Raw genomic sequence first — 97128 nt, forward strand, 5'->3', positions numbered from 1 at the left:
GGCAACGCAGATGCCGTGCCGCAGCCGCCGGAGCGGTGCTTAAGCCGTCAGGCGAGAATTGTGCGGTATTGCCTTAGCTCACATTCTAAATAACATCAAAAAGCGGCGCAGAGCCGGGCGTTATCTTCTCCGGTTCTGCGCCGTTTTTTTATTTTTATGTGATAATGAACGATTTACAGGATATCCCACTGCACGGGGGTCAGGAACAGCTTTTCCGCCTCGGCACGGTCGGTGGTCTGGCCCAGCACCCACATCAGTTTGACTGCGGTGGCTTCGGGGGTCATATCGTGCGCTTCCAGCACACCGGGCAGGGCTTTGGCCGCGCGGCCAACTTCGTACACGGCAAGGTCGCTGCCCTCATGCGGTACCTGGGTGGTGAACACAGCCAGGTGCCCCGCGCCGCACCAGTCCCGCACGGCGGCAAACATGGCACCATCATCCCCGCCGGGCAGGCCGCCCACGCCAAAGCTTTCCAGCACCAGGGCGCGGTAACGGCCCTCCAACATGGGGATGATATCCGCCCGCATGCCCGGCACCAGCCGCAGCACAAACACATTGGGGTCCAGCGCGGTACTGAACACTGCATGGGTATACTCCGCCGGGCGCTGCAGGAACTGGATCAGGCGGCGGTCCCGGAACATGGCAGTTTCGGGATAATCAATGCTGGAAAACGCGTTAAAACTCTTGGTTCGGGTTTTGCGGGCGCGGGTGCCCAAAATCACCTGATTGTCAAACACGATCTGCACACCCCAGGCATCCGGGTGGCAGGCATAGGCCACGGCGCGCCACAGGTTGTTGCGGGCATCCGTATCGCGGTTATAAATCGATTTCTGGCTGCCGGTCAGCACCACCGGCTTGGGGCTTTTCTGGATCATGTAGCTGAGCGCTGCGGCGGTATAGCCCATCGTGTCCGTGCCATGGGTGATGACAAAACCGTCATAGCGGTCATAGTTTTCCTGCACAGCAGCGGCAATGCCCTGCCACTGTTCGGGGCCCATGTTGGTGGAATCCAAGTTATACAGCTGGATGGTATCAATGCGGCAGAATTCCGCCAGTTCCGGCACGCAGGAAAGCAGCTCTTGCGAGGTGATAGCCGGGGCAAGCCCGCCCGCCGCCGTTGGGCGCGAAGCAATGGTGCCGCCGGTTGCAATCAGCAGGATCGTTCTCATAAATTAGAGTTCTCCTTTTATTTTTCACTGCACGGTGCCTTGGCGCAGGGGCGGGGCACTCTTGTGCATAATATTCATAAGTGCGCTTATTATACCATCTGTGTGCGCGCAAGGCAAACATTTTTTACAGGGGTTGACAAGTTCGGTCTATTGTTATAGACTAGGTTTATAGCAATAGACCAAATGAGAGAAGGAGCACCCCGAAATGGAACAGGATTACCGCCTTGCGGAAGGCGAATACCGCTTTGCCTGCCTGGTGTGGGCCAACGAGCCGCTGGGCAGCGGCCAGCTGGTAGCGCTGGCAAATGAAGCCCTTGGCTGGAAGAAAAGCACCACCTATACCGTGCTGAAAAAGCTGTGTGAGCGCGGTATATTACACAATGCAAACGGCACCGTAACGGCACTGGTCAAACAGGCCCAGGTTCAACAGGAAGAAAGCGCCGCCGTCGTGCAAAAAAGCTTTGGCGGCAGCCTGCCCCGCTTTGTGGCCGCTTTTTTGAACACCAGCTCCATCAGCGAGGAAGAAGCCGCCGCCATCCGCGCCATGCTGGATGACGCCCGCCGCCAGGACAGCGATGCCTGAATGCTGCTTGCTTACTGCTTAACGGAAAGGAAAAACGCCATGATGTTCAGCATCCGTTCTTTTGTGCTGTATGCCGTTGGCACCAGTATGTGCGGCGGCCTGCTGGTACTGCTCTGCCTACCGTTGTGCGCGCTGCTGCGCAGGCTGCGGGCACCCAGCAAACTGCTGTGCCTGCTTTGGCTGGCGGTCGGGCTGCGGTTTCTGCTGCCGGGCGGCATCCCGGTATCCATCCGGCAGCCGGGCAGCGCGGCCCCCATTCAACAGGCTGGCGCCGTGGTTCAGGCGCTCACCGTGCCCGCGGAACTCCCGGCGCAGGCTTTGCCGGGCGCGGCAGGCAGTGCTCCCCTGCCCGGCAGCATGTTTAACATCTGGGTGGCACTGGCAGCGATCTGGGCTGCCGGGGTAGTGGTTTTACTGGTGCGTGCGGCGGCTGGCTATTGCCGCCTGCGCCGCATGGTGACCCTTGCCTGCAAAACGCCGGATGGCTGCTACACCTGCGCCGCGGTTGCCACGCCGTTCACACTTGGCGCGCTGCGCCCCCGCATTTATATGCCGCAAAGCCTGCAGGGTTCCCCACGCCGTGCGGTGCTGCTGCATGAACGCACCCACATCCGCCGGGGTGACCCCATTACCAAGCCGCTGTACTATCTGGCCGCCTGCCTGCACTGGTGGAACCCGCTGGCGTGGCTGGCGTTCCGTCAATTTGAGCAATACATGGAACTTGCCTGTGACGAAGCCGCCATCGGCACCGCTCCCGCTGCCGAGCGCGCTGATTACTGCGAAAGCATTCTGCGCTTTGCCACGGTGCGCCAGATGCCCGGTGCCCTCGCTTTTGGGCAGGGCCAGGTGGCCAAGCGGGTGGCCCACTTGCTGAAATACCGCAAACCCGCCCCGCTGTTGTTAGCCCTTGGCTGTGTGCTGGTTGCGCTGGGCTGCGGTGCCTGCGCCCTGCGGCCCCAGGCGGAAACCATAACACCGCAGGCCGAACCCGTTTCCGCTGCGGCAGAACCCACGCCGGGACCTGCCACTCCTGCTGATGATACGCTGACCAACAGCGCCGCGGAACCCACCGCACAGCCGGAGCAGCCCCAGGCCACGGCAGAGCCGCTGGTTTTTGGCTGGCCGGTGGCAGATTTCCATTACATTGCCCGCTTTGTATCAGACTGTCACCACGGAGCGGATTACAGCGCCACCAAAGGTACGCCGGTGCTGGCAGTGTATAACGGCACGGTGGCGGTTGCCAACAACCACCCCAGTTACGGCAATTATGTGGTGATCGCCCACGGCACCCTGCCGGACGGCCACAGTTACCGCACGCTGTATGCCCACCTGGATACCCTGAGCGTGGCAGCTGGCGATACAGTGACCCAGGGCCAGCAGCTTGGCACGGTGGGTTCCACCGGCAACTCCACCGGCAACCACCTGCACCTGGAGCTGTTTGTGGATGGAGCCTTGACCGATACCCGCACAATGATTCCTTACGATAACACTACCTCCCCGGACCTGCATTTGACCACCACGCTGGATTTTATCTGCCCGTTGGAAAGCTACACGGCAATTTCTGCCCCCTTCCGCACCGATGATTCCGATACACCGCCCCACCTTGGCGTGGATTTTGCCGTTGCGGGCGGCACACCGGTCCAGGCTGCACAGAGCGGCGTTGTGACCCAGGCAGGCTGGGATGATGACCACGGTTACTTTGTAACCATCTACCACGGTGCAAACGCCGCTGCCAACGATGACGGCACTTACCCTGCCAACTATGCCACCAGCTATGCTCACCTGCAAAGCAAGCCCGCCGTGCAGGTGGGGCAGCGGGTCGCGCAGGGGGATGTGATCGGCTATGTGGGCAGCACAGGCAGTTCCACCGGCAACCACCTGCACTTCCAGCTGCTGGTAAACGGCACCCCCGTTGACCCGCTGGCCATGCTGCCGCAATAAGGGAAACCAAATGAAACTGAAAACATTCTATGTACGGGCTGCTGCAGCTGCGGCGGCAGCCCTGCTTTTTTTGTACCCATTCCCCGCCCATGCAGCGGATTCCGCTGCCTTGCAGGGCCAGGTGAGCGCGGCACAGCGCGAATATGAAAGCGCCGCCAGCACACTGGACAGCATGCAGCAGCAAGCCAGTGACACCCGCCAGCAGGTCAACGACTTGCAAAGCCAAACCAACGCACTGCGCGGCCAACTGGGCAGCATTGTGGCCCAGCTGGAGCAAAGCCGCACCGAGCTGGCCGAAGCCCAGAACCAAGCAACCGCTGCGGCCAAGGCGCTGGAAGAAAAGCAGGCTGCGTTCAGCGCCCGATATGACAGTTGCAAGCAACAGCTGACCGCCATGCAGCTGCTGAACGAAGGCGGGGAAATCAGCCTGTTGATGCAGGCGGATGATTTGTACGAACTGCTGACCTTTTGGCAGGTGCTGAACGATTTGACCGAGCACAATAAACAGCTGCTGGACGAGTTGGATGCGGAAGCTCAGGCTCTGGACACCCAACGCCAGCAGGCCGAAGCCGCTGCAACGCAGGCCGAACAGGCCGCCCAAGCCCTGCAAGCGCGCCAGGATGAACTGACCCAGACGCAGATCCAGCTGGAACAGGCCTTGCAGCAGGCCAGCACGGAACTGGACAGCCAGCAGGCAGCCGCCGAAGCCCAGGCCGCCGTGACCGAAGAAAAACGCAAGGCCTATGAACAGGCCACCGCCGCGCTGGATGCCTACTTAAAAGCGCAGAGCCAGAAATACCAGGATCCCGCCCGCCATTGCAGTTTGGATTTCACCTGTCCCCTGCCCAGCGTGGGGCGCATCAGCACCTACTTTGGGGAGCCGGATGCTGTATACAACAAGCCGCACACAGGGGCCGACATGCCCGCCGCCAGCGGCACCCTCATTTACGCCGTGGCGGATGGCGTGGTCAGCGCGGCATCCGCCCGGCCCAGTTATGGCAACTGTGTGCAGATCGACCACGGCACCGCGGATGACGGCAGCAGCTATGCCACCCTGTATGCGCACATGTCCAGTTTTTGCGTCAGCGCGGGGCAGACGGTGCACAAGGGCGATGTGATCGGCTATGTGGGCAACACCGGGGATGTGCGCGGTGCCAACGGCGGCTACCACCTGCATTTGGAGCTGCGCATCAACGGCACCCGCACCGACCCGCTGCAATACATCCCGCACTGAACGGTGAATGTCGATTGACCGGCTAACGTACAAAACAAACACACTATGGCTGAACTGCAACACAAAACACCGCGCAAACCCCGCCGCACCAACCTGCGCCGGCTGCCCGGCTGGCACAGAACTGGCGAGATTTTTTATGCCGTCGGCTTTTTAACAGAATATTGGCTCATCTGCCTGGGCCGCAAGGCTGCCGCCGCGGCGCACGCTGCGCGGGATGCTTCACTTTATCTTATCTGGCTGCTGCTTGCCCCGGTGTTGGAGCTGGGGCAGGCATTCTGCACCGCGCTGGCCGGGCCGCACCCGCTGCGGCAGCTGGTGCCATGGCTTGCCCCCTGCGCCGCCGGGGTGATACTTTGGGCTGTGGTTGCCCATGGGCTGAACCTGCACTTTACCCTGCAGGTGGAAGTAAACGGCACCGTAGTTGGCAGCGTTGCCACCGAGCAGAACTTTGATACCGCCCGCACAGACCTCCAGGCCCGCCTTGCCGCCGCACGGCAGCTGGCGGATTCCGATACCGCCGCCCTGCCGGTGCTGGAGCCGACCTATACCCTGCACATCGGCGGTACCCCCATGACGGAATTGCAGCTGACGGATGCTATTCTGCGCGCCAGCGGCAGCTCCATTGTGGAAGGCACCGCAGTGTATCTGGATGGCAGCCTTGCTTTTGTTACGGTAGAGGGCGACCACCTGCGCTGCTTTTTCAACCAGCTACAGCGGCCCTGGCGCGCCCCTGGGCAAAGCAATGTGCGCACCGCATTTCTGCACGAGCTCCGGCTGGTGGATGGCATCTATCTGGCGGGTTCGGTGCAGCCTTATCATGAAATCATACAAGCCTTGCAAAGCCGTGATTTATTGCAGGTCAAAACTGTGTACACCCGCGTGTATCAGGAGCCGATCCCCTATGACCAGCAGACGGTGGAACGCAGCGACCTTGGCTTTGGCGTGGTGGAAACCATCCAGCAGGGCGTTGACGGCACCCAGCAGCTGACTGAGGAGATCACCTATGTGAACGGCGTGCAAACTGCCGCCGAGGTGGTACATATTGATATATTGACCCCTGCAGTGCCGGAGATCACTGCCCGCGGCACTCATCTTGCGCCGGGCATGACGGCGGAGCTGGACGGGCACACCTTCATCTGGCCGGTGCCGCAGTACAAGCATGTAAGCCGCTGGATGGGCGGCAGCGACAACCACAAGGGCGCGGATATTGCCGCGCCGCGCGGCACCCCCATCATTGCCTCAGCAAGCGGCACGGTGGTAACGGCCACCTACCACAACAGCGTTTTCAGCTATGGCAACTATGTCATTCTGGACCACGGGGATGGCTACCGAACCTTGTATGCCCACATGAGCGCTTTTGCCGTCAAGCAGGGCGATGTGGTGCAGCAGGGCCAAATCATTGGCTATGTGGGGGATACCGGGTATGCTTTCGGCTGCCACTGCCACTTTGAAATGTTTGGTCCCGGCGGGCGGTTCAGCGCGCAGCTGCTGTTCCCAACTTTATAGTGCAGCAGCTTTCCATTTTTATAAGGCAACACCGCACAATTCCCGCCTGACGGCTTAAGCACCGCTCCGACGGCTGCGGCACGGCATCTGCGTTGCCAAAATGCTCGATAATGTCGGGTTGCGGTACCCGCATCGTGCTTCGGGGGCAAAAGCCCCTCGCACTCTGCGACCGCTGCCCCTGCTTCGGTTCGCTGTTTCCGCCACTGGCGGCGCTCACCTTTGCAGCATCCAGTATTATCTGCGCTTTTGGCCTAGCAGCTGCCGCACCTCGCTCGCCGTATCGGCACTTAGAATTATGCGGTATTGCCATAAAATTTTGCAATCCACTTTACCTTTTCCGTTTTTTGTGTTAAAATTTTAAGTAATTTATGGGGACAATGTCGTCCGCCCTTGTTGGCGGCTGCATTGTTCCCTTTTTTTACTTATAATGGAGGTGGATGGTATGGACCGCATTGACCGCAAAATCATTGATATTCTGCAAACAAACGCACGCGCCCCGCTGAAAGAAATTGCCGACCGGGTGTTCCTGTCCTCCCCTGCGGTTTCGGCCCGCATTGCCAAACTGGAAAAAGACGGCGTACTGACCGGCTATCAGGCGCAGGTTGCCCCGCTCAAGCTGGGGCAGCTGGTCAAGGCGTTCATCAACCTGGATATGGACCCCAAGCTCAAGCCGGAGTTTTACCCCTACATCCAAAGCTGCGGCAATGTTGTGGAGTGCAACTGCGTGACTGGCGATTACAGCATGCTGATTGAAGTGCTGTTTGGCACCACGCAGGAGTTGGATACCTTTATCAACCATCTGCAGCAGTTTGGCCGTACCCGCACGCAGATCGTGTTTTCCACCCCGGTGGAGCACCGCGGCCTGCCGGTGAGCGAACCGGAGGAAGAACCGGCGGCGGAAACCTGACTGCCTGTTCCCGCCTTTTCCCATCCCTGTCCTGAATATGGGCGGGGATTTTTTTATTTTACCTGTTGACAGCTGTGTATATTGCGTATATACTGTATATATAGCATATGAACAGTTCAGATTGCAAGGAGGAACACGGCATGGAGCTGTATATCTCCAATTCCGGCCAGGAACCCATTTACGCGCAGATCACCCGGCAGATCAAAGCCAAAATTTTGAACGGCGAATTGCAGCAGGGCGATGCACTGCCCAGCATCCGCCTGTTGGCGAAGGAGCTGCGCATCAGCGTGATCACCACCAAGCGCGCGTATGAAGACCTGGAGGCCGATGGTTTTATTACCACCATGCCGGGGCGCGGCAGCTTTGTTGCACCGCAAAACCCGGCCCTACACCGGGAGGAAAGCTTAAAACAGATGGAAGAGCACCTGCAGCACGCCATTGATGCCGCGCGGCGCGGCGGCATTACCAAAGACGAAGTGCGCGAAACCCTTGACCTTTTGTGGGAGGAATCATGATGGCTGAACCTTTGGCCGCCGCACTGCATGGTGTGGCAAAACATTACCACGGTTTTACCCTTGGCCCGCTGAACCTGGAAATTCCCGCCGGGAGCATTGTTGGCCTGATTGGTGAAAACGGCGCGGGCAAAACCACCCTGCTCAAACTGCTGACCGGTGTAAACCGCCCGGATGCCGGCACCGTGGAGCTGCTGAGCGCCACCCCAGATGATGCCGCCGTGCGCGCGAAAATTGGCGTTGTGTTTGAGGATGCCTATTTTTATGAATCGCTGACCCCCGCGCAGGTTGGTGCCAGCCTGCGCGGCATATTTGGCCCAGTGTGGGATGCCGGTTATTTCGCCGCTCTGCTGGAGCAGTTCCACCTGCCGCCGAAAAAGAGCATCAAAGAACTCAGCCGCGGCATGCGGATGAAGCTGAACCTTGCCAGCGCTTTGGCCCACCGGCCGGGGCTGCTGGTGCTGGACGAAGCCACCTCCGGGCTGGACCCCGCCGCCCGCAGCGAGATTTTGGATATCCTGCTTGATTTTATCCAGGATGAGCGCCACAGCGTGCTGTTGAGCAGCCACATTACCACCGACCTGGAACAGATCGCCGATACCATTGCCTACCTGCACCACGGGCAGCTGCTGTTTGCCAAAAACAAGGATGACCTGATGGAAGAATACGGCATTCTGCGGTGCAGCCAGCAGGACCTTGACCGCCTGCCGCCGGAGTGGATCGCCGCCACCTGCCGCACCGCCGCCGGCTGCGAAAGCCTGGTACACCCGCGGGTCAGCGTCCTGCGCGCATTGCCCGGTGTGGTATGCGATGCCGCCAGCATTGATGACATCATGCGTCTGACCAGCAAGGAGGGATAACAATGAAAGGTCTTTTGTGCAAAGACTGGGCCATTTTGGTGAACAGCTACAAGAAAAATTTCCTTATTATGGTTGTGCTTTATCTTGGCATGGCGGTCTGCCTGCATATGGATTACCTGTACTATGCGCTGGTTGCCGTGTGCGGCGTTTACGCATCCAGCACCATGAATTTTGATGATTCCGCCCACTGGGATACCTATGCCCGCACCCTGCCGGTCACACCGGGGCAGATTGTTGGCTGCAAGTACCTGTTGGGGCTGCTGCTCACCCTGTTTGGCAGCGTTTGCGCCGCGGTGGGGATTTTCCTTGCCGGCCAATACACAGATGTGTTGGAAGCGGCATTCTCGATTCTGGTCATTGCCGCGTTTTCCCTGCTGCTGTTTGCCGTCAACATGCCGTTTTCCTACAAATTCGGCGCGGTGCGTGCCGGCACCTGGGTGTACCTGGTCACATTCTTTGGTGTTTTCCTCATAATTTTTGCCATGGAGCATCTGCCCTATCTGCAGCGTTCTTCCGTCATTTCCCAGCTGGACGCTTTGGGCAATGCCCTCACCGCGCAGCCGGTGCTTTTGTTGCTGCCCTGCGCGGCCGTGCTGCTGCTCTACCTTGGCAGCTGGGCCTTGAGCGTACAAATTTATCAGCGCAAAGAGTTTTGAGGGAATTCCTGGTTCTTTTGCTCGGCGGTAAAAACGCTGAGTGAAAACACGCCGGATCAGGCCGGAGCAGCTAAAAACCGGCAATCCGCTATTGACAAACCGGCACCCGTGCGGTAAAATAATTAAGTATTCAATGCGGGTGTCGTACAACGGCTAGTACATCAGCCTTCCAAGCTGGGGACGAGGGTTCGACTCCCTTCACCCGCTCCATATAAAAACAGCGCAGAATCGAAAGATTCTGCGCTGTTTTTCTGCTCAAGTACCCACTTTCTTTTTTACCCAATACCAAAACAGGCAGTGTCCTTCTCCCCTTTCCGGGAGCGGCACTGCCTGTTTTTATTCTATTAAAGTTTCTTCGGTTCCCTTCTTTTCAAAGAAGGAACAAAACTCCCGTAACTTTACTGCTGCTGTTCCGCGCGCTTTTTGGCGATGGCGGCCAGGGCATCCTTGCGGGACAGGTTGATGCGACCCTGCTGGTCGATGTCGGTTACCATAACGATGATGGGATCGCCCACGGCAACAACATCTTCCACATGCTCTACACGGTGGTCGTCCAGCTTAGAGATGTGAACCAGACCTTCCTTGCCCGGGGCAATCTCAACAAATGCGCCAAAGTTCATCAGGCGGGTCACGCGGCCCTTGTAGATAGCGCCCACTTCGGGATCTTCCACAATGGTCTTGATGGTGGAAATCGCGCGCTTGGCGTCGTCCTGATCCACAGCGGAGATAAAGACGTGGCCGTCCTCCTCAATGTCGATCTTGCAGTTGAAGTTGGCGCACATTTCCTGAATGACCTTGCCGCCCTTACCGATGACGTCCTTGATCTTGTCAACGGGGATTTGCATGCTGAACATCTTGGGTGCATACTTGGAAAGCTCTGCGCGCGGCTCGGCAATGCAGGGCTTGATGATCTCGTCCAGGATGAACAGGCGGCCCTTGCGGCACTTTTCCAGTGCTTCGGCCACAATATCATAGGTCAGGCCGTCCACCTTAATATCCATCTGGATAGCGGTAATACCGCGGCGGGTGCCGCCAACCTTAAAGTCCATATCGCCGTGGAAGTCCTCCACGCCCTGGATATCCAGCATGGTCATCCAGCGGCCGCCGTGCAGCGGGTCGCCATCGGTGATCAGGCCGCAGGAGATACCGGCAACCGGTGCCTTGATGGGCACACCAGCATCCATCAGGGCCAGGGTGGAAGCGCAAATAGAAGCCTGAGAGGTGGAGCCGTTGGAGCTCATGATTTCAGAAACGGTACGGATGGTGTACGGGAACTCTTCCATGCTGGGCAGCACGGGGATCAGGGCACGCTCCGCCAGGTTGCCGTGGCCGATCTCGCGGCGGCCGGGGCTGCGGGGTGCGCGGGCTTCGCCGGTGGAGTACGGCGGCATGTTATAGTGATGGATGTAGCGCTTGAGCGGGGTGTCGGACAGGTCGTCCATTATCTGGGCATCTTTGGTGGAGCCCAAGGTGCAGATGGTCAGGGCCTGGGTCTGGCCGCGGGTGAACAGGCCGGAGCCGTGCACACGGGGCAGCACACCGACTTCGGCGGCCAGCGGGCGGATCTCATTGATGCCGCGGCCGTCAACACGCTTGCCTTCTTCCAGCAGCCAGGTGCGCACAACCTTCTTCTGCAGCTTATAGCTGATCAGATCCAGGTCGGCGGCGCTCAGTTCGGGGTGTTCCTCGGCAATAGCATCCATGATGGGCAGCATGGCGGCATCGCGGACGTTTTTGTCGTCGGTGTTCATGGCAGCCTTGACATCTTCCAGGTGCTTGGCGTACACATCCGCCAACAGAGCGTGGTCCAGTTCCACCGGGGTAAAGCTCTTCTTCGGCTTGCCGATCTCTGCAACAATGCCGTTCATAAAGGTGAGCAGCTTTTTGATTTCCTCATGGCCAGCCTTGATGGCGTCCATCATGACCTCTTCGGTCACTTCGTTGGCGCCGGCTTCAATCATGACGATCTTTTCCATGCTGGCAGCCAGGGTCAGGGCCAGGTCAGAGCGCTCGCGCTGCTCCTTGGTGGGGTTCAGCACGATCTCGCCGTCCACATAGCCGACTGCCACGCCGCCGATGGGGCCATTCCAGGGAATATCCGACATGGCAATGGCGAGAGACGCGCCGTTCATACCGGCAATCTCAGGGGAGCAGTCCGGGTCAAGGCTCATCACAGTCATGGTCACGCAGACATCGTTGCGCATATCCTTGGGGAACAGCGGGCGGATGGGGCGGTCAACCACGCGGGAGGACAGGATGGCGTGTTCACCGGGGCGGCCTTCGCGGCGCATAAAGGAGCCAGGAATACGGCCGGCGGCGTACAGCTTTTCTTCAAATTCCACGCTCAGGGGGAAGAAATCCACCCCTTCACGCGGCTTTTCGCTCATGGTAACATTGCACAGCACGCAGGTTTCGCCATAGCGGATCATTGCGCTGCCATTGGCAAGGCCGCAGAGCTTGCCGGTTTCCACCACAAACGGGCGGCCGGCAAAAGTTGTTTCAAACTTGCGGTAGTTGGGGAAAGTTGCCTTACGGGATGCAAATTCCAGTGCCATAGTAATTCTCCTTCTGATATAATTTTTGATACCTGGTGGGAATATGCGGTTCAGGCAGCCCCATGCTTTGAGCAATAAATCCAGCGGCGGAACGGTTGTTTTGCTCCGGCGTTCGATTTACTGCACAAACCATGCGGGCGGCCAAAAACATTAAGTTAGGAGGGAGGAGTTAGGAGTTACAGCACTGACCAAAGGTACCGCACATTACATTGTAAAAGGCAGTGGGATATAATGGACTGGCAACGGTGGCCGGAGTGCCAAAGTACCGTTCTTCTCTCTCGGGGTCCTAAGGCAACACCGCACAATTCCCGCCTTACGGCTTAAGCACCGCTCCGGCAGCTGCGGCACGGCATCTGCGTTGCCAAAATGCTCGATAAGACATCCAGTATTATCTGCGCTTTTGGCTTAGCATCTGCCGCACCTCGCTCGCCGTATCGGCACTTAGAATTATGCGGTATTGCCCTAACTTTATTCAATATGATTACAGGCCAGCGGCAGAGCATAATAAAAATGAATGCCGGAACACCTGCTGAAATATAGAAAATGGGCAGGGCGCACATACAGCGCCCTGCCCGTTTTGCGAATTACTTGCGCAGACCCAGTTCAGCGATCAGAGCACGGTAACGGTTGATGTCCTTCTTCTGCAGATAGGCCAGCAGGTTACGGCGGCGGCCGACCATCTTGAACAGACCACGACGGCTGTGGTTGTCGTTCTTGTTGGTCTTCAGGTGCTCAGTCAGGTGGTTGATGCGTGCGGTCAGCAGCGCAACCTGAACTTCCGGAGAACCGGTGTCACCCTCATGGATGGCGGCTTTTGCAATGATGGGCTGTTTTTCGATAGCAGACTTCTGGCTCATAGTAGTAATACCTCGCTTTATAATATTTGCCTACGGCGCAGCAAAGGGCAATCAAGGCTCCCTGATGCAGGGCATACACCCAAAGCCGGGCCGCGGTAACATTTAGATTATAGCATATCCGGCATAGCGTGGCAAGCCGTAACAGCAAAAAAACTGCACAGATTTTGCCCTGCTTTTCCGGCATGGGTCACAGGGTCACGTTTTTCAGATTGCGCAGATCCCTGCTTTCGCGGAAATCCTCATAATCCAGGCTCAGGTTCGGGTTGTAATAGGGGTCATGCAGGATATTCTGCTTACCGTGTACCTCATACAGGCGGGCCTGCTCCTTGGCAAAGCGGGCCTTTTTGGCGGGGTCTTCCTCGTCCGAACCGCGGGATTTGCTTTCGTGGTGATACAGCTCCGCATAGGGGGTCCACACAATACGCCAGCCTTTTTCCCGCAGGCGCAGGCAGAAATCCACATCGTTGAATGCAACCGTAAAGGCTTCATCCAACCCGCCAACGGCATCATAAGCCGATGTGCGCACCAGCAGGCAGGCCGCAGTGCAGGCGGAATAATCCTGCACGGTGGCCAGGCGGAACATGTACCCGCTACCGCCGCGCTTGTGGTACTTGTGGCTGTGGCCCGCATACCCACCCAAACCGGTGATAATGCCCGCGTGCTGGATGGTATCGTCCGGGTAATACAGCATGGCGCCGCAGGCCGCCACGCCGGGCTGGCTGGCTTCGGCCACCATCTGGGTCAGCCAGTTTCCGCTGATGATTTCAATATCGTTGTTGAGCAGCAGTAAGAACTTGCCGTTGGCAAACTTGCGGCCAAAGTTATTGATGCGGCTGAAATTGAACCCGCCGCTGTAAGCCACCACGCGGCAGTTGGCATAGCGGTCCGGCAGCTTTTCATAATAAGCCTTTGTGGCGGGGTCGGTGGAGTTATTTTCGATGACGATCACTTCAAACGCTTCGTACAGCGTTTTGGAGTACAGGCTGAACAGACATTTTTCCAGGTCGTCCACATGGTCCTTGTTGGGGATCAGGATGGACACCAGCGGTTCCGGCTCCGGCAGTTCCCACTGCACATGGCAGGTACCGGGGAAGATGCCCTCCTCTACCCTGCCGCTGCGGCCGGTTGCCGCCAGGTGGTCCGCCACGGCTTTCTGCGCGGCTTTTACCACATAGGGCTTGGCCTCGGTGCCGCCGGATGTGGACGCCGCATGAACCCGCCAGTAATACAGCACCTGCGGGATATGCAGCGGTGCGGCGTTGGCGTCTTTCGCCTGCATGGCGTCGATCAGCCGCAGGAACAGATCATGATCCTGTGCGCCGTCACACTCCGGGCGCTCCCCGCCGATGGCATCAAACAGACTTTTGCGGAACACGGCCAGGTGGCAGATGTAGTTGCAGGCCATCAGGTATTCCGGCGCATAGTCCGGCTTAAAGTGGGCCACATGGGCGGTTTTGGGGCTTTTGCGGAAAAGGGCTTCATCGCTGTAGGCGAAATCGGCCCCCGTTTTTTGCAGTTCTTTGCCCATGCAGTAGATAGCGTGCGGGGCCAGGATGTCATCATGGTCTGCCAGAGCCAGATATTCCCCCTGTGCCAGCCGGGCCGCCGCGTTGGTGTTGGCCGCAATGCCCTTGTTTTCAATTTTCACATAGCGAATGCGCGGGTTGGCCGCCACGTGCTTTTGCACCAGCTCCCCCACATAAGTGTGGGCATCGTCCGAAGCATCCGCCAGGCAGAGCTGCCAGTTGTGGGCGGTCTGGTTTTCCACACTATCGAGAAATTCTGTTAAAAAGTTTTGCGGCGTATTGTACAGCGGCGTTAAAATAGAAATGATGGGGAAGGTTTCCGCCGCGGGGTCGCTGCGCTGGGCTTCCAGCGCCATGTTGGACGGCCAGTACCGCGCCCGCTTGCCGAAAAAGCGCCGTTTGAAAAAGCCCGCCGCGCGCACGCACATGGTGCCAATGCCCTGTTCCTTCGTCAAGGTACGGGCATAGCCAAATAGTTCTTTGATGCGCTTGGCCTGCTGGTTCATAACGTTACGTCCTTTCGGGTGTCAGATTGTTGGGGGTTGTTCCGGTTCGGGTTCAGGCAGTCCGTCTGCCATGTTTGGGGGTTGGAATCGATGTACAGCCAGATGATTTCATAATCTGTCTGGGTACGGATGACGTGGTCATGGAAGGATTTTTGCCAGATGGGGTGATGGAGGTGTTTGGTTACGCAGCTCTTTAATTGTTGGACGATGTTGGAAACCGTAGGGGCGCGCATTGCGCGCCCGTCGCCCTGGATCAAAAGCAGCAAATGCACATGGTTGGGCATAACCGCGTATTTTTCCAGATGCACCGTCGGATATTTATCAGGGATTTGCAAAATAGCCTGTTCAACCACATTCCCTATCGCAGAGAGTTCCGGGCAAGGTGACGGGCGCGCAATGCGCGCCCCTACGGCCTGGGAATTCTGCCGCAATCGGGTGGGTTCTTTCCAAAATAAATGCACTCTGCCCTGCGTACAGAAGGTTATGAAATATGCACCATTTTGGCTGTAATCATATCCCTGCAAACGGTTTGGCACTCTTGTATGATACTGCATGCCGTTCACCAAATATAAAAATCCTGATATACTTTACCCATCCAGCCCGTTTGCCTGGCGCTCCATGTTTTCTACAATGATCTTGTGCAAATCGCCCTGGCTGGCGGCGTATTCCAGCACCTTCCAGGGAGTATCGGTGTGGTAATGCACTTTCACCACTTCCTCATCCCCTACCACGATCAGACAGTCGCCCTCGGCGCTGGCCATGATTCCGGCGCGGATGTCATCCTCGTCCAGGTTGCTGCCTTCGATCAAAAACTGGGTATCAAACTTATTTACCATTGTTTTATCCTCTGCCCCGTTTTATTTCAGCCCAAAGTTTTCAAACAGGTTGTTGAAATGCGGGTTATAGTACGGGTCATAATGATCAATATATTCGTGATACTTCGTGTAAAAGTTTGCCTTTTCGCGGGCATAGCGGGCGGCGTTTTCCGGGGTGGTGTCCAGCCCGCGGCTCTTGCTCTCGTAATGGTAGGCTTCGGCACGGGGGGTGTACACATTCAGCAGGCCCTTCTGCCACAGCTTCAGGCAGTAATCCACATCGTTATAGGCCACGGCGAACTTGGCTTCGTCCAGGCCGCCCGCCGCGCGGTACAGCTCCGTTTTGGTCATCAGGCAGGCACCCGTCACGGCCATATAGTCCTGCGTGGTGACAAGGCGGTACAAATCGCCCACAGCCTTGCGCGGGTAGCTCTTGTGGCTGTGGCCTGCACTGCCGTTGATGCCCATAATCACGCCCGCATGCTGGATGGTATCATCCGGGTAATAGAGCTTTGCGCCCACAGCACCCACATCCGGCCGCTGGGAATAGCTCAGCAGCTCCCGCAGAAAATCATGGCTGAGTACCTCGATATCGTTGTTCAGCAGCAGCAGATGCTCGCCCTTGGCAAAGCGCGCACCAAGGTTGTTGACGGCAGAAAAGTTAAACGGCCCCACATAGGTCACCACCCGGCTGTTGGGGTAACGCTCCGGCATGGTTTTGTAGTAGGCAAATGTTTCCTGCTGTTCAGAGTTATTTTCAATGACCAGGACTTCAAAGTTATCATAGCCTGCGTTGGCATACAGGCTTTTCAGGCAGCGGTCCAAATCGTCAATATGGTCTTTGTTGGGGATCATCACGCTGACCAGCGGGTGGCCGGTCAGTTCATACCGCACCTGGAACGCGCCGGGCACCCCCTCCACCTGCATGGCTTTGCCGGGCAGGTTCAGCCGCTGGAGCTGGGCATCAATCGCGCGCACACCGGCCGCCAGAGCATAGGGCTTCGCCTCCATGCCCGCCGCGGTGGAACCCGCATGGCCGCGCCAGATATAGAGCACCTTTTTGATATGGGCAATTTTATCCCGCGTGGTCTGTTCGGTCAGGCGCAGCATCAGGTCATGGTCCTGTGCACCATCGTACTCACTGGATTCATATGCACCGGCACGGTCCAGCAATGCGCGGGAGAACACCGCCAGATGGGTGATGAAGTTGACCCCGCGCAGATAGTCCGGCGCAAAGTCCGGCTTAAAGTGGTAGCCGCCCAGCTGTTTCAAATCCGCCGAAAGCACGATCTCATCGCTGTACACCAGCTCGGCTCCCTGGCTTTGCAGGGTTTTCACGCTCTCATACAGCGCGTTGGGGTACAGCACATCGTCATGGTCCAGCAGGGCGATATACGTTCCCGTTGCCAGCGCAAAGCCTGCCGTGGTGTTGGCCGCAATGCCGCCGTTTTCCACTTTCTTATACAGGATGCGCGGATCCTTTGCCGCGGCCTTGCTGGCATGGGTGCTGAACGCGGCATGGGCTGCGTCCGAAGCATCCACCAGCACCAGCTGCCAGTGGGGGTAGGTCTGCTTTTGCACGCTGGCCAGCATCTGGCCAAAGAACTTTTCCGGCGTGTTGTACAGTGGCACTACAACGCTTACCACCGGTCCCGGCTTGCCGTCTGCGTACTCGGCGCGCTGGGCTTTCAGCTCCCGGCGCAGGGGCAGGTCTGCCCGGTGCTGCCAGGAATCATGGTGGAACGCCAGCCCCACGCGGAAGGTCACATCGCGCCACAGCTGCTCGGCACCCTGCTCTTTCAGGGTGGCGGCACTGCGGCGGGCAAGGTCTGACAAATGGGCGGGGTTCAGCAGGCGTTTGGCCATGCCGCCCACACTGTCCGCCTGGGCCACATCCGCCGGGCGGTTCTGGTTCGGGTCCTGTGCCATGCGCCTTATCCCTCCACTTTGTCCGCCTTCATGGCGTCCTTCTTTTCAAACTTGCGGTATTCCGCCGTCACCTCTTTGGTGGGGCCAAGGCGGCGCAGGTGGCCGTGGTCCAGCCAGGCCACCTTATTGCACATGCGCTCAATCTGCTCAATGGAATGGCTGACCAGAATCACGGTCGTGCCGCCGGAAAGCAGCTCCGCCATGCGCTTCTCACACTTTTCCTGGAACAGGAAATCACCGACCGAAAGGATCTCATCCGCAATCAGGATATCCGGCTTGGTCATGGTTGCCACGGCAAAGGCCAGGCGCGCCACCATGCCGGAGGAATAGTTTTTCAGCGGCACATCCAAAAATTCCTGCAGCTCGCTGAACTCCACAATATCGTCAAACTTGGAATCAATATACTTGGGGGTATAGCCCAGGACCGTTCCGTTCAGGTAGATGTTTTCCCGCGCGGTCAAATCCATGTCAAAACCGGCACCCAGTTCGATCAGCGGCGCAATGGTGCCGTTCACCGTCACTTTACCGGCGCTGGGCTTGTAGACGCCGGAAATCACTTTCAGCAGCGTACTTTTGCCGGAGCCGTTCAGGCCGATCAAGCCGTAAAAATCCCCCGGCATAATGTCAAAGCTAACATCCGAAAGGGCGAAGAATTCATCAAATCGCACACCGCCGTGCAAAAGGGCCACAAAATATTCTTTCAGACTTTCGTGCTTTTCTTTTGCCAGGTTAAAACGCATCGAAACATGGTCGATGGAAATAATGGGCTGTTGCTTTTGTTCGCTCATCTTGCAGCCCCCTTACATATACAGGACAAATTTGTCCTGGTTCTTTTTGAATACATACACACCGATCCCCAGACTGAGCGCAGAACACAGGAAAGGAATCAGCACCATGTTCAGGGTCAGGCCGGTGCCCCACATCACGCAAGAACGCACCGCCGTGATGTACCAGTAGATGGGGTTCAGGTTGATGACAGCCTGCATCCAGGATGCCATCTGACTGGGGTCATAGAAAATGGCACTGCCGTATACCAGCAGGGTGCAGAAGACCTCCCAGATGTGCATGATATCGCGCACAAAGACATACATCGTGGACAGGATCAGCCCAACGCCCAGGCTGAAAACGAACAGCATAACAATGGGATACACCGCCAGCAGCACCGTGCGCAGCGAAATATGGGACCAGGTAACCAACGCTACAAAGAAGAGCGCCACCAGGCTGAAAAAGAAGTTGACCAGCGCAAAGCAGCATTTTTCCAGTGGAAAAATGTACTTGGGGATATAGACCTTGCGCAGCAGCGGGCCGTTTTTCAGCACGCTTTCCATCGCCATGCTGGTGGATTCGCGGAAGAAGTTGAACATCAACTGGCCAATGATCAAAAACAGCGGGAAATCCTCAATGCCATCCCCGCGCTGGTTGAACAGCGCGCCGAACACAGCCCACATGACAAGGCAGGTTAGCAGCGGGTTGAGCACGCTCCAGGCAACGCCCAGCACGCTGCGGCGGTACTTGAGCTTAAAATCCCGCGTGATGAGGTTTTGCAGCAGGTAGCGGTATTTCCAGAAACTTGCAAACGAGTTTTTTAAATTCTGCACATCGGTTCCCCTGAATCAGTATTTTTCAAAGTATTCAAACTTCTGCTCGGCAAAGGGCGTGTGCTCTTTGTCCTTGGCGCTGGTCTTATGCTCGCAGCCGCAGTCCGGCCACTGAACGTTGACGGTCGGGTCATCATAGGGGATACCGCCCTCTGCGGTCGGATCATATACGTCGGTACACTTATAGCAGAATTCCGCCACATCAGACAGCACCAGAAAGCCATGGGCAAAGCCTTCCGGGATATAGAACATCTTTTTGTTCTCGGCGGAAAGGGTCACACCCACCCACTTGCCAAAGGTTTTGCTGTTGGGGCGGCAGTCCACGGCAACGTCGTACACTTCGCCCATGGTCACACGCACCAGCTTGCCCTGGGTATGGTTCTTCTGGAAATGCAGGCCGCGCAGCACGCCCTTAGTGGAGCGGCTCTGGTTATCCTGTACAAAGGGCTTGTCAATCCCGGCGGCGGCGAAATCGTCGATCTGATAAGTCTCCATAAAATAACCGCGGTCATCGCCAAACACGGTCGGTTCGATCACAACAACGCCGGGGATTTCGGTTTCAATAAAATTAAACTTACCCATTTTTTCATATTCTCCTTTTATCGTTCGGGCTTTGCCCGTAGAATAACATAATAATACAGATACATTATATTCTGTTTCCGGTTTTTGCGCAAGACTTCCTGAATAAATGGCCGCCTTGCTGTAACAAATGGGCGGAAAAATCCGTTTATTTGGGTAAGAGGGCACCGTAAAACAGAAAATGACATTGCGGCCGGCCTTCCCCTATCCCGCAAATTTATGCTACAATGGATGCGAGGTGAACATGATGACAAAAACTGAGGCACGCGCACAGGCCAAGGCACTGCGCAAAAATCTGGACCTGCACGCCATCGGCGCTGCCATGACCCAGCAACTGTTTGCCCTGCCGGCATGGCGGCAGGCGGGCACGGTGTTCTGCTTTGTTTCCATGCGGGACGAACCGGACACCACCGCTATTTTGCAGCAGGCCCTGGTCAGCGGCAAGCGCCTGTGCGTGCCGCGCTGCCTGCCGGGCAATGACGGGCGGATGGAGCTTGTGGAAATCACCAGCCTGAACGACCTGCAGCCGGGGCGGTACGGGATTCTGGAGCCCTGCGGCGGCCGCACCATCGCCGCATTGGAGCCGGGCGCACTGGCCTTGATTCCCTGCCTTGCTGTGGACAAGCAGGGGGTGCGCCTTGGCCGCGGAGCCGGGTATTATGACCGGTTTCTTACCCGCTTTGGGCAGACCGGCCCCAAACTTTTGCTCTGCCCGGAGGCACTGGTCTTTCCCGCGCTGCCCACGGACGAATGGGATGTTCCCTTTACCCCCGGTGAAATATTGACGGAAAATGGGGTAAAATAAAAACAGTGGCGCATTTGCCGCACCCTGCCCCCCTGCTTGCCCCCGCTGCGCATTCCAACAACACAACCTACGCAGCCCTGCATCATACAGGGCCGCGCAAGATAAAGGAGATTTTTTATGAAAAAGCTGACATTATTTCTGGCTGCTGCCCTGCTGGCTGCCAGCTTTGCTGCGTGCGGAAATTCCGGCGCGTCTTCCTCCACAGCGCCGGAGCCAACGGCCATCCCGGATGACATCCTGAACGCCCCGGCTACCAAGCCGGACCCGGACATGGAGATCGATCCCGGTTTCGGTGTTGACCCGGAGGACAGCAGTGCTGCGCTCCAGCCGGAACCGGATGCCGAGCTGAGCGGCATTGTGGACCAGATCTATGCCGCACACCCGGTTGACCTGATGATGGTGGAAACGACCGCCGTGGACCTGACCAACGCCGAGTGGTACCCCTACCAGACCGGCCTGAACGAAGAGCAGATCACCAAGGTGGATGCCGCTGTAACCAGCGAGCCAGGTGTCGGCAGCCAGGCTTACTGCATGGTACTGGTGCGCCTGAAAGACAAAGCCAATGGTGATGAGATTGCCGAAGCCATGCTGGACGGCATTGACATGCACAAGTGGGTCTGCGTGGCGGCCGACAAGGCCAGCGTTGCCACTTTTGACGACAAGGTTCTGTTCGTTATGGCTGGCAGCGAACTGGTGGATGTAGACGCCCTGATGACGGATGCCGCCAACGCCCTTGGTGTAACTTTTGGTTACAATATGAGCAAGGAATCCGCTGAAGATTACGGCGAACTTCCGGATGAGCTGCTGGCTACCCCCGCGGTTGTTGGCTAATTTTTTACCGCTCTTTCAAAAATTTGCATAAAAAATGCGCCTGTGCTCAAAGCAAGCACAGGCGCATTTTATTGGCAATGCTGTAACTTATAATTACAGGAAGATGTACTTTAGGATGAACAGCACGGTCAGAACATACATCAGCGGGGTGATCTTCTTTTCCTTAGCCTTACCGGACAGCAGGTTAATCAGCGTCCAGGAAACAACGCCGATTGCAATGCCTTCGGAGATGCTGTAAGCCAGCGGCATGACCAGGATGGTCAGGAAAGCCGGGATGGCATCCGTCATATCGTCGAAGTTGATCTTGGCAACAGCGCCCATCATGTAGAAACCAACAACGATCAGGGCCGGAGCAGTTGCAAAGGAAGGGATGGTCAGGAACAGGGGGCTGAAAATGCTGGCCAGCAGGAACAGCACAGCGGTGGTAGCTGCGGTCAGACCGGTGCGGCCGCCCTCGGTAACGCCGGAAGCACTTTCAACATAGGTGGTGGTGGTGGAAGTACCCAGCACAGCACCGGCGCTGGTTGCGATAGCGTCAGCCAGCAGGGCGCCCTTGATGCGGGGCAACTTGCCCTCTTCGTCCAGCATATCGGCCTTGGACGCAACACCAATCAGGGTGCCCAGGGTATCGAACAGGTCGACAAAGAGGAAAGCGAACATAACAACGATGAAGTTGCCAATATTAAAGTTGGTGAAATCCAGGTTGAACACCTGGCCGAAGGTATTGCCCAGGGAGCTGAAGTCAAAGCTGACGAATGCGGTGGGGATGACAGAGTACATGCCAGCTTCTGCATCCGGCACATAGATGCCGGTCAGTTCGCAGATGATGCCCAGCACCCAGGTCAGGATAATGCCGTACAGGATAGCGCCCTTGACGTTCTTGATGAGCATAACGGCGATCAGCAGCACGCCGATCAGAGTCAGCAGAGCACCGATGCCAACGCTGTGGAAGGTTTCGCCCTTGAAGTGCTGGTAGGTCAGCAGGGTGGAATCGCTGTTGACGATGAGCTTGGCGTTCTGCAGGCCGACAAAGGCAACAAACAGGCCAATGCCCACGCTGACAGCGGATTTCAGCGTCAGGGGGATGGCGTTGAAGATGGCCTCGCGCACATTGGTCAGGGACAGCACGATGAAGACGATGCCTTCAACAAAGACGGCCAGCAGAGCCATCTGCCAGCTGTAGCCCATGGAGAGGACAACGGTGTAGGCAAAGTAGGCGTTCAGGCCCATGCCGGGTGCCAGTGCAAAGGGGTAATTTGCCAGGAACGCCATGAGCATGGTACCGACAAATGCTGCCAGAGAAGTGGCGATCAGAACTGCCTTTGCATCCATACCGGCTGCAGACAGAATGTTGGGGTTGACCGCAAGAATGTAAGCCATCGTCATAAAGGTCGTGATACCGGCCATGACTTCGGTTTTTACATCTGTGTGGTTCTCTTTCAGGTGGAAGAATTTTTCCATGATGTACCTCCGTTTTCAAAACGTTACTTCCGGGGCACACCAAAAGCGCCCGCACAGCGGGATTTTTTAGCAGGCATGCCCGCCGCGCCGCAGGTTTCCGCAAACGACGCAACATTTTTATTCTTGCCTATTCCTTTGCATTTGTAAACGGTATTTGTGAAAATAATTGCAGTTCTGCGTCAAACCATTTATCTGCCGCTCTTCCCCGCCCTGCCGCCGGGCAGCAAAAAGGGCCGCACCCCTGCGGGTACGGCCCTTAAATGAGCAGCAGAAATTATGCCTTGGCGGCTTTGATCTCCTTGATCAGTTCGGGAACGACTTTGTACAGGTCGCCAACAATGCCATAGGAAGCAATGCCGAAGATGGGGGCATTTTCATTCTTGTTGATGGCGATGATGGTCTCGGAATCCTGCATGCCGGCAACGTGCTGGATGGCACCGGAGATGCCCAGAGCAACATAGATGCGGGGATGCACGGTCTTGCCGGTCTGGCCGACCTGATGGTCAGCAGACAGCCAGCCTTCATCGGTAACGGCACGGGAAGCACCGACAACGCCGCCCAGGGCACCAGCCAGCTCTTCGGCCAGGGCAATGCCCTTTTCGGGGTCAGAGCTGATACCACGGCCAACGGAAACAACCACATCAGCACCGATCAGGTCAACCAGCTTCTTAGCGCTCTTCTTGATGTCCAGGATCTCAACATGGATATCGTCAGCAGTCAGAGCGGGGGTAACCTTCTCAACAACAACCTTGGCAGCACCAGCTTCGTCGAACGGCTGGGTCTGCATAACGCCGGGGCGCACGGTGGACATCTGCGGGCGGAAGCGCGGGCAGATGATGGTGGCCATCAGGTGGCCGCCGAATGCGGGACGGGTCATCTTCAGGTTGGTGTTCTCTTCAAACTTGGTGTTGTCCACATCAATGGTGGAGGTGGTGCGCAGGAAGTCCTTATACTTGGCGACATCCACATCCAAGTGGGTGCAGTCAGCAGTCAGGCCGGTGTGCAGGCGGGCTGCGCAGCGGGGGCCAAGGTCACGGCCCAGGTTGGTAGCGCCAATCAGCATAATTTCCGGCTTTTTCTCCATGATGAGGTCACACAGAACCTTGGCATAGCCATCGGTGGTGTAGTCCTTCAGCAGGGGGCTGTCGATATAGTAAACGCGGTCTGCGCCGTAGCCACCGAGAGCCTTGAGGTAGTCCTCGTTGACCTCGCTGCCCATCACAACGCCGCACAGCTCAACGCCAAGGTCGTTGGCCAGCTTGCGGCCTTCACTCAGCAGCTGATAGCTGATGGCCTGTACCTGGCCTTCGCGCTGTTCGCAGAATACCCACACGCCCTTGAAGGCGGCGGTGTCCATTGCATTGAATTCAGCCATTGTACTTCTCTCCTCTCTCAAATCAGGTGCTTGTCGTTCAGGATGCCAACCAGCTGGGCAGCATCCTCAACCATCATGCCGGCGCCCTTGACCGGGGGAGCAAAAGACTTGTAAACGTTCGTCGGGGAGCCCTTCAGGCCGATGGTGTCGGTCTCAATGAGGGGATCATCCTTCAGAGCATTGTAGTCGAACACTTCAACGGGCTTGTCATAGCACTCAAAAATGCCGGAAACGCTCATGTAACGCGGGGTGTTCAGCTCCTTGATGCAGGTCAGCAGGCAGGGGGTGTTCACCTTCAGCTCCATGTAGCCATCTTCAAGCTGGCGCTTGACGATCAGGGAGTTGCCGTCCTTCTTGATATCGGTAACATAGGTGACCTGGGGCAGGTGCAGCTTTTCAGCAATCTGCGGGCCAACCTGTGCAGTGTCGCCGTCGATAGCCTGACGGCCGCAGAAAACGATATCCTCCGGGCCAACGCCGATCTTGTTAACGGCAGCTGCCAGGATCTGGGAAGTTGCAAAGGTATCGGAACCGCCGAACTCACGGGCAGATACCAGCACGCCGCGGTCAGCACCGCGGGCGATCAGCTCACGAAGCATGCCTTCTGCCGGCGGCGGGCCCATGGTAACAACAACAACTTCGCAGCCGGTCTCATCTTTCAGCTGCAGGGCAGCCTCAACGGCGTTCAGGTCGTCGGGGTTGGTGATGGTTGCCATCGCAGCACGGTCCATGGTGCCGTCAGCCTTGACAGCAACCTTGCCCTGTGTATCGGGAACCTGTTTGACACAAACAATAGCTTTCATTGTACGTCTTGCCTCCTTACTTCAGCAGCGCGCCGGAGATGACCATCATCTGCACTTCGCTGGTGCCTTCGTAGATCTCGGTGATCTTGGCATCGCGCATCATGCGCTCGATGGGGTAGTCACGGGTGTAGCCGTAACCGCCGAACAGCTGCAAGCAGCGGCGGGTAACATCGCTGGCGGTGCGGGCTGCAATCAGCTTAGCCTCGGCAGCCTCAACGCTGTAACGGACCTTAGTGCCGTTCATGGCCTGCTGCTTTTTCAGGCCAGCCTTGTAAACCAGGTACTTGGCAGCGTCAACGCGGGCTTTCATCTCAGCCAGCTCGAACTGGGTGTTCTGGAACTGAGCGATGGAACGGCCAAACTGCTTGCGCTCCTTGACATAGGCAACAGTCTCGTCGATTGCGCCCTCTGCGATGCCCAGAGCCTGTGCGGCAATGCCGATACGACCGCCATCCAGGGTAGCCATAGCCAGCTGGAAGCCCTTGCCCTTAACGCCGAGCAGACGATCCTTGGGGATGATGCAGTCTTCCATGATCAGCTCGCAGGTGGAAGAACCACGAATGCCCATCTTATCTTCGGGCTTGCCGACCTTGAAGCCGGGGTCGGTGCGCTCCACGATGAACGCGGAGATTTCCTTCTGCTTGCGGCCGCGCTTGTCGGTCACAAAACCGGTAACAGCAATGATAATGAAGACATCAGCATAGCCAGCGTTGGTGATGAAGATCTTGGAGCCGTTCAGCTTCCAATGGTCGCCCTCATCCACAGCAAAGGTCTGCTGGCCCTGTGCATCGGTGCCGGCGCCGGGCTCAGTCAGGCCGAAAGCACCCAGCCATTCGCCGCTGCACAGCTTGGGCAGGTACTTTGCCTTCTGGTCTGCAGTGCCGTTCTCATAGATAGGAGCAGCACACAGGGAGGTATGGGCGGACAGGATAACACCTGTGGTGCCGCAAACCTTGCTCATTTCCTCAACAGCCATCACGTAGGAGAGCACATCGCCGCCTGCGCCGTCGACCTCTTTGGGGAAGTAAATGCCCATCATGCCCAGCTTTGCCATCTTTTCAACGGTCTCTTTGGGGAAATATTCCTCCGCGTCAACCTTTTTGGCAAGGGGTTTGACTTCGTTCTCAGCAAATTCTTTGTACATTTTCTGTACCATAGCCTGCTGCTTGGACAGAGTAAAATCCATAACGGTATCCTCCTTATCTAACAGTGCGCCCGCCGCCCCGCAGCCAAAGCCGCAAGGGCAGGTTTGCAGGCGACTGAACAAATCAATCCTGACGGAGATTTTGCACTCCGTCAGGAGAGATTGTTTCAAATTTTACAGGGCATCAACAGCGGTCTTGGTGCGGTCTGCGTTGTAAACGTAGAAGCCCTTGCCGGTCTTGCAGCCCAGGTTGCCGCCGCGAACCATCTTACGGATGAGCGGGCAGGCGCGGTACTTGCTGTCGCCGGTCTCCTTGTACAGAACGTCCATGATGGCCAGGCAGATATCCAAGCCAATGAAGTCACCCAACTCCAGGGGGCCCATCGGATGGTTGGCACCCAACTTCATAGCGGTGTCGATGCCGGCAATGTCAGAAACGCCTTCCATCTTGATGAAAGCAGCTTCGTTGATCATGGGGATCAGGATGCGGTTGACAACAAAGCCAGCAGCCTCGTTGACCTGAACGGGGGTCTTGCCGATCTCAACGCTGATCTTTTTGATGGTCTCAACAGTCTCGGCGGGGGTGTTCACGCCTGCAATGACCTCGATGAGCTTCATACGGTCAGCGGGGTTGAAGAAGTGCATACCAACCAGGGGACGGGTCAGGCCCTTGCCGATCTCAGTGATAGACAGAGAAGAGGTGTTGGAAGCAAAGACGCACTCCGGCTTGCAGATCTTGTCCAGCTCGCCAAAGGTGGTCTGCTTGACCTTCATATCCTCAAAAGCAGCCTCAACGATCAGGTCGCAGTCAGCGCACAGATCTTCTTTCAGGCCAGCGGTGATGGCAGCCATACGGCGGTCAACTTCAGCCTGATCCAGCTTGCCCTTGGCAACCAGCTTTGCATAGCCAGCTGCGATCTTATCCTTGCCTTTATCGGCCCATTCCTGCTTGATATCACACAGGGCAACAGTGAAGCCCTCAGTCTGTGCAAATGCCTTAGCAATACCCTGGCCCATAGTGCCAGCGCCAATAACGCCAACTTTCATAGTTGTGCCTCCTGTTAAAAATAATAATGAATAGAGAAAAAGGAAGAATGAAGGTGTGCCGCAAGCGGCACAATTTTAATAATGAACTTTGGTGCAGCCACAGCGCCCGGCCCTTTTGAACAGCGCGCAGCGCTGTGATCCACCACCATTATTCATTATCCTTTATTCATTTTTCTTTCAAAATCAGTTGTTGGTAAACACTGCCTTGGGTTTCGGCTTTTCACGGCTCAGGAAGCACTGCATGCCTTCCACCTGGTCGTGGGTTTCGAAGCAATCGCCAAACAGTTTTTCTTCAACCGCAACAGCCTCGTTGATGGGCTTGGAGATGCCCTCGTTGATGGCCTTCTTGCAGTGGCGGACTGCGATGGGAGCATTCTTGGCAATCTTATTTGCCAGCTTCATCACGTTCTCCATCAATTCAGCCTGCGGGTAAACAGCGTTGACCAGGCCGATACGCAGGGCTTCGTCTGCCTTGATGTTCAGGGCAGAGTAAACCAGCTGCTTTGCCATGCCCATGCCAACCAGGCGGGCCAGACGCTGGGTGCCGCCGAAGCCAGGGGTGATGCCCAGGCCAACTTCGGGCTGGCCGAAGACGGCGTTATCGGAGCAGATGCGGATATCGCAGCTCATGGCCAGCTCATTGCCGCCGCCAAGGGCAAAGCCGTTGACAGCTGCGATAACGGGCAGCGGGAAGCTTTCGATCTCCAGGAACACATCATTGCCCAGCTTACCGAAGGCCTCGCCTTCTGCCTTGGTCATGGTGGACATGGAACCGATATCAGCACCGGCAACAAAGCTCTTGTCGCCTGCACCGGTCAGAACAACGCAGCGCACGGTGTTCTGGTCGATGGCTTCAAAAGCGGCCTTCAGGTCAGCCAGAACTTCGGGGTTCAGTGCATTCAGGGCTTTGGGACGGTCAATGGTGACGATCGCAACAGCGCCCTGAATTTCAGTCGTAACAAAGGACATTGTCAATTCCTCCGTAAATTACATTTCCACGATGGTGGCGCAGCCCATGCCGCCGCCGATGCACAGGGTAGCCAGGCCCTTGTGTGCGCCGCGATGCTTCATGGCGTACAGCAGGGTGACAAGGATACGAGCGCCGGAAGCGCCAACGGGATGGCCCAGAGCAATGGCGCCGCCGTTGACGTTCAGCTTTGCCTGGTCAAAGTGCAGAGCCTGGCCGACTGCAACAGACTGTGCAGCGAATGCTTCGTTGGCTTCGATGAGGTCCATATCATCAACAGTCAGGCCGGTCTTTGCCATAACCTTCTTGGTTGCGGCGATGGGGCCCAGACCCATGACTTCCGGCTCAACACCAGCCAGTGCACCGGCAACCCAGGTAGCCAGAGGCTCAACACCCAGCTCCTTGGCCTTTTCTTCGCTCATGATAACCAGAGCAGCTGCGCCATCGTTGATGGCGGAGGAGTTTGCAGCGGTAACGATACCATCCTTCTTGAAGCAGGGCTTCAGCTTGCCCAGAACTTCCATGGAGCTCATGCGGGGGCCTTCATCGGTATCAAACACGGTGTCACCCTTCTTGCCCTTGATGACAACGGGAACGATCTCATCCTTGAAAGCGCCGTCAGCGATAGCCTTGGCTGCCTTCTCCTGAGAATGGTAAGAGAACTCATCCAGCATCTCACGGGTGATGGGGCTGTAGCCGTACTTCTTCTGGTAGGTTTCGTTGGTGCAGACATTCTCGGCGGTCATGCCCATGTGCATGTTGCAGCCGGTTGCATCCCACAGAGCATCGTTGACCATGGTGTCCACCAGCTCGCTCTTGCCCATGGGGTAGCCCATGCGGTAGCCGTAACGGCCCTTCATCATAGCGAACGGAGCCATATCCATGTTTTCCATACCACCTGCAACAACGATGTCAGCATCGCCTGCTTCGATCATCTGGGCAGCCATGTTCACACAGTTCAGGCCAGAGCCGCAGACAACGTTGACGGTGACAGCGGGGGTCTCGATGGGCAGGCCGGCTTTCAGAGAAGCCTGGCGTGCAACGTTCTGGCCCAGACCAGCCTGGATAACACAGCCCATGTAAACGTGGTCAACCTGCTCCGGCTTGACATTGGCGCGGTTCAGGGCTTCCTTGATGACGATGGAGCCCAGCTCTACAGCAGGAACATTGGCCAGGGTGCCGCCGAACTTGCCGATAGCAGTACGGCATGCGGATGCGATAACGATTTTCTTCATAAGAAACAGCCTCCTAAAAATATGAATCTTATTTAGACGGTTGGGAATCCTTTGTATCTTTACAGGCCTTAGCGACCCGACAAAGCACGTTTTTGGGGGTCAAACTTTACCCTCACGGATTTTTTTCTTCAGGGCAGCTTCCACATTGGGGGTAACGAACTTGGAAACATCGTGGTTGTAATGGGCAGCCTCCCGCACAATGGTGGAGGAAAGGTAGCTCCATTTCAGGGACGTTGACAGAAACACGGTTTCGATTCCCGGGTAGAGCGCGTGATTGGTGTGCGCCAGCTGGATCTCGTTTTCAAAATCCGTTACGGCGCGCAGCCCCCGCACCATTACGGTGGCGTGCTGCTGTTGGGCAAAGTTGACTGTCAGGCCGTCAAAGCTCATCACCTTGACATTGGGGATATCCTTGCAGCATTCCCGCAGCATCTCTTCCCTTTCCTTCACGGTAAACAACGGGGTTTTGGCGCTGTTGTTTAGCACGGCAACGATCAGGGTATCAAACATGCGGGAACTGCGTTTGATAATATCCAGGTGGCCGCGTGTAACGGGGTCAAAGCTGCCGGGATACATTGCAATGGGCATAATCTTTAGTTCCTCTGCAGTGCCAAAGCTGTTAAAAATCTAACAGTCCTGGACGGAAATAAAAGCACCATGCGCGCCGCGCGTTTAATGGGCGGGCCTTAACCCCCGCCGCAGACCGTACCGCCTGCCTGGTGCTGCAAGTGAACTCCGGCTCCTATTTCAGGGATCCGTTTGGCTCACACTTATAGTTTTACACTTTTGTTAAGCTTTTGTCAATGGCTTATCTGTTAAAAATCCGACATAAGTTTCTGGACTGTTTCAGTGGAATGTACAAAATCCACCCGATTTGCACGTTTTGGGGGCAAAAAATGAACTTTATTGGTTGACAAGCGTCAATATAATGTTAAAATAATATCAATGGTTGTGGTGCTGTGCCGCCATTCTTCCGGCGGGGCCCCCCCGCTGCGGGCAGCGCGCCACGCCACCGGGCGGCTGATTTTCAGGCATCCGCACTGTGAGTACCGCCAGAGCAGCGTACCGCCCCATAAACATTATATAAATAGGTAAGCAAATCCGCAAAGATTGCATAAGCAGTTTTTGCGGAATAAACAAAGGAGCTGTTTGTAGAAATGGATTTTAACACTGTTTATGCACAGAAACTGACAACGGCCGACCGCGTTGCCGCTTTGGTCAAGGATGACGATTGGGTCGATTACGGCTGGGCCATCGGCACCCCTGTCAGCTTTGACGCTGCTTTGGCCAAGCGCCTGCCGGAGCTGCACGGGATTAAATTCCGCGGCGGCATCCTGTGCCATGTGCCGGAAATCTTCAAGATTGAAAATCAGGCAGAGCACTTCTGCTGGAACAGCTGGCATATGGGCGGCATTGAGCGCAAGGCCGTTGCCGCCGGTTACGCTTACTATTCTCCCCTGCGCTACTCCGAGCTGCCGCGCTACTACCGCGAAAGCCCCGACCCGCTGAACATTGCGGTGTTTGTGGTTGCCCCCATGGATAGCCACGGCTACTTCAACCTCGGCCCCTGCGCCAGCCATCTGGCCGATGCTGCCCGCAAGGCCGACAAGGTGTTTGTGGAAGTGAACAAGAACATGCCGGTCTGCCTGGGCGGCTACGACAACTGCCTGCACATTTCCCAGGTTGACGGCATTATCGAGGGTGACAACCCGCCGATCGACCAGCTGGGCGGCGGCGGTGCCCCCACCGAAGTTGACCAGGCTGTTGCCCGCCTGGTGGTGGACCGCATCCCCAACGGCGCCTGCCTGCAGCTTGGCATCGGCGGCATGCCCAACGCCATCGGCGCCATGATTGCCGAGAGCGACCTGAAAGATTTGGGCGTACATACCGAGATGTATGTGGACTCTTTTGTAGATATGGCAAAGGCCGGCCGCATTACCGGCCGCTGCAAGAACATTGACAACGGCCGCCAGGTCTATGCATTCGGTGCCGGCACCCAAAAGATGTACGACTACCTGGATAACAATCCGGAGTGTATGTCTGTACCCGTTGATTACACCAACGATGTGCGGGTGATCAGCAGCCTGGATAACTTTATCTCCATCAACAACGCCATTGACGTTGACCTGTATGGCCAGGTGAACGCCGAAAGCAGCGGCACCCGTGCCATTTCCGGTGCAGGCGGCCAGCTGGACTTTGTGCTGGGTGCCTATCTTTCCAAGGGTGGCAAGAGCTTCATCTGCCTGTCCTCCACCTTCTTTAACAAAAAGACCGGCCAAAACGAAAGCCGCATCCGTCCCACGCTGCACCCCGGCAGTGTTGTGACCGATACCCGCGCCAACACCGATTATCTGGTGACCGAGTACGGCGTTGCCCGCCTGAAGGGCCTGACCGCCTGGGAGCGTGCCGAAGCCCTGATCAACATTGCCCACCCAGATTTCCGTGAGCAGCTGATTGCCGACGCCGAAAAGATGGGCCTGTGGCGCAAGAGCAGCAAGCGCTGATCCGTTGTTTTTTATTCTGCTTGTATCCGCCAAAAATTGGCTTGACAAACTGTGTGCCGGTGTGATACAGTAACAATAGCGCAGGGCCGCTGACTGACGGAATCTGGTGGGTATGACCACCGGGGAAGCGGGCTATTCCCTGCATTAAGCCGACCGTCTGGGCTGCATACACTGATGTATGGTGTACGCAGCCCTTTATTTTTTGTAAACGGAGGAATGCCACATGCTGAGCGACATTGTAATTGCACAGGCAGCCAAAATGCTGCCCATTGCCAAAGTAGCTGAAAAACTGGGCCTTACGGACGAGGACCTGATTCCTTATGGCCGTTACAAAGCCAAGATCAACCACAAGCTGATCCACAGTGACCGCCCAGACGGCAAGCTGATCCTGATGACTGCCATCAGCCCCACCCCTGCTGGCGAGGGCAAAACCACCACCAGTGTTGGCCTGGCGGACGCCCTGAACGCCATGGGTAAAAAGACGATGCTCTGCCTGCGTGAGCCCTCCCTTGGGCCCGTGTTCGGTGTAAAGGGCGGTGCTGCGGGCGGCGGTTACGCCCAGGTTGTGCCCATGGAAGATATCAACCTGCACTTTACCGGCGATATTCACGCCATTGGCACCGCAAACAACCTGTTGGCTGCCATGATCGACAACTCTATCCAGCAGGGCAACCCGCTGAACATTGACCCCCGCCGCATCGCCTGGAAGCGCTGCATGGACATGAATGACCGCCAGCTGCGCTTTATTGTGGACGGCCTGGGCGGCAAGGTGAACGGCACCCCGCGTGAGGACGGGTTTGACATCACCGTTGCCAGCGAGGTCATGGCGATCTTCTGCCTGGCCACCGACCTGGCCGACCTGAAAGACCGCCTGAGCCGCATTGTGTGTGCTTATACTTACGATGGCCAGCCGGTCACTGCGGGGCAGATCGGCGCAGCAGGCGCAATGGCGGCTTTGCTGAAAGATGCCATTGACCCCAACCTGGTCCAGACGTTGGAAAACAACCCCGCCATCATCCACGGCGGTCCCTTTGCCAACATTGCCCACGGCTGCAACAGCGTGACTGCCACCAAACTGAGCCTGAAGCTGGCCGATTACGTTGTGACTGAAGCAGGCTTTGGTGCCGACCTGGGCGCTGAAAAGTTCCTGGATATCAAGTGCCGCATGGCGGACCTGCACCCCTCTGCGGTGGTTTTGGTTGCCACCGTCCGTGCGCTGAAATCCCACGGCGGCGTTGCCAAGCCGGATTTGAACAAGCCTAACGTGGATGCCGTCCGCAAGGGCGCGGCCAACCTGGAGCGCCACATTGACAACATCAAGAACGGCTTTGGCCTGCCCGTCTGCGTTGCCATCAACGCTTTCCCCACCGACACGCCGGAAGAGATGGCCGTAATCGAGGAAGTATGCGCCAAGGCAGGCGTCAAGTGCGCCCTGTCTGAAGTGTTCGCCAAGGGCGGCGAGGGCGGCAAAGCCCTGGCCGAGACCGTTCTTTCCATCATGCCGGAAGCCCCCCAGCCCATCCAGTACACCTACGATCTGGGCGCTTCTCTGCCGGAGAAGATCGAAGCAGTTGCCAAAAGAATCTACCGTGCTGACGGCGTGACCTACACTCCCGCCGCCAAGAAGATGCTGGACGACCTGGCCGCCATGGGCTACGGCGAGCTGCCTGTCTGCATTGCCAAAACGCAGTATTCTTTCAGCGATAACGCCAAGCTGACCGGCGCCCCCACCGGCTTTAAAATGAATGTACGCGAAGTGCGCCTTTCCGCCGGTGCTGGGTTTGTGGTCGTCATCTGCGGCAGCATTATGACGATGCCCGGCCTTCCCAAGCACCCCGCCGCCATGGATATTGATGTGGACGCAGAAGGCCGCATTACCGGGTTGTTCTGATGGCGTTTTATCCCTGAAACAGCTTAAATTTACATAATATGCCAAAAAGCTCCGCAGCAAAGGCAAATGCCCAGCTGCGGAGCCTTTGTTTTGGCTGATTTTTCAGTGGCTTATTCTTCGCTCTCCCCTGCCGTATCCTGTTTTTCCATCTTCTCAATATCCGGTGCCTTGCGGCCGCCGGGCATGGTTGCACCAAACGCCGGAACAAACAGGAACTTGCGCACAAAGAAGATGAGCGCAATGGATGCCACGCTGATAAAGTTTTCCACTGCCGATTCATGCCCAACGATCATATGGCGGGCAATGGCATACAGCAGCACTTCCAGCGCACTGCCGGGGCTGTGCTTGGCAAGCATCTTGATGAACTCGATGCCGATGACGATATCCAGCGCGCGCTGCAAAAACAGGCTGATTTCCACTTCATTGGTATCCACCAGCAGGCCGGGCAGCATTTTGATCAGCGGCACCACCGCCAGCATCAACGCCACCACAACCAGCAGCGAAATGCCCACTTCCAGCAGGCCGGCCAACTCGGCCAGCTGGTCACGAAAGATGCGTTTTACGCGTTCTTCCCCGTTATGCAGCACCGTGCGGGAAAAATGGGGGTGTTTGTTGTTTGTATTCATGTTTCTACTCCCTTGGGGTGTATCTTAAAAGCTGAAAATACAGCCCGTTTCTCTGTTTTCCGATACACCTGTTTTGCTTGTTGCTTGTATTATAGCAGATAACCGCTGCCGCGTACTGCATAAAATTTTATATCAGGTGTTATGCAAAACGCCCGCCGCACAGCAACGTGCGGCAGGCGCTTTTTTGTCTGCTGTTTATTTTTAGGCAACACCGCACAATTCCCGCCTTGCGGCTTAAGCACCGCTCCGGCAGCTGCGGCACGGCATCTGCGTTGCCAAAATGCTCGATAAGACATCCAGTATTATCTGCGCTTTTGGCTTAGCATCTGCCGCACCTCGCCCGCCGTATCGGCACTTAGAATTATGCGGTATTGCCTTTATAATCCGGGCGTATTATCTGCCGCTAAAATGGCGTCGTTTTCTTCTTTATACTTGGCTGCGGTATCGCTGTCCAGCACATACACATTCACGGCAATCACTGCATTATCAACGCTTTCGGAGTAAGTCTCGTAATACAGGTCAATAAATGCGCTCCCCGTCATCATGGCTGTGCCGGTATCTGCCGCATAAGCATAACCGTACACAAACCGGCCGTCTGCAGAGGTAATATACATCAGGCTGCCATAGGGAATCACATTGGGGTTGACCGCCACCGTACCATAGGTCAGCCGCCGCCCCGAAGATCCTTTTGCCGTCGGCGATGCCGAATACCCGGTGGAACGCTGTGCGGTATAAGTCGCCGCAATGCCCTCGCATGGTTTGCCGTCCACGATCTCGGGGCCCACGAAGGAGCTGACAGGTGCCTGCTCGTCATAGTGTTTTATAATGGTGGGCACCATTTCTATCACAGTTTCGCGGTTCGTTTCTGTTGTGTCAGTCAGTTCGCCATCCACATAGGTTTCCCGGTAGCTCACGCTGCACAGGCCGTCGCTGCCCTGCTGGATCAGCTGTTCTTTACTCTGTTTGCGGTAGAACAGGCTGGTTTCCACATACTGGGTCTCAGTGGGAATCACTTCGTCCTGAGTGTATTCTTCATAGCGCACCCGCTGGATGGTCACCGTGGTGTTTTCCTGGGCCGGGGTATCCAGCGCAGGCTCAATCCAGTCATCTGGGCCAAGGGTAATGCCGGCTTCCGCCAGAGCATCTCCCACGGTGCCGCCGGTCACCACAACCTCCTGCACACCGCCGTCCACCGTGACGGGCACGGTGTAAGCGCGCAGGATGTGGATCTGGTCAAGGCCTGCATCCTCGGTAATTTCCAGCTCGTCCTCGGTATCGGGTGCCGCAATGCCGGTTTGCTGCATCAGCGTTTTGATATCATGCGCCGAGGTGATAGCCATGCCCTGTGCACCGTGGGTATCGGTAATTTTAACCACATGCAGCTGGCTGCCGGTGAAGGCCACACAGCCCGCCAGCGCCCCCAGGCTTACCAGCAGAGTTCCCCACCGCGGCAATCCAAGCGCGGCACGGCGCCGGATATGCTCTTTTGTTTTTGTTGATAACATAAGTTCCCCTTCCACATCAAGTCCAACTGCCTGAACGGGCAGGCACTATGTTCCTGACTGTAACAGAAAACACGTCATAAAAAATGTCGGCCCAAAATGAGCCGACATAATAAGAATCGGATTGAATAAATCAGCGCTTGCTGAACTGCGGAGCGCGACGAGCTGCTTTGAGACCGTATTTCTTACGTTCCTTCATACGAGGATCACGGGTCAGGAAGCCAGCCTTCTTCAGGGTGCTACGCAGCTCGGGGTCGAACTGCAGCAGAGCGCGGGACAGGCCGTGGCGGATAGCGCCAGCCTGGCCGGAAGTACCGCCGCCGACAACGTTAATCACGATGTCGAACTTGCCATCGGTGTTGGTCAGAGCCAGCGGGCTGCGGACCATCAGCTTCAGGGTTTCCAGGCCGAAGTAATCGTCGATATCACGATTGTTGATGGTAATCTTGCCGGTGCCATTGTAGACGCGGACGCGGGCAACGGAATGCTTACGACGGCCAGTGCCGTAGAAATACTGTTTAGTTTCGTACATCTTCTATTGCCTCCTTATCAAAATTCCACAACTTCGGGCTTCTGGGCAACATGTGCATGCTCAGCAGTCTTGTAGCAGTGCAGGCGGGTCATAGCCTTAGCGCCCAGGGTGTTGGAAGGAACCATGCCCTTAACAGCGTAGGTCATAGCCTTATCGCTGGCTTCAGCCATCAAGGTCTTATACTGGGTTTCCTTCAGGCCGCCGATCCAGCCAGAATGGGTGCGATGATACTTCTTTTCCAGCTTCTTGCCAGTCAGAACAGCTTCGTCGCAGTTAATCACGATGACATGGTCACCGCAGTCAACATTGGGAGTAAAGGTAGTCTTGTTCTTACCACGCAGCAGGACAGCGGCCTGGGCAGCAACGCGGCCGAGCGGTTTGCCGGCAGCATCAATAACATACCACTTGCGGTCGACCATCTCAGCGGGCTTAGCGAGAGTAGTGCTCATGATTTGAATCCTCCATACTTTATAGTGACGCATCCGAATCATTTCGGTTTATTCAAAGCGCAATGCACAGCACGGCACTGCGCTGATTTCGCGCAAGTATGATTTTAGCAAATACGCGCTGTTTCGTCAAGGGATTTTGCAAACAAAATCATTTTATTCTCGCGTAGCTCTTGTTTTCTTGTGTTTTCTCTTGTTTTCTAACGTTTTCGCAAACGGCATTTTACTGTTTTGCCTTTTGCACCTGTTTTTGTGTACCCTGCAGCAAAGTGTTCTGCCCGCTTTGTGCAGTCTGCTGGTTTCCGTTTTTTTCCCCTGCCCTGCTTTGCCAACCAAACTGCGGCGCGGGCGCGGCTTTGTTTTTGCAGCTCCTGTGCGGTGCTTTGATAAAATTCTTCCATTTTGGCTGCGGCTGTTGGCATTGGGCAGCAGGATGTGCTATAATAGCGATGTTTATAGTATCGTCTTAGAGTGTATAAAGGTAAGGTGGAACGGGCATGCAGCGCTTGGAGGGTCTGCTGCGCAAGGCAGTGCAGGATTACGAGATGATCGCACCGGGCGACCGGGTATGCGTTGGTGTTTCCGGCGGGAAGGACAGCGTTGCGCTGACCGTGGCACTGGGACACCTGCGGCGGTATCTCGGCGTTCCGTTTGAGGTCATGGCGGTCACGCTGGACCCGCGCTTTGGCGGGGTGGAAGCCGACTACCAGCCACTTGCGGACCTGTTTGCGCAGGAAGGCATTCCTTACGAAATACGGCGCACGGATATCGGCCCCGTGGTATTTGATTACCGCAAAGAGCCGAACCCCTGCGCGCTGTGTGCCAAAATGCGGCGCGGGGCACTGCACGCTGCCGCGCAGGAACTCGGCTGCAACAAAGTGGCGCTGGGGCACCACCTGGATGATGCCGTGGAGACTTTTTACATGAACCTTTGGCGGGAAGGCCGTATTGGGTGTTTTTCGCCCGTGACCTATCTGGACCAGCGCAACATTACGCTGATCCGGCCAATGATCTTTGCCACCGAAAGCGAGGTAAAAAGCGCGGTATACCACGCCGGGCTGCCCATCATCAAAAGCCGCTGCCCGGCTGATGGCGCCACAGTGCGCGAACAGACCAAATTGTTTGTGCAGCAGATGAGCCGGGACGACCCGGCTTTCCGTCAGAAAACACTGCACGCTTTGCAGCAAAGCGGCATTGACGGCTGGCGGCCGCTGCATACCGGGCACACGCGGGGCTAGATTCCCCGTTGTGTTTTGTATCGAAATGGGGTGGATTGCAATGACGAACGAACTGTACGAAAAGCATTGTTGGGCATTGGTTGATCTGGATGCTATGCAGAGCAACCTGGCACTGATCCAAAAGACGGTGGGCGCGCCGGTGTGCTGCGTTGTCAAGGCGGACGCTTACGGCCACGGCGCCGCTGTGGTCGGGCCCTGGCTGGAAGAAAACGGTGCAGCCGCTTTTGCGGTCAGCTGCCTGGCCGAAGCGCGGCACCTGCGCCGCCACGGGATCAGTAAACCCATCTTGATCCTGGGCTACACCGACCCGCTGCAGGTGGATCAGCTGGCGTTCAACTGCATTACCCAGACCGTCTATTCCGAAGAGTATGCCAAGGCGCTTTCCGCTGCCGCCCAAAACGCCGGCGTGGAGGTATACTGCCACTTTAAGGTTGATACCGGTATGGGACGCATTGGGTTCAGCGTGCGTTCTGACTTTGAGGCGGCAATCGCTGCCATGGAGCGCTGCGCCGCCCTGCCCAAGCTGCACTTCAGCGGTATTTTCCAGCATTTTGCCGTGGCAGACAGTACCACGCCGGAAAACGAAGCCTACACCCAAGCCCAGCACGCCCTGTTTGAGCGCACCGTGCAGCGGCTGCAGGCGGACGGCGTTGCCCTGCACACCATCCACTGCGCCAACTCTGCCGCACAAATGCGCCACCCGGAATGGCACCACAGCCTGACCCGCGCAGGCATTATCCTGTATGGGCTGGACCCCAGCCCGGAAGTGCATTTTGACGGCCTGCGCCCCACCATGACGCTGAAAAGTGTTGTGGAATTTGTAAAGGACCTTTTACCCGGTGAGAGCGTGAGCTATGGCCGCACCTACACAGCCAACACGCCCCGCAAGGTTGCCACCGTATGCGTTGGTTATGCGGACGGCTACCCCCGCGCGCTTTCCGGCAGCAATGGCAACCCCAATGCGGGGGTTATGAGCATCCGCGGAAAGCCCGCCCCGATAATCGGCCGGGTGTGCATGGATCAGACCCTGGTGGATGTGACCGACATCCCCGATGTTAAAATGAATGATGAAGTAACGGTATTCGGCCCTGAAAACGCTGCGATCGGCGCAGATACCGCCGACAGCATTGCAGCTAAGACCGGCACCATCAACTATGAAATTATCTGCGGCATCAGCCGCCGGGTTCCCCGTGTTTACCTGCGGGACGGCGCGCCGGTGCGTATCTGGAACGATTTGGAGGAAACCTGATGGCACGCGACAATATTCGCAACTTTTGTATCATTGCCCACATTGACCACGGCAAGTCCACACTGTCGGACCGTATTCTGGAGCTGACCGACAGCGTGGACAAGCGCACCATGGAGGACCAGATTCTGGACGACATGGAGCTGGAACGCGAGCGCGGCATTACCATCAAAGCCCGCGCCGTTACCATGCACTACCACGCCGATGACGGCAAGGAATACGAGTTCAACCTGATCGACACGCCGGGCCACGTTGACTTTCAGTACGAAGTCAGCCGCAGCCTGGCTGCCTGTGAGGGTGCCATCCTGGTGGTGGATGCCAGCCAGGGCGTGGAAGCCCAGACGCTGGCCAACTGCTACCTGGCCATTGACCACAACCTGGAAGTTGTGCCCATCCTGAATAAGATTGACCTGCCCAGCGCTGACCCGGATGCCGCCGCCAAGGAGGTGGAGGATGTCATCGGTCTGCCCTGCATGGATGCCCCGCGCGTGAGCGCCAAGATGGGCATCAATATCCGCGAAGTGCTGGAACGCGTGGTGCAGGATGTTCCCGCCCCGCAGGGCGACCCCGATGCCCCGCTGAAAGCCCTGATCTTTGACTCCATTTACGACAGCTACAAGGGCGTTATCGTCTATGTGCGCGTGTTTGAAGGCACCGTGCGCCCCGGCGATACCATCAAGCTGATGAACACCGGCGCAACCTTCCAGCTGGTGGAAGTGGGCCACATGGGTGCTACTGCCCTGGCCCCCTGCGATAAGCTGGAGGCCGGTGAAGTCGGCTACCTGACGGCCTCCATCAAGACCGTGCGCGATACCCGCGTGGGCGATACCATCACCCTGGCCGAAGCCCCCACGGCGGAAGCTCTGCCCGGTTTCCGCCAGGTAACGCCGATGGTGTTCTGCGGCATTTACCCCGCCGATGGCGCCGACTACCCTGATTTGAAAGATGCGCTGGAAAAGCTGCAGCTGAACGATGCCGCCTTGAGCTTTGAGCCGGAAACCAGTGCGGCCCTGGGCTTCGGCTTCCGCTGCGGGTTTCTTGGGCTGCTGCACATGGAAATCATCACCGAGCGGTTGGAGCGCGAGTTCGACCTTGACCTGATCACCACCACCCCCGGTGTTCAGTACCGGCTGACCTTGACGGACGGCACGGTGGAAGTGATCGATAACCCCTCCGCCTATCCCGACCCGGCCCGCATTGCCAAGGCGGAAGAACCATTTGTGGATGCCCACATTTACACCCCCAACGATTATGTTGGCCCGCTGATGGACCTGTGCCAGCAAAAGCGCGGCACCCTCATTGCGATGGATTACCTGGATGAGACTCGCGTGGACCTGCATTACCAGATTCCGCTGGGCGAGATTGTTTATGACTTCTTTGACGCCATCAAGAGCCGCAGCCGCGGTTACGCCAGCTATGACTATGCGTGGGAGGGCTGGCACCAGTCCGAGCTGGTCAAGCTAGACTTCCTGCTGAACGGCGAGATCGTGGATGCGCTTTCGATGATCGTATTTGCGGATAACGCTTACGCCAAGGGGCGCCGCATCTGCGAAAAGCTGAAGGAAAACATCCCGCGCGCTTTGTTTGAAATTCCCATTCAGGCGGCCGTGGGCGGCAAGATCATTGCCCGCGAAACAGTCAAGGCCGTGCGCAAGGATGTTTTGGCCAAGTGCTATGGCGGCGATATTACCCGTAAAAAGAAGCTGCTGGAAAAGCAGAAAGCCGGTAAAAAGAAGATGCGCAAACTGGGCAGCGTGACCCTGCCCAGCGAAGCCTTTACCGCCGTGCTGAAGCTGGATTCCGATACCTGATTGACTACAGCACCATAGATAGCAGCACCCGCCGGGGCGGCGCAGCACAACAGCTGCCTGCCCCGGCGGGTTTGTTTTTGGCGCGGCGCATTTAGGCCAGTGGCCGAATATAAAACGACCACCCCCTGCCCTGCCGCACAAGGTTTTACCGTGCGGTCGGGGCAAGGGGTGGTTTTGTGTTATTTCCGTTCAGGCGTTCAGCTTACCGCCGGGCGGCAGCGAACGCGGCAAAAGAGTTCAGCGGATCTCGATGCCCAGCTTGAACTTGAGGTTGCCGAGGATTTTCTTGACAAAGCGGTCCACATCGGCAGCTTCCAGGGCTTTGTTTTCCGGTGCAAAGTGCAAGGTGAACGCCATGCTCTTTTTGCCGGCGCCAATGGCTTCGCTGCGGTAGATATCAAACAGCTCCACATCGGCCAGCTGCTTGCAGGCGCGCTTCATTTCGGCAATGATGGTGCCGCAGGGGGTTTCCTCGTCAGCAACCAGAGCCAGGTCACGGGCCACGGTATCGAACTCCGGCAGCGGATGATAACGCAGACCGGCAGGCAGCTGTGCCACCAGCGTCTCGTAATCGATCTCGCCCAGGAAGATCTTCTGGTTGGCGCGGCTGTCACGCGGCAGATCCAGACCGGCCTGCACATCGTTGGCCAGCTTGCCAAAGCTGCCCACACGCACGCCGTTGCACAGGATGTAAGCGGCAATGCCGGGGTGCAGGTAAGGCACATCCTCGGCACGCTCCACCTCAAAGGTTACGCCGAAGGAAGCAGCCAGGTCTTCCAGTGCGCCCTTAACGGCAAAGAAGTCCTCATGCTCACCAAAGGCCACAAAGCCCAGGTGCAGGCGCTCTTCCGGCAGTTCGGTCAGCGGAAGCTGTTTGGGCACATAAATGTTGGAAAGCTCAAACAGACGGCCGGCAGCGTTGCCCTTTTTCAGATTGGTAACCGCCACGTTCAACAGGCTGGGTGCCAGCAGGGAGCGCATGATGGTCAGGTTGGAGGAGATGGGGTTGACAATGCGGATGACATTGCGCTCCGGTGCATCGGGGGCAATGTGCAGGGCATCCAGGTCGGCATCCGCATAGAATGCCAGCGTCATAGCCTCATAGAAGCCTTGGGCACACATAGCGCTCTTGAGCTTATCGCGGCGGTGCTGGTCAGCCGTCAGGCCCCCGGTGGTGACCTGGGCAGCTTTCAGGAAGGTGGGGGTGATATGGTCATAGCCATATTCACGGATCACTTCTTCGGCCAGGTCCGGCTCGCCGATCTCGATATCCTCGCGGTAGCGCGGAGCAACCACCTGCATGGTGTCACCGTCGGCTTCCATCGTCACTTCAAAGCTGAGCTTTTTCAGGATGGCCAAAATTTCCTCGGTGGGCACGGTAATGCCCAGAATGGCGTTGATGGCGCTGATGCGGGCGGTGAAGTGCTTGCCTTTACGCGGAGCACCGGCAGAGCAGTCAAACTCGGTGGCGGTCACTTCGCCGCAGCCCAGCTCCTGGATCAGGTGCAGGGCGCGGGCCATGCCCAGCTCGGTGGTATATTCGCTGATGCCCTTCTCGTAATGGGCGGAAGCATCCGTGTTCTGGCCAAGGCCGCGGGCGGTCTTGCGGATGTTATCGCGGGCAAACTTGGCAGATTCAAACAGCAGCTGGGTAGTTTCCGGCTTGATCTCGCTGTTCAGGCCGCCCATAACACCGGCCAGGGCAACCGGCTTTTCACCATCGCAGATGACCAGGTTCTGGGGGGTCAGGGTAAACTCCTTGCTGTCCAGCGTGGTGATCTTCTCGCCGTTCTTGGCACGGCGCACAATGATCTGGCAGCTTTCCAGCGTGTCCATATCAAAGGCGTGCATCGGCTGGCCGATTTCCAGCATGACATAGTTGGTGATATCCACCACGTTGGAAATGCTGCGCAGGCCGCACAAGGCCAGCTGGCGGCGCATCCAGCGCGGAGATTCACCGGTGGTGATGTTGCGCACATAGTGGCCCAGGTAGCGCGGGCACAGGTCCGGTGCTTCCACCGTAATGCTCAGGCGCGGGTCCTTGTAATCGCTCACGGTGTAATCGGTGGCAGGCATTTTCAGGGGCTTGTTCAGCACAGCGGCAACTTCGCGTGCAATGCCCAGAACGCTCTGGCAGTCGGCACGGTTGGCGGTGATGGAGATATCAAAGATATAATCATCCAACCCAACAACCTGCTGAATGGGGGTTCCGGGCACGGTATCTTTGGGCAGGTCCAGCAGGCCGTATACCTCAGCGCCGGGGTACAGGTCCTCGTTCAGACCCAGTTCCTCGCCGGAGCAGAGCATACCGTTGGATTCAATGCCCATCAAGGGCTTTGCCTTGATCTTGATGCCTCCGGGCAGCGTGGAGCCGTCCAGAGCAGCGGGGGTGTGCATACCGGCGTATACATTGGCCGCACCGGTGGAGATCTGAATATCATGGCCATAGTCGCCGCAGTCCACCTTACAGATATGCAGGTGGGTGCCCTCCTGGGGCACGCACTCGGTCACAACGCCAACAACAACCTTGCTGATTTCAGCGCCAAGGTCGATGAGTTCTTCTACTTCAAAGCCACAGTCAAATAGTTTGGTTTCCAGCTCCTGGGCGGAAACATCAATATCCACATACTGTTTAAGCCAGCTGAATGGTACTTTCATTGTTGTTCCCCTCCTTAACCCTTGAACTGTTCGAGGAAGCGCAGGTCGTTCTCGAACATCAGGCCGATGTTGTTGATGCCGTACTTAAGCATGGCGATACGCTCGATACCGATACCGAAAGCAAAGCCGGAGTATACCTCAGGGTCAATGCCGCAGTTTTCCAGCACGCTGCGGTGCACAACGCCAGCCCCCAGAACTTCGATCCAGCCGCTGTGCTTGCACAGGGGGCAGCCCTTGCCGTGGCATTCAAAGCAACTTACGTCAACCTCCACACTGGGCTCAGTGAACGGGAAATAGGACGGGCGCAGGCGGGTTTTGACCTCCGGGCCAAACAAAGCCTGCACAAAGCGGTCCAGCATGCCCTGCAGGTCGCACAGGGTAATGCCCTTATCCACAACCAGACCTTCCATCTGGTGGAACATCGGGGAGTGGGTTGCGTCAGAGTCAGAGCGGAACACGCGGCCGGGCACCAGAACCTTGATGGGGGGCTTTTCCTTATCCATCACACGGATCTGGCCGCCGCTGGTCTGGGTGCGCAGAACAATGTCATCCGCCACATAGAAGGTATCCTGCATATCGCGGGCCGGGTGGTTTTTGGGTACGTTCAGGCGGGTAAAGTTGTGGTCATCGTCCTCAATTTCGGGGCCTTCGTAAATTTCAAAGCCCATGCCGGCAAACACATCAATGATCTCATTCTTAATTTGGGTGATAGGATGCAGTGCGCCGGTGGCGTGGTGGGTGCCGGGCAGGGTGATATCCACGGCTTCGGCCTTGTTGCGGGCGGCAAGCTCGGCCTTTTCGATCTCGGCGGAAGCAGCCTGATACTGGCCCTCCACCCAGACCTTGAACTCGTTGATGGTTTTACCGGCGGCGGGGCGTTCCTCTTTGGGAACATCGCGCAGGGACTTGGTCAGTCCGGTCACACTGCCGTTTTTGCTCAGATACTTCTGCCAAAAGGCGGAAAGTTCATCTTTGTTGTGCACTGCTGCAAGGTCGGCTTCCAGCTCGGCGCGCAGTGCGGCGATTTTTTCTTCCATAATGCACCTCTTTGATGATTTACGGGGCGAAGGCTGCTCGCTTTTGCTGCAAAACAAAATAAAAAAGCCCCGTCCCTGAACGGTAAAATCAGGGACGAAGCTGTAACATTCATTTACACTCCGCGGTACCACCCGTGTTCCGCCAAACCATGTCTGGCGGCACTCGATGCTTTGTAACGGGGCAGACCGTCCCGCGCTAATGGCTGCAATGCAGGGTTCACACAGGCCGCTCAGGAGCGAACTTCTGCCAGCAGGCTTTCGGGGCGGCTTACAGCCGATGGCCGCCCTCTCTGTGCTAAGTTTGCAGGCATACTTTCTCCGTCAATGCGTTTAACATAAAGCATTATAGGCCGTTTGGCCTTTTTTGTCAACCCTGGACGCACAGCAAAAAGGGCGCTGCCCCTTGCGGAACAGCGCCCTTTTTTCAAATTATCAAAACCGATCAGTCGTTGCGGCGGGAACGGCCCACGATGCGGACGATATACAGGAAGATGTTGATATAATCCAGGTACAGGCTGAGTGCGCCGATGATGGAGGATTTGTGCAGCATGGAAGCATCGCCGCCATAGTAGGCGTAATAGTACTTCAGCTTCTGGGTGTCATAAGCCGTGAACAGCATAAACACCAGGACCGAAACCGCGCAAAGCACGATATCCATCATGCCAAAGCCCGCGCCGGTCAGCATGCCGATCAGGCCGCCCACCAGGCTGGTCAAAATAATGGCAATCAAAGCACCCATCAGGTTGATACCCCAGCCGCTCAAATCGCGCTGGGTTCGGGCACCGTAAACAGCCATAACGCCAAAGTACACGGTACCAACCAGGAACGCCAGAATCAGCGTGGAAAGATCATAGATGATAAAGTAGGTGCTCAGGTTGATGCCGTTCAGCACCGCATAGGCGAAGAACAGCCCCGTTGCGGTGGTGGGCTGCAGGCGTTCCACCCTGGCGGACAGAACCGCAACCAGCACCAGCTCCGCAATACTCAGGAGGAATACCAGGCCGGTGCTGAACATCAGCTCAAACAGCGGGGTGGTAACGGTAAGCAATGCCGTTGCAAAGGTAACCAGCAAACCGGCGGCCATCCAGCTGTAGGTGCGGGTCATATACTGGCTTAACGTGCCGAACGGACTTTCGGCATAGGAGATATTATAATATTTCTGGTCCATAAAACAGACCCCTTTCTTTTTGGCTGATTCTATTATATACTCTGTATTGAGTGAAATGTGTTATCGATATGTGAATTCTCTATTACACTTTTCCGTTCCTGCCCTATTTTAAGGCAATACCGCATAATTCTAAGTGCCGATACGGCGAGCGAGGTGCGGCAGCTGCTAAGCCAAAAGCGCAGATAATACTTTGTGTATTATCGAGCATTTTGGCAACGCAGATGCCGTGCCGCAGCCGCCGGAGCGGTGCTTAAGCCGTTAGGCGGGAATTGTGCGGTGTTGCCTTAACGGAATTCTATCATTTTTGCAAGATAAGGAGCCATGCCTTGCCCAACCCCGATACTTACGGCATTTACCTGCACATCCCTTACTGCCGCAGCAAATGCCGCTATTGTGATTTTTACTCTGCCCCCGGCACGCGCGGGGTGCCGGATGAATATGTAACCGCACTGCTGCGCGAACTTTCCAAAAGCTCCCGCAGACCGGACACGTTATATTTTGGCGGCGGCACCCCCGCCCTGCTGCGGCCGGACCAGGTGCACCGACTGATCAAAGCCGCCGCCCCGCTGCCGGGTGCAGAGATCACGCTGGAAGCCAACCCCGATGTAGTGACGCCGGAAAATCTGGCTGGTTTTGCAGCCGCCGGGGTAACCCGCATCAGCTTTGGGGTACAGAGCGCAGACGACGCCCAGTTGCGCCGCCTGGGCCGCACCCACACCGCTGCTGCCGCCGCGCAGGCGTTTGCCTGGGCGCGGGAGGCAGGCTTCCGGGAGATCTGCGGGGATATTATGCTGGCGCTGCCCTATTATTCCATCGCGGAGTTTGATAAAACCCTTGCCCTGCTGCAGGCGGGTGGCTGCACCCATATTTCGGCCTATCTGCTCAAGATCGAGCCCGGCACCGCCTTTGGCCGCACCCCGCCGCCGGGCCTGCCGGATGCCGACGCCGCCGCGGAGTTTTACCTGTACGCCGTGCAGCGTCTGGCGCAGGAGGGCTACCGGCAATACGAGATCAGCAACTTTGCCTGCCCCGGCCACGAAGGGCGGCACAATCTGCTGTATTGGAACTGTAAAGATTACTGGGGCATTGGTCCGGCGGCCCACAGCTGCCTGGGCAGTGTGCGCCGCTTTTGGCCCAATGACACCGCTGCTTTTATTGCCGGGACTGTTCAAGAGCAGTACGAAGGCCCCTGCAACGCCGAGGATTACCTGATCATGCAGTTGCGCCTTTGCAGCGGGCTGAATCTGACCGAGTATGCGGCCCGGTACGGCGTTCGGTTCGATGCCGGCCAGATGGCATTTTTGCGCCACTGCGCCGCCAGCGGCTATGCTGTGCTGGATGGCGATACCCTGCGGCTGACGCCGAGTGGCATGATCGTGCAGAATGCCATTCTGGAAGAACTGATTTGATTTTCAAGGCAATACCGCATAATTCTAAGTGCCGATACGGCGAGCGAGGTGCGGCAGCTGCTAAGCCAAAAGCGCAGATAATACTTTGTGTCTTATCGAGCATTTTGGCAACGCAGATGCCGTGCCGCAGCCGCCGAAGCGGTGCTTAAGCCGCAAGGCGGGAATTGTGCGGTGTTGCCTCAAAAATATCCGCCGTCCATATGGGTGCTTTGGGCCACTGGCTGGTCGTGCAGCCCCATCGAAACACCCAGTGCTTCATCCACGCGGCGCATGTCATCTTCCGGAATGCGCCCGGCGCGCTCCCTCAGGCGGCGTTTATCCAGTGTGCGAATTTGTTCGGTCAGCACAATGCTGTCTTTGGCCAGGCCGCAGCGGTTGGCCCGCACGCCGATATGGGTGGGCAGGCGGTTTTTATCCTGCCTGCTGGTGATGGCGGCAGCGATCACGGTAGGGCTGTGCCGGTTGCCGATATCGTTCTGAATGATAAGTACCGGCCTGACTCCCCCCTGCTCCGACCCAACCACCGGGCTGAGATCTGCGTAAAACACTTCACCTCTGTGCACTTCCATAACAAAACCTCCCTGCTGATACTGCAATGCGTTCTGTTTACAGTATAAGCAGGGAGGCTTTATTTTAATCATGAATCGGTGGGGCAAAAAAGCATTGCGATTCTATCTGGCGGGGAATGCAAGTGGTTGCCATATGCCCAACATGCGGGACAGCAAGCATCGTCCCCTACAAATGATTTGCAGCGTTTGCTGCAATCAGCAAGGTTTCCATGCGGCGGGGAGGGGCCTTGAAATGTACCGCAAACCACACAAATGATTTGCCGTGCTTTACTGCTTGCGGCAAACCATGTATCACTCCACCCGTTCCAACACCACAAACGCACCGGCAAGGCCGGCCTCATGGGTCAAGCTCAAATGAGCCTGCAAATGGTTCTGCGCCATGAAACGGGCGGCTTTACCGGTAAATTCCAGGTAAGGCGCACCGCTTGGCTGGCGCAGGGCGGCGATTTCCGCCATGGAGAACCCGGAAAGGCCGGTGCCGCAGGCTTTCAAAAATGCTTCTTTTGCAGCAAAGTTGGCCGCGGCGGTTTCCGCCTGCTTCTTGCCCGTATGGGCGACAATGAGCTCCTGCTCCGCCGGGGTATACACATGCTGCAAAAATGCCGGGCGGGCAATGCTCTTTTCAATCCGGCCCACATCACACAGGTCTGTGCCAATGCCGTAAATCACAGCAGGCCCTCCTTTTCCAGCGCAGCCAGCAGGGCAGCTTTCTCGTTGGGCAGGCGGCCCTCCATCACGGCGCGCAGCAAGGTGTTCAACGCCTTACCCACCGCGGGACCGGGGGTGATGCCTGCATCCATCAGGCTGGCCCCGTTCACGGCAAGCTGTCCTACCGTATAACAGGCGGTAGCCGAAAGTTCCAGCATCCGTCCCTCAAAAGCGCGCACCTGCTGTTCGCGCTGCATCACTCCCGCATTGCGGGCATGGGCGGCAAGATCCGCGAGCTTCAGGCGGCAAAGGCGCTGCAAAAATGCGGCACCATAGCGGTTCAGCATGTTCAGGATGCCGGCATCATCGCTGGGCAGGGCACCATCGTGGATAGCAACCAGTGCGCTGGCGCTTTCCACAAGATAAGTAGGCGCCTTGAGCCGCAGCAGGATGCTGCGCGCCATTTTACTTCCGGCCTGGTTGTGGCCGGGGAAATGCGCCGCGCCGTCCGGGCCGACGGTGCGGCATTCCGGCTTGGCCAGATCATGCAGAAAAACACTCCACCGCAGAATGCGGGCATTTTTATCGTCCATGCCCGCCACATCCAGCAGTTCCACCGCCACTGCGGTGTGCTGCCACACATCATAGCAGTGCCAGCGCCCCGGCTGGGTGCAGCCGATGCATGGCTCAATCTCCGGCACCGCCCCGGCAAGAATCCTGCCATAGCGGCTCAGCACTTTGCCCGCAGCGGGGGCGGCCAGCAGCTTATCCAGCTCGGTATAAATGCGCTCGGCGGAAATATTCTGGATGCTCTGCCGCATATCCAGCGCGGCGCGCTCGGTGGCTTCCTCCAGAGCAAAATCCAGCTGGGCGGCCAGCCGCACCGCGCGCAGGATGCGCAGGGCGTCCTCGGCAAAACGTTCTTCCGGGTCGCCCACGCAGCGCATCAGGCAGGCGTGCAGGTCACTGCGGCCGCCGTACAGGTCGATCAGTCCCTCGCCGGGGGCATAAGCCATGGCGTTGATGGTAAAATCCCGCCGGGCAAGATCCGGCTGCACCTGCGGCACAAACTGCACGGCATCCGGGTGGCGGCTGTCATGGTACTGGCCATCCACACGGTAGGTGGTGATTTCGTAGGGGGTGCCGCCCACGATGACGGCAACGGTGCCGTGCTTTTCCCCCGTTAAGATCTGGCGGTAGGCGGAAAACACCGTCCGCACCTGTTCCGGTCTGGCAGAGGTGCATATATCCCAATCGCCGGGGGTACGCCCCAGCAGGCTGTCCCGCACGCAGCCGCCTACGACATAGGCTTCAAACCCGGCGCGGCGCAGTGCCCCCAACAGGCGGGATGCCGCCGCGGGAATGCTGATTTTGATTTGCGGTTCATGGCCAGACAAGGCGGTCACTTCCCCTCTGCAAGTATTTCAGCCGCACGGTGGTTTATCAGCCAAAGTTCCATTCTTCGGCAAGGTCTACGCAGCAGGCCACACAATCGCCTTCCTCACGCAGGGCGGCAATCTTAGCTTCAGCTGCTTCGGCATCCGGCATCCAGGTAACAATAAAAAAGTTCTCCGCCGGAACGCCGTAATACACCCAGGTGCCATCGGCACGCACCAGGTCTGCCAGGTGGTCCAGTTCCTCGCCGTCGGTCAGGCCCTGGCCTTCTTCGGCGTAAATCATTTCCGGCTGCACCTGCATGGAATCGATCACGGTAATGCTGCTGTTGATGTAAGTATCGCGGTCGGTGCTCTGGTCGCTGTTTTTCCACGCGGTGGCAAACGCTTTTACAAGCAGCTCCCGCACTTCCAGCATTTTATCGCCTTGCTGATACATGATAACTCTCTGCCTTTCCATTTATAAATATATGAATACAGTATAACACGAAACAGGCCTGCACGCCATAAGAATAGAAAGAATTTTGGCGCGCGCTCCGTAGGGCAATGCCGAGCAGTGCTTTACCCCCGCCGCATATACAAAATCGGGTACGGGCCGCCCTGTTCATCCAGCTCCCTGCGGCGGTATACGGCAAAGCCCATGTGCCGGTAAAAACCGGCTGCCGCCGGGTTCTGCTCGTTCACGGTCAGCTCACTCACGCCGTACTGCTCCATGCCAAGGCACAGCAGGCGGGCACCAAGGCCCTGGCCGTGCGCCTCCGATTCCAGAAAGAGCATTTCCAGCCGGTTCTCCTGCACGCCCATAAAGCCGACCGGTGTGCCGCTTTCATCCTGCGCAACAATCAGGTGTTCCACCCCGCACAGGGCCTGCGGAACATAAGTACGGATAGCGGCAATTTCCGGCGCAGACAAAAACAGGTGGGTTGCCTGCACAGAGCGCTGCCATACCTCCACCAGCTGTAGAGCCGTTTATTTATGCACAACATTAGATTTTCCTTTGTGTTGAATAGGCAAGCCGTTAGATTGCCTTGTTCTCAATCACTCGGATAACGTTGTGGTTATTCTCGATGTAATCAATAATTCGCTGGTACTCGTCGGCAAAATTGAAGTCAACCGTTATTTCCCCGTTCTCATGCACCCAAACCGCTTTTACGAGTTCAACCATAATCCCGCGGTTAAGGCTCTGAATGTTTTTGTATTTCAGAAAGGCGGTTAGATACGGGTCGTCGGTTCCGATACCATCAGCCATTACCTGCATTTCCTCTTTCAGATAGGAGATGTTCGCTTCAAGCTGTTGTATCTGTTCTGCAATCTTGCCTTTCAAGCGGCGGTATTCCTCTTTGGTAATCTCACCGCTTTTCCAATCAAGGTACAAGCTATCGGAAGCGTCATTGTACTGTTTTAGCTGCTTCTCTGCCTGTTTCAAGGAATGGGATAATCTCTTGCTTTCCCGGTTGATAACAGGCGCGTTGTTAATCCGTTCAATTTCTTCTGCAAGCCGATCTACAAGGGCAATTTGCATTTGCAACGCTGCCAATACCGCGTTTTCCAACTTGTCTTGCCGGATAGAATGTTTGCTGCAAATCTTCTTATCGGTGTAGCTGCGGCAAGAGTAGTAGGCAATATCGCGGGCGGTTTTGCGCCGCATGGCCTTTTTGCAATCCGCGCAACGGACAAAGCCGGACATGAGATAGACTTCCTGTTTGCCGGGGGCTGTCCTTGTGTCGCGCTTATGTAGGGCTTGCGCTTTCTCGAATGTTTCCCTGTCAATAATCGCTTCGTGTGTGTTGGGGACGACAAACCATTCTTCTTCGGGGACGTTGATCTGCTTGTGTACTTTGTAGCTTATTACGCGATTACGGCCTTGCACCATTACGCCCGTATAAACTTCATTTTGCAATATCCTTACAATCGTGCTGGCAGACCACAAACCATCGTTTTTGTCGGAATTAGGGTTGTTATACTTAAAGCCTTTTTTCTTCTTATAGGCTTCGGGGTTCGGCTCTCCCATTTGGTTAAGCCGCTTTGCAATCCCCATTTTACTGTACCCCTCATTGACAAACCAATGGTAAATGCTTTTGACAACCTCCGCTGCTTCTTCATCTACAATCAAGCTGTTTTTGTCGTTTGGGTCTTTCTTGTAGCCGTAAGGGGCAAACGCGCCTATGAACTCGCCGCGCTCCCGTTTCATCTTGAATGTTTTGCGGATTTCTTCGGAAGTGGTCGCGGCAAACTGCTCGTTGAACATTCCCCTAATAGGTACTTCAAGGCCGCTTGCAGAATGGGGATTTGCGTAAGTGTCAATAAATGGTGTGCCTGTGCAAATAAACCTTGCACCGTTAATGGGTATGAACTCCTCTAAAAACTTTTGCTGGTCGGCAAGGTTGCGGAAACCGCGTGCAAGGGATTTGATAATCATGCAGTTTACTTCTTTTCGGACAATGCAGCCCTCAAGCCGTTTGAAGTTTGGTCGCGCTGTGTCGGTGCCTGTCAATCCGTCGTCGGCAAACACGTCTACAATCACATAGGTTCCCGGCTCAAAATAGCTGTCTACAAAGTCGCGGAGTATCTTTTCTTGGTTGATAACACTCTCGCTTTCGTCCTCGTTGTCGTCCTCTCTGGATAGTCGAATGTATAGCCCAATTTTCCAAAACGGCTCTGCATAACTGCGTGCCATTTTGTCTTTGCGTATGCGGGGCATTATACCTCCTTTCCCCCTATAATTACGAGTTAATTATACCATTTTCGCCCCGTAATCACAAGGTCTTACCCATAGAGTTAGGGAAAGTCGGCGGTTATTTCAGACTTAAAAAGTAATCGCACAATGATTGCTTTAGCGTTCTATCCTCTGCGACAAACCGTATTCTTACGGGCGTATCGCCGCAAAGAAAACAATACGGATTGACGATCTGCTCCAAGTAGCTTTGCATTTTTTTTGCTGCTGGCAAAGAACTGTCAATATGGATATTACGAATATCAACCAAAGTGCTGCGGTCAACCTGTGTAATATCAACATTTCTCATTTGTTGAAGTTGTAACTTGGTAATCATCTTCTTTCCCTCCCGGTTAGCGGCATAGTACAGAATATGCGCTCCGGCTTGTACGATATGAGAAATAAGGCTGAAACGGGCGGTTGTTAGCTGCAACCTCACGGGAGTTTCACCCCGGCCCATGCTTATGGGTGCGCCGCGCAATACTTTGAGGGTGTTCAACGCGGGAGTATCATTGTGCCGCCTTGTATGTCGTCGCCCACAAGCTGCTAAACCTGTTTTACGGCGCGGTAGTTGTCGCTCGACTTTTCCCCGTAGGGGAAAAGCTGTCATGGCGTACCCGCCGACTGGCTCGGTACAGACGGAATGTACCCGTTTGCCTGTTATGCTGCGCACCAAAGGCCGCTTTCTTTGTCAAAGAACAATAGGCTTTGTCGGCCTGCAAAAGCACATCAACAGCGGATATGCTTTTGCGGAACGACAAATAGCCCATAACGGGAAGCGTGGAAAGGGGACACGCTCCCCGCATGGGCTAAAAGATTATCCTACATGAAAAGCAAGGGTGCGGGTAATAAGGCGCACTTGCAGCCTGTTACGCATTTCCTCGTCCACATAGGAATAGGTATTGCCCGCGTCGTCTTTCAGCGTGCGGGTACAAAGTTTCGCTATGTAACCCTCGTAGTGCTTCAAGATCGCGCACATGGCGGTTGTGTCGCCGTTTGCCGCTGCGGAAATGACAGGGAACGGCAACAGATTTTCAGACTTCCTAACGGTATTCATCATCTGCTTTTCCCTCCAAATACTGTTTGATTTTCGCAAGCGCGGATTTCCTGTGCCGGAAAACCGTCGTGCGTACAACATTCAGCAGTTCGCCAATTTCCGCGTCGCTCATATCCAAGAAGTAGGACAAAAGGATAATGTCGCGTTTCCTTTCGGGCAAAGCGTTAAGGGCTTCGGCAAGCAGTTCATTTTTGACGAGTACATCAAAGCCGGACACTTGAAAACGGAAATAATCGCTTTCGTATTCGTCCGTTGTGAAAAGCTGCGCGAGTTCGCTTTCGCTCAAATCCGAAAAAGTAACTTCGCGTGCTGCGCGTTTCGCAAGAGTGCGGCGGTGGCTTTTCGCTTCGCCGACCAAAGTTTTCTTTGCTAATGCGTCGTACTGATGTTGTATTCTTTCCTTGTCGGAAGAAGATAGCTCCATAGAGTTCACCTCCTTCCCGCGTGGAGTAGAGGACGGGAGTTAAGGGCTTGTCCTCTCTGCCCCTTTCGCTCCGTACCCGTTCGGGAGATGGCTCTTGAGTGCGCTTTTCAGAAAAAAGTTGAAAAAAGCAAAATGCGCCCGTCCGCAAGACGCGGACGGGCGCAAAGGAAATGTAAGCAGTAGCTAAATGTATTGACAGTTCACATTCATAGCCGGAATATCCCGCTTGCGGAGCATAGCTTTTTTTGACCGCAAAGCATTAGGCGGGTTACAGTAAATAAAAATGGACACGGCGATACCTCCCCGATACCGCCGTATCCTTAAAAAAGGGCGACTTTAATACACTACCCGCAATCCATTCTATAATAGGGAACAGCGGCTTTTGCGCAATATTAAATAAAAAAGCCGATAACACATAGGTTTTTTGACCTAATGCGTTATCGGCTCTGCGTCTATGCGTCTGGCACTTTTAATCATTTTTTTTTGAATTTATTATATGTGTTAGCTAACTGTCCACAAGCCGCGTTAATCTCTCTGCCATGAGAAACTCTCATAGTAACTTCAAGTCCTGCTTGCTCTAATTGATGTTTGAATGCAACTATTTCCCGTTTCTGTGGTGCTTTAATTCTTGAATTGCTTGTTGGGTTGTATTGTAACACGTTAATCATAACTTTTTTGCCCCGAAACCATTTTGCAAGTTGTCTTACATCTGAGGGCCGGTCATTTATACCCGGTAAAAGCAAATACGCAAAGACAATTTTGCGATTATGCCTTTCAGAATAGGATAAGGCTTGCTTAACAACATCTTCAATAGCATATATGCGCATGTGAGGAATAATACGATTTCTTGCAGATTGTGTTGCTGCGTGTAAAGATATTGTCAACTGAATTTTAAGATGTTCCTCGCGCAATTTTTTTAATTGATCGACCGGACCAACTGTTGATATGGTAATGCCGTCGGTTGGAAAGTTGAGCCCATATCTATCTCGGAGAATATGGATTGCTTTTATCAAGTTGTCATAATTGAATAAAGGCTCTCCCATACCCATAAAAACGATACGGTTTACTTTTCGACGCAACAATATAATCTGTTGTACGATTTCTGACGATGTTAGATTACGAACAAAGCCATTTCGCCCGGACTCACAAAAAATACAACCAACAGGACAACCGACTTGTGTGCTCACGCAAACAGTTCCACCATCTCGCCGCTTGATAAAAACCGTTTCAATGTATTTGTTGTCTTTCAGTTCGTAAACATACTTTTCAGTATCACTGCTTTTGCAAATATTTTTTACCAACATTGATAGATTTTTTTTGCGTGGTAATTGCTTATATAATTCTTCATATAAGGCTTTTGCTTCATTCTCGCCAATAACTTCCGACATTTCTTTGTAAGTAAATCCGTATGGATCATTCCGTACTTCCGCAGGCGTATATTTAGGTAAACGTTTCATTTTTATATCCTTTCTTCTAAATAATAAAAGTTTGTTTTTCTGTATTTTTGATTACAATCTCTAATTTTTCTACATCAATGATATGCGTCAATTTGCATTTAGGGCAGAAAAGAGGAAAATCTTTTAATACAGTATTATGAAATACTTGAACTCTCGTCTTTCCGTTACAAATCGGACATTTTATCCAATATTTTTTAAGCATTATATTTCACTCGTCCTTTTTACACAAAAAATGCAGGTCAATCCTCAACATGAGCATTGACCTGCATTTATAATGCACAGAGCAGTACAACAAAACTAAGGCATAGCTTGCACTATATCTATACGTCGTTAGTTTTTTGTATAGCATCCGCAAAATAAGCATGACAAAAAAGCCCATGTTGAAAATGGGAAAATCCTTTTTTTCAATGCTTATCTAATACGCATGCTATGCAACATAAACGCCGCCTCCTTTTACATAAATTTTATTTTATCAGAAAATCAGTCTACTGTCAATACACAACAGGAAGTATTTAACCTAATGATATGAATTGTGTGGACATATCCAAAAAGAAAGGTGAACTGTAAAATGTAACAGGGTGAATGAAAATGGCAAAAAGACCCGTACCATTGTACGACTTTAAGGCTTTCGGGGCAGCTATAAAAGCCGCGAGAAATGAATACGGCGAGAGCCGCAAAAAGGTAAGCGACGAGTTATATATTTCCCCGCGCTACCTTGCGAATATCGAGAACAAGGGACAACAGCCGAGTTTACAGGTATTCTATGACCTTGTAACCCGGTATCATATTTCGGTAGATCAATTTTTCTTCCCGAACAGCAATGCGGAGAAATCCACCGGGCGGCGGCAGCTTGACGCGCTGCTGGACGGTATGAGCGATAAAGGCATACGGATTGTAACCGCAACAGCAAGGGAGATAACGGAAGTCGAAAAAGCAGAGGATTAACCTCACAATATGAGAAATCGGGAGATTGCAGCGCATGGCGGCTGCAATCTTTTTTTGCGTCCAAAATCAAGGGAATGCGCAACAAATACCGCCTTTCGGTAGGGGTATGGAGTAGATAGCAAGCACAGCAAACGAGTACCCGTTTGCGAAAAATGCTTGTTGGGATAATCCCAAACCCTTATACCGAAAGGCGGCGCGGAAATGGAAAACCGAAAGAGAAATATCCAAATGAAGTTTTACGTTACGGAAGAAGAAAAGCGGCTGATCGACGAGAAGATGAAGCAGCTTCCCATAAAGCAGTATGGGGCATACTTCCGCAAAATGGCGATTGACGGGTATATCCTTGTCATTGACCGAAGCGACACGAAAGCATATATCCGGGAACTGCAAGCGGTGAGCCGGAACATCAATCAAATTGCCAAACGCGCCAACGCGACGGGGGCGGTTTACCAGCAGGACATTGAGGATATAAAAAAGGCGGTGGACGAGATATGGCGGTTACAAAGACGCACCCTATTAAATCAACCTTAAAGGCCGCAATAGACTATATCTTAAATCCCGAAAAGACAGACGGAAAGCTGCTTGCGTCCTCTTTCGGCTGCGGGCTGGAAACCGCCGATATAGAGTTTGCATGGACGCGGGAAGCTGCCGGAGATCGCGGCACACATTTAGGGCGGCACTTGATACAATCCTTTGCGGTAGGCGAAACCACGCCGGAAGAAGCGCACAAAATCGGCATGGAACTTGCGCAAGCGGTGTTAGGCGGCAAGTATGAGTTTGTTTTGACAACCCACGTCGATAAAGACCATCTGCATAATCACTTGATTTTCAACGCGGTTAGCTTCGTTGACTACAAAAAGTATCATTCCAACAAGCAAAGCTATCACGCTATCCGACGCACCAGCGACAGGATATGTAAAGAGCATGGGCTATCCGTCGTCGTGCCGGGACAGGACAAAGGGAAAAGCTATGCGGAATACACCGCCGAAAAGCAAGGAACAAGCTACAAAGCCAAGCTGAAAACGGCGATAGATACCCTCATTCCCCAAGTCAAAGATTTTGACGAACTGCTGCGCCGTTTGCAGGAAATGGGGTATGAAATCAAACAGGGCAAATATATTTCTTTCCGCGCTGCCGGACAGGAACGGTTTACCCGCGCAAAGACGCTCGGCGCGGCCTATACGGAAGAAGCCATAAAGGAGCGTATCAAGGGCGTATATATTGCCAAGTCAAAGCCGCTGCGGGAAGATAAGAAAATCCGGCTTGTCGTCGATATTGAAAACAGCATTAAAGCCCAACAATCGGCGGGCTATGAACGGTGGGCGAAAATCCATAATCTGAAACAGGCTGCAAAAAGCATGAACTTCTTGACCGAAAACAAGATTGAATATTACAGCGACCTCGAAAGCAAAATCGCGGATATTATGACCGCCCATGACGCGGCGGCAAGGGCGGTTAAGGAAGTGGAACAGCGTATGTCCGATTTATCGCTGCTTATCAAGCACACCACCACATACCGACAATTAAAACCGATTTACGAGGAATACAAGAAATCGCGGGACAAGGAAAAGTATCTGCGGGGGCATGAAAGCGAAATTATCCTGTTTGAAGCTGCGGCAAGGGCACTCCGGGAAATGCAGATAAAGAAGCTGCCCGATCTCGCCGCGCTGCGCAAGGAGTATAGCGGCTTAAACGACAGGAAAAGCAAATTGTATGAGGATTACCGCCAAGCGAAAAAGCAAATGCAGGAGTACGGCGTTGTCAAAAAGAACGTCGATAGTATTCTTTACCCGTCCCAAAGCAAGGCGCGGGAGCAGGAGCGATAAGGCGCAAAACAAGGGGTAGCAAGTGGAACATTAAGGGCTGAAAACGCCTGTGTTTCTGCGGCTTCCAGCGCGGGGAAACGGCATAGACGATACTTTATATTCAAACCCGCAAAAACAGCTTTCTAATTGTCCACGCAAGGACAAAAAAAGAACAGGGGCGCGGTGCCGGAAATCGGCAACCGCGCCCCTGTTTTCTATGGGCTATTCCTCGTCGGTCAAGATAAACTCCCGTTCGGAAAACTCGCTGTCCGTCATGGCTTGCAGCTTTTTCACCGCTGCGGCGGCAAGCTGGCGCATATCCTCGTCCATATAGGGCATGGCGGCAAGGATATTTTCAAGCGTTGTTTCCCGGCTGTCCTCGGCGTAAATCGCAATTATGTTTTCTTCCTCAATGGTAAAGCGGATATTCATACTATCAAACCTCCAAATCCTTTTTCTGCTCTTTCTGCTTGTCTTTCGGCTGCTGCGCCGCCTGTTTCTTGTACTCGTCCAGCTTCTTCAAAATGGACGGTTTCTTTTGCGGCTGCTCCCGTTTCTCGGCTTTTACCGCTTTCGCAAGGTCGGTAACGGAAATCGCTTCGCCCGCCTTTGCCCGCTGCTCCAAATCCGCGACGGTGGGCGTTTGCGGCGTATTATTGATAATCCCGTCAAAGTTGTTGTCGTTCTGCTCTACAATGTCCTCAACGTGCTTTAAGGGATTATCCCGCTGCGGCTGCTCGGCGGCTATGGCATAAGCCTGTGTGCCATTTCCCATAATGAGATACTTCCCGTCCTCCGACGCATGATGAAAACCAAAGCCCGCCGCTTCGATCTGTTCGCGGCTCATGTCGGTAATGTAAAAGTTCCCTCGCGGCGTTCTGACGGTTTCGCCCGTCATAAGGCTTTCGGGGGTCGCTTCCGGCTGCTGCTTTTCAAGCTGCCCGCCCTTGTAGGAATACCCTTGCGCCGCGATTGCTTCAAGGGTCTTGCCCGTAACGTCGCCATAAATCCGCTTGTCTGCGTCTACAAGCAGTTGCAGCGTATCTTTTACGGTATCGGATAGGGCTTGCTGCTGTTCGGGAGATAGCTTATCAAATACGGGGGTCTGCTGCGCTTGCTCCTGTAAAAACTCCGGCACCTGCTGAAAACCTATGCTGTCTACATAATGGGCGGTGTTCTCGCCGTTCTGATGAAGCACAACAATGTCGGAAACGGAAAGGCTATGCCCCTTGAAGTCGGCGGGGCGGTCGATATTAAACTTTTCCCAAATGCCGCCAAGCGTCATATCCTTTGTAAGCGGTGCGGTATAGACGAGTTCATAATTTGCCCGGTCAACGAAATGCCCCGTTGCTTGCAGACGGTCGAAAGGCTCAAAGCGCAAATCCATAGTTTCCTCTCTGCGGGCTAACTGATAAATCCCGTAGCTGTCCTCCTTGCCGTTGAGAAGCAAGGTTTCTTTTGTTTTCGCTTCCTGCTCCTGCTCGGCTTGCCGCTGCTGCTGCAATTCGGTAAAATGCCCCTCGATCTCGGTAATGAGTTCCTTTGCGGTTGCCTGTATCGTTTCAAGGGACGCTTTTAATTCGGTCATTTCCTTGCCGCTGCTCCACCCGGCAACATACCCGAAAGAGTAATCCGACGTATCAAGCCCGAAATGCTGACACACCGTATAGGCAACGCTTTCAGCCTGTACCTCGCGGCTGCGGCGGTCAACGCGGTTTTGTTCCTCCAGCGGGGCGTTTAAGTCCACGTCATGCAGCTTCGCATGGGCGATTTCGTGAATGGCGGTCTTAACCGCTTGCAGCTCGCTCACACCCTCTTTGATAGCAATTCGCTTATCGGTCAAACTGAAATATCCGTTTGCGCCGTTTGTGATCTGCTCAAAAGCAATCGGAACGGGGGACGCTTTTTCAAGGGCAGCGAAAAAGTCCTCGTACTGTTCCACATCGGCAAGCAGCGGTTTGACGGAGAGGTCGGGAAACTCCTTGCCCTCGGTCTGCGAAATGTCAAAGACGGTTACAACCTTAAAGGCGGGAACGGTAACTTCCTTTTCTTCCTTAACCGTCTTTCCCTCGCTGTCAAGTATGGGCTTTCTTGTGTCGGGGTCGATTTTATCCACCAGCTTTTTTACCTTGTAAGGTGCGGGGGCAAAGATTTTAATACCTTTCTCGCCGCTTTTCACATGGCGGTCAAACTCTTTCTGCCATTGTGAATAGCCCTTTACCAAATTGCCGCCCTGCATGGCGATTAGGATAGTGTTATTCAAGCTGTAATCGTGAAACTTTGACATAGCCGTTAAAAACTCTTTGTAGCGGTCGCTGTCAAAAATCGCTTGTATGCCCTGTTCCAGACGGGCGGTGATCTCCTTTACCTTGTCGCCGGGTTTTTCAGAAGAAAGGATAATCGGCACGACGGGGCGGGGCTGCTGCGGCTCTGCGGTCTGTACGGCTGCTTGCTGCGTTTCGGCTGCGTCCATATAGGCTTTGTCCTGTTCGCCGCGCTCCGGCTGCGGGTAACTCATAATGCGGTATTCCTCCGGCACTTCGCGCCCCTCAAACTGCCGTTCCCACTCGTCGCCGCTTTCCACGATATAGCCGTATTCGGTAAACGCGCCTTTTTCCTGCGCGGCGGCGTTCCTGCCAAAAGTAGTAAGGTCAATGCCGCCTTTCCATTCTTCGGGCATTTGTACCATGCCGGATTGATTTAAGTAATAGTCGCCCAAATCGCGGTAGGTATGTACTTCGGGAATATGGACGTAAAAATCCACGTTGTAGGTGAAGTCAATTACCTGTCCGATATTTGCAAGCCCGTTTTTCTGCTGCAAAGCTGCGTTCAGCTTGCCAACCTCGGCGGGGTCAAGCTGTTCGAGCCGCGCCGCAAGAAAATTGAGTTCGTCCACGTCGGCGGCGCATACCATTTCATAAGGCAAAGCAATATGTTTCTCTGGGTCGTCGGAATAGCCGCGAATGGAAAAATCCTGCGGGTTATCGGCGGTAATGCCGACGCTCTGCATAGCGGTCTGTAACTGCTCCTTTGTGGCGGGCATATCCAGCCAATAACCGCCGGGGTCGCCCGCTTCAAAACGGCTGCGGTTGCCAATCATAATAGAAAACTGTTCGCTCATGTGTTCACGCTCCTTTTGCTGCCCGGTAGTTTCGGGGATAGCTGCCGCCTGTGGCTGCTGCTGCGGGGGTTCCTCACCCTCAATGGTATAGCCCGGTAAAAGCATACCGTTTACTTTGAAATGCTCGGCGTACTCCTGCGGGATAGGCGGGGAGATTTCCGTAAACAGACGGTCGTATGCTTTGATACGTCCATTCAGATACTTTTCCATAGCCGCCTTATCGGAAAAAACCTTTCTGTCCTGTCCGGCAATCTTCGCTTGCCCGTTCCTGTTCGGGCTGTTGGTATAAACGCCCCATGTGAGAGAATAAGAGTAAGGGACGCTTTGCTGCTTCTCCCTGTCGTAACGGGTGTTCTCGTAAATGTGGTAGTTCATCTGATATACCCGGTTGCTGCGGGTATATCGGTCATATTCGCCTTTCTGCCACTCGTTAGAAGTGTGCTGCACAACGGTTGTCCTTGTGTATTCAATCGCTTTGTCAAGCAAAAGCGTTTTTCCCGCCTGCTGTTCCCAAGCGGCGGCGCGGGTTGAGAGATCGTTAAAAATCGCCTGTTCCGCTGCCGCGCTTTCCTCACGCATGGCGTGTAGCTGTTCCAGCGGCAAAGAAACATAGGGGGCAATATCCCCGTCCTTTGCTTCAAAATATATCCGGCGTTCTATCCGCATGGTTTCGGCGGTTTCCAATTTGTCATGGTCGTATGAAGAATACGGCATATTGTTTCATCACGTCCTTTCTCGATTTTTAAGGGTTTGGGACTATCCCAACAAGCAAAATGCCCGCGCTTCCCATAGAGCAGCGCGGGTATTTCTCGCAAACGGGTACTCGTTTGCTGTGCTTGCTATGTAGTTATTTTTATCCGTAAACGCCTGTTTCTCTCGCTTTCCGCTTTCTGCCTGCGGCGTATCTTTGCCGCACAATCGGGACAGTATTTCGCCCGATTGCTGCCCGCCGCAAACGTGCTGCCGCATACCGCGCAACGCTTCAAATCGGTTTCCCCGCTGCGGGTGATCTGTTCGCATAGCTGCCTGTCTGCGGGTAAAACCGCTTCGCGGAAATAACGGCATAACAGCGAATAGCTGATACTCTGCACACAAACGCAAGTTTCCCCGTCGTCCAATAGCAGACAGTTCCCGCAATCATTGTTGGCGCACGCGGCTCGGGCCATTTTCTTAACGGCTCGATACTGCTTTTCATCAAGCCTAATCATTTTCGGTTCTGCTCGACGCGGAAGTTTACATACTTGCCGCCTGTGTCGGCAAGCAGCACAACCCCGTCAAAGGTCTTTCCCGTTTTGGTGGAGTACATACCCTTGATTTTTACCTTTCCGTCTTTCAAAAGGGCGGCGGCAATCGCCTTTGTGAAAGTCTTTTTGCGCTGCTGAAAGAACAAGTCATTTTTCCACATGACAAAGCTGCACGCCCTGTCGGAACAGTAGTAGTTTTTCTTGCCCTCGTAAACCGCCGCGCCGCAACGGGGGCAAGTTCCGATTGCTTCCCGCTGCGGGGTAAACAGTTTTGCTTTATCCTCGGAAATCGCGGAATAGGTCTTGACAAGCCCCGCTGTCATTTCCTCAATCCCTCGCATAAAGTCGGCGGGGCTGTCGCTGCCCTTTGCAATCCCGGTAAGGCGCGTTTCCCATTCTGCCGTAAGCTGCGGGGACGTAAGGCTTTCGGGCAGAATGGCGACAAGGTTATACCCGTCCTTTGTGGGGATTAGCTTCTTGCCCTTGCGCTCGGCAAAGCCCGCTGAAATGAGCTTTTCAATGATACCCGCCCGCGTCGCGGTGGTGCCTAATCCCTTGCGTTCCGCGTCCTCCGGCGTTTCCTCCTTGCCCGCGTTCTCCATAGCGGACAGAAGCGTATCTTCGGTATATGCTTTTGGGGGCTGCGTGTAACGCTCGGAGATCTCCGCTGCGGTATTTTCAAAGGTCTGTCCCTCGGTAAGCGGGGGCAAAACCGCTTCCGGCTCTGCGTCCTCGTCCTGTTCCTCGGACGCGGCGCGGGATAATCTTTCAATCTCACGCCAACCCTCGCAAAGCGTTGTCCTGCCCTTTGCGGTAAAGGTATAGCCGCCGCAAGTGAAAACCGCCGTAACCGCTTCATACGCATAGGGCGCGGCTGCGGCGCAAAGCAGCTTTGCACACACAAGGGTCATAAGTTTTGTTTCGCTGTCGGCAAGGGAAGCAAAGCCCGCTTTCAAAAACTCGGCTGTCGGCAAAATAGCGTGGTGGTCGGTTACTTTGCTGTTGTCGCAAACCCTTATAAGGTCTGCTTGCAGCTTCACGTCCCGCATAAAGGGAAGCAGCGAACAAAGCCCGGTAATGAGTTCCTTTGTGCTGTCCTGCATATCGGAAGTGATATATTTGCTGTCGGTGCGGGGATAGGTCAAAAGCCGCTTTTCATAGAGGGCTTGCGCATAATCAAGGGTCTGTTTCGCCGTAAATCCATACAGGCGGTTAGCTTCGCGCTGTAACGCGGTAAGGTCAAACAGCTTCGGCGGGGCAACGGTCTTTTTCTCTTTTTTGAGGGAAGTACAAACGGCTTGCGATTTCTCGCAAGCCGCTTTCATCTGCTGCGCTGCCGCTTCGTCGTTCAGTCTTTCGGACAAAGCCGAAACACCGCCCGCGTCCAGACGGACAACATGATATTTTTCTTTCTTAAAGCTGCTGATCGCATAGTCGCGGTTTACCAGCATGGTAAGGGTGGGCGTTTGCACTCTGCCGACATTCAGCGTTTTGTGATAGAGGATAGAGAAAAGGCGGGTCGCGTTAATCCCGACAAGCCAATCTGCCTTTGCTCTGCAAAGCGCGGATTGATAGAGGTTGTCATAGCTGCGCCCGTCTTTGAGGTTTGAAAAGCCCTCGCGGATTGCGCTTTCTTCCATGCTGCTAATCCAAAGGCGGGAAAAGGGCTTTTTGCAATTTGCCTGTTCGTAGACAAATCGAAAAATGAGTTCTCCCTCGCGCCCGCTGTCGCACGCATTGACAATCTCGGAAACGTCGCTGCGGTGCATAAGGTCTTTGAGTACGGAAAACTGCTGCTCCTTGCCGCTGGCAACGATAAACTGCCAATCCTGCGGGACAATGGGGAGATCGTCATACTTCCATTTTCGGTACTGCTCGTTGTAGGTCGCCGCGTCCGCAAGGCTAATCAAATGCCCGATACACCAGGACACAAGGTAGCCGCTGCCCTCAAAATATCCGCTGCGCTTTTCATTCGCGCAAAGTACGGCGGCAATCGCCGCCCCGACGCTCGGTTTCTCTGCAATTACAAGTTTCATACTTCCTCGTCCTCCTGCTCGGTTTCTAATTCTTCCGCGTCCTCGTCGTCCTCGTCAAAGTCGAGATCGTCAAGGTTGCTGCTGCCTTTTGCCGCGTCCTTTTTGGGCTTCATAATCTTAAAGTAATAGAACGCGCCGCCGCCCGCTGCGGCAAGAAGCAGCACGACAAGCAGAATAGCACCGCCCATGCCGCCGCCTTTATCTTCCTCCGGCTCCGGCTGCTCGGTTTCTTCCAGCTCCGGCTCGGCTTCCTTGCCCGCGCACTCGCTCATGTTGACGCTGCAAACGGGGCAATCGGTGTTGATGCTTCCGGCAACGCATTTTTCAGTACAGCTACAAGCGGGGGTTTCGGTCTGTTCGTCCTCCATAAGCTGCAAAAGGTCTTTTTCATCAACTTGATTGAGGAAATGGACGGTGTTTTCTCCGTCCTCGGCTCGGTCAATGATGATGTAAAAATAGTTTCCGTTTTTCGTAACGACGGTAATAAACTGTTTATCGCCGGACGCTTCGCCCGTTATGTCGTCCACAAGGCTCATGTTGCCCTCCGGCGTTAAGGGCTGCGGCTCATAGCCGCCCGTCGTTTCTTCCGGCTCGGTTTCGGTTACGGGGGTAGGCGGCTCGTCGCTCACATCACCGCCGCCCGCAAAAGCGGTAACAGAAAAGCCGCCCATGAGTACAAGGGCGGCAAGCAAAGCGGTAACGCTGCGGAACAGTTTTTTATGCTTCATCTTCGGTTTCCTCCTGTTCGTCGGTATAGTCTGCGTCCGGCTGCGGCAAGGCAATTTCGCCGCTGGCGTAAGCGGAGAGGAACGCGGCAAGCTGCGCCCCGTCAAGGTGTACCGCTTTCACCATTTGAACGATCTGCGCGTTTTCTTCCTCGATTTTCTGCGCTTCAAGGTCTTTCAGCCTTTTTTGGTATTCAAGGATTTTCGCCCTCGTTTTCTCAATATCCCGTTCGATACGGTCAAGTTTCGTGTTTGCCATAGAAATTAACTCCTTTCAAAGTCAGTTGTAATGTAGCCGCCCATAGGCGTAAAAATGGGATTGCCAATAGCTTGTATCAAGTTTTGTGTATTGTATCGGGTCGCCACAATGCAGCATGACGGGGCTTCCGTCCCCGTCCTCGCCAACGTAGATACCCACATGAGATACCCCCGGCGTGTCGTATGTACCCGTAAAGAAAACCAAATCCCCCGGCTGCGGGTTGGAAACGCGGGTTGAAATGTTGTAAAGCCCCTGCGCCCCAAGTCTGCCCGTATTGTATAAGCCGCTGTTCGTCAGCACATAGCTAACAAAACCGCTGCAATCAAAAGAGGTTTCCGGGGTGCTGCCGCCCCACACATAGGGAAAGCCGACGTATTTATCCGCTTCCTCAATGAGCCGCGCAAACTTTTCATCGGAATTAAGCAGCGCGGCGGGTACTTCGTAATCGGCGGGCGGGTTTTCATAGTATTTTGACACATAGCCGGACGACGGGAACAAATCGGGGCGGTTCCCCAGCGACGACATATACATAGCGTACATGGATAGCTGTTCCTCGCCCATAATGTAGACGGGGACATGGGAAAGGTTGAAGTTTTCCAAATCCACATGAAGAATGTAATAGTTATATGGGACTTCAACCTCATATTCGTTGCCCTCGCTGTCCGTCCTCGTTTCGGTGCGGTAGCGTACCTCGACTTCCTCCGTAACGGTCAAGATATACTGTTTCTCAAAGAGCATTTCAAGGGTGCTTTGCGCTTCATCAAGGGTAAACACGCCCTCATGCAGCGCGGAAAGGATAGAGATTAGCACATAGGGGTCATGCTCGATCTCGTCTGCGTTCACCCGGTATTCGTCGTAGCCGGGGTATTCGCGCTCGATATTATTCAGCATATCCTGTAACTCTGCTTCCATATCGGTGTAAGCTGCTTCCGCGCCCGTAATATCCGCGTCCTCGGAAAGATAGGACGACGCAATCAAGCCGCTACCGCTGTTGCCGCCAAAGAGGGAGCAAGAGGACAAGCCGCCGAAAAGCAGCAGCACGATAAAGGCAATCCCGCCCACAAGCAAGCAGCCTTTCCAATGCCGGACGACAAAGAACGTCGCCCGTTTGGTTTCCTGCGCGGTTTTCTTCGCTGCCTTTGCGGTGGCTTCGGCGGTCTTTTTCACCTTGCCGCCCGCTTTCAGCGTCTTTGCATACTGCTTTTTAATGCGCTGCTTCTGCCAAAAACGGGAAATGGGGTTAGAGTGCGCAAGGGCGGGGTTATCGTGCAGCGCCTTTTGATAGAGGAAATCGGCGTTTGCCTTTACCGCCTTTCTCTCCGCTGCCGCCGCTGCCCGGTAGGGTTTCAGCTTGTGGCTGCGTATGCCGCGTTTTACCGTCCGCGCCGCCATGCCGCCCGCTTTCTCGCCCGCAAGTTCTACCCGGTGCCCGCTTTCCACACCGACGTTTTCTTTCTCTACCTCGTAGATTTTTCCATGTACGGTGCTGTTTAACTCCTGCGCCGGACGTGATAAGGGGTTATGCCGCAACTTGCCGTTTGGGGGCTTATCCGTCTTTTCAAAGGAAAGGCGCGTTTTTGCCCTGCCTTTCGCTTCGTTAAAAACGCGCTCTTTCTTGATTTTGGTATGCTTGGGGATAGCCGCCCGCGCCGCGTCTAAACGGTCTGCCGCCTTGTCCGACTTCCTAATTGCCTTTTGAAGTTCCGGCGTTGCCCGTTCCTCTGCGGAAAACTGCAAGCGGGAAGTATGGGTTTTAAGCTGCGCTGCGTCAAGGCTCTTTTTCTCCGCGCCCTTTTCTAAATGGCGGCTAACCTCTGTGCTGATACGTTGGGTCGCTTTTTCCGCTGCTCCCGCTGCGGGGGCTGAATAGTTTTCCTCCGGCGGTCTTTCGCTGATACTCGTCGTTTCGCCCGTCGTAAGGTTTTCCGCAATCGCCCCGTCGCGGGTCATTTTCTGCGTTACCTTGTCGGGGGCTTTTAATTCCTTGCTCAATGTTCATCACCTCCAATACGCTGTTTTGCAAGGGTGCAGTATTCGGGGTTGATCTCTATACCGATATAGCGGCGGGAAAGGCTTTTTGCCGCCGCTGCGGTCGTGCCGCTGCCTAAAAACGGGTCAAGCACAATCCCGCCGACAGGACAGCCCGCCAAAATGCACGTTTCCGCAAGTTTGGGCGGGAACGCTGCAAAATGCCCGCCGCGATAGGAAGTTGTGTTGATCTGCCAAACGTTGCGGCGGCTGCGGACGGGGGAAATCATTTCGTCGGTGTATGCGCCTTTCCTGCGGGGGCGGTTGATTTTCTGCGGCTGGTTTTGCCCCGGAACGGTAGCGGCATATTTGTTGCCTTTCCCAACTCCGCTTTTCAGCCGTACCGCCGTTGTGGGGGCTATCGGCTCGGCTACTGCCTGCCAATCGTAGTAATATTTCTTTGACTTGGTAAGCAGAAACACATATTCATAGCAGCGGGTCGGTCTGTCCCGCGTGCTTTCCGGCATGGCGTTTCCCTTGTGCCAAATGATAGAACTTCGCAAATACCAACCGTCGCCCCGCAAGGCAAGGGCTACAAGCCACGGAATACCGATTAGGTCTTTCGGCTTGCAGCCGGGGGCGCGGTGGTTTACCGCCACTTGCTGCCCGTTCCTGCCTTTGGGGTATTTCGGGTCTTGGTGGTCGGCTTTGCTGCCTGTGCCGCAATAAGTGTCCGCGATATTCAGCCAACAAGTACCCTCCGGCGTAAGCACCCGCTTTACCTCATGGAAAACCGCCGTAATGCGGGAAACATATTCCTCCGGCGTTGCTTCACGCCCGATCTGCCCGTCTGTGCCGTAATCGCGCAAAGCATAGTAGGGCGGGGACGTTACGCAACAATCCAAACAGTTATCCGGCAAGGTTTGAAGCACCTGCAAGCTGTCGCCGCAATAGATTTTATCCGTTTCTATCCTCATGCCGACACCTCGCCGGGCTTGGTCGTCATTACGCGGTAGAGCTCCGTATCTTTCGGAAAACGGTCAATAAAGGGCAAAATCACGTTGCCATAGAAGATAAGTCCCTCGCCCGCTTCGGAATGGGTTACATAGGTCATTTGCTGTTGTGAAATGTTAAGCTGCTTGGCAAGGATTTCCCGGTCGCCCTGGGCTTGGTTGAGCATATAGACAAAATCGCTGTTTTCAAAAACATTTGAAACTTCTCTGCTCGTCAAAAGGTCTTTGACGTTCTGCGTGATACCTGTCGGAATACCGCCCCACTTCCTAAAACGCTTCCAAATCTCGACGCTGTATGCTGCGGTCTGTTCCTCTTTCAAGAGTAAATGAAATTCGTCGATGTAATACCGCGTCGCCTTGCCCTCGCTGCGGTTTACCGTTACTCTGTTCCATACTTGGTCTTGGACGATAAGCATACCGACTTTTTTAAGCTGCGTACCGAGTTCCTTAATATCAAAGCAGACAAGGCGATTATGAATGTCAACGTTTGTCCTGTGGTTAAAAATGTTCAAGCTGCCGTTTACATAGAGTTCCAATGCCGCCGCGATACGCTGCGCTTCCTTTTCCGGCTGCTTCTTGATCTCGTCGTAGAGGTCGCCCAAAATCGGCATATTCTCCGGCTTCGGGTCGGCAAGGTAGTTGCGGTACACGCTGATAACAGCGCGGTCAATCAAGGTCTTTTCGACAGCTTCCAGCCCGTTTTTACCTCCCATAATCAACTCACAAAAGGAAAGGATAAAATCGCTCTTTAAGGCTATGGGCGTGTCGCCCTCGCTGTAATTGAGGTTAATATCCATAGGGTTAATGTACTGCGTGCTGTTCTGCGAAACCTTGATAACCTGTCCTTTCAAACGTCCGACAAGGGGGTAATATTCGGCTTCGGGGTCGCAAATGATAATGTCGTCGGACGTGATAAGAAAAGCGTTTGTGATTTCGCGTTTTGCAGAAAAACTTTTGCCGCTGCCCGGTGTGCCGAGTATCAAGCCGTTGGGATTTTTCAGCTTCTTTCGGTCGCACAAAATCATGTTGTTGGAAAGGGCGTTTAAGCCGTAATACAATGCTTCGCCGCTTTGGAACAGCTCTTGCACCGTAAAGGGAACGAAAACGGCGGTGCTGCTGGTCGTCAAGCCGCGCTGGATATGGATAAGGTTTTCCCCCAACGGGATAGAGGACATAAGCCCCTGTTCCTGCCGGTAGTCAAGGCGGGTCAAAATGCAGTTGTATTTCTGCGCGATTGCCGCCGCTCCAAATACTTCGTTATCCAATTTCTGCTTGGTATCTGCAAGGTTTAAGACAAGCAGCGTAAGCAGAAACATTCTTTCGTTGCGGCTCTGCAAATCGCGGAGTAGGTTTTTTGCTTCCCCGCCGTAGGTGGCAAGGTCGGACGGAATAATATCCATGTCGTAGCCGCTGCGGATTGCTTTTTTCTGTTCCTCGATTTTCATACGGTCAAGGTCGGTAATCTTGCGCTTAATCGTCTTGATTGCTTCGTTGTGGTCGATACTCTGAATGTGCAGATTGACGATAATCCCGTTTTCCGCGTCCATGAAGTCGGCAAGCATACGGTCGGAGAGTTCCGGCGCGACGATCTGCAAAAAGGAAACTGCGCCAAACTTGCCGCCCATTTGAAACATTCGCCCGTCGCCAAATCGGAAAGAGGACGGCGCGATAAAGTCTTTGACAGAAAGACCGCTTGCGGGTAGCCATTCCCACGCAAAGTTAAAGCGTTCCCCGTCCGGGTGGAAAATCCCATGCAGCACTTCAAGACGCTGTTTCCCGTCCAATACCCGCGCCGCCGCGCCGATCACCTTAAAATGGTTGAGGGTGTCCGTTTCAATGCGGGCAAGACGCGCCCGCGCCGATCTAATGTCCTTTGCTTCAACGGTAAAGGTGAGAAACTTGGTCTTGATAAGCCCGTTGTTTCCGCGTTCAAGCTGCGTCCTAAGCATTTCGGTGTATTCTGCTCTGATACTGTCGAAGTCATCATTCTGCGGCGCAATCGTGATACTGTTCTTGAAATCGTCCTTGTTCGCATGGCGGCTGATTAGGGAAAGCTGCACGCTGATAGAAGCGTCGAACGAGTTATACATATCGCAAAGGGCTTCAAAAATGGCGGTTTTGTCGTCCGGCTGCGCAAGCTGATAGTTGATGTCCTCAAACTCAATGCACTTGGAATACCGCCCGTTTGCAAGGCGGCAAATCCCGTCCTTATACATTCGCTCAAACGGTATGCTGTCCTGCGCCGTATGGGGCTTCCCGTCGCCCTTTGCCTGTCGGATAAGGGTATCTATCTGTTTTCTTTCCTGTCGGGAAAGTTTACGCTTTTCGTTTTGGGTGTTTTTCTTTTCCTTTGACAATCGCCCGTACCTCCTTATCTAATTGCTCTTGCCGCGCAAGGGCGGCATAAAAATTGTTGGTCTGATAAGGTCGCTCTTTGGGGCGAAGAAACTTCACTTCCACAAATTGCCGAATAATCACTTCCAGCGGTTGCCCGTTTTTCTCGTACATGGCAAGCAAAAACATAGGCAGCATGGCAAGCACCATGCACAATGCCGCTGTGGTTGTTCCAACGCTGTCTTTTACCAAAAAGAACAGCGGCAGTCCGATTGCTACCGCCGCGCTGAAACAAATTAGCTGTCGTTTCGTAAGGTTGAACATTACCTTGCTTTTGATTTTTGTTAAGTCCTTTGGGACGGTTACATACGCCATTTCAAACCTCCTTTCTGCCCGGAATGTAATCTTCAAAACGGGGGACAGCATAGAAAAGCCGTTTGTTATTTACCCACCGTTGCAAATGGCGGGTAACAGGCGGGGCGGTTGGACGCTCGTAAATCATCACATACGGGTCAAAGCCCATAGCCCGCAAGGTGTTCACGCGGTATAAATCCTGTTCGTGAGTGCTGCCGTAGTTGGTAAGAACATACACGCGCCGCTGGCGGCTGCTCTTAATGGCGGTCAAATCCAAAAAACGTTGGAAATACCCGGTTAAGTCCTCGTCGGGATTATCCCATGCAAAATGTACCGCTTTTATCCGTACCCGATTTAACAGGCTGACATTATCCCTGTTCACAAGGCGAATATCCAGCCCTTGCGAAAAATCCACCCATGCGCGGCTTCGTATAAGCTGCTCAATGAGATTTTCATGGTCGGGACAGGCAAGCAGATTAGCGTCCATGATTTTTATTTCCGGCTGCCATTTCCAAAACTCGGACAAATCCGCAACCTTAACACTTTCGCGTCCCTCTTTACTGCTGACAATGCAAAACCCGCAATTTCTCGGACAACCCCGGCTTAAAAAGCCGTAGGCAATCCCGAAAAACTGCGGGTAGATAGAATAATCCGGGTAACTGTGTTCCACTTCCGGCAGCAAGCGGTTTTTCGTGTCGTAGCCCGTACCGCCGAAAATAACTTGTTCCGCGTTGGTAACGGTTATCGTGTCTTTGGAATAGGTGTCCGTAAAGACGCGGCTTTTATATACAAGGTCGTACCGCCCCTTTGCGTTCCACCATTCCACCGTATGCCCCTTTGCTTTATGATACGCGGATAGCTTCATCAAGCAGAGGTTGGGGAAATTATGGCTGTCAACGTCGATTAAACCGATTTTCAAATCATAACTCACCCCCTTAATGTGCCGAAAAGACGCTCTTTGCAAGGCTTCCCGTTTTGAAAAGCGTAAAGCACAAGAGGACGGTATAGCCCATGCAAGCCCAGATCGCGCCGGAAATGTCGTCGGTCGCTGCGATTGTTTGTATCAACACCGCATAAATGCCGACACACACCAAGATCAGAAACGCCTGAAAACCAAGCGCAAGCAAAGATTTTAAGTAATTCTGTCCCATGCTGCCCCATTCGTGATTTACCATTGTTGCCATAGGGATAGGGGCAACGCTCGTTACAAGATATATTTCAATCATGCGCCCATACACCACAAGCATAATGCAGATTGACAGGGCTTTCATGGTAAGCCCTACAAAGAGGGATTGAAACCATAACCCCAAAAGACCGCCCACGCTCATAGCGTCGAGTTTTGCTTCAATGTCGGTAATGACGGTGGTAACGTCTATGCTTGTATCGGATATGATAACCCCCGCGCTCTGATTGACGACGCTCTGCGTAACGTCGAAAACTCCCATGACGATGTTCCAAGTGTTTGTTACCAGCAGCACCGCAACAAAGGTCTTAAAAATCCATTTGAAGAAAATCCAAGTGTCGAGATCGTGCAGATTGTTTTTTTCAATTACAAGCTGGATTAGTTCATAACACATGACAAAGGTAATGATAACGCCCGCAATCGGTACAATGACGTTTTCCGAAAGGCTGCGTATCATGTTGAATATGCCCGCGTTCCACCCGGCGGGGGTCGTGCCGACTTGTGTTGCGATTTCTCCAACCTCTGTATTTACGCTGTCAAACAAGCCGGAAAGGTTCGATAAAATCCCGTCTGTCAAAATGCCGCGAAACCAATCTTCAATCATCTGCCATATCAAAAGTTAATCCCTCCTTTCCCGCGCCCTCCCGTTTCCGAGAGGGCGCGGCGGGTGGTATTTGTTTTAGGCATTATCCAAAAAGTTGAGAAAGCAGGGGAACAAGGGTGCCGCCGATCAAAGCGACGCCGCCGCCCGCCATGAGCTGCTTCATGCCCTGGCTCTTTGCGCCCGGATTGTCGTTGCCGTAACCCTCCATGAGGTTAATGGCACCCCAAATGCCAAGACCTGCGCCAAGCGCGATAACCAAAGTCTGCAATACACCAACTGCGCTGTTGAAAAACTCCATATAAACCTCGCTTTCTGCCGCTGTGCGGCTCAAAAAAAGTTGTTGAAAATGAAAATGCCGCCGTTATTCCTCGGCGGCTGCGTCCTCGTCGGACAAATCTATTTCGTATATGTCAAAGGCTTCATCGGGCTTTACGATTGCCGGACGGGTAGACATATACCGTTCCACGTCAAAAGCGTTTCTTTTGTCGAAGTCGGAAAGGTATTTGTAGTTCGGGTGTTTCGTGATGTCGTATTTGTCGCTTAAAAAGGGACGCACACCGCGTAGCTGCAAAATACATTTCCCACCGTCCATAACTGCTATTTCGTCCTGTGTCATCAGCTCCTTTCCTAATTTTTGATAAGTAAGTCCATGAGAAACCTGCGTGCCGCGATTTTCGGAAGTATTGAAACTGTCGATTGTTTCCCGTCCCAAGTTATCCGAAATATCCTTTGCATTTTTCCCACGTCCTCCCAAAAACAAGGTGCTGTCGGCATTATCAAGTATGATTTCTGCCGCGTCCTTGTAAATGGCTTTTAGTTGGCTCTGCGATTGCAGAATGATAGAAGCGGACATTTCCCTGCTGCGAATGGTCGCAATTAACTTATCAAAGCGGGGTATCTGCCCGATGTTGGCAAATTCATCAAGCAAAAACCGGACATGAATAGGCAATTTGCCGTTGTATTCGTCGTCCGCTTTATCACAAAGCAAATTGAAAAGCTGCGATTGCAGAATAGCGATAACAAAATTAAAGGTGTCGTCGGTATCGCTCATTATGAGGAAAAGCGCGGTTTTCCTGTCGCCCAATGTATCAAGTTCCAATTCATCATAGGACATGAGTTCCCGGAGTTCCTCTATATCAAAAGGGGCAAGACGCGCACCGCAAGAAATAAGGATTGACTTTGCCGTTTTGCCAGAGACAAATTGTCAAGGACTTTTTAATCAAATTCACAGAAAACTCACAAAAGGTGCCAGAAGCACTGTATGGCTCCTGACACCTCATTTAACAGATTACATTTTTCCGTTCAGCAGGTCTTTGCAGAGATACGCATAGTCTGGCAGCTGGTTGATATATGGCTCCCAGAGCCGCTTGATTTCGGCTAACTCCAGCGGGTCGGCTGCTTCCAGTGCATGATCGTTGCCAGTCATATATAAAACATCCGTAGCAACATCATCCAAACACTTGCCGCAGAGATCGGCGGCAGATTCTATCCTGATACCGGTATCCACATAGACTGGATTTACGCCAATCGTCAGCCAGACATAGCCCACCTTGTCCGACCAGAGCAATTCAAAATCAGGGCTTTGCCGCAGATGTTCCGCAAAGACTTCCTTTACTCGCTCAATTTCATGTTTCTCTTTTTCTGTGTAAAGCATTTTCATGTCCTCCTTGACAAAAATTTTGGTGCGTACCATCATCAGTTTAGCACAAGGCGGCTTAGTTTATCAGTCTGTCACATCTGCTGAATTTCATTTTTGAGCATACGCTTGATTTTATCGCTCATGGTTTCTGTGCTGGTATTGCTGAAATGGACATGAACCTTGTAGGTCGTCTTGCCGATTTTCTTTACCATCGCTGGCGTGTTTTCCGGCGCTCTGGCCGCAGCAGCGGCGTCTGCCATCTGCATAGTACGGGGTTCTTTGTTCATAGCGCTCCTTTCTCCGAACGGGTCTGTGCCGCCCGGTAAAAAATCAATCGTGCTTACTGTTTACAATGTCTTTTGCTGCCTGTCGGGTGACACCGGCATTTTCTTCCCGGAAATTCTTCCCGTCAAAGAGGATCGGCGCACACCGTTCCAAAATACGGTCATAGATACGGGCGTGGGCCAGATCAGGCGGATTTTTCAGCTCGGACAGTTTCAAGTTTGTTGTGATAATCATGGGTCTTCGGCTGCGATAGCGGCTGTCGATGACGAAAAACATCTGCTCCATAGCATATTCGGTACTGCGCTCTACACCCAGATCGTCAATGATAAGCAGGTCATATTCGTCAAAGCTGGCAATAAACTCTGACCTGTCCTCAGAGAACATCCCTGTCAGGCGGTTCAGAATGGTGGGGAAGTTCGTCATCAGCACCGGCACATCCTGGTCAAGTAGAGCGTTGGCAATACATCCGGCGAAAAAAGACTTGCCGGTTCCCACATCTCCAAACAGTAAAAGCCCGATATTGCTCTTATATGCCTCTTTCCAGTTCTCCACATAGGCATGAGCCTTGTCCATCAATGGGTTTTGCCTGTTATCATTGGAAAATGTGTAGTCGTACAGATAACGGTCTTGCAGGCCCTGTGCCTTTCGGCGTTTGATACGCTCCATGCGGCGCTGCCGTTCTTCAGCAGCCTTGCGCTGCTCCTCAGCCTCCCGCTGGCACTGGCAGATGCAGTGCGGCATAAAGTAGCCGGATTTCCCGAAGCATGGCACAACGGTCTGCCTCTGGCCGCCGCATTTCTTACAGTGAATGAGCCCGTCTGACGGGTCTATATACTCGTCCTCAGCCAATTCCACACCGGCAGCTGCCTTGTCGATGAATGCCCGGATTTCTGCGGTAATCTCAATCATACAGTTTCATCCTCCTTTACGCTGTAATCCCGGTTGCGTGAGGGTGTGACCGTTTTTTTAGCGTCCTCACCGGCCCAACGCCGGATGGTCGCTGCATGGCTCTGATAACGCTTGCCAGTAGAAGCCATGTACTCGGACAGCTTTTCGATGTACTGTTCCCATACAGCAGGAAAGCTGACCTGCAAGTCTGCCAGTTCTTCATCCGTCAGGAAAACATTCTGGTAACGGCCATAGGTGTGGGAAGGGTGCCCCGTTTCAGGGCGTACCTTCTCTATCTCTCTCTTTATCTCTATCTCTTTCTCTAACTCTATCTCTATCTCTGGTGGACGAATGTCGGACAAATGTCCGCCACTTGTCCGGAGCGCAGAAAGAGCCTTATTTTGAAGCCTTGCAGCCCGCTTTCGCTCGGCCTCGGTAGAGGACTGGCCTATTAAAAGTTCGATGTTGCTCATGTAGAATGTGCCGCTGTCCAGCACTTCCACAAGACCCAGCTTCAAAAAGATCTGCAAGGCTCTCTCCACAGTGCCGATCTGCTGGCGGGTAATGGTAGCGATCATCTGCGCTGTGTAAGGGATGTCCTCGTCAAGCTGGAGCCGCCCGCCATGTTTCAGCGATTTCAGGTACAGCTTGAGCAGAATGTTGGAATACAGCACACCGTCCTGCATACTTTCCAGCAGCACGATGGAATCATCATCAAAATAGTTTTCTTTGAGTTTCAGGTAATAATATTTTCGATTGTCTGACATAGGGTTCCTCCTTAGGGGTTCTTTTGGGATTCTGTACGCATTTTAAGGCTATTTTAGGGGTCAGAGGATAAATCTATCAGACTGCCTTTGACACCCTCAAAAAAAGCCTTGATTTACAAGGGTTTTTCAGCCCCTAAAGCGTGACATTTCTCCCGTTGTTTCCGCTTGCGCTTTGCGGCGTTAATCCGCTTCATGCGTGCGGCACATTCCGGGCAGTATTTAGCCCGGTTAGAACCGGGGGTAAACAGCGCCCCGCATACGGCGCATTTCTTAGCATTCAGCCGGTGGAACAGCGCCGTTTCCAGTTCCTTATCCTGCGGCAATACCGCCGCCCGAAACCACCTGCACAACAGGGAGTAGGAAATGGACTGGACACAGATACATTCCTCCCCATCGTCCAGGGCGATACAGTTTCCGGCAATGTAGTTGCAGCACTCATGCACCAGTTTCCGCGCTCTGCGGTACTGGCGGTAATCCATGACAGGGATAGGTTCAGTCTTGTTGTTCTTCATAAATGATTTCTTTCATAAAGCAGGTAACCTCCTTGAATGAATTTATTGTTAAATATTCGTGCAAAGTATTGTTTTCTTCGTGCAAATGGCATATACTATAATTGCCAGCAGAAAGGGGTTGATCGTATGGCTGGAAATACCACAAACATCAGTATCCGCATGGACGCAGATTTGAAAGCGCAGGCGGACGCACTGTTTACGGAACTTGGCATGAACCTGACTACGGCGTTTAACATCTTTGTGCGCCAGTCGCTTCGTGAAGGCGGCATTCCCTTTGAAGTAAGGCTGGAACAGCCGAACAAAGAAACGGTTGCTGCCATGCTGGAAGCGGAAAGGATTGCAAAAGACCCGTCTGTAAAGGGCTACAATGACCTTGACGAGTTATTTGCTGACCTGAAAAGATGAAAGAAACCAAATATACCGTCAAGTACACGACCAGTTTCAAAAAGGACTACAAACGAGCCATCAAGCGTGGCTTGAAGATTGAGCTGCTGGAGCAGGTCGTAGCATTGCTGGCAATGGGCGAACCGCTGCCGGATAAGAACCGTGACCATGACCTGTCCGGCGATTGGGCAGGTCATCGGGAATGTCATATTCTCCCGGACTGGCTGCTTGTCTATCGCATAGAGGATGATGTTCTGGTGCTGACGCTGGCCCGCACCGGCACACACAGCGACTTGTTCGGCAAATAAACAGTCTGCCGCCGTATGGGGAAACCTGTACGACGGTTTTTCTGTATGCAAAAGTATGTCGTGAAACGCGACGCACTTGACAGGGGTACGCCAAAACGCGGTAGCCTTTACCGCTCCGGCCCACGGTCGTGAGACTTGTCCCTTTCCTGTCGGGACAGCTGCTCGGCGGTTTTGCGGAGCCGTTCCACTGCTTTCAACTCCTCCCGCATGGATTTCATGGCAAGCGTGTCCGTCTGCTTTCCGGCGGCCAGCTGGTCGATTTTCCGCTGCCATGCCTTCGGGGTGATCCCCTCGCCGCTGTCTTTCAGTTCTTTCAGATACCGGGCTGCTGCATCATACAGGATCAGTTCCCGGCTGTGGCGCTGCTCAAACTGTTCCCGTTTTTCCGGTTTTACTTTGGCAAGCTGCTTGTGGATGGACTTGTACTGGTTGTACTGTTCCCACATCTCCCCGCGTTCGGTAAGAATGGCGATCCGGCGCTCAGCCTTGACGATCTTTCCCCGCAGGTCATAGTAACAGCTGTTCATATCAGCGATTTTTTCATGAAGCTGCTGCATAGACTGGATGCCGTTTACCTGCAAAAAGCTGAATAGTGCAGCGCTTTCCTGCAAAGCCCGGATTTTGCCGGTGCGGGTGCGGGGAGCGTTCAACTGCTGTTGGGCTTCCCACAAGGCGGTCAAGCTGCTTTGCTGCGTTTGTGGTTTTTCCGCTTCCGCTTTCGACCAGCGATAAAGACGGGTAATGCGAGCTTTGATTTCTTTCAGCAGCTTGTTGTCGGCGACGATCTGTCGGTTTACTTCCCCCTTGTCGGTGCGGATACCGCGCTTTTCCATTTGGCTGGCAGCTGGCCCCAGATGGACAGAGGGAATTTTATCAATGCCCTGCCGCTTGTAGCTGCGGTGGTCAATACGCTCCGGTCTACCGGCAGATTCCAGTGCCCGGTTGGTGTAGGCTGCCCACGCTGCCCGCCAAATCTCCACATTTCCTTTATCGTTCCAGTCGGTCGTATCCTCCCGATGATTTTTCCAGCCGCCTTTCCCATCCGGGATACGCTGTCCATTCTCGTCCAGATCGTATGCCTTGCGGCACTTTGCGCCCCACTGTCCATTTTCTTTCAACGGCCGGAGCGTCAGCATGATATGGACATGAGGGTTGCCGGTTCCCTTGTCATGGATAGCAAAGTCGGCGCACATTCCTTTGTCTACAAAGTTGTCCTTCACATAGGCACGCACAAGGGCAAGCTGTTGTTCGCCGGACAGTTCACGGGGTAAAGCTGCCTCAATCTCGCGGGCAAGCTGGCTGTCTCTTGCTTTCTCGATTTGCTCCACGCTGTTCCAGAGGATAGAACGGTCTGCAAATTCCGGCGGGGCGTGGGCAGGCAGCATGATCTCCGCATGGACAATGCCGCCTTTCCGGGTGTAGTCGTGGATCATTCCGTCCCATTCATTTGTCAGCTTGGTTCCACTGCGGTAAGCAGCTGCGGCAACGGCTGAACGGCCTGCGCTGCGCTTGATGATACTGACGGGGATATGACAGAAATCTATGGGGAACACCTCCTTTCAGTGAGGGGATAACAGGCTCTGTGGAGCCGGACAAACGCAAAGCGGGTGTTTGGCTGCGCAGAGCACACAAGGGGTTTGGGGAGCGTAGCTTCCCATCGCGGACGAAGTACGCAACGCCCCCGGCAGGGCGCACAGCACCGGCAACGGTGTATAAGTGCGCCCTTGTAAACAAGGGACTTATGGCATATCCCCGGATTTTGGCAGGTTTGCAGTCAATTCCGCAGCCCCCGGAAGATAGGACAGGGCAATCAGAAATGCTTTGACCTCTGCGCCGGAAAGGCTGGAAGCCAGCGGGAAAATCCCCTCCAAAATGGCTCCGCGCTCAATCAGGCGGCGGGTGCGAACCCTGCGTTCTTCGTTTCGTTGCTTGTTCTCCAAAATCTTCTTGCGGTTTTCAAGCTGCCGGATCTCCTTCAGGACTTCCTGCCGTTCTTCTTTTGGGGGTTGGGCTGTAATTTTTTCGTTCATGTCATGCACCTCTTTTCTTTGGAAACGCTTATAGATTGACCGTCCATTTCTGACGCGCAAAGTACCGGCGCAGCCTCCGCAGTGCAGCGTGGATGGATTTTCCCGCCTGTGATGGTGTGATACCCTCCATTGCGGCAATATCTTTCACTTTCATACCCAGCATATAGCGGGCGTGGACACGGCGAGCCTGCATAGGCGGCAGGGAAGAAATGGCTTCATACAATCGCCGTATCAGTTCTTCGTATTCGGCTAATTCTTCTTTTTCTATCAGATGATCCTCCGGCGATGGCTGCGCCCAGCCGATTGCAGCATTTTCGATTCCATCGTTACAATCGAGGGAGTAAAACGCCTTATACCGGAACATCTTGCGTTCTCTGGCGGCCTCGGCTCTCTTATCCAGAAGAAACGCTTCGACGATCTCATCGGACACCTCCACAAAAATGTCCTCTTTGCAAAATGGATAATATTGTTTGAGATTGATGGTCTGCATAGGCACGCCCTCACTCTGTTTGAAAAAGGTCATCATAGCAGCGGCGCATATTCCGCAGACCCCGACGGATGGAAACGCTGACCTTGCTGCTGTGGATGCCCTCTCTCCGGGAGATTTCCGGCTGCTTGATACCAGCAATGTAGTAGGCGTGAACACGGCGGGCCTGTGTCGGAGTGGCATGAGCCAGAGCCACCGGCAGAGCTGCAATCAGGTATAGGCGGGTGGTCATTTCTTCTCGTTCCAGCAAAATATCTTCCGGCGATCTGCTGTGTTCCAGTGCGTAATTTTCCAGCCAGCTGTATGCGTCCAGAGAGTAGTAGGCGCGGTGGTAGACTTTCCGACGCTCATAGTTCTCCATCTCCCGCTTGGCCTGATACATCGCTGCCCACACCTCGTCCGTAACATCCACAAACTCGTCATGCCGGTAGTAGGGATACATCCACCGCAGATTGATTGTTTTCATAGGCTTACCTCCTGAAAATCGGAGAGGCGGACAGCTCGTCCGCTGTCCGCCCCTCGCTGAGATAAGGGAAATGATCCCTTTCACTTGGTAGCCAGAAAACAGGTCATTCGTTAAGCCTGTTCTCAAAGAAATTTATAAATTTTTTTCTGACCGCCTCCACACTTTGATAAACAGCCACTTTGGAGCAGCCGCACAGCACACCGATCTCTGCAAGGCTCAGCCCGTCAAGCGCATAGAGCAGGAACCGGCGGCGCTGGGCCTCGGTACAGGTGTCCAGAACAGCCATCAGCTCATGCAGCGTTTCCATGCGGCAAAGGTATTCCTCCGGCGTTTCGCTGCAGACCCCTACACCCTCGGTGGTAATGATGTACTCGTCAAACTCCCGGCCATCCCAATGCCGCCGCTGTTCATGGAACAGGTTCTCCGTTTTATGATCGGCCCGGTCAAGAAATTCATAGACTTCCAGCGTGACCTCCACGGCAACAGCTTGTCCGTTATAATTGATGGTAACTTCCATCTACCTTTCCTCCATTCAGATTTTTTGGGTAAATCTGAATAAGGCGGCGGGGAGCGGCACCGAGGATAAAGTTCGGGCCATGTTGACCCGATGTTCCGGCTCCATAGGGACAAAAAAACGCCCGAACGGCATAATGCCATACGAGCGTCATGGAATACTTTTTGTTGTTTACTTACATGGTATAGTACATACTTCTGACCGCATTGCTCCGCTGCTGGGAACAGGCTTTTTTTAGCTGGTGCAGTTCATGTGTACTGTGAAAAAAGGCAAAAATAGACACGGCGGCAATCCTCCTATGTGCCGCCGTGGATTTACACGGTGTTAGGTCGTCGTTGGTTTAGGATAGACGAAAAGAAACGGCGGCTCTGAAAATCAAAGCCGCCGTTTCAAATGGGCGTGTCAAATTGTCTGCTCTACGACGGCTTTTTTCTTTTGCCGTCGTCCGGCAGAGTATTAGAAATATTGTGTTTGTTTTATTTTCTTGTCCATCCCTTTCAAAATGAGCGATGATAAAGTATCACTCACCTGAATAATGGCTCAATCACAAGGTCTTTGCCGAAAGCCAGCGTATAGCATATTTCCAGCTACTTCTTTAGCTCACAATATAACTGTATGAGTGCCTGAGCCTTTGCCAGAAACTTCTCTGTCAAATACAGCTCTCAAATGTATGCGTGTGCGCCTTGCCGAAATACCCACATGTGCTCCGCATGACAAAATTGGGAAGCCAGAATCAGAATAGGCGTTGCCTTGGATTTTCGGATGGTAACTGAAAGCTGGTGAGAGTCCTGCTTTCCGATATGTACTATGATGCTACATACTTAAATTGATTTACGCGCTGTTACTATTTTTGCAACACTAAATATACCTGACCTGCAAAGTAGATTATCAATTGATTTTCATCAACATCAACACAAAACTCCGCACTGATGTCATCCTGTGTTACACAGATAGTATCTGTGTAACTGAAATGATAAGAAGCATTACCATGATATAAACCTGCTTCAGGAATGTCATTGTACAGTATTAGAGTGTCACTGTCTTGAACTGTAATTACATTTTCTGAATTGCTGTTTTTCCATGTGCCGATAATATTTTTTTCGTTTTGAGAAAGTTTAATTTTCTTGGCGCATACTACAACCAGAACAATCAAAATAACAGCCAAAAATAATATCATAAATACTTTCAACTTGCCATGAGTAATATGTTTTTTGTTCATTTCATTTCTTTCCTTTCATTTTACGAGATGTGCCTAATTCCCGATTGTCTTGAACTACATGCTCCCAGTTTTCAATTCTTTCACAATTTCAACCTTTTCAATACTTCGCAAAGAAAACAGCATTGCCGTTACTACTACAAGTGCAACCATAATAACAGCGATTCCGTATGCTCCCCAATTGATATAAAACACAAATGGGGTCATTCCTTTCGAAATCATGGAATACATGACATAATGAATGATTAAGCTGATCGGTATTGCAAATATCAGCGACTTCATGCCATATAATACAGATTCCAAAAGTAACATTTTCTTTAAATCACCAGATGTCATGCCAACAGATCGCAATACTGCAAACTCACTTCTACGGACATCTATGGTATTTGAAATCGTATTGCATACATTTAGTCCAATAATCATTGTCATTAAGACCGTGAAGATGCAAACCATCATTTTGAGAAGCATATATGTCTGGCGGGAATTTTCCGTTGTACTTGCCACATCAACCACTTGAAAAAATCCCGTATCCGCTAAACACTCCGCAACTTCTTCGTGCTGTGCTGTGTTAATGGTAAGTTCAATAGCGGTATCATCATTCAGCAGCCACTGAAAAAAAGACATTGGAACAATCAAGACAGCTCTATCTTGAACAAATTGTGATTGAATACTCGCATTATTTCCATTCACAATATCTTGAACAATGACCGTTTTATTTGTATCGTCGCCGTATTCCAGTTCGATTTTACACCCATTTTCAAGCACAAACGGAGAACCAACTACAACACGATTTGGAGACGTACCATAATTCCCAGTTGCATGATTGAATAGTATTCCGTGATTTGGCTTGCCATCATATCCTGTATAATTCAAATCATTTTCTTTACAAATAGCGCGAAAATGTTCTTCATCAATACCCACAACATATAATTCTGCAAAGTTGCCATTTATAAAGTATCCCGCCATATCTGAATTGATATTTTCTTCCTCAAATGCAGCTGTCATGTATCGGGAAATACGATAGGATATGTCTGCTGAAATACCCTCATCAGAAATTGCTTTCGCAGCAGTTGCTAAATCTTTATACGGAACAGCAGCTTGAACATCTGTATAACTTGAACCATCTTCTTTCATATCCATAGATGTTTGAAAAAGCATAAAATCCGAAAAACTATACAAGGATAACCCAAGAACCACAGCTAAAAAAATAGAAAGCGTTATCGCACGAAAGCGTTTCGGATTCCGATGGATATTTTTTGAAGCCAACGATCCGTAGATTCCAAAAAATATTGACATTAGTTTTCCATGTGTTATCCATTTTTGCTTTACTTGATAAATGTTGGTTTGCTTCAATGTATCGATTACTGTAACTTTTGAAGCGATTTTTCCCGGAGTTTTACAAGCAAAAAACAAAGAACCAATACCTGAAATTGCTCCCAGGAGAAAAGGGAGCCAATAAATATATGTTTTTAGCTCAATCATTCCAAAAGTAAAAGTGTCTTTAAAGGAAATCCGTATCATTGCCAGAACAACAACCGTTAAACCCAAACCAAATAACAGGCCCAATGGAATACCAATTATGCCAAGTAGAAAGGCTTCTATGGTAACGCTGGCTTTCTTCTGTTTACTTGTTGCACCGATACTCGCAAGCATACCAAGCTGCTTAATACGTTCCTGCAGAGAAATCGAAAGGACATTGCTAATCATGGCAGAGCAAGCAGCCATTAGCAATAGAATAACTACAGCAACAGCCGCAATCATCTTTACAGCTCCCTTACCCGCAGTCACACCATGATAAATGAGCAAATCAGAATGGAATGCTGACACAATACCACCAACTGCTTTTGCATTTTCTTCCGCTTCGGCGTATATAGACTTAGAAATATCCTTGCACTTTACAAATGCCGATAAATTAGTTTCATTATTGCTAATTCCGATATAAGCGTTAAAGTCACTGGCTACTTTAGACCCATTCATTTCAGATACAATACCAACAATGGTATATGTCCGCTCCGCAGTATCTGGATGAAAACTTTCCCTATCACCCAGATAATTTACTAATCCATATAACTCTGTGTCGATTTCGTCCCACACTCGCGTACCAAGTAAAAGTTGTATCGTATCCCCAACAGAGAATGTAAGCCCATTATCGTCAATAAAATCTTGCGTTAAGACAATTTCATTTTCATTGAACGGGTAACGGCCTTCCAGTAAATATTGTTCCAGATAAAAATTTTCGACAAATGCATCGTTGATTTCTGCAATGGCAAGCAAATTTTTATTAGATGGTTCTCCGTAAAAACTACTTCCAGCGAAACGTAGCAACGACACATTCTCTATATTCTTTCCTTGCATAAGAGTTTCCGCTTGCTGCTGCGAGGTGAGTTCAATACGATACGCATAATCTCCACCGTATACGGCTTCTTTCTCTTGCAAAAAGCGAAGCATGGACCAGCCGCCACACAAGACAGCAGTCATCATACCTACCGAAAGAATGATCGTGAAAATCGTAAGAAATGCACGCTTTTTGTTTTGTTGCAGTGTCCTTAATGTAAGGGTAAATATTGTTTCCATCAGCGAATCACCTCATCCCTGACAAGCTGACCATCCTGTATTTCCAAAATCCGATCTGCTTGTAAAGCGATTTCCCGGTCATGGGTAATCAGGACAATCGTTTGATGATAGGATTTATTAGAAGCTTTCAAAAGTTGCATGATTTCTTGTGTGTTTTGTGTATCCAGGTTTCCCGTAGGTTCATCAGCTAAGAGAATTGCAGGAGCGTTAATAAGCGCACGACCAATGGACACACGTTGTTGCTGCCCACCTGAAAGCTGACTTGGCAAATGCTTTCTACGCTTTGTTAAGCCAAGTACCTCTAACAATTCTGCTAAACGCTTCTTATTTATTTTTCGCCCATCCAGCCTAATAGGCAGGGTAATATTTTCCTCTACATTCAAGACCGGAATCAAGTTATAGAACTGGTAAATCAGTCCTACTTGGCGTCTGCGAAACACGGCAAGTTGATCTTCCGTTTGTTCATACACACTTTGACCATCTACAATTACTTCGCCTGATGTGGGACGATCAATACCGCCGAGAATATGGAGCAAAGTGGATTTACCAGAGCCAGATGCGCCAATTATTGCAACAAATTCTCCTTTTTGCACTGAAAATGAAATATCGGTCAAGGCATTCACTGTGGTTTCACCTGTGTGGTATGTTTTGCAAACATTTTCAACTCTTAATATTTCCATTGTTGTTTCCTCCTGCTGAAAGTAATTCCGTACAATGATGAAATCATAGCAAATTTAAATAACTCTATTATTACGCTTTCATTACAAAAATGTCACTTTGCAAAAAAGGGATTGCATTATGCAACCCCTCTGTCAAAGAAAATTGTAAATTTTGCCCCACATGGCATTATGTTTTCAGCGATAATCCTTCCGTTCTGCTGCGTGATAATTGCTTTTGCTAAGGCCAAGCCAATCCCTGCCCCGTTTTTGCCGGAGTTCTTACCTCGATAGAAACGCTCAAATAAGTGTGGAATATCTTCCTCCGCTATGCCTGTTCCGCTATCGATAACACACAATTTCACATACATGGCATTTTCTTCAGCGCTGATTTTTACTTGTCCTCCATCGGGAGTAGATTCAATACAATTTTTTACAACATTAGACAAAGCTTCTGCAAGCCACTTGATATCCCCGTATAGTTGAATTTCCTCTATATCTGAAATATCCATTTTAATATTTTTAATATCCAGCATGATATCAAATGGCGCTGTTGCCTGCTGGACTAATTTTTCCACAGGAAAGGACTTATTTTCGAATTTGATTGTCCCTGCATCAAGACGCGACAGCTTTAATAAAACGTCAATCAGCCATTCCATACGTGACAACAGTAATAACTGTTCATGCAATAGTGAAGATTGCTGTTCGAAATCAATACCTTCTTGTGAAAGCGCAGCATTCAATATTTCAAGAGAAGTCAGCGGTGTCTTTAATTGGTGGGAAATATCCGCCAAAGAATCCGCTAAATATTTTTTATCTTTTTGCAGCTGTCCCGATTGCACTAAAAGCCGTAATGTCATTTTTGAAATCTCATTTTCCAGAACAGCTAACTCTCCCTCACCATAATCGTCAAAACGAATACTTTCTTCACCATGTAATAGTCTATCAATATCCTGACTTAAAGAAGAAATCTTCATATAGCGGCGATATGTGAATATAAGGGAAATAGCGGTGATGGCGCAGCCAGTTAAAAATGTAACCCAATAGAACTTCATGCAAAAGAAATAGCTTAAAACACTCCCAATCACCGTCACACCAATACAGAGCATTATTTGCAATCGAACTTCCTTGTTTCGTAAAAAATCCATGTTATTCACCAGCCTTATACCCAAGCCCGCGAACAGTCAAAAGAATTTCCGGCTCTTGTGGATTTGTTTCAATTTTATCTCGCAATCTTTTCATATAGACAGTCAATGTGTTGTCACTAATAAAATCACCTGTAACATCCCAAATCATTTCAAGTAGTTTTTTCCTTGAAAATACAACACCCGGATTCTGCAAAAACACCAACAGCAAACGGTATTCTAATGCCGAAAGGAATAGCTCTGTATTTCCTTTTCGGACAACCGCCTTTTGAACATCAACTGTAATATCTTTACAAGACAGAAATTCACTTTTTCCATTTTTTCTGCGCAACACAGTGTTGATTCTTGCCAATAATTCTCTTGGGCGGAACGGCTTGCAAATATAATCATCTGCACCCAATTCCAGACCGCTAACAACACTAAATTCATCATCATCTGCGGTCAGAAAGATAATGGGAATGTCTTTTTGGCTCTTAATTGCTGAGCAAGTGCTAAAACCATTTCCATCATTCAACGAAATATCTAAAAGGATAATGTCGTATTGTTCCTGAGCTATTTTCTGTAAAGCAGTTTGTTGTCCATTTGCACTGTCAACCAGATAGCCTTCATTTTTCATAAATAAAGTAAGGGAGGACACTATATTGGGGTCATCTTCAACCAGCAGTATTTTTTTCATGCTTATCTCCCTTTCTTCTTTTTGTCCGACCATCAATCGGCTTTTCCGCAGTTTTCGGAATCAGCCAAATCGTCGCCATTTTTACAGCACCGGGGATGCGACCCGCAGTGCAGTAATAGTTTATCCATCGTGGGGTCACGCCCCATTTTTCGGCGGCCTCTTTTAGTGTCATATAATCCATTCTGCACCTCCACAGAGTACATTATAGTTCTCTTTCTCGAACAATGCAACAAATAGAATATGAATTATAAACTTCAACTAACCTTCATATAGCAACATTCCGCGGGCAAAGTATGAATTATACAATGTAACCGGGTGATGTTATATGGCGAAAGTTGAAGATTGTCCCGGTTTTGAAACCTTCGGTGCGGATGTCAAAGCCGCACGAGAGGCAAAGCGTCTGGCACGAAAAACATTGGCAGAAATGGTTGGGATTGAATGGCGGTATCTTGCCAACATTGAGAATCAAGGTGCGATTCCGAGCCTGCCTGTGATGATCCAGTTGATTAAGGTCTGCGGACTTCCCGTAGAGCGATATTTTAACCCGGAGATCATGCGGGAAGAAAGCGCACAGCGGCAGCGGGTCAGCCATAAGCTGAAGCTTTGCCCTGAAGAATACCTGCCGATTATCGAAGGTGCCATAGACGGGGCGCTCAAAATGGAACAGACTGCGAAGCAGAAGGAGGACGCATAATCGCGGCCTCCTTCTGGCGTTTCTATATCAAGTTTCCCGGCACTTTTCCAAAAGTTCCCGGCACCTCTGCTGGATTTCTCCGGTTTCTGTCACAGTCAGATCGCGGTCATTTCCGGTAATCTTATCTTCCAGAAAGTTGGCGTATGTATCCAGCAAGGCGTTTCGCAAATCCTCCGGAGTTTTCTGTATTTCGGCGCTGTACCAGTCATTCCGGTGAGGTTCCCATGCCATCAATGTATAACCGTGGCTGGTCTGCACCACCTCATACAGAGGATCATCATCCAGATATGCCTGAAACACTTCCAGAACCTTTTCAAAGGTCAGCATTTCCCACACCTCCCATTCAACTGCAAATCAGTTCCCTGATTAAAATTTCCTCAATCTGTGCCGTTAATGTGTTCATCAGTCCTACCCAGCGCATAGGATCACAGGCTTTCAGTTCCTCAGTGACACCCGCAGCCTCCATCATGTGAGGCAACATGGTGTCCACGCGCTCCTGCGCTGTCCAATCAATCTCTAACAGGTGCGGATACAGTTTCTCGCTCATCAGCAGTTGGTTGTAGAGAATAGGACGGTGTTCCTTCAGGTAGGACTTTCGCATCCTGCCGTACTTGCCGATAGAAGTTTCCGGCTGTTCAGAAAGTTTTAGGTTGGGTATATCATAATCTCCACAACGAATGTAAGTCAACTTACTCATATTCATGCTCCTTTGCTCCGTGATGATTAGACTGCTGCGCTGGCTGCTATGCTGCCTTTGCGCGGTTCTTCTTTTGGTAGCTGCCCGATAGTAGAAAAAACACCTTTTTTCATATCCTCAGCCCGGATCAGGGCTTTCTTAGCGTCCATTTCCGCTTTTTTCTTCGCCTTGATTTTGTCCTCATACCGTTTCTGTGCGCCGCTGGCTTTCCGCTTCAAATAGTTCTGATGGAGCCTGTCCTTGCGTTCTTCTCTTTTCCGCAATTCTTCCTGTTCCTCTGGGGTTAAAGGAACCGGCTGTAAGGATGGTGGAATATAGCGTCCTAAAAAATTAAAGTAGATTTCAATTTCCTGCGTGGTATCCTGACTGCCTTTTCGGGAGCGTTCATGGACAAGGATTTTCTCTACAAACTCGTTGAGCATGGTATTTGTCAGCGTGTCAAAATTCTCGTACTTATCAATCAGGGCTATAAATTTCTCTGCTGATTTCTGGCTCTGCTCATAGCCGGTAACAGCCTTTTCCAACTCCGCAATTTCAATCTCAAGTGCGTCCTGCTCTTTGGCATACTGTGCATCAAGCGCCTTATATCGTGTATCCGGCAGCTTGCCGAGGGCGTTATCCTCATAGATTTTGCAAATCAGTTTTTCCAGTTCTCCGGCTCTCTTTTGGGCAGTAGCCAGATGCCTGCGCTTTTTCGATATATCGGCACTCTGTTGAGCAACCTGCGTCTCCTGAACAGTGTGAATAAATTCCGTCCGGTCATTTCTCGAATATTCAGCGATAGCCCGGAGTGTGTCGGAAACCAATGTCAGAACAGCACTCTCATTGATACGGTGTTGTGTAAGGCATAGTGTCCCACACGGAACTTTGGTATAATTGGAACAGGTATATTGAGAAATCCGCTTGCCATTGTTGGTGCGGTGGACATACATCTTGCCGCCACAATCGGCACAATAGAGTAAGCCTGTGAGGGGAGCTGCTTCGCCCCAGCCGTTTGGATAACGCCGTACATTGCTGCGGATTTTCTGCACCAGATCAAAGGTCTGCTGGTCGATAATGGCTTCATGGGTATTCTCAAAGATCGTCCACTCGTCCTCAGAAACATAGTGGCTTTTCTTGTCCTTAAAGTGCTTGCGGGTCTTGAAATTGATGGTGTGCCCCAAATACTCTCGTTTTTTCAAAATGTTCACGATGGTAGATGATCCCCATCCATAGGGGTCTTTGACCGGCTTTGAACGGTTCACACCCTCGTTGAAGCGGGCAAGGTGTACGACGGGAATTTCAATCCGATCTGCGGATAATTTGCAGGCAATCTGATAAGGCCCATATCCCTCCAGCGTGAGGGAGAAGATACGGCGTACCACTTCGGCGGCTTCCTCATCTACCAGCCAATGCTCCCGTTTTTCGTCCCATAAGTAGCCGTAAATCACAGTGCCGGTCAGGTGCTTGCCGCTCATACCTTTTGCCTTAAACACAGAACGGATTTTCCTGCTGGTATCACGGGCGTAAAATTCATTCATGATGTTGCGGAATGGGGTAAAATCGTCATCGCCTTTCAGACTGTCCACACCGTCGTTGATGGCGATCAGACGAACACCGCGTTGCCGCAAAACCTCCATGACCTGACCGACCTTCAGATAGTCGCGCCCCAACCGGCTCATGTCCTTGATGACGATTGCCTCTACACGCCCTGCCTCCACTTCCTCCATCATCGCCAAAAATCCGGGGCGGTCAAAACGGGTGCCTGAGATACCATCATCTGTAAAGTGCGTAGGGTTTGGCAGCCCATTCCGGCGGGCAAAATCCTCTAACATCTGTTTTTGGTTGGATATGGAATTGCTCTCGCCCTGTAACTCGTCGTCCCGGCTCAGGCGCTCGTACAGTGGGGTAATTTTTTCATTTCTCATGGCTGTACCTCCTGAAACAAAAATGCTCTAAGTGATTGCTTCACTAACCATGACAAAATCATGATTAAGAAGTCACTTAGAGCATATATCACCCGCCGCCAATTTGTATTTTTTATATTGCTTCACCGCGAAATGGTCGGGGCTGCGTTCTTCTAAATCGGCAAAGAGCAGATCAACGGGGCTTTGGTATTCCTCGTCGTCCTCGCGTGCTTCGCTTGCATTGATAAGTTCAAGCAGCGTTGTAAAGCTCATTTCCTCGGCGGGGGCTTCATACCAAATGTAGCCGATCAACGCGCAATATAATAATCTCTCGGCTTATAGTGATAGGTAATCCTTTGAAGTTATCGCCGGATTTTCCCCCACTCCACACCGGACGTGCGACTTTCACCGCATCCGGCGTTCCATCGGTTGTTTTCACAAGCATTTAATCAATCACCAAATGAAATGTTAGTTTTCTATTGCGGACAAACCAGCCTGCTGGCGCAGACTGTTCACTTTTAACATCAGTTCCTTTGTTGCCTTGAGCGTGTCGGCTATCTCTTTTAGCTCATTCTTAGGACACTCTTGCAGGAGTGGAAGAAATCTATTATGGAACAAAATCATATTTCGATAGCGTTCCTTGCCGCCCAATTCTGCCGGTGTTTTCAGCCAGCATACTATGTCAGCCGCATTTTCAAAGAGTTCCCCACTTAGCGCACATTTTCCACGTTGAGCCGAGAATAGTGAAATCCTGCTGTCAGTAAGTTCTGTGCTTCGCCCCATAGACGGTTGATTCCTCAAACCTGATAGAACAGATGAGTTCATACTTAGGTTCGTGTGTATCAATGCCCGTCCCTCTACCGTGTAACTGCAAACCGCCGCTTTCTTTGCCATCGGTATCTTGTTCTTGATGTATGCGATAGGGTAGATAGGTTGGTCGATTCCAGATACATACCGTATCATTGCCGACTTTCCAAACCGTTCTTTTTCGCTCTCGGTCATTGCGCCGCCCTCTCGAACAAGTCTGCACCCGGTTTCTGTATTGAGCCGATTTGTTAAAACTGTCATGACCTGTCTGTGGATTTTCCTGCAATCAATGCTGATGCAGGTGGCAAGTTGAAAATAATTCTGTATTCCCAGAACCATTGAATTGTACAGCCGTATTTCGTCCAAAGGTCTTTTTCCCTCTGGAGGTCGGGCAATTCGTTTCGCCTGTTCCACCAGTTTTTGCCTTTCCAGTTCCAACTTTTTGTCACAGATATGAGATTGCACGATGTACTTCCTGCTTTTCGGTCTGACTCGTATCTTAAACCCAAGAAACTCTGAATAGCGTTTTCTAACATTGACTATCCTTGTTTTCTCTGGCGATACCTCCAACCTCAGCCTCTCGGTTATCCATGCCGTTACAGCCTCTTTCGTTCTCAAAGCGTCCTCTTTATTCCGGCAGAAAATTCTGAAATCATCTGCATATCTCACGATATACATTTCTTTCAACCCTGTTTTCCTCATTTTGAGGAATGCCTTGCTCCGGTCAAAAGTAATCGAGTTTCTGATTTTCCTCTCATACCCGTATTCCTTTACAAGAGGGTGGTTCTGCCATTGGCTCTCAACCCATTTGTCCAGTTCATTCAGCACGATATTGGCAAGCAACGGTGAAATGATACCGCCTTGCGGAGTGCCTTTGTCTGGAATGAGTGTAGTGCCGTCTGGCATTCTAATCGGTGCTTTCAGAATCCGCTTGATAATAAAAATCAACTGTTTGTCGTGTATTCCCATTGCCCATATTTGCCGCATTAGCTTGCTGTGATTTACGTTGTCGAAAAATCCTTTTATATCAAACTCAATCACATAATGCAGGTTCATGCGTTGAAGCATGGTGTAAGTTTTCTGCACGGCGTGTTCCACGGAACGGTTCGGGCGAAAGCCGTAACTGTTGTCGCTGAATTTCGCTTCGCAGATTGGCTCTATGACCTGTTTGATACATTGCTGTACCAGCCTGTCCCAGATACAGGGAATACCTAACGGTCTGGTTTTTCCGTTTGGTTTCGGAATGTCTTTGCGTCTTACCGGCTTTGGGCGGTATCCGTGCTGACTTCCTGTGACAATAAACCTCACTTTCTCTGCAACTGTTTCGGGCGGTAAACACCCGATGTCACTGATGTTTTTGTTGTCTGTTCCTGCTGTGTAGCTTCCTCCGTTTGCTTTGATGTTCCGATATGCCAGAAGAATGTTGTCCCGGCTCAGAATTAAATCCATAAGGTCGGTAAAATTTTCTCCCTCCAAACTTCGATGATAGAGTTCATCAAAAACTGGCTGCATACCGTAATACTCGGCATGACGTAAGTCATCTACACATAGAGTTTTGTTTTTCTTTGGCATAAGGCATCACCTCCTTTTTGCGAAAGTGACCCTTTTGGTCTTACTCGAATCCTTATGTTGGATTGAATAATGCCTGCTTATCTCAACCGACTTGTGGCCATTCCTCCGTAGCTCACATAACGCAAGCACATCATAGGTTCGACCACTACTTTTCAGCAGCAGTTCGTCTGCTTATTGTTTTTCGTCAGACTATTCCTTGCGGAATCTGCTGCCTTTCCTCGTTCCGATAGTTCTATCTGTTCATACATACCCATAGGTTCCTGCTATAGACCTGTCGGCTTGCCTGTGCCTGTAACACAGCATGGTCGTTCGTAGGATCAATTTCTACTAAACCACACCGACTGCGCATTAACGCACCCACACATTTCTGCGTGGTCTTCTTTTAGACCTGTACATTCGCAGGTTCGTCAGTCCGCCCGCCAAAGCGAACATTCTAACCATAGGTATCTTATAGACTCTCGGCTTATAGGTAACACAGTCTGCCTCCAGACCGCTTTCGACCACTTTAGGCAGTGGTTACGGTTACTCTCAGCCTTTGTCATGGGGCTTCGTACACCAGCCATTACAGCTAATGCACGCCCATCAAGGGTAGGCGTTTCAGGGCGTTACCCCGTCATTCCACCTATCAAACTACCAGTTCTCCGAACAACGGAAAACCGTTGCTCGTGCGCAGACTTTTTACCGTCTGCGAACGAGTCGCACTCACCCAAAAATCTTCCGCGCTTTTTTCTCCCTCGCCTTTGGTATTGACAATAAGGGTATTGACAACCTTTAACACGTCCTTTTCGCTGCGGATATAGACAAAGGGGTTATAGTGCATACTTTTCCGAAAGTTTATCGTGTTCAGTACCTTAATGCGGTAGCCTGCCCGTTGCAGCAGCTTTCCGCACTCGATTAGGACGGTGCCTTTTGGGTCGGTCAAGACGTAGGAAGAATGAAGCTGCATTAAATTAGGCTTTACGAAAAACCTTGTCTTGCCGCTGCCGCTGCCGCCGATCACCACGACGTTTTTATTTCTCGCATATTTCGGCTGCTTCGGGCGGCTGTTCATGGTAAGGCGTTCGGTCTGCGTCAAAATGATGTTGTTCTGAAAATCCGGGTCGATGTAGGGCTTTATATCTTCGGCGTTGCCCCAACGTGCGCTGCCGTATTCTGCGCCCTTGCGGTATTTCTTTGCGTTTTTCCCTTTGACATAGACAATCAGACGAATAACCACCGCGCCGACAATGCCGATAAGCAAATCCAACGGGTGAACGCTCGGCAAGGCATTTGAAAACGCTTCGGAAAATCCCTGTGTGATATTGAGTATCTTTTCGGAAATATCCGCGCCGGGGGCAAGCCGCGTCGCCTGTCCTACTTTATCAAAGAGATAGACAAAGAACACATAGGGGATATTCGGGATTATCAGCTTTTTGTAGTTTATCTGCTTCATATCTCGCGCCCCCTGTCTATTTTCTTTACCTTGTCGCGGGCGGCGTTAAGCTGCTTCGCCTTGTCCTTTGCTGCGGCAAGGGCTTTGCGGATAGAGGGCTTTTTATCCCTGTTCAGCTTCTTTGCGGAAAACTCTTGAAACGCTGCGATCATAACGTCCGCGTCCCTGCCTTTGAAAAACACAAGGTAACGGGTCTGTTCGCCCTTAACCTTTTTCAGCGAAAAATCTATGTTGTACTTCTTCGCGGTACTCTCAAAGGCTTTGATATTGCTGTCGGTGATCTCGATGTTGGAAACACCCGCATTTTGCTTCATAAGCTGCCGCATGGTCTGTTTCCCATGCGGGGCTTTGCTTTTCTGCTCCAAAAACTTCTTGATTGCTTTTTGCAACGCCTGTTCGGTAAGCCTTGCCGCGCCTTTTCCCACATTGACGGATAGGGCAATCGTTTTTTGGGTTACTTCCTCCTGCAAGGTATCAACTCCTTTCCCGGTAAACTGCGGCTATGCTCATTTGCTGCCGTAAAAGTCGTGATTGACAAGGGCGGTATAATAGCTGTCAATGGTACTCGGCGCGTTGAACAGTACCGCTTTCAAATACTGCTTGATATTGCGCACTTTGGTTGTGTTCTCCCTCATGCAATCCAAAACAAACTCAATATGGCTGCTGTTCAGCTTCAAAAACTTTGATTTCACTAATTCGGCGGGGTAGTCGTCCCCGGCAATACGGATTGTCTTTCGCGCTGTGCAGACGGTTTCCAGCATAAGGTCAACTATCTCATTTAGGCGGTCTGCGTCAATTTTGCAGTTTTGAATGAGATGGTCGTATTCGATATTGTCCTTGATAATCTCCCTGTAAATCTCTACTGCGCTATTGCTTTTCGCTTCCGTTCTTTTCCTTTCCGGCGGCGTAGCCGCTTCGCCCTGCTCAAAGGGCAAGGGGTTTAGGGAATGGAATGGAAAGGAATGGGTACTTGATAAATCCGTAATTGATTGTTCTTTACTTGATATATCTTTATTTAATTGCGTTGGATTTTCCAACGTAGGTTTTTCCTGCGTAGGTTTTTCCAACGTTGGATTATCCAATGTTGGATTTTCCAATGTAGGTAAATCCAATATAGGCGGCTGTCCGCCGCTGGTAGCTGCTTCCGGCTCTCGCGGCTGCGGCTGCTCGTATATGACGTAATCCGCGCCCCGCAAGCGTCCCTTTTCGTCGCGCTCCCGGCTGCGCACGATATATCCGGCTTTTTCGAGTTCCTTTACCGCTTCGCGGATTGCGTCGATCTTCTCCCGGTTGATATGGGATAAGCCCGCAAGGGTATAATCCCAATCCTCCGGCAAAGACAGCATTTGCGACAACAAGCCCTTTGCCTTTAAGGACAATTCTTTGTTGCGCAAGTGGTGGTTGCTCATAACGGTATATCCCGTATTTCGCTCCACTCTGAAAACTGCCATATTTCCTCACTTCCTCTCTTGGTCTGCGTGGACAATTAGAAAGCCGTTTTCGGCGGTTTTGGTATTGCAATATGCCCTTTGCCGTTTTCGCGTCTGCAAAGCCGCATGGCACAAGGGCTTTTGCCCGTCTATTTGTCCATGCTGGCGGGCGTTTTCCGCGTCCTCTTGCCGGGGCAATAGGGACACTCTTTGAAAACGCAAAACTCATATTTCCACCCGGGGCGGTAGAAACGGCAAGTGCCGCAATCTTCATCATCTCCGGCACAACCGGATTGATAGCGGTCAAATCCCGGCTTCTGCTGCATGAGCAGTTCAAACGCCCGCTGCTTGCCCTTTGTGAAATACATTCCGGCTGCGCCTCCTTTCCTGCGGGCATAAAAAAACGCCACAACTTCTTTGAAGCTGCGGCGGCATATCCTACCCACTTAAAAACGCCATATCAAGGCTTGTCCAACCTTGCTACGGCGTTTTAGGTGTAATCATAGGGGCTGTTTAATTGTCTTTAAGATAGTGGAAAGCCGCATGGTTACGGCAATTTCCGTGTTGTGCATATATTGACGGAGCAGTTGGACCAGCTGCGGGGGCCGGGCAGAAACTTCGGCTATTTTCACGGTGATATCCTCTCTTTTGTTTTATGCTCTAAGGCAACACCGCACAATTCCCGCCTTGCGGCTTAAGCACCGCTCCGGCAGCTGCGGCACGGCATCTGCGTTGCCAAAA

The 97128-nt window shown here is 52.9% G+C and carries 94 protein-coding genes, 1 tRNA gene, 3 pseudogenes, 1 riboswitch and 1 other annotated feature; of the genes and pseudogenes, 24 read left to right on the plus strand and 74 right to left on the minus strand.

The window, feature by feature from the left end:
• Positions 1–173: 173 nt before the first annotated feature.
• Positions 174–1169 (minus strand): asparaginase, encoded by a 996-nt coding sequence (locus C4885_RS02470; RefSeq protein WP_113998877.1) that lies wholly within the window; start codon positions 1167–1169, stop codon positions 174–176.
• 205 nt (positions 1170–1374) lie between these two features.
• Between C4885_RS02470 and C4885_RS02475 the strand changes: the two genes are divergently transcribed.
• From C4885_RS02475 to C4885_RS02515, 9 genes are all read left to right on the plus strand, one after another.
• The gene (locus C4885_RS02475; protein ID WP_113998878.1) at positions 1375–1752 is read left to right on the plus strand and encodes a BlaI/MecI/CopY family transcriptional regulator; all 378 of its coding nucleotides are present in this window, start codon (positions 1375–1377) and stop codon (positions 1750–1752) included.
• Positions 1753–1791: 39 nt separating this feature from the next.
• Positions 1792–3693, plus strand: coding sequence for a M23/M56 family metallopeptidase (locus tag C4885_RS02480; protein ID WP_158538784.1), 1902 nt, complete (start codon positions 1792–1794; stop codon positions 3691–3693).
• 10 nt (positions 3694–3703) lie between these two features.
• Positions 3704–4927: a murein hydrolase activator EnvC gene (locus tag C4885_RS02485; protein ID WP_113998880.1), complete on the plus strand. Its 1224-nt coding sequence runs from the start codon at positions 3704–3706 to the stop codon at positions 4925–4927.
• A 45-nt stretch (positions 4928–4972) separates the two neighbouring features.
• Positions 4973–6433, plus strand: a complete 1461-nt coding sequence (locus C4885_RS02490) for a M23 family metallopeptidase (RefSeq protein ID WP_113998881.1) — start codon at positions 4973–4975, stop codon at positions 6431–6433.
• A 442-nt stretch (positions 6434–6875) separates the two neighbouring features.
• A complete protein-coding gene (locus tag C4885_RS02495; protein ID WP_113998882.1) occupies positions 6876–7340 on the plus strand; it encodes an Lrp/AsnC family transcriptional regulator in 465 nt (154 codons plus the stop codon).
• 140 nt (positions 7341–7480) lie between these two features.
• The gene (locus tag C4885_RS02500) at positions 7481–7855 is read left to right on the plus strand and encodes a GntR family transcriptional regulator (RefSeq protein ID WP_113998883.1); all 375 of its coding nucleotides are present in this window, start codon (positions 7481–7483) and stop codon (positions 7853–7855) included.
• Complete coding sequence (locus C4885_RS02505; RefSeq protein WP_158538785.1) at positions 7855–8712, plus strand: ABC transporter ATP-binding protein; 858 nt, start codon at positions 7855–7857, stop codon at positions 8710–8712. The genes C4885_RS02500 and C4885_RS02505 overlap by 1 nt, the downstream gene beginning before the upstream one ends.
• A 2-nt stretch (positions 8713–8714) precedes the next feature.
• On the plus strand, positions 8715–9368 hold the full coding sequence (locus C4885_RS02510; RefSeq protein WP_113998885.1) for an ABC-2 transporter permease: 654 nt from the start codon (positions 8715–8717) through the stop codon (positions 9366–9368).
• Positions 9369–9503: 135 nt separating this feature from the next.
• Positions 9504–9578 (plus strand) — tRNA-Gly (locus tag C4885_RS02515).
• 188 nt (positions 9579–9766) lie between these two features.
• On the opposite strand, the gene C4885_RS02520 is transcribed toward C4885_RS02515, so the two are convergent.
• The 9 genes from C4885_RS02520 to rfbC all read right to left on the minus strand — a co-directional run bounded on the left by C4885_RS02520 (position 9767) and on the right by rfbC (position 19736).
• A complete protein-coding gene (locus tag C4885_RS02520; protein WP_113998886.1) occupies positions 9767–11923 on the minus strand; it encodes a polyribonucleotide nucleotidyltransferase in 2157 nt (718 codons plus the stop codon).
• Between the two features lie 584 nt (positions 11924–12507).
• On the minus strand, positions 12508–12780 hold the full coding sequence (gene rpsO / locus C4885_RS02525; RefSeq protein WP_113998887.1) for a 30S ribosomal protein S15: 273 nt from the start codon (positions 12778–12780) through the stop codon (positions 12508–12510).
• 187 nt (positions 12781–12967) lie between these two features.
• Positions 12968–14812, minus strand: a complete 1845-nt coding sequence (locus tag C4885_RS02530; RefSeq protein ID WP_113998888.1) for a glycosyltransferase family 2 protein — start codon at positions 14810–14812, stop codon at positions 12968–12970.
• Complete coding sequence (locus tag C4885_RS16925; protein WP_242979457.1) at positions 14809–15147, minus strand: transposase; 339 nt, start codon at positions 15145–15147, stop codon at positions 14809–14811. Before C4885_RS16925 ends, C4885_RS02530 begins: the two co-directional genes overlap by 4 nt.
• A gap of 252 nt (positions 15148–15399) precedes the next feature.
• Positions 15400–15648, minus strand: coding sequence for a kinase to dihydroxyacetone kinase (locus C4885_RS02540; RefSeq protein ID WP_113998889.1), 249 nt, complete (start codon positions 15646–15648; stop codon positions 15400–15402).
• 21 nt (positions 15649–15669) lie between these two features.
• The gene (locus tag C4885_RS02545) at positions 15670–17556 is read right to left on the minus strand and encodes a glycosyltransferase family 2 protein (protein ID WP_113998890.1); all 1887 of its coding nucleotides are present in this window, start codon (positions 17554–17556) and stop codon (positions 15670–15672) included.
• Between the two features lie 5 nt (positions 17557–17561).
• Positions 17562–18344: an ABC transporter ATP-binding protein gene (locus tag C4885_RS02550; protein ID WP_113998891.1), complete on the minus strand. Its 783-nt coding sequence runs from the start codon at positions 18342–18344 to the stop codon at positions 17562–17564.
• A 12-nt stretch (positions 18345–18356) separates the two neighbouring features.
• On the minus strand, positions 18357–19154 hold the full coding sequence (locus C4885_RS02555) for an ABC transporter permease (protein WP_113998892.1): 798 nt from the start codon (positions 19152–19154) through the stop codon (positions 18357–18359).
• Positions 19155–19169: 15 nt separating this feature from the next.
• Positions 19170–19736, minus strand: coding sequence for a dTDP-4-dehydrorhamnose 3,5-epimerase (gene rfbC / locus C4885_RS02560; RefSeq protein WP_113998893.1), 567 nt, complete (start codon positions 19734–19736; stop codon positions 19170–19172).
• 241 nt (positions 19737–19977) lie between these two features.
• On the opposite strand from rfbC, the gene C4885_RS02565 reads away from it, so the two are divergent.
• Positions 19978–20538 carry a 5-formyltetrahydrofolate cyclo-ligase gene (locus tag C4885_RS02565; RefSeq protein WP_158538786.1) on the plus strand — a complete coding sequence of 187 codons (561 nt, stop codon included), beginning with the start codon at positions 19978–19980 and terminating at the stop codon, positions 20536–20538.
• Between the two features lie 117 nt (positions 20539–20655).
• A complete protein-coding gene (locus C4885_RS02570) occupies positions 20656–21369 on the plus strand; it encodes a hypothetical protein (RefSeq protein ID WP_113998895.1) in 714 nt (237 codons plus the stop codon).
• 93 nt (positions 21370–21462) lie between these two features.
• Here the strand turns inward: C4885_RS02570 and C4885_RS02575 are convergent, their stop codons facing one another.
• The 8 genes from C4885_RS02575 to coaD form a co-directional block, all read right to left on the minus strand.
• Entirely contained in the window at positions 21463–22830 is a 1368-nt protein-coding gene (locus C4885_RS02575) for an NCS2 family permease (RefSeq protein ID WP_371681615.1), read from the minus strand.
• 274 nt (positions 22831–23104) lie between these two features.
• Positions 23105–24205 (minus strand): acryloyl-CoA reductase electron transfer subunit beta, encoded by a 1101-nt coding sequence (acrA, locus tag C4885_RS02580; RefSeq protein WP_113998897.1) that lies wholly within the window; start codon positions 24203–24205, stop codon positions 23105–23107.
• A 17-nt stretch (positions 24206–24222) separates the two neighbouring features.
• Positions 24223–25008: an acryloyl-CoA reductase electron transfer subunit gamma gene (gene acrB, locus C4885_RS02585; RefSeq protein ID WP_113998898.1), complete on the minus strand. Its 786-nt coding sequence runs from the start codon at positions 25006–25008 to the stop codon at positions 24223–24225.
• Positions 25009–25024: 16 nt separating this feature from the next.
• Positions 25025–26194 carry an acyl-CoA dehydrogenase family protein gene (locus C4885_RS02590; RefSeq protein WP_113998899.1) on the minus strand — a complete coding sequence of 390 codons (1170 nt, stop codon included), beginning with the start codon at positions 26192–26194 and terminating at the stop codon, positions 25025–25027.
• Between the two features lie 132 nt (positions 26195–26326).
• Positions 26327–27199, minus strand: a complete 873-nt coding sequence (locus C4885_RS02595) for a 3-hydroxyacyl-CoA dehydrogenase family protein (protein WP_113998900.1) — start codon at positions 27197–27199, stop codon at positions 26327–26329.
• A gap of 183 nt (positions 27200–27382) precedes the next feature.
• Positions 27383–28168, minus strand: a complete 786-nt coding sequence (locus C4885_RS02600) for an enoyl-CoA hydratase-related protein (protein ID WP_113998901.1) — start codon at positions 28166–28168, stop codon at positions 27383–27385.
• An 18-nt stretch (positions 28169–28186) separates the two neighbouring features.
• Positions 28187–29401: an acetyl-CoA C-acetyltransferase gene (locus C4885_RS02605; protein WP_113998902.1), complete on the minus strand. Its 1215-nt coding sequence runs from the start codon at positions 29399–29401 to the stop codon at positions 28187–28189.
• Between the two features lie 99 nt (positions 29402–29500).
• A complete protein-coding gene (gene coaD / locus C4885_RS02610) occupies positions 29501–29989 on the minus strand; it encodes a pantetheine-phosphate adenylyltransferase (protein WP_113998903.1) in 489 nt (162 codons plus the stop codon).
• A 569-nt stretch (positions 29990–30558) separates the two neighbouring features.
• On the opposite strand from coaD, the gene C4885_RS02615 reads away from it, so the two are divergent.
• Entirely contained in the window at positions 30559–31905 is a 1347-nt protein-coding gene (locus C4885_RS02615) for a butyryl-CoA:acetate CoA-transferase (RefSeq protein ID WP_113998904.1), read from the plus strand.
• Positions 31906–31984: 79 nt separating this feature from the next.
• A riboswitch (ZMP/ZTP riboswitch) is annotated at positions 31985–32075 on the plus strand.
• Between the two features lie 53 nt (positions 32076–32128).
• Positions 32129–33796: a formate--tetrahydrofolate ligase gene (locus C4885_RS02620; RefSeq protein WP_113998905.1), complete on the plus strand. Its 1668-nt coding sequence runs from the start codon at positions 32129–32131 to the stop codon at positions 33794–33796.
• 110 nt (positions 33797–33906) lie between these two features.
• Here the strand turns inward: C4885_RS02620 and C4885_RS02625 are convergent, their stop codons facing one another.
• The 4 genes from C4885_RS02625 to rplM form a co-directional block, all read right to left on the minus strand.
• Positions 33907–34422: a transporter gene (locus C4885_RS02625; protein ID WP_113998906.1), complete on the minus strand. Its 516-nt coding sequence runs from the start codon at positions 34420–34422 to the stop codon at positions 33907–33909.
• Positions 34423–34799: 377 nt separating this feature from the next.
• Positions 34800–35927: a 3D domain-containing protein gene (locus tag C4885_RS02630; RefSeq protein WP_113998907.1), complete on the minus strand. Its 1128-nt coding sequence runs from the start codon at positions 35925–35927 to the stop codon at positions 34800–34802.
• Between the two features lie 130 nt (positions 35928–36057).
• Positions 36058–36456 carry a 30S ribosomal protein S9 gene (gene rpsI / locus C4885_RS02635; protein WP_113998908.1) on the minus strand — a complete coding sequence of 133 codons (399 nt, stop codon included), beginning with the start codon at positions 36454–36456 and terminating at the stop codon, positions 36058–36060.
• A gap of 17 nt (positions 36457–36473) precedes the next feature.
• Positions 36474–36905: a 50S ribosomal protein L13 gene (gene rplM, locus C4885_RS02640; RefSeq protein ID WP_113998909.1), complete on the minus strand. Its 432-nt coding sequence runs from the start codon at positions 36903–36905 to the stop codon at positions 36474–36476.
• 494 nt (positions 36906–37399) lie between these two features.
• Here rplM and C4885_RS02645 point away from each other — a divergent pair, with 494 nt between their 5' ends.
• The 3 genes from C4885_RS02645 to lepA are packed head-to-tail and all read left to right on the plus strand — an operon-like array spanning position 37400 to position 41197.
• Entirely contained in the window at positions 37400–38140 is a 741-nt protein-coding gene (locus tag C4885_RS02645) for a tRNA 2-thiocytidine biosynthesis TtcA family protein (protein WP_113998910.1), read from the plus strand.
• Between the two features lie 40 nt (positions 38141–38180).
• Positions 38181–39389, plus strand: coding sequence for an alanine racemase (alr, locus tag C4885_RS02650; RefSeq protein WP_113998911.1), 1209 nt, complete (start codon positions 38181–38183; stop codon positions 39387–39389).
• A complete protein-coding gene (lepA, locus tag C4885_RS02655; RefSeq protein ID WP_113998912.1) occupies positions 39389–41197 on the plus strand; it encodes a translation elongation factor 4 in 1809 nt (602 codons plus the stop codon). The genes alr and lepA overlap by 1 nt, the downstream gene beginning before the upstream one ends.
• A 237-nt stretch (positions 41198–41434) precedes the next feature.
• Here the strand turns inward: lepA and pheT are convergent, their stop codons facing one another.
• From pheT to C4885_RS02670, 3 genes are all read right to left on the minus strand, one after another.
• Positions 41435–43855 (minus strand): phenylalanine--tRNA ligase subunit beta, encoded by a 2421-nt coding sequence (pheT, locus tag C4885_RS02660; protein ID WP_113998913.1) that lies wholly within the window; start codon positions 43853–43855, stop codon positions 41435–41437.
• A gap of 14 nt (positions 43856–43869) precedes the next feature.
• On the minus strand, positions 43870–44892 hold the full coding sequence (gene pheS / locus C4885_RS02665; protein ID WP_113998914.1) for a phenylalanine--tRNA ligase subunit alpha: 1023 nt from the start codon (positions 44890–44892) through the stop codon (positions 43870–43872).
• Positions 44893–44979: 87 nt separating this feature from the next.
• Positions 44980–45226 (minus strand) — a binding site (T-box leader).
• A gap of 108 nt (positions 45227–45334) precedes the next feature.
• Entirely contained in the window at positions 45335–46060 is a 726-nt protein-coding gene (locus C4885_RS02670) for a Bax inhibitor-1/YccA family protein (protein ID WP_113998915.1), read from the minus strand.
• 326 nt (positions 46061–46386) lie between these two features.
• Between C4885_RS02670 and hemW the strand changes: the two genes are divergently transcribed.
• The gene (gene hemW / locus C4885_RS02675) at positions 46387–47469 is read left to right on the plus strand and encodes a radical SAM family heme chaperone HemW (RefSeq protein WP_113998916.1); all 1083 of its coding nucleotides are present in this window, start codon (positions 46387–46389) and stop codon (positions 47467–47469) included.
• A gap of 179 nt (positions 47470–47648) precedes the next feature.
• Here the strand turns inward: hemW and C4885_RS02680 are convergent, their stop codons facing one another.
• From C4885_RS02680 to C4885_RS02735, 11 genes are all read right to left on the minus strand, one after another.
• Positions 47649–48038: a type II toxin-antitoxin system PemK/MazF family toxin gene (locus tag C4885_RS02680; RefSeq protein ID WP_113998917.1), complete on the minus strand. Its 390-nt coding sequence runs from the start codon at positions 48036–48038 to the stop codon at positions 47649–47651.
• 291 nt (positions 48039–48329) lie between these two features.
• Positions 48330–48707: a holo-ACP synthase gene (acpS, locus tag C4885_RS02685; RefSeq protein WP_113998918.1), complete on the minus strand. Its 378-nt coding sequence runs from the start codon at positions 48705–48707 to the stop codon at positions 48330–48332.
• Positions 48704–50083, minus strand: coding sequence for a CCA tRNA nucleotidyltransferase (locus C4885_RS02690; protein ID WP_158538787.1), 1380 nt, complete (start codon positions 50081–50083; stop codon positions 48704–48706). The genes acpS and C4885_RS02690 overlap by 4 nt, the downstream gene beginning before the upstream one ends.
• A gap of 46 nt (positions 50084–50129) precedes the next feature.
• Positions 50130–50519, minus strand: coding sequence for a hypothetical protein (locus C4885_RS02695; protein ID WP_113998920.1), 390 nt, complete (start codon positions 50517–50519; stop codon positions 50130–50132).
• Between the two features lie 122 nt (positions 50520–50641).
• A complete protein-coding gene (locus tag C4885_RS02700) occupies positions 50642–51013 on the minus strand; it encodes a GNAT family N-acetyltransferase (protein WP_242979458.1) in 372 nt (123 codons plus the stop codon).
• A gap of 85 nt (positions 51014–51098) precedes the next feature.
• Positions 51099–52781: a recombinase family protein gene (locus C4885_RS02705; RefSeq protein ID WP_008979761.1), complete on the minus strand. Its 1683-nt coding sequence runs from the start codon at positions 52779–52781 to the stop codon at positions 51099–51101.
• 94 nt (positions 52782–52875) lie between these two features.
• Positions 52876–53403, minus strand: a complete 528-nt coding sequence (locus tag C4885_RS16930) for a DUF6870 family protein (protein ID WP_231311547.1) — start codon at positions 53401–53403, stop codon at positions 52876–52878.
• Positions 53404–53610: 207 nt separating this feature from the next.
• Positions 53611–53853, minus strand: coding sequence for a helix-turn-helix domain-containing protein (locus C4885_RS02720; RefSeq protein WP_002604473.1), 243 nt, complete (start codon positions 53851–53853; stop codon positions 53611–53613).
• Positions 53837–54274, minus strand: a complete 438-nt coding sequence (locus tag C4885_RS02725) for a sigma-70 family RNA polymerase sigma factor (RefSeq protein WP_002604474.1) — start codon at positions 54272–54274, stop codon at positions 53837–53839. The genes C4885_RS02720 and C4885_RS02725 overlap by 17 nt, the downstream gene beginning before the upstream one ends.
• 473 nt (positions 54275–54747) lie before the next feature.
• Positions 54748–55731, minus strand: a complete 984-nt coding sequence (rlmN, locus tag C4885_RS02730; protein WP_002584956.1) for a 23S rRNA (adenine(2503)-C(2))-methyltransferase RlmN — start codon at positions 55729–55731, stop codon at positions 54748–54750.
• A 16-nt stretch (positions 55732–55747) separates the two neighbouring features.
• Positions 55748–55933 carry a cysteine-rich KTR domain-containing protein gene (locus tag C4885_RS02735; RefSeq protein ID WP_003431289.1) on the minus strand — a complete coding sequence of 62 codons (186 nt, stop codon included), beginning with the start codon at positions 55931–55933 and terminating at the stop codon, positions 55748–55750.
• Between the two features lie 386 nt (positions 55934–56319).
• Here C4885_RS02735 and C4885_RS02740 point away from each other — a divergent pair, with 386 nt between their 5' ends.
• The 3 genes from C4885_RS02740 to C4885_RS02750 all read left to right on the plus strand — a co-directional run bounded on the left by C4885_RS02740 (position 56320) and on the right by C4885_RS02750 (position 58502).
• Positions 56320–56676, plus strand: coding sequence for a helix-turn-helix transcriptional regulator (locus C4885_RS02740; RefSeq protein WP_002584957.1), 357 nt, complete (start codon positions 56320–56322; stop codon positions 56674–56676).
• Between the two features lie 201 nt (positions 56677–56877).
• A complete protein-coding gene (gene mobC, locus C4885_RS02745) occupies positions 56878–57207 on the plus strand; it encodes a plasmid mobilization relaxosome protein MobC (protein WP_008979758.1) in 330 nt (109 codons plus the stop codon).
• Positions 57168–58502 carry a relaxase/mobilization nuclease domain-containing protein gene (locus tag C4885_RS02750; RefSeq protein ID WP_008979757.1) on the plus strand — a complete coding sequence of 445 codons (1335 nt, stop codon included), beginning with the start codon at positions 57168–57170 and terminating at the stop codon, positions 58500–58502. The genes mobC and C4885_RS02750 overlap by 40 nt, the downstream gene beginning before the upstream one ends.
• Before the next feature lie 201 nt (positions 58503–58703).
• Here C4885_RS02750 and C4885_RS02755 read toward each other — a convergent pair whose 3' ends face one another.
• The 19 genes and pseudogenes from C4885_RS02755 to C4885_RS02850 form a co-directional block, all read right to left on the minus strand.
• Positions 58704–58913, minus strand: a complete 210-nt coding sequence (locus tag C4885_RS02755; RefSeq protein WP_008979756.1) for a transposon-transfer assisting family protein — start codon at positions 58911–58913, stop codon at positions 58704–58706.
• A 4-nt stretch (positions 58914–58917) separates the two neighbouring features.
• Positions 58918–62316 carry a YodL domain-containing protein gene (locus C4885_RS02760; RefSeq protein ID WP_008979755.1) on the minus strand — a complete coding sequence of 1133 codons (3399 nt, stop codon included), beginning with the start codon at positions 62314–62316 and terminating at the stop codon, positions 58918–58920.
• Positions 62317–62441: 125 nt separating this feature from the next.
• A complete protein-coding gene (locus C4885_RS02765) occupies positions 62442–62810 on the minus strand; it encodes a cysteine-rich VLP domain-containing protein (protein WP_044492000.1) in 369 nt (122 codons plus the stop codon).
• Positions 62807–64882 (minus strand): type IA DNA topoisomerase, encoded by a 2076-nt coding sequence (locus C4885_RS02770; protein WP_008979754.1) that lies wholly within the window; start codon positions 64880–64882, stop codon positions 62807–62809. Before C4885_RS02770 ends, C4885_RS02765 begins: the two co-directional genes overlap by 4 nt.
• Complete coding sequence (locus C4885_RS02775; RefSeq protein WP_008979753.1) at positions 64879–65610, minus strand: DUF4366 domain-containing protein; 732 nt, start codon at positions 65608–65610, stop codon at positions 64879–64881. Before C4885_RS02775 ends, C4885_RS02770 begins: the two co-directional genes overlap by 4 nt.
• Positions 65600–65866 carry a DUF4315 family protein gene (locus C4885_RS02780; protein ID WP_003508256.1) on the minus strand — a complete coding sequence of 89 codons (267 nt, stop codon included), beginning with the start codon at positions 65864–65866 and terminating at the stop codon, positions 65600–65602. The genes C4885_RS02775 and C4885_RS02780 overlap by 11 nt, the downstream gene beginning before the upstream one ends.
• A 21-nt stretch (positions 65867–65887) precedes the next feature.
• Positions 65888–67858, minus strand: coding sequence for a C40 family peptidase (locus C4885_RS02785; RefSeq protein ID WP_008979752.1), 1971 nt, complete (start codon positions 67856–67858; stop codon positions 65888–65890).
• The gene (locus C4885_RS02790) at positions 67855–68811 is read right to left on the minus strand and encodes a site-specific DNA-methyltransferase (protein ID WP_044491998.1); all 957 of its coding nucleotides are present in this window, start codon (positions 68809–68811) and stop codon (positions 67855–67857) included. The genes C4885_RS02785 and C4885_RS02790 overlap by 4 nt, the downstream gene beginning before the upstream one ends.
• On the minus strand, positions 68808–71204 hold the full coding sequence (locus C4885_RS02795; protein ID WP_003431228.1) for a VirB4-like conjugal transfer ATPase, CD1110 family: 2397 nt from the start codon (positions 71202–71204) through the stop codon (positions 68808–68810). The genes C4885_RS02790 and C4885_RS02795 overlap by 4 nt, the downstream gene beginning before the upstream one ends.
• A complete protein-coding gene (locus C4885_RS02800; RefSeq protein ID WP_007860207.1) occupies positions 71164–71556 on the minus strand; it encodes a PrgI family protein in 393 nt (130 codons plus the stop codon). Before C4885_RS02800 ends, C4885_RS02795 begins: the two co-directional genes overlap by 41 nt.
• A 1-nt stretch (position 71557) precedes the next feature.
• Entirely contained in the window at positions 71558–72466 is a 909-nt protein-coding gene (locus tag C4885_RS02805) for a hypothetical protein (RefSeq protein ID WP_044491973.1), read from the minus strand.
• A 4-nt stretch (positions 72467–72470) separates the two neighbouring features.
• Positions 72471–73334, minus strand: a complete 864-nt coding sequence (locus C4885_RS02810) for a VirB6/TrbL-like conjugal transfer protein, CD1112 family (RefSeq protein ID WP_007860210.1) — start codon at positions 73332–73334, stop codon at positions 72471–72473.
• A gap of 70 nt (positions 73335–73404) precedes the next feature.
• Positions 73405–73620 carry a Maff2 family mobile element protein gene (locus C4885_RS02815; protein WP_003431213.1) on the minus strand — a complete coding sequence of 72 codons (216 nt, stop codon included), beginning with the start codon at positions 73618–73620 and terminating at the stop codon, positions 73405–73407.
• A 63-nt stretch (positions 73621–73683) separates the two neighbouring features.
• A pseudogene (locus C4885_RS02820) lies at positions 73684–74526 on the minus strand (VirD4-like conjugal transfer protein, CD1115 family); the annotation flags it as partial.
• Between the two features lie 84 nt (positions 74527–74610).
• Positions 74611–74976 (minus strand): hypothetical protein, encoded by a 366-nt coding sequence (locus tag C4885_RS02830; RefSeq protein ID WP_014080225.1) that lies wholly within the window; start codon positions 74974–74976, stop codon positions 74611–74613.
• Positions 74977–75053: 77 nt separating this feature from the next.
• Positions 75054–75248, minus strand: coding sequence for a transposon-encoded TnpW family protein (locus C4885_RS02835; protein ID WP_005933543.1), 195 nt, complete (start codon positions 75246–75248; stop codon positions 75054–75056).
• 43 nt (positions 75249–75291) lie between these two features.
• On the minus strand, positions 75292–76155 hold the full coding sequence (locus tag C4885_RS02840; RefSeq protein ID WP_005933545.1) for an ATP-binding protein: 864 nt from the start codon (positions 76153–76155) through the stop codon (positions 75292–75294).
• Positions 76152–76901 carry a phage replisome organizer N-terminal domain-containing protein gene (locus C4885_RS02845; protein ID WP_005933547.1) on the minus strand — a complete coding sequence of 250 codons (750 nt, stop codon included), beginning with the start codon at positions 76899–76901 and terminating at the stop codon, positions 76152–76154. The genes C4885_RS02840 and C4885_RS02845 overlap by 4 nt, the downstream gene beginning before the upstream one ends.
• A 113-nt stretch (positions 76902–77014) precedes the next feature.
• Positions 77015–77413 (minus strand): cysteine-rich VLP domain-containing protein, encoded by a 399-nt coding sequence (locus C4885_RS02850; RefSeq protein ID WP_005933550.1) that lies wholly within the window; start codon positions 77411–77413, stop codon positions 77015–77017.
• Between the two features lie 126 nt (positions 77414–77539).
• On the opposite strand from C4885_RS02850, the gene C4885_RS02855 reads away from it, so the two are divergent.
• Both C4885_RS02855 and C4885_RS02860 read left to right on the plus strand, forming a co-directional pair.
• Positions 77540–77818 carry a type II toxin-antitoxin system RelB/DinJ family antitoxin gene (locus C4885_RS02855; RefSeq protein ID WP_005924829.1) on the plus strand — a complete coding sequence of 93 codons (279 nt, stop codon included), beginning with the start codon at positions 77540–77542 and terminating at the stop codon, positions 77816–77818.
• Complete coding sequence (locus C4885_RS02860; RefSeq protein WP_002596328.1) at positions 77815–78105, plus strand: type II toxin-antitoxin system YafQ family toxin; 291 nt, start codon at positions 77815–77817, stop codon at positions 78103–78105. Before C4885_RS02855 ends, C4885_RS02860 begins: the two co-directional genes overlap by 4 nt.
• Positions 78106–78212: 107 nt before the next feature.
• Here the strand turns inward: C4885_RS02860 and mobQ are convergent, their stop codons facing one another.
• The 11 genes from mobQ to C4885_RS02915 all read right to left on the minus strand — a co-directional run bounded on the left by mobQ (position 78213) and on the right by C4885_RS02915 (position 88050).
• Complete coding sequence (gene mobQ / locus C4885_RS02865) at positions 78213–79658, minus strand: MobQ family relaxase (RefSeq protein ID WP_113998924.1); 1446 nt, start codon at positions 79656–79658, stop codon at positions 78213–78215.
• A 186-nt stretch (positions 79659–79844) separates the two neighbouring features.
• On the minus strand, positions 79845–80135 hold the full coding sequence (locus C4885_RS02870; protein ID WP_005933556.1) for a DUF3847 domain-containing protein: 291 nt from the start codon (positions 80133–80135) through the stop codon (positions 79845–79847).
• A gap of 28 nt (positions 80136–80163) precedes the next feature.
• The gene (locus C4885_RS02875; RefSeq protein WP_035394327.1) at positions 80164–80625 is read right to left on the minus strand and encodes an RNA polymerase sigma factor; all 462 of its coding nucleotides are present in this window, start codon (positions 80623–80625) and stop codon (positions 80164–80166) included.
• A gap of 10 nt (positions 80626–80635) precedes the next feature.
• Positions 80636–81088: an RNA polymerase subunit sigma-24 gene (locus C4885_RS02880; RefSeq protein WP_112121891.1), complete on the minus strand. Its 453-nt coding sequence runs from the start codon at positions 81086–81088 to the stop codon at positions 80636–80638.
• 103 nt (positions 81089–81191) lie between these two features.
• The gene (locus tag C4885_RS02885; RefSeq protein WP_055214733.1) at positions 81192–81605 is read right to left on the minus strand and encodes an RNA polymerase sigma factor; all 414 of its coding nucleotides are present in this window, start codon (positions 81603–81605) and stop codon (positions 81192–81194) included.
• A gap of 841 nt (positions 81606–82446) precedes the next feature.
• On the minus strand, positions 82447–82821 hold the full coding sequence (locus tag C4885_RS02890; RefSeq protein WP_055214731.1) for a hypothetical protein: 375 nt from the start codon (positions 82819–82821) through the stop codon (positions 82447–82449).
• A gap of 54 nt (positions 82822–82875) precedes the next feature.
• A complete protein-coding gene (locus C4885_RS02895) occupies positions 82876–85392 on the minus strand; it encodes an ABC transporter permease (protein ID WP_055214729.1) in 2517 nt (838 codons plus the stop codon).
• Entirely contained in the window at positions 85392–86072 is a 681-nt protein-coding gene (locus C4885_RS02900; RefSeq protein WP_055214727.1) for an ABC transporter ATP-binding protein, read from the minus strand. The genes C4885_RS02895 and C4885_RS02900 overlap by 1 nt, the downstream gene beginning before the upstream one ends.
• Before the next feature lie 116 nt (positions 86073–86188).
• A complete protein-coding gene (locus C4885_RS02905) occupies positions 86189–87196 on the minus strand; it encodes a sensor histidine kinase KdpD (RefSeq protein WP_055214725.1) in 1008 nt (335 codons plus the stop codon).
• A gap of 1 nt (position 87197) precedes the next feature.
• Complete coding sequence (locus tag C4885_RS02910; protein WP_055214723.1) at positions 87198–87869, minus strand: response regulator transcription factor; 672 nt, start codon at positions 87867–87869, stop codon at positions 87198–87200.
• On the minus strand, positions 87847–88050 hold the full coding sequence (locus C4885_RS02915; protein WP_055214721.1) for a helix-turn-helix domain-containing protein: 204 nt from the start codon (positions 88048–88050) through the stop codon (positions 87847–87849). Before C4885_RS02915 ends, C4885_RS02910 begins: the two co-directional genes overlap by 23 nt.
• A gap of 144 nt (positions 88051–88194) precedes the next feature.
• On the opposite strand from C4885_RS02915, the gene C4885_RS02920 reads away from it, so the two are divergent.
• Positions 88195–88563, plus strand: a complete 369-nt coding sequence (locus tag C4885_RS02920; RefSeq protein ID WP_055214719.1) for a helix-turn-helix transcriptional regulator — start codon at positions 88195–88197, stop codon at positions 88561–88563.
• 27 nt (positions 88564–88590) lie between these two features.
• On the opposite strand, the gene C4885_RS02925 is transcribed toward C4885_RS02920, so the two are convergent.
• The 8 genes and pseudogenes from C4885_RS02925 to C4885_RS02965 form a co-directional block, all read right to left on the minus strand.
• Positions 88591–88890 carry a hypothetical protein gene (locus tag C4885_RS02925; protein ID WP_112121890.1) on the minus strand — a complete coding sequence of 100 codons (300 nt, stop codon included), beginning with the start codon at positions 88888–88890 and terminating at the stop codon, positions 88591–88593.
• Between the two features lie 16 nt (positions 88891–88906).
• Positions 88907–89260 carry a TnpV protein gene (locus C4885_RS02930; protein ID WP_035394338.1) on the minus strand — a complete coding sequence of 118 codons (354 nt, stop codon included), beginning with the start codon at positions 89258–89260 and terminating at the stop codon, positions 88907–88909.
• Positions 89261–89286: 26 nt separating this feature from the next.
• Positions 89287–91167 carry a recombinase family protein gene (locus C4885_RS02935; protein WP_005933672.1) on the minus strand — a complete coding sequence of 627 codons (1881 nt, stop codon included), beginning with the start codon at positions 91165–91167 and terminating at the stop codon, positions 89287–89289.
• A gap of 90 nt (positions 91168–91257) precedes the next feature.
• A pseudogene (locus tag C4885_RS02940) lies at positions 91258–91482 on the minus strand (type IV secretory system conjugative DNA transfer family protein); the annotation flags it as partial.
• A gap of 132 nt (positions 91483–91614) precedes the next feature.
• Positions 91615–93525, minus strand: coding sequence for a group II intron reverse transcriptase/maturase (gene ltrA / locus C4885_RS02945; protein ID WP_113998925.1), 1911 nt, complete (start codon positions 93523–93525; stop codon positions 91615–91617).
• Between the two features lie 691 nt (positions 93526–94216).
• A pseudogene (locus tag C4885_RS02955) lies at positions 94217–94957 on the minus strand (type IV secretory system conjugative DNA transfer family protein); the annotation flags it as partial.
• The gene (locus C4885_RS02960; RefSeq protein WP_008979748.1) at positions 94954–95427 is read right to left on the minus strand and encodes a PcfB family protein; all 474 of its coding nucleotides are present in this window, start codon (positions 95425–95427) and stop codon (positions 94954–94956) included. The gene C4885_RS02960 and the pseudogene C4885_RS02955, both read right to left, overlap by 4 nt.
• Before the next feature lie 36 nt (positions 95428–95463).
• A complete protein-coding gene (locus C4885_RS02965; protein WP_008979747.1) occupies positions 95464–96408 on the minus strand; it encodes a DUF6017 domain-containing protein in 945 nt (314 codons plus the stop codon).
• Between the two features lie 71 nt (positions 96409–96479).
• On the opposite strand from C4885_RS02965, the gene C4885_RS16620 reads away from it, so the two are divergent.
• Complete coding sequence (locus tag C4885_RS16620) at positions 96480–96881, plus strand: hypothetical protein (RefSeq protein WP_040013774.1); 402 nt, start codon at positions 96480–96482, stop codon at positions 96879–96881.
• Positions 96882–97128 lie beyond the last annotated feature (247 nt).

Origin of the sequence: Subdoligranulum sp. APC924/74 (assembly GCF_003324125.1) — a bacterium.
Lineage (GTDB): Bacteria > Bacillota > Clostridia > Oscillospirales > Ruminococcaceae > Gemmiger > Gemmiger qucibialis.

Excerpts from the sequence above, each read along its gene's own strand:
- C4885_RS02860 (WP_002596328.1), top strand. The coding sequence starts at position 77,815 with ATGAAAGAAACCAAATATACCGTCAAGTACACGACCAGTTTCAAAAAG.
- C4885_RS02495 (WP_113998882.1), top strand. The coding sequence starts at position 6,876 with ATGGACCGCATTGACCGCAAAATCATTGATATTCTGCAAACAAACGCA.
- C4885_RS02595 (WP_113998900.1), bottom strand. The coding sequence starts at position 27,199 with ATGAAAGTTGGCGTTATTGGCGCTGGCACTATGGGCCAGGGTATTGCT.
- C4885_RS02750 (WP_008979757.1), top strand. The coding sequence starts at position 57,168 with ATGGCGGTTACAAAGACGCACCCTATTAAATCAACCTTAAAGGCCGCA.
- C4885_RS02930 (WP_035394338.1), bottom strand. The coding sequence starts at position 89,260 with ATGAGTAAGTTGACTTACATTCGTTGTGGAGATTATGATATACCCAAC.
- coaD (WP_113998903.1), bottom strand. The coding sequence starts at position 29,989 with ATGCCCATTGCAATGTATCCCGGCAGCTTTGACCCCGTTACACGCGGC.
- C4885_RS02485 (WP_113998880.1), top strand. The coding sequence starts at position 3,704 with ATGAAACTGAAAACATTCTATGTACGGGCTGCTGCAGCTGCGGCGGCA.
- C4885_RS02830 (WP_014080225.1), bottom strand. The coding sequence starts at position 74,976 with ATGCTTTACACAGAAAAAGAGAAACATGAAATTGAGCGAGTAAAGGAA.
- C4885_RS02625 (WP_113998906.1), bottom strand. The coding sequence starts at position 34,422 with ATGAATACAAACAACAAACACCCCCATTTTTCCCGCACGGTGCTGCAT.
- C4885_RS02855 (WP_005924829.1), top strand. The coding sequence starts at position 77,540 with ATGGCTGGAAATACCACAAACATCAGTATCCGCATGGACGCAGATTTG.
- C4885_RS02470 (WP_113998877.1), bottom strand. The coding sequence starts at position 1,169 with ATGAGAACGATCCTGCTGATTGCAACCGGCGGCACCATTGCTTCGCGC.
- C4885_RS02540 (WP_113998889.1), bottom strand. The coding sequence starts at position 15,648 with ATGGTAAATAAGTTTGATACCCAGTTTTTGATCGAAGGCAGCAACCTG.
- C4885_RS02885 (WP_055214733.1), bottom strand. The coding sequence starts at position 81,605 with ATGGAAGTTACCATCAATTATAACGGACAAGCTGTTGCCGTGGAGGTC.
- C4885_RS02550 (WP_113998891.1), bottom strand. The coding sequence starts at position 18,344 with ATGAGCGAACAAAAGCAACAGCCCATTATTTCCATCGACCATGTTTCG.
- lepA (WP_113998912.1), top strand. The coding sequence starts at position 39,389 with ATGGCACGCGACAATATTCGCAACTTTTGTATCATTGCCCACATTGAC.
- C4885_RS02780 (WP_003508256.1), bottom strand. The coding sequence starts at position 65,866 with ATGGCAAACACGAAACTTGACCGTATCGAACGGGATATTGAGAAAACG.
- C4885_RS02920 (WP_055214719.1), top strand. The coding sequence starts at position 88,195 with ATGGCGAAAGTTGAAGATTGTCCCGGTTTTGAAACCTTCGGTGCGGAT.
- C4885_RS02935 (WP_005933672.1), bottom strand. The coding sequence starts at position 91,167 with ATGAGAAATGAAAAAATTACCCCACTGTACGAGCGCCTGAGCCGGGAC.
- C4885_RS02835 (WP_005933543.1), bottom strand. The coding sequence starts at position 75,248 with ATGAACAAAGAACCCCGTACTATGCAGATGGCAGACGCCGCTGCTGCG.
- C4885_RS02800 (WP_007860207.1), bottom strand. The coding sequence starts at position 71,556 with ATGGCGTATGTAACCGTCCCAAAGGACTTAACAAAAATCAAAAGCAAG.
- C4885_RS02570 (WP_113998895.1), top strand. The coding sequence starts at position 20,656 with ATGAAAAAGCTGACATTATTTCTGGCTGCTGCCCTGCTGGCTGCCAGC.
- rpsO (WP_113998887.1), bottom strand. The coding sequence starts at position 12,780 with ATGAGCCAGAAGTCTGCTATCGAAAAACAGCCCATCATTGCAAAAGCC.
- C4885_RS02880 (WP_112121891.1), bottom strand. The coding sequence starts at position 81,088 with ATGAAAACAATCAATCTGCGGTGGATGTATCCCTACTACCGGCATGAC.
- C4885_RS02520 (WP_113998886.1), bottom strand. The coding sequence starts at position 11,923 with ATGGCACTGGAATTTGCATCCCGTAAGGCAACTTTCCCCAACTACCGC.
- rfbC (WP_113998893.1), bottom strand. The coding sequence starts at position 19,736 with ATGGGTAAGTTTAATTTTATTGAAACCGAAATCCCCGGCGTTGTTGTG.
- alr (WP_113998911.1), top strand. The coding sequence starts at position 38,181 with ATGACGAACGAACTGTACGAAAAGCATTGTTGGGCATTGGTTGATCTG.
- C4885_RS02925 (WP_112121890.1), bottom strand. The coding sequence starts at position 88,890 with ATGCTGACCTTTGAAAAGGTTCTGGAAGTGTTTCAGGCATATCTGGAT.
- pheT (WP_113998913.1), bottom strand. The coding sequence starts at position 43,855 with ATGAAAGTACCATTCAGCTGGCTTAAACAGTATGTGGATATTGATGTT.
- C4885_RS02740 (WP_002584957.1), top strand. The coding sequence starts at position 56,320 with ATGGCAAAAAGACCCGTACCATTGTACGACTTTAAGGCTTTCGGGGCA.
- C4885_RS02895 (WP_055214729.1), bottom strand. The coding sequence starts at position 85,392 with ATGGAAACAATATTTACCCTTACATTAAGGACACTGCAACAAAACAAA.
- C4885_RS02760 (WP_008979755.1), bottom strand. The coding sequence starts at position 62,316 with ATGCCGTATTCTTCATACGACCATGACAAATTGGAAACCGCCGAAACC.
- C4885_RS02565 (WP_158538786.1), top strand. The coding sequence starts at position 19,978 with ATGATGACAAAAACTGAGGCACGCGCACAGGCCAAGGCACTGCGCAAA.
- mobC (WP_008979758.1), top strand. The coding sequence starts at position 56,878 with ATGGAAAACCGAAAGAGAAATATCCAAATGAAGTTTTACGTTACGGAA.
- C4885_RS02530 (WP_113998888.1), bottom strand. The coding sequence starts at position 14,812 with ATGAACCAGCAGGCCAAGCGCATCAAAGAACTATTTGGCTATGCCCGT.
- rlmN (WP_002584956.1), bottom strand. The coding sequence starts at position 55,731 with ATGAAACGTTTACCTAAATATACGCCTGCGGAAGTACGGAATGATCCA.
- C4885_RS02695 (WP_113998920.1), bottom strand. The coding sequence starts at position 50,519 with ATGTATCAGCAAGGCGATAAAATGCTGGAAGTGCGGGAGCTGCTTGTA.
- C4885_RS02590 (WP_113998899.1), bottom strand. The coding sequence starts at position 26,194 with ATGGATTTTACTCTGTCCAAGCAGCAGGCTATGGTACAGAAAATGTAC.
- C4885_RS02630 (WP_113998907.1), bottom strand. The coding sequence starts at position 35,927 with ATGTTATCAACAAAAACAAAAGAGCATATCCGGCGCCGTGCCGCGCTT.
- C4885_RS02500 (WP_113998883.1), top strand. The coding sequence starts at position 7,481 with ATGGAGCTGTATATCTCCAATTCCGGCCAGGAACCCATTTACGCGCAG.
- C4885_RS02765 (WP_044492000.1), bottom strand. The coding sequence starts at position 62,810 with ATGATTAGGCTTGATGAAAAGCAGTATCGAGCCGTTAAGAAAATGGCC.
- C4885_RS02475 (WP_113998878.1), top strand. The coding sequence starts at position 1,375 with ATGGAACAGGATTACCGCCTTGCGGAAGGCGAATACCGCTTTGCCTGC.
- pheS (WP_113998914.1), bottom strand. The coding sequence starts at position 44,892 with ATGGAAGAAAAAATCGCCGCACTGCGCGCCGAGCTGGAAGCCGACCTT.
- C4885_RS02615 (WP_113998904.1), top strand. The coding sequence starts at position 30,559 with ATGGATTTTAACACTGTTTATGCACAGAAACTGACAACGGCCGACCGC.
- C4885_RS16620 (WP_040013774.1), top strand. The coding sequence starts at position 96,480 with ATGCCCTTTGCCGTTTTCGCGTCTGCAAAGCCGCATGGCACAAGGGCT.
- C4885_RS02705 (WP_008979761.1), bottom strand. The coding sequence starts at position 52,781 with ATGCCCCGCATACGCAAAGACAAAATGGCACGCAGTTATGCAGAGCCG.
- C4885_RS02775 (WP_008979753.1), bottom strand. The coding sequence starts at position 65,610 with ATGAAGCATAAAAAACTGTTCCGCAGCGTTACCGCTTTGCTTGCCGCC.
- C4885_RS02770 (WP_008979754.1), bottom strand. The coding sequence starts at position 64,882 with ATGAAACTTGTAATTGCAGAGAAACCGAGCGTCGGGGCGGCGATTGCC.
- C4885_RS02890 (WP_055214731.1), bottom strand. The coding sequence starts at position 82,821 with ATGAACAAAAAACATATTACTCATGGCAAGTTGAAAGTATTTATGATA.
- C4885_RS02680 (WP_113998917.1), bottom strand. The coding sequence starts at position 48,038 with ATGGAAGTGCACAGAGGTGAAGTGTTTTACGCAGATCTCAGCCCGGTG.
- C4885_RS02840 (WP_005933545.1), bottom strand. The coding sequence starts at position 76,155 with ATGATTGAGATTACCGCAGAAATCCGGGCATTCATCGACAAGGCAGCT.
- rplM (WP_113998909.1), bottom strand. The coding sequence starts at position 36,905 with ATGAGCACTACTCTCGCTAAGCCCGCTGAGATGGTCGACCGCAAGTGG.
- C4885_RS02510 (WP_113998885.1), top strand. The coding sequence starts at position 8,715 with ATGAAAGGTCTTTTGTGCAAAGACTGGGCCATTTTGGTGAACAGCTAC.
- acrA (WP_113998897.1), bottom strand. The coding sequence starts at position 24,205 with ATGGCTGAATTCAATGCAATGGACACCGCCGCCTTCAAGGGCGTGTGG.
- C4885_RS02490 (WP_113998881.1), top strand. The coding sequence starts at position 4,973 with ATGGCTGAACTGCAACACAAAACACCGCGCAAACCCCGCCGCACCAAC.
- C4885_RS16930 (WP_231311547.1), bottom strand. The coding sequence starts at position 53,403 with ATGACAGCTTTTCCCCTACGGGGAAAAGTCGAGCGACAACTACCGCGC.
- C4885_RS02755 (WP_008979756.1), bottom strand. The coding sequence starts at position 58,913 with ATGAATATCCGCTTTACCATTGAGGAAGAAAACATAATTGCGATTTAC.
- C4885_RS02875 (WP_035394327.1), bottom strand. The coding sequence starts at position 80,625 with ATGCAGACCATCAATCTCAAACAATATTATCCATTTTGCAAAGAGGAC.
- C4885_RS02620 (WP_113998905.1), top strand. The coding sequence starts at position 32,129 with ATGCTGAGCGACATTGTAATTGCACAGGCAGCCAAAATGCTGCCCATT.
- C4885_RS02480 (WP_158538784.1), top strand. The coding sequence starts at position 1,792 with ATGATGTTCAGCATCCGTTCTTTTGTGCTGTATGCCGTTGGCACCAGT.
- C4885_RS02645 (WP_113998910.1), top strand. The coding sequence starts at position 37,400 with ATGCAGCGCTTGGAGGGTCTGCTGCGCAAGGCAGTGCAGGATTACGAG.
- C4885_RS02505 (WP_158538785.1), top strand. The coding sequence starts at position 7,855 with ATGGCTGAACCTTTGGCCGCCGCACTGCATGGTGTGGCAAAACATTAC.
- C4885_RS02790 (WP_044491998.1), bottom strand. The coding sequence starts at position 68,811 with ATGAGGATAGAAACGGATAAAATCTATTGCGGCGACAGCTTGCAGGTG.
- C4885_RS02720 (WP_002604473.1), bottom strand. The coding sequence starts at position 53,853 with ATGATGAATACCGTTAGGAAGTCTGAAAATCTGTTGCCGTTCCCTGTC.
- C4885_RS02870 (WP_005933556.1), bottom strand. The coding sequence starts at position 80,135 with ATGAACGAAAAAATTACAGCCCAACCCCCAAAAGAAGAACGGCAGGAA.
- C4885_RS02845 (WP_005933547.1), bottom strand. The coding sequence starts at position 76,901 with ATGTCAGACAATCGAAAATATTATTACCTGAAACTCAAAGAAAACTAT.
- C4885_RS02575 (WP_371681615.1), bottom strand. The coding sequence starts at position 22,830 with ATGGAAAAATTCTTCCACCTGAAAGAGAACCACACAGATGTAAAAACC.
- ltrA (WP_113998925.1), bottom strand. The coding sequence starts at position 93,525 with ATGCCAAAGAAAAACAAAACTCTATGTGTAGATGACTTACGTCATGCC.
- C4885_RS02910 (WP_055214723.1), bottom strand. The coding sequence starts at position 87,869 with ATGAAAAAAATACTGCTGGTTGAAGATGACCCCAATATAGTGTCCTCC.
- C4885_RS02905 (WP_055214725.1), bottom strand. The coding sequence starts at position 87,196 with ATGGATTTTTTACGAAACAAGGAAGTTCGATTGCAAATAATGCTCTGT.
- acrB (WP_113998898.1), bottom strand. The coding sequence starts at position 25,008 with ATGAAAGCTATTGTTTGTGTCAAACAGGTTCCCGATACACAGGGCAAG.
- C4885_RS02735 (WP_003431289.1), bottom strand. The coding sequence starts at position 55,933 with ATGCTTAAAAAATATTGGATAAAATGTCCGATTTGTAACGGAAAGACG.
- C4885_RS02850 (WP_005933550.1), bottom strand. The coding sequence starts at position 77,413 with ATGAAGAACAACAAGACTGAACCTATCCCTGTCATGGATTACCGCCAG.
- C4885_RS02915 (WP_055214721.1), bottom strand. The coding sequence starts at position 88,050 with ATGGATTATATGACACTAAAAGAGGCCGCCGAAAAATGGGGCGTGACC.
- C4885_RS02900 (WP_055214727.1), bottom strand. The coding sequence starts at position 86,072 with ATGGAAATATTAAGAGTTGAAAATGTTTGCAAAACATACCACACAGGT.
- rpsI (WP_113998908.1), bottom strand. The coding sequence starts at position 36,456 with ATGTACGAAACTAAACAGTATTTCTACGGCACTGGCCGTCGTAAGCAT.
- C4885_RS02965 (WP_008979747.1), bottom strand. The coding sequence starts at position 96,408 with ATGGCAGTTTTCAGAGTGGAGCGAAATACGGGATATACCGTTATGAGC.
- C4885_RS02605 (WP_113998902.1), bottom strand. The coding sequence starts at position 29,401 with ATGAAGAAAATCGTTATCGCATCCGCATGCCGTACTGCTATCGGCAAG.
- C4885_RS02815 (WP_003431213.1), bottom strand. The coding sequence starts at position 73,620 with ATGGAGTTTTTCAACAGCGCAGTTGGTGTATTGCAGACTTTGGTTATC.
- C4885_RS02545 (WP_113998890.1), bottom strand. The coding sequence starts at position 17,556 with ATGGCACAGGACCCGAACCAGAACCGCCCGGCGGATGTGGCCCAGGCG.
- C4885_RS02725 (WP_002604474.1), bottom strand. The coding sequence starts at position 54,274 with ATGGAGCTATCTTCTTCCGACAAGGAAAGAATACAACATCAGTACGAC.
- C4885_RS02600 (WP_113998901.1), bottom strand. The coding sequence starts at position 28,168 with ATGTCCTTTGTTACGACTGAAATTCAGGGCGCTGTTGCGATCGTCACC.
- C4885_RS02670 (WP_113998915.1), bottom strand. The coding sequence starts at position 46,060 with ATGGACCAGAAATATTATAATATCTCCTATGCCGAAAGTCCGTTCGGC.